This is a genomic window from Paenibacillus sp. JT22N1, assembly GCF_059692155.1.
Genome location: NZ_JCAUAW010000001.1, coordinates 288,357 through 403,699, shown reverse-complemented (window position 1 = coordinate 403,699; position 115,343 = coordinate 288,357). Strand labels below are relative to the sequence as shown.

119 protein-coding genes, 1 tRNA gene, 1 other RNA gene, 3 pseudogenes and 2 riboswitches (2 of these 126 cut by a window edge) are annotated in these 115,343 nt (G+C 44.7%); of the genes and pseudogenes, 69 read left to right on the top strand and 55 right to left on the bottom strand.

Annotated features, from left to right (window positions below):
* On the bottom strand, nt 1-1,184 hold the 5' portion of the coding sequence (locus AC58UU_RS01885; RefSeq protein WP_497312442.1) for an ammonium transporter. The gene continues 202 nt to the left of window position 1, outside the view; 1,184 of the gene's 1,386 nt are visible here — the first part of the coding sequence; the start codon lies at nt 1,182-1,184; its stop codon lies beyond the left edge, outside the window.
* Nucleotides 1,185-1,490: 306 nt separating this feature from the next.
* Here AC58UU_RS01885 and AC58UU_RS01880 point away from each other — a divergent pair, with 306 nt between their 5' ends.
* Nucleotides 1,491-1,931, top strand: coding sequence for a MerR family transcriptional regulator (locus tag AC58UU_RS01880; RefSeq protein ID WP_497312440.1), 441 nt, complete (start codon nt 1,491-1,493; stop codon nt 1,929-1,931).
* 21 nt (nt 1,932-1,952) lie between these two features.
* On the top strand, nt 1,953-2,645 hold the full coding sequence (locus AC58UU_RS01875; RefSeq protein WP_171690040.1) for a zinc metallopeptidase: 693 nt from the start codon (nt 1,953-1,955) through the stop codon (nt 2,643-2,645).
* Nucleotides 2,646-2,698: 53 nt separating this feature from the next.
* Here the strand turns inward: AC58UU_RS01875 and gltC are convergent, their stop codons facing one another.
* Nucleotides 2,699-3,583, bottom strand: a complete 885-nt coding sequence (gene gltC, locus AC58UU_RS01870; protein ID WP_497312438.1) for a glutamate biosynthesis transcriptional regulator GltC — start codon at nt 3,581-3,583, stop codon at nt 2,699-2,701.
* Between the two features lie 162 nt (nt 3,584-3,745).
* Here gltC and tpx point away from each other — a divergent pair, with 162 nt between their 5' ends.
* Entirely contained in the window at nt 3,746-4,264 is a 519-nt protein-coding gene (gene tpx / locus AC58UU_RS01865) for a thiol peroxidase (RefSeq protein ID WP_057306969.1), read from the top strand.
* 120 nt (nt 4,265-4,384) lie between these two features.
* On the opposite strand, the gene AC58UU_RS01860 is transcribed toward tpx, so the two are convergent.
* Both AC58UU_RS01860 and AC58UU_RS01855 read right to left on the bottom strand, forming a co-directional pair.
* Nucleotides 4,385-4,774 carry a DUF1499 domain-containing protein gene (locus AC58UU_RS01860; RefSeq protein WP_171690042.1) on the bottom strand — a complete coding sequence of 130 codons (390 nt, stop codon included), beginning with the start codon at nt 4,772-4,774 and terminating at the stop codon, nt 4,385-4,387.
* 150 nt (nt 4,775-4,924) lie between these two features.
* The gene (locus AC58UU_RS01855) at nt 4,925-6,271 is read right to left on the bottom strand and encodes an Nramp family divalent metal transporter (protein WP_497312435.1); all 1,347 of its coding nucleotides are present in this window, start codon (nt 6,269-6,271) and stop codon (nt 4,925-4,927) included.
* A gap of 160 nt (nt 6,272-6,431) precedes the next feature.
* On the opposite strand from AC58UU_RS01855, the gene AC58UU_RS01850 reads away from it, so the two are divergent.
* Together AC58UU_RS01850 and xylB are read left to right on the top strand one after the other, a co-directional pair.
* The gene (locus AC58UU_RS01850; RefSeq protein ID WP_497312433.1) at nt 6,432-6,926 is read left to right on the top strand and encodes a GNAT family N-acetyltransferase; all 495 of its coding nucleotides are present in this window, start codon (nt 6,432-6,434) and stop codon (nt 6,924-6,926) included.
* Between the two features lie 149 nt (nt 6,927-7,075).
* Entirely contained in the window at nt 7,076-8,593 is a 1,518-nt protein-coding gene (gene xylB / locus AC58UU_RS01845) for a xylulokinase (RefSeq protein ID WP_497313130.1), read from the top strand.
* 57 nt (nt 8,594-8,650) lie between these two features.
* On the opposite strand, the gene ssrS is transcribed toward xylB, so the two are convergent.
* From ssrS to cshA, 3 genes are all read right to left on the bottom strand, one after another.
* Nucleotides 8,651-8,832: non-coding RNA, 6S RNA (ssrS, locus tag AC58UU_RS01840), on the bottom strand.
* A gap of 50 nt (nt 8,833-8,882) precedes the next feature.
* Nucleotides 8,883-9,728: a YesL family protein gene (locus AC58UU_RS01835; RefSeq protein WP_497312431.1), complete on the bottom strand. Its 846-nt coding sequence runs from the start codon at nt 9,726-9,728 to the stop codon at nt 8,883-8,885.
* A gap of 366 nt (nt 9,729-10,094) precedes the next feature.
* Nucleotides 10,095-11,708, bottom strand: coding sequence for a degradosome RNA helicase CshA (gene cshA / locus AC58UU_RS01830; protein WP_281366890.1), 1,614 nt, complete (start codon nt 11,706-11,708; stop codon nt 10,095-10,097).
* Between the two features lie 280 nt (nt 11,709-11,988).
* On the opposite strand from cshA, the gene AC58UU_RS01825 reads away from it, so the two are divergent.
* The 5 genes from AC58UU_RS01825 (at nt 11,989) to AC58UU_RS01805 (ending at nt 14,957) form a co-directional block, all read left to right on the top strand.
* Entirely contained in the window at nt 11,989-12,525 is a 537-nt protein-coding gene (locus AC58UU_RS01825; protein WP_307440463.1) for a DUF4178 domain-containing protein, read from the top strand.
* 50 nt (nt 12,526-12,575) lie between these two features.
* Nucleotides 12,576-13,265: a DUF4247 domain-containing protein gene (locus AC58UU_RS01820; protein WP_497312428.1), complete on the top strand. Its 690-nt coding sequence runs from the start codon at nt 12,576-12,578 to the stop codon at nt 13,263-13,265.
* A 179-nt stretch (nt 13,266-13,444) separates the two neighbouring features.
* Nucleotides 13,445-14,266 (top strand): YitT family protein, encoded by an 822-nt coding sequence (locus AC58UU_RS01815; RefSeq protein ID WP_497312426.1) that lies wholly within the window; start codon nt 13,445-13,447, stop codon nt 14,264-14,266.
* Nucleotides 14,267-14,395: 129 nt separating this feature from the next.
* Nucleotides 14,396-14,590 carry a hypothetical protein gene (locus AC58UU_RS01810; protein ID WP_047686161.1) on the top strand — a complete coding sequence of 65 codons (195 nt, stop codon included), beginning with the start codon at nt 14,396-14,398 and terminating at the stop codon, nt 14,588-14,590.
* Between the two features lie 130 nt (nt 14,591-14,720).
* Nucleotides 14,721-14,957: a Sec-independent protein translocase subunit TatA/TatB gene (locus tag AC58UU_RS01805; protein ID WP_057306978.1), complete on the top strand. Its 237-nt coding sequence runs from the start codon at nt 14,721-14,723 to the stop codon at nt 14,955-14,957.
* Between the two features lie 46 nt (nt 14,958-15,003).
* Here AC58UU_RS01805 and AC58UU_RS01800 read toward each other — a convergent pair whose 3' ends face one another.
* Nucleotides 15,004-16,158: an MFS transporter gene (locus AC58UU_RS01800; RefSeq protein ID WP_497312423.1), complete on the bottom strand. Its 1,155-nt coding sequence runs from the start codon at nt 16,156-16,158 to the stop codon at nt 15,004-15,006.
* Nucleotides 16,159-16,266: 108 nt separating this feature from the next.
* Between AC58UU_RS01800 and AC58UU_RS01795 the strand changes: the two genes are divergently transcribed.
* Both AC58UU_RS01795 and AC58UU_RS01790 read left to right on the top strand, forming a co-directional pair.
* A complete protein-coding gene (locus AC58UU_RS01795) occupies nt 16,267-17,448 on the top strand; it encodes a putative glycoside hydrolase (protein WP_497312421.1) in 1,182 nt (393 codons plus the stop codon).
* A gap of 114 nt (nt 17,449-17,562) precedes the next feature.
* Nucleotides 17,563-18,516, top strand: a complete 954-nt coding sequence (locus AC58UU_RS01790) for a D-2-hydroxyacid dehydrogenase (protein ID WP_497312419.1) — start codon at nt 17,563-17,565, stop codon at nt 18,514-18,516.
* A gap of 57 nt (nt 18,517-18,573) precedes the next feature.
* Here AC58UU_RS01790 and serS read toward each other — a convergent pair whose 3' ends face one another.
* From serS to AC58UU_RS01765, 5 genes are all read right to left on the bottom strand, one after another.
* A complete protein-coding gene (gene serS / locus AC58UU_RS01785) occupies nt 18,574-19,857 on the bottom strand; it encodes a serine--tRNA ligase (protein ID WP_497312417.1) in 1,284 nt (427 codons plus the stop codon).
* A gap of 306 nt (nt 19,858-20,163) precedes the next feature.
* Nucleotides 20,164-21,132: a 6-phosphofructokinase gene (pfkA, locus tag AC58UU_RS01780; RefSeq protein WP_497312415.1), complete on the bottom strand. Its 969-nt coding sequence runs from the start codon at nt 21,130-21,132 to the stop codon at nt 20,164-20,166.
* Nucleotides 21,133-21,168: 36 nt separating this feature from the next.
* Nucleotides 21,169-22,194, bottom strand: a complete 1,026-nt coding sequence (locus AC58UU_RS01775) for a tetraprenyl-beta-curcumene synthase family protein (protein ID WP_497313128.1) — start codon at nt 22,192-22,194, stop codon at nt 21,169-21,171.
* Nucleotides 22,195-22,225: 31 nt separating this feature from the next.
* A complete protein-coding gene (locus AC58UU_RS01770) occupies nt 22,226-22,858 on the bottom strand; it encodes a hypothetical protein (protein WP_171640294.1) in 633 nt (210 codons plus the stop codon).
* Between the two features lie 28 nt (nt 22,859-22,886).
* The gene (locus tag AC58UU_RS01765) at nt 22,887-23,201 is read right to left on the bottom strand and encodes a hypothetical protein (protein ID WP_497312413.1); all 315 of its coding nucleotides are present in this window, start codon (nt 23,199-23,201) and stop codon (nt 22,887-22,889) included.
* 226 nt (nt 23,202-23,427) lie between these two features.
* Between AC58UU_RS01765 and AC58UU_RS01760 the strand changes: the two genes are divergently transcribed.
* From AC58UU_RS01760 to AC58UU_RS01705, 12 genes are all read left to right on the top strand, one after another.
* Nucleotides 23,428-24,762 carry a multi antimicrobial extrusion protein MatE gene (locus AC58UU_RS01760; RefSeq protein WP_497312411.1) on the top strand — a complete coding sequence of 445 codons (1,335 nt, stop codon included), beginning with the start codon at nt 23,428-23,430 and terminating at the stop codon, nt 24,760-24,762.
* Between the two features lie 22 nt (nt 24,763-24,784).
* Nucleotides 24,785-25,969, top strand: coding sequence for an MFS transporter (locus AC58UU_RS01755; protein ID WP_497312409.1), 1,185 nt, complete (start codon nt 24,785-24,787; stop codon nt 25,967-25,969).
* Nucleotides 25,970-25,994: 25 nt separating this feature from the next.
* Nucleotides 25,995-26,684 carry an ABC transporter ATP-binding protein gene (locus AC58UU_RS01750; protein ID WP_497312407.1) on the top strand — a complete coding sequence of 230 codons (690 nt, stop codon included), beginning with the start codon at nt 25,995-25,997 and terminating at the stop codon, nt 26,682-26,684.
* A complete protein-coding gene (locus AC58UU_RS01745) occupies nt 26,681-28,030 on the top strand; it encodes an ABC transporter permease (RefSeq protein ID WP_497312405.1) in 1,350 nt (449 codons plus the stop codon). The genes AC58UU_RS01750 and AC58UU_RS01745 overlap by 4 nt, the downstream gene beginning before the upstream one ends.
* A 13-nt stretch (nt 28,031-28,043) precedes the next feature.
* The gene (locus AC58UU_RS01740; protein WP_497312403.1) at nt 28,044-29,147 is read left to right on the top strand and encodes an efflux RND transporter periplasmic adaptor subunit; all 1,104 of its coding nucleotides are present in this window, start codon (nt 28,044-28,046) and stop codon (nt 29,145-29,147) included.
* Between the two features lie 86 nt (nt 29,148-29,233).
* Nucleotides 29,234-29,881, top strand: coding sequence for a nitroreductase family protein (locus AC58UU_RS01735; protein ID WP_171640280.1), 648 nt, complete (start codon nt 29,234-29,236; stop codon nt 29,879-29,881).
* Nucleotides 29,882-31,071: 1,190 nt separating this feature from the next.
* Nucleotides 31,072-32,172 (top strand): amidohydrolase/deacetylase family metallohydrolase, encoded by a 1,101-nt coding sequence (locus AC58UU_RS01730; protein WP_497312401.1) that lies wholly within the window; start codon nt 31,072-31,074, stop codon nt 32,170-32,172.
* Nucleotides 32,150-33,253, top strand: a complete 1,104-nt coding sequence (locus AC58UU_RS01725; RefSeq protein ID WP_497312399.1) for a DgaE family pyridoxal phosphate-dependent ammonia lyase — start codon at nt 32,150-32,152, stop codon at nt 33,251-33,253. The genes AC58UU_RS01730 and AC58UU_RS01725 overlap by 23 nt, the downstream gene beginning before the upstream one ends.
* Before the next feature lies 1 nt (nt 33,254).
* Nucleotides 33,255-34,010, top strand: coding sequence for a 2-dehydro-3-deoxy-phosphogluconate aldolase (gene dagF / locus AC58UU_RS01720; RefSeq protein ID WP_497312397.1), 756 nt, complete (start codon nt 33,255-33,257; stop codon nt 34,008-34,010).
* Nucleotides 34,003-35,019, top strand: a complete 1,017-nt coding sequence (locus AC58UU_RS01715) for a sugar kinase (protein ID WP_497312395.1) — start codon at nt 34,003-34,005, stop codon at nt 35,017-35,019. Before dagF ends, AC58UU_RS01715 begins: the two co-directional genes overlap by 8 nt.
* An 11-nt stretch (nt 35,020-35,030) precedes the next feature.
* On the top strand, nt 35,031-35,744 hold the full coding sequence (locus tag AC58UU_RS01710) for a GntR family transcriptional regulator (protein ID WP_497313126.1): 714 nt from the start codon (nt 35,031-35,033) through the stop codon (nt 35,742-35,744).
* Between the two features lie 80 nt (nt 35,745-35,824).
* A complete protein-coding gene (locus AC58UU_RS01705; RefSeq protein ID WP_171640270.1) occupies nt 35,825-37,150 on the top strand; it encodes a GntP family permease in 1,326 nt (441 codons plus the stop codon).
* Nucleotides 37,151-37,332: 182 nt separating this feature from the next.
* Here AC58UU_RS01705 and AC58UU_RS01700 read toward each other — a convergent pair whose 3' ends face one another.
* On the bottom strand, nt 37,333-37,530 hold the full coding sequence (locus tag AC58UU_RS01700; protein ID WP_028556542.1) for a cold shock domain-containing protein: 198 nt from the start codon (nt 37,528-37,530) through the stop codon (nt 37,333-37,335).
* A gap of 127 nt (nt 37,531-37,657) precedes the next feature.
* A complete protein-coding gene (locus AC58UU_RS01695) occupies nt 37,658-38,374 on the bottom strand; it encodes a class I SAM-dependent methyltransferase (protein WP_497312393.1) in 717 nt (238 codons plus the stop codon).
* A gap of 253 nt (nt 38,375-38,627) precedes the next feature.
* Between AC58UU_RS01695 and AC58UU_RS01690 the strand changes: the two genes are divergently transcribed.
* The 5 genes and pseudogenes from AC58UU_RS01690 (at nt 38,628) to AC58UU_RS01670 (ending at nt 42,716) form a co-directional block, all read left to right on the top strand.
* Nucleotides 38,628-38,819, top strand: coding sequence for a hypothetical protein (locus AC58UU_RS01690; protein WP_246358362.1), 192 nt, complete (start codon nt 38,628-38,630; stop codon nt 38,817-38,819).
* Nucleotides 38,820-39,093: 274 nt separating this feature from the next.
* Nucleotides 39,094-39,735, top strand: a pseudogene (locus AC58UU_RS01685) (TerC family protein); the annotation flags it as partial.
* 283 nt (nt 39,736-40,018) lie between these two features.
* Nucleotides 40,019-40,201 carry a hypothetical protein gene (locus AC58UU_RS01680; RefSeq protein WP_171640262.1) on the top strand — a complete coding sequence of 61 codons (183 nt, stop codon included), beginning with the start codon at nt 40,019-40,021 and terminating at the stop codon, nt 40,199-40,201.
* Between the two features lie 248 nt (nt 40,202-40,449).
* Nucleotides 40,450-42,240: an oligoendopeptidase F gene (gene pepF / locus AC58UU_RS01675; protein WP_497313124.1), complete on the top strand. Its 1,791-nt coding sequence runs from the start codon at nt 40,450-40,452 to the stop codon at nt 42,238-42,240.
* A 158-nt stretch (nt 42,241-42,398) separates the two neighbouring features.
* Nucleotides 42,399-42,716 (top strand): LapA family protein, encoded by a 318-nt coding sequence (locus AC58UU_RS01670; protein ID WP_497312391.1) that lies wholly within the window; start codon nt 42,399-42,401, stop codon nt 42,714-42,716.
* A 55-nt stretch (nt 42,717-42,771) separates the two neighbouring features.
* On the opposite strand, the gene AC58UU_RS01665 is transcribed toward AC58UU_RS01670, so the two are convergent.
* Nucleotides 42,772-43,584 (bottom strand): DUF92 domain-containing protein, encoded by an 813-nt coding sequence (locus tag AC58UU_RS01665; protein ID WP_497312389.1) that lies wholly within the window; start codon nt 43,582-43,584, stop codon nt 42,772-42,774.
* Nucleotides 43,585-43,792: 208 nt separating this feature from the next.
* Between AC58UU_RS01665 and AC58UU_RS01660 the strand changes: the two genes are divergently transcribed.
* Nucleotides 43,793-44,980: an HD domain-containing phosphohydrolase gene (locus tag AC58UU_RS01660; RefSeq protein ID WP_497312387.1), complete on the top strand. Its 1,188-nt coding sequence runs from the start codon at nt 43,793-43,795 to the stop codon at nt 44,978-44,980.
* Nucleotides 44,981-45,046: 66 nt separating this feature from the next.
* On the opposite strand, the gene AC58UU_RS01655 is transcribed toward AC58UU_RS01660, so the two are convergent.
* Entirely contained in the window at nt 45,047-45,673 is a 627-nt protein-coding gene (locus AC58UU_RS01655; protein WP_497312385.1) for a fumarylacetoacetate hydrolase family protein, read from the bottom strand.
* A 17-nt stretch (nt 45,674-45,690) separates the two neighbouring features.
* Nucleotides 45,691-46,968 carry a CapA family protein gene (locus AC58UU_RS01650; RefSeq protein WP_497312383.1) on the bottom strand — a complete coding sequence of 426 codons (1,278 nt, stop codon included), beginning with the start codon at nt 46,966-46,968 and terminating at the stop codon, nt 45,691-45,693.
* Between the two features lie 154 nt (nt 46,969-47,122).
* Between AC58UU_RS01650 and AC58UU_RS01645 the strand changes: the two genes are divergently transcribed.
* Together AC58UU_RS01645 and AC58UU_RS01640 are read left to right on the top strand one after the other, a co-directional pair.
* Nucleotides 47,123-47,896: a metallophosphoesterase family protein gene (locus tag AC58UU_RS01645; protein ID WP_497312381.1), complete on the top strand. Its 774-nt coding sequence runs from the start codon at nt 47,123-47,125 to the stop codon at nt 47,894-47,896.
* A 77-nt stretch (nt 47,897-47,973) separates the two neighbouring features.
* Complete coding sequence (locus AC58UU_RS01640; RefSeq protein ID WP_171640252.1) at nt 47,974-48,192, top strand: hypothetical protein; 219 nt, start codon at nt 47,974-47,976, stop codon at nt 48,190-48,192.
* 202 nt (nt 48,193-48,394) lie between these two features.
* On the opposite strand, the gene AC58UU_RS01635 is transcribed toward AC58UU_RS01640, so the two are convergent.
* A complete protein-coding gene (locus AC58UU_RS01635) occupies nt 48,395-49,030 on the bottom strand; it encodes an O-methyltransferase (RefSeq protein WP_497312379.1) in 636 nt (211 codons plus the stop codon).
* A 135-nt stretch (nt 49,031-49,165) separates the two neighbouring features.
* On the opposite strand from AC58UU_RS01635, the gene AC58UU_RS01630 reads away from it, so the two are divergent.
* Complete coding sequence (locus AC58UU_RS01630) at nt 49,166-50,317, top strand: THUMP domain-containing class I SAM-dependent RNA methyltransferase (RefSeq protein ID WP_171690070.1); 1,152 nt, start codon at nt 49,166-49,168, stop codon at nt 50,315-50,317.
* Between the two features lie 72 nt (nt 50,318-50,389).
* Here AC58UU_RS01630 and AC58UU_RS01625 read toward each other — a convergent pair whose 3' ends face one another.
* The 6 genes from AC58UU_RS01625 to AC58UU_RS01600 all read right to left on the bottom strand — a co-directional run bounded on the left by AC58UU_RS01625 (nt 50,390) and on the right by AC58UU_RS01600 (nt 55,096).
* Nucleotides 50,390-50,518, bottom strand: coding sequence for a hypothetical protein (locus AC58UU_RS01625; protein ID WP_497312377.1), 129 nt, complete (start codon nt 50,516-50,518; stop codon nt 50,390-50,392).
* Nucleotides 50,508-50,903 (bottom strand): SMU1112c/YaeR family gloxylase I-like metalloprotein, encoded by a 396-nt coding sequence (gene gloA2 / locus AC58UU_RS01620; protein ID WP_497312375.1) that lies wholly within the window; start codon nt 50,901-50,903, stop codon nt 50,508-50,510. The genes AC58UU_RS01625 and gloA2 overlap by 11 nt, the downstream gene beginning before the upstream one ends.
* Before the next feature lie 75 nt (nt 50,904-50,978).
* Nucleotides 50,979-51,893 carry an exopolyphosphatase gene (locus AC58UU_RS01615; RefSeq protein ID WP_497312373.1) on the bottom strand — a complete coding sequence of 305 codons (915 nt, stop codon included), beginning with the start codon at nt 51,891-51,893 and terminating at the stop codon, nt 50,979-50,981.
* A gap of 136 nt (nt 51,894-52,029) precedes the next feature.
* The gene (locus AC58UU_RS01610) at nt 52,030-52,335 is read right to left on the bottom strand and encodes a hypothetical protein (RefSeq protein WP_497312371.1); all 306 of its coding nucleotides are present in this window, start codon (nt 52,333-52,335) and stop codon (nt 52,030-52,032) included.
* A gap of 102 nt (nt 52,336-52,437) precedes the next feature.
* Nucleotides 52,438-52,532, bottom strand: a riboswitch (cyclic di-GMP riboswitch).
* A gap of 111 nt (nt 52,533-52,643) precedes the next feature.
* Nucleotides 52,644-53,867 (bottom strand): MDR family MFS transporter, encoded by a 1,224-nt coding sequence (locus AC58UU_RS01605; RefSeq protein ID WP_497312369.1) that lies wholly within the window; start codon nt 53,865-53,867, stop codon nt 52,644-52,646.
* Between the two features lie 233 nt (nt 53,868-54,100).
* Entirely contained in the window at nt 54,101-55,096 is a 996-nt protein-coding gene (locus tag AC58UU_RS01600; protein WP_497312367.1) for a UCP032817 domain-containing protein, read from the bottom strand.
* A 111-nt stretch (nt 55,097-55,207) separates the two neighbouring features.
* Between AC58UU_RS01600 and AC58UU_RS01595 the strand changes: the two genes are divergently transcribed.
* Nucleotides 55,208-56,092, top strand: a complete 885-nt coding sequence (locus tag AC58UU_RS01595; RefSeq protein ID WP_497312365.1) for a TIGR01777 family oxidoreductase — start codon at nt 55,208-55,210, stop codon at nt 56,090-56,092.
* 54 nt (nt 56,093-56,146) lie between these two features.
* Here AC58UU_RS01595 and AC58UU_RS01590 read toward each other — a convergent pair whose 3' ends face one another.
* Nucleotides 56,147-57,637 (bottom strand): esterase-like activity of phytase family protein, encoded by a 1,491-nt coding sequence (locus tag AC58UU_RS01590; RefSeq protein WP_497312363.1) that lies wholly within the window; start codon nt 57,635-57,637, stop codon nt 56,147-56,149.
* Between the two features lie 169 nt (nt 57,638-57,806).
* Between AC58UU_RS01590 and AC58UU_RS01585 the strand changes: the two genes are divergently transcribed.
* A complete protein-coding gene (locus AC58UU_RS01585) occupies nt 57,807-58,301 on the top strand; it encodes a glutathione peroxidase (protein ID WP_497312361.1) in 495 nt (164 codons plus the stop codon).
* A 53-nt stretch (nt 58,302-58,354) separates the two neighbouring features.
* On the opposite strand, the gene AC58UU_RS01580 is transcribed toward AC58UU_RS01585, so the two are convergent.
* Together AC58UU_RS01580 and AC58UU_RS01575 are read right to left on the bottom strand one after the other, a co-directional pair.
* The gene (locus tag AC58UU_RS01580; RefSeq protein WP_047686255.1) at nt 58,355-58,576 is read right to left on the bottom strand and encodes a YuzB family protein; all 222 of its coding nucleotides are present in this window, start codon (nt 58,574-58,576) and stop codon (nt 58,355-58,357) included.
* Nucleotides 58,576-58,878, bottom strand: coding sequence for a heme biosynthesis protein HemY (locus tag AC58UU_RS01575; protein WP_029199372.1), 303 nt, complete (start codon nt 58,876-58,878; stop codon nt 58,576-58,578). The genes AC58UU_RS01580 and AC58UU_RS01575 overlap by 1 nt, the downstream gene beginning before the upstream one ends.
* 217 nt (nt 58,879-59,095) lie before the next feature.
* Here AC58UU_RS01575 and AC58UU_RS01570 point away from each other — a divergent pair, with 217 nt between their 5' ends.
* From AC58UU_RS01570 to ytvI, 3 genes are read left to right on the top strand one after another with little or no spacing between them, the layout of a single operon-like run.
* On the top strand, nt 59,096-59,455 hold the full coding sequence (locus tag AC58UU_RS01570) for a winged helix-turn-helix transcriptional regulator (protein WP_029199371.1): 360 nt from the start codon (nt 59,096-59,098) through the stop codon (nt 59,453-59,455).
* A gap of 38 nt (nt 59,456-59,493) precedes the next feature.
* Nucleotides 59,494-60,240 carry a type I methionyl aminopeptidase gene (gene map / locus AC58UU_RS01565; protein ID WP_171690079.1) on the top strand — a complete coding sequence of 249 codons (747 nt, stop codon included), beginning with the start codon at nt 59,494-59,496 and terminating at the stop codon, nt 60,238-60,240.
* Nucleotides 60,241-60,259: 19 nt separating this feature from the next.
* On the top strand, nt 60,260-61,372 hold the full coding sequence (ytvI, locus tag AC58UU_RS01560) for a sporulation integral membrane protein YtvI (protein WP_497312358.1): 1,113 nt from the start codon (nt 60,260-60,262) through the stop codon (nt 61,370-61,372).
* Between the two features lie 58 nt (nt 61,373-61,430).
* On the opposite strand, the gene AC58UU_RS01555 is transcribed toward ytvI, so the two are convergent.
* Nucleotides 61,431-62,213, bottom strand: coding sequence for a helix-turn-helix domain-containing protein (locus AC58UU_RS01555; RefSeq protein WP_497312356.1), 783 nt, complete (start codon nt 62,211-62,213; stop codon nt 61,431-61,433).
* A gap of 123 nt (nt 62,214-62,336) precedes the next feature.
* On the opposite strand from AC58UU_RS01555, the gene AC58UU_RS01550 reads away from it, so the two are divergent.
* The 4 genes from AC58UU_RS01550 to AC58UU_RS01535 all read left to right on the top strand — a co-directional run bounded on the left by AC58UU_RS01550 (nt 62,337) and on the right by AC58UU_RS01535 (nt 66,498).
* Nucleotides 62,337-64,586: an FAD-dependent oxidoreductase gene (locus AC58UU_RS01550; protein ID WP_497312354.1), complete on the top strand. Its 2,250-nt coding sequence runs from the start codon at nt 62,337-62,339 to the stop codon at nt 64,584-64,586.
* Between the two features lie 81 nt (nt 64,587-64,667).
* Nucleotides 64,668-64,747: riboswitch (ZMP/ZTP riboswitch) on the top strand.
* Nucleotides 64,748-64,809: 62 nt separating this feature from the next.
* Nucleotides 64,810-65,673: a bifunctional 5,10-methylenetetrahydrofolate dehydrogenase/5,10-methenyltetrahydrofolate cyclohydrolase gene (locus tag AC58UU_RS01545; RefSeq protein WP_497312352.1), complete on the top strand. Its 864-nt coding sequence runs from the start codon at nt 64,810-64,812 to the stop codon at nt 65,671-65,673.
* 126 nt (nt 65,674-65,799) lie between these two features.
* Nucleotides 65,800-65,979, top strand: coding sequence for a hypothetical protein (locus AC58UU_RS01540; RefSeq protein WP_171690084.1), 180 nt, complete (start codon nt 65,800-65,802; stop codon nt 65,977-65,979).
* A gap of 318 nt (nt 65,980-66,297) precedes the next feature.
* Nucleotides 66,298-66,498 carry a DUF2524 domain-containing protein gene (locus AC58UU_RS01535; protein WP_497312350.1) on the top strand — a complete coding sequence of 67 codons (201 nt, stop codon included), beginning with the start codon at nt 66,298-66,300 and terminating at the stop codon, nt 66,496-66,498.
* A 41-nt stretch (nt 66,499-66,539) separates the two neighbouring features.
* Here AC58UU_RS01535 and AC58UU_RS01530 read toward each other — a convergent pair whose 3' ends face one another.
* The 7 genes from AC58UU_RS01530 to AC58UU_RS01500 form a co-directional block, all read right to left on the bottom strand.
* A complete protein-coding gene (locus tag AC58UU_RS01530; protein ID WP_497312348.1) occupies nt 66,540-66,749 on the bottom strand; it encodes a hypothetical protein in 210 nt (69 codons plus the stop codon).
* Nucleotides 66,750-66,851: 102 nt separating this feature from the next.
* Nucleotides 66,852-67,727, bottom strand: a complete 876-nt coding sequence (locus tag AC58UU_RS01525; RefSeq protein ID WP_497312346.1) for a M14 family metallopeptidase — start codon at nt 67,725-67,727, stop codon at nt 66,852-66,854.
* Nucleotides 67,728-67,976: 249 nt separating this feature from the next.
* Complete coding sequence (gene racE / locus AC58UU_RS01520; protein ID WP_497312344.1) at nt 67,977-68,786, bottom strand: glutamate racemase; 810 nt, start codon at nt 68,784-68,786, stop codon at nt 67,977-67,979.
* A 116-nt stretch (nt 68,787-68,902) separates the two neighbouring features.
* Complete coding sequence (locus AC58UU_RS01515) at nt 68,903-69,889, bottom strand: polysaccharide deacetylase family protein (RefSeq protein WP_497312342.1); 987 nt, start codon at nt 69,887-69,889, stop codon at nt 68,903-68,905.
* A gap of 86 nt (nt 69,890-69,975) precedes the next feature.
* The gene (locus AC58UU_RS01510) at nt 69,976-70,395 is read right to left on the bottom strand and encodes a disulfide oxidoreductase (RefSeq protein ID WP_047686279.1); all 420 of its coding nucleotides are present in this window, start codon (nt 70,393-70,395) and stop codon (nt 69,976-69,978) included.
* Nucleotides 70,396-70,504: 109 nt separating this feature from the next.
* A complete protein-coding gene (locus tag AC58UU_RS01505; RefSeq protein WP_497312340.1) occupies nt 70,505-71,668 on the bottom strand; it encodes a glucose 1-dehydrogenase in 1,164 nt (387 codons plus the stop codon).
* A gap of 18 nt (nt 71,669-71,686) precedes the next feature.
* Nucleotides 71,687-73,723 carry a glycoside hydrolase family 15 protein gene (locus AC58UU_RS01500; RefSeq protein WP_497312338.1) on the bottom strand — a complete coding sequence of 679 codons (2,037 nt, stop codon included), beginning with the start codon at nt 73,721-73,723 and terminating at the stop codon, nt 71,687-71,689.
* Nucleotides 73,724-73,895: 172 nt separating this feature from the next.
* Between AC58UU_RS01500 and AC58UU_RS01495 the strand changes: the two genes are divergently transcribed.
* A complete protein-coding gene (locus AC58UU_RS01495; RefSeq protein WP_497312336.1) occupies nt 73,896-74,555 on the top strand; it encodes a helix-turn-helix domain-containing protein in 660 nt (219 codons plus the stop codon).
* Nucleotides 74,556-74,677: 122 nt separating this feature from the next.
* Nucleotides 74,678-75,793 (top strand): phosphodiester glycosidase family protein, encoded by a 1,116-nt coding sequence (locus AC58UU_RS01490; protein ID WP_497312334.1) that lies wholly within the window; start codon nt 74,678-74,680, stop codon nt 75,791-75,793.
* Nucleotides 75,794-75,841: 48 nt separating this feature from the next.
* On the opposite strand, the gene AC58UU_RS01485 is transcribed toward AC58UU_RS01490, so the two are convergent.
* Nucleotides 75,842-76,213, bottom strand: coding sequence for a YtxH domain-containing protein (locus tag AC58UU_RS01485; RefSeq protein WP_171640199.1), 372 nt, complete (start codon nt 76,211-76,213; stop codon nt 75,842-75,844).
* 14 nt (nt 76,214-76,227) lie between these two features.
* Nucleotides 76,228-76,674: a DUF948 domain-containing protein gene (locus AC58UU_RS01480; protein WP_497312332.1), complete on the bottom strand. Its 447-nt coding sequence runs from the start codon at nt 76,672-76,674 to the stop codon at nt 76,228-76,230.
* Between the two features lie 176 nt (nt 76,675-76,850).
* On the opposite strand from AC58UU_RS01480, the gene AC58UU_RS01475 reads away from it, so the two are divergent.
* Nucleotides 76,851-77,483: a bifunctional 4-hydroxy-2-oxoglutarate aldolase/2-dehydro-3-deoxy-phosphogluconate aldolase gene (locus AC58UU_RS01475; RefSeq protein ID WP_497312330.1), complete on the top strand. Its 633-nt coding sequence runs from the start codon at nt 76,851-76,853 to the stop codon at nt 77,481-77,483.
* A 43-nt stretch (nt 77,484-77,526) separates the two neighbouring features.
* Here AC58UU_RS01475 and AC58UU_RS01470 read toward each other — a convergent pair whose 3' ends face one another.
* A complete protein-coding gene (locus AC58UU_RS01470) occupies nt 77,527-78,159 on the bottom strand; it encodes a helix-turn-helix transcriptional regulator (protein ID WP_497312328.1) in 633 nt (210 codons plus the stop codon).
* 84 nt (nt 78,160-78,243) lie between these two features.
* Nucleotides 78,244-78,675 (bottom strand): DUF86 domain-containing protein, encoded by a 432-nt coding sequence (locus tag AC58UU_RS01465; protein WP_497312326.1) that lies wholly within the window; start codon nt 78,673-78,675, stop codon nt 78,244-78,246.
* 271 nt (nt 78,676-78,946) lie between these two features.
* Here AC58UU_RS01465 and AC58UU_RS01460 point away from each other — a divergent pair, with 271 nt between their 5' ends.
* A complete protein-coding gene (locus tag AC58UU_RS01460; protein ID WP_497312324.1) occupies nt 78,947-79,999 on the top strand; it encodes an acyltransferase in 1,053 nt (350 codons plus the stop codon).
* A gap of 13 nt (nt 80,000-80,012) precedes the next feature.
* On the opposite strand, the gene AC58UU_RS01455 is transcribed toward AC58UU_RS01460, so the two are convergent.
* A complete protein-coding gene (locus AC58UU_RS01455; RefSeq protein WP_497312322.1) occupies nt 80,013-80,678 on the bottom strand; it encodes a tetratricopeptide repeat protein in 666 nt (221 codons plus the stop codon).
* Between the two features lie 188 nt (nt 80,679-80,866).
* Here AC58UU_RS01455 and AC58UU_RS01450 point away from each other — a divergent pair, with 188 nt between their 5' ends.
* On the top strand, nt 80,867-81,127 hold the full coding sequence (locus tag AC58UU_RS01450; RefSeq protein ID WP_497312320.1) for a hypothetical protein: 261 nt from the start codon (nt 80,867-80,869) through the stop codon (nt 81,125-81,127).
* A gap of 18 nt (nt 81,128-81,145) precedes the next feature.
* Here the strand turns inward: AC58UU_RS01450 and AC58UU_RS01445 are convergent, their stop codons facing one another.
* Nucleotides 81,146-81,547, bottom strand: coding sequence for a hypothetical protein (locus tag AC58UU_RS01445; RefSeq protein ID WP_497312318.1), 402 nt, complete (start codon nt 81,545-81,547; stop codon nt 81,146-81,148).
* Between the two features lie 60 nt (nt 81,548-81,607).
* The gene (locus tag AC58UU_RS01440; RefSeq protein ID WP_497312316.1) at nt 81,608-83,434 is read right to left on the bottom strand and encodes an SgrR family transcriptional regulator; all 1,827 of its coding nucleotides are present in this window, start codon (nt 83,432-83,434) and stop codon (nt 81,608-81,610) included.
* Between the two features lie 114 nt (nt 83,435-83,548).
* On the opposite strand from AC58UU_RS01440, the gene AC58UU_RS01435 reads away from it, so the two are divergent.
* Nucleotides 83,549-83,698 carry a hypothetical protein gene (locus AC58UU_RS01435; RefSeq protein WP_156396556.1) on the top strand — a complete coding sequence of 50 codons (150 nt, stop codon included), beginning with the start codon at nt 83,549-83,551 and terminating at the stop codon, nt 83,696-83,698.
* Here AC58UU_RS01435 and AC58UU_RS01430 read toward each other — a convergent pair.
* A complete protein-coding gene (locus tag AC58UU_RS01430) occupies nt 83,676-84,191 on the bottom strand; it encodes a VanZ family protein (RefSeq protein WP_497312313.1) in 516 nt (171 codons plus the stop codon). The two genes, AC58UU_RS01435 and AC58UU_RS01430, sit on opposite strands and share 23 nt — an antisense overlap.
* Before the next feature lie 16 nt (nt 84,192-84,207).
* Nucleotides 84,208-84,495, bottom strand: coding sequence for a hypothetical protein (locus AC58UU_RS01425; protein WP_171690102.1), 288 nt, complete (start codon nt 84,493-84,495; stop codon nt 84,208-84,210).
* Between the two features lie 210 nt (nt 84,496-84,705).
* Between AC58UU_RS01425 and AC58UU_RS01420 the strand changes: the two genes are divergently transcribed.
* A tRNA-Ala gene (locus tag AC58UU_RS01420) sits at nt 84,706-84,778 on the top strand.
* An 823-nt stretch (nt 84,779-85,601) separates the two neighbouring features.
* A complete protein-coding gene (gene mtnK, locus AC58UU_RS01415) occupies nt 85,602-86,807 on the top strand; it encodes an S-methyl-5-thioribose kinase (RefSeq protein ID WP_497312311.1) in 1,206 nt (401 codons plus the stop codon).
* Between the two features lie 107 nt (nt 86,808-86,914).
* Here the strand turns inward: mtnK and AC58UU_RS01410 are convergent.
* A pseudogene (locus AC58UU_RS01410) lies at nt 86,915-87,177 on the bottom strand (LysR family transcriptional regulator); the annotation flags it as partial.
* A gap of 139 nt (nt 87,178-87,316) precedes the next feature.
* On the opposite strand from AC58UU_RS01410, the gene aroC reads away from it, so the two are divergent.
* On the top strand, nt 87,317-88,372 hold the full coding sequence (gene aroC / locus AC58UU_RS01405; protein ID WP_497312309.1) for a chorismate synthase: 1,056 nt from the start codon (nt 87,317-87,319) through the stop codon (nt 88,370-88,372).
* A gap of 113 nt (nt 88,373-88,485) precedes the next feature.
* Here the strand turns inward: aroC and AC58UU_RS01400 are convergent, their stop codons facing one another.
* The 4 genes from AC58UU_RS01400 to AC58UU_RS01385 form a co-directional block, all read right to left on the bottom strand.
* Nucleotides 88,486-89,268: an alpha/beta fold hydrolase gene (locus AC58UU_RS01400; protein WP_497312307.1), complete on the bottom strand. Its 783-nt coding sequence runs from the start codon at nt 89,266-89,268 to the stop codon at nt 88,486-88,488.
* Nucleotides 89,269-89,417: 149 nt separating this feature from the next.
* Entirely contained in the window at nt 89,418-89,726 is a 309-nt protein-coding gene (locus AC58UU_RS01395; RefSeq protein WP_497312305.1) for a hypothetical protein, read from the bottom strand.
* Between the two features lie 57 nt (nt 89,727-89,783).
* On the bottom strand, nt 89,784-90,545 hold the full coding sequence (locus AC58UU_RS01390; RefSeq protein WP_497312303.1) for a hypothetical protein: 762 nt from the start codon (nt 90,543-90,545) through the stop codon (nt 89,784-89,786).
* Between the two features lie 21 nt (nt 90,546-90,566).
* Nucleotides 90,567-91,094 carry a hypothetical protein gene (locus AC58UU_RS01385; RefSeq protein WP_497312301.1) on the bottom strand — a complete coding sequence of 176 codons (528 nt, stop codon included), beginning with the start codon at nt 91,092-91,094 and terminating at the stop codon, nt 90,567-90,569.
* A 563-nt stretch (nt 91,095-91,657) separates the two neighbouring features.
* Here AC58UU_RS01385 and AC58UU_RS01380 point away from each other — a divergent pair.
* The 10 genes from AC58UU_RS01380 (at nt 91,658) to AC58UU_RS01335 (ending at nt 100,493) form a co-directional block, all read left to right on the top strand.
* Complete coding sequence (locus AC58UU_RS01380; RefSeq protein ID WP_497312299.1) at nt 91,658-93,001, top strand: phenylacetate--CoA ligase family protein; 1,344 nt, start codon at nt 91,658-91,660, stop codon at nt 92,999-93,001.
* 36 nt (nt 93,002-93,037) lie between these two features.
* Nucleotides 93,038-94,273 carry a phenylacetate--CoA ligase family protein gene (locus tag AC58UU_RS01375; RefSeq protein ID WP_497312297.1) on the top strand — a complete coding sequence of 412 codons (1,236 nt, stop codon included), beginning with the start codon at nt 93,038-93,040 and terminating at the stop codon, nt 94,271-94,273.
* 111 nt (nt 94,274-94,384) lie between these two features.
* Nucleotides 94,385-95,455: a bifunctional 3-deoxy-7-phosphoheptulonate synthase/chorismate mutase gene (locus tag AC58UU_RS01370; protein ID WP_497312295.1), complete on the top strand. Its 1,071-nt coding sequence runs from the start codon at nt 94,385-94,387 to the stop codon at nt 95,453-95,455.
* Between the two features lie 46 nt (nt 95,456-95,501).
* Nucleotides 95,502-96,110 (top strand): 4-hydroxybenzoate synthetase, encoded by a 609-nt coding sequence (locus AC58UU_RS01365; protein WP_497312293.1) that lies wholly within the window; start codon nt 95,502-95,504, stop codon nt 96,108-96,110.
* A complete protein-coding gene (locus tag AC58UU_RS01360) occupies nt 96,103-96,252 on the top strand; it encodes a hypothetical protein (RefSeq protein WP_497312291.1) in 150 nt (49 codons plus the stop codon). Before AC58UU_RS01365 ends, AC58UU_RS01360 begins: the two co-directional genes overlap by 8 nt.
* Nucleotides 96,253-96,727: 475 nt before the next feature.
* Nucleotides 96,728-97,093 (top strand): hypothetical protein, encoded by a 366-nt coding sequence (locus tag AC58UU_RS01355; RefSeq protein ID WP_497312289.1) that lies wholly within the window; start codon nt 96,728-96,730, stop codon nt 97,091-97,093.
* A gap of 347 nt (nt 97,094-97,440) precedes the next feature.
* On the top strand, nt 97,441-97,740 hold the full coding sequence (locus tag AC58UU_RS01350) for a hypothetical protein (protein ID WP_497312287.1): 300 nt from the start codon (nt 97,441-97,443) through the stop codon (nt 97,738-97,740).
* Nucleotides 97,741-98,028: 288 nt separating this feature from the next.
* A complete protein-coding gene (locus AC58UU_RS01345) occupies nt 98,029-98,250 on the top strand; it encodes a hypothetical protein (RefSeq protein ID WP_497312285.1) in 222 nt (73 codons plus the stop codon).
* Nucleotides 98,251-98,493: 243 nt separating this feature from the next.
* Complete coding sequence (locus AC58UU_RS01340) at nt 98,494-99,999, top strand: alginate lyase family protein (RefSeq protein ID WP_497312283.1); 1,506 nt, start codon at nt 98,494-98,496, stop codon at nt 99,997-99,999.
* An 80-nt stretch (nt 100,000-100,079) separates the two neighbouring features.
* A complete protein-coding gene (locus AC58UU_RS01335) occupies nt 100,080-100,493 on the top strand; it encodes a VOC family protein (RefSeq protein WP_497312281.1) in 414 nt (137 codons plus the stop codon).
* A gap of 100 nt (nt 100,494-100,593) precedes the next feature.
* Here AC58UU_RS01335 and AC58UU_RS01330 read toward each other — a convergent pair whose 3' ends face one another.
* On the bottom strand, nt 100,594-101,466 hold the full coding sequence (locus AC58UU_RS01330) for a carbohydrate ABC transporter permease (protein ID WP_497312279.1): 873 nt from the start codon (nt 101,464-101,466) through the stop codon (nt 100,594-100,596).
* 109 nt (nt 101,467-101,575) lie between these two features.
* Nucleotides 101,576-102,526 (bottom strand): ABC transporter permease, encoded by a 951-nt coding sequence (locus AC58UU_RS01325; protein ID WP_497312277.1) that lies wholly within the window; start codon nt 102,524-102,526, stop codon nt 101,576-101,578.
* Nucleotides 102,527-102,672: 146 nt separating this feature from the next.
* On the opposite strand from AC58UU_RS01325, the gene AC58UU_RS01320 reads away from it, so the two are divergent.
* The 3 genes from AC58UU_RS01320 (at nt 102,673) to AC58UU_RS01310 (ending at nt 107,886) form a co-directional block, all read left to right on the top strand.
* Nucleotides 102,673-104,487 (top strand): sensor histidine kinase, encoded by a 1,815-nt coding sequence (locus tag AC58UU_RS01320; protein WP_497312276.1) that lies wholly within the window; start codon nt 102,673-102,675, stop codon nt 104,485-104,487.
* A 1-nt stretch (nt 104,488) separates the two neighbouring features.
* Nucleotides 104,489-106,096, top strand: a complete 1,608-nt coding sequence (locus AC58UU_RS01315) for a response regulator transcription factor (protein WP_497312274.1) — start codon at nt 104,489-104,491, stop codon at nt 106,094-106,096.
* A 107-nt stretch (nt 106,097-106,203) separates the two neighbouring features.
* Nucleotides 106,204-107,886, top strand: a complete 1,683-nt coding sequence (locus AC58UU_RS01310; protein ID WP_497312273.1) for a type 2 periplasmic-binding domain-containing protein — start codon at nt 106,204-106,206, stop codon at nt 107,884-107,886.
* A gap of 57 nt (nt 107,887-107,943) precedes the next feature.
* Here the strand turns inward: AC58UU_RS01310 and AC58UU_RS01305 are convergent, their stop codons facing one another.
* Nucleotides 107,944-108,525, bottom strand: coding sequence for a TetR/AcrR family transcriptional regulator (locus tag AC58UU_RS01305; RefSeq protein WP_497312271.1), 582 nt, complete (start codon nt 108,523-108,525; stop codon nt 107,944-107,946).
* Nucleotides 108,526-108,693: 168 nt separating this feature from the next.
* Between AC58UU_RS01305 and AC58UU_RS01300 the strand changes: the two genes are divergently transcribed.
* On the top strand, nt 108,694-109,968 hold the full coding sequence (locus tag AC58UU_RS01300; RefSeq protein ID WP_497312269.1) for an MFS transporter: 1,275 nt from the start codon (nt 108,694-108,696) through the stop codon (nt 109,966-109,968).
* Nucleotides 109,969-110,078: 110 nt separating this feature from the next.
* On the opposite strand, the gene AC58UU_RS01295 is transcribed toward AC58UU_RS01300, so the two are convergent.
* Entirely contained in the window at nt 110,079-111,170 is a 1,092-nt protein-coding gene (locus AC58UU_RS01295; protein ID WP_497312267.1) for a helix-turn-helix domain-containing protein, read from the bottom strand.
* Between the two features lie 288 nt (nt 111,171-111,458).
* On the opposite strand from AC58UU_RS01295, the pseudogene AC58UU_RS01290 reads away from it, so the two are divergent.
* Nucleotides 111,459-111,974, top strand: a pseudogene (locus AC58UU_RS01290) (TerD family protein); the annotation flags it as partial.
* Nucleotides 111,975-111,995: 21 nt separating this feature from the next.
* Nucleotides 111,996-112,718 carry a vWA domain-containing protein gene (locus AC58UU_RS01285; protein WP_497313122.1) on the top strand — a complete coding sequence of 241 codons (723 nt, stop codon included), beginning with the start codon at nt 111,996-111,998 and terminating at the stop codon, nt 112,716-112,718.
* A 496-nt stretch (nt 112,719-113,214) separates the two neighbouring features.
* Here AC58UU_RS01285 and AC58UU_RS01280 read toward each other — a convergent pair whose 3' ends face one another.
* The gene (locus AC58UU_RS01280) at nt 113,215-114,384 is read right to left on the bottom strand and encodes an MFS transporter (protein ID WP_497312265.1); all 1,170 of its coding nucleotides are present in this window, start codon (nt 114,382-114,384) and stop codon (nt 113,215-113,217) included.
* Between the two features lie 139 nt (nt 114,385-114,523).
* On the opposite strand from AC58UU_RS01280, the gene AC58UU_RS01275 reads away from it, so the two are divergent.
* Nucleotides 114,524-114,880 carry a winged helix-turn-helix transcriptional regulator gene (locus AC58UU_RS01275; protein WP_497312263.1) on the top strand — a complete coding sequence of 119 codons (357 nt, stop codon included), beginning with the start codon at nt 114,524-114,526 and terminating at the stop codon, nt 114,878-114,880.
* A gap of 13 nt (nt 114,881-114,893) precedes the next feature.
* Nucleotides 114,894-115,343, top strand: the 5' portion of a protein-coding gene (locus AC58UU_RS01270; protein WP_497312261.1) for an NAD(P)H-binding protein. The gene runs 210 nt beyond the window's last position; the window shows 450 of its 660 coding nt (coding positions 1-450); its start codon is at nt 114,894-114,896; its stop codon lies beyond the right edge, outside the window.

Sequence of the window (115,343 nt, the reverse complement as noted above, 5' to 3'; positions counted from 1 at the left end):
AATTGGTGTAAACCACCGCCGTAGAACAATCCTGCACCACCAACACCAACCTTCGCTGAAAGCTCAGGTGTTGCGAACAAACCAGTGGAAAGAGTACCCCAAATACCTGCGATACCATGAACGGAGAAAGCATAGATCGGATCGTCGATGCCAGCTCTTTCAAACCATTGTGCTGTGAAGAATGTAACAATACCAGCTACCGCACCAATGACGATGGCAGCCCAAGTATCTACGAATGCACAAGCTGCTGTAATCGCAACAAGCGCTGCAAGAACACCGTTTAACATACTAGGAATATCTGCTTTACCGAAGTACATCCAAGAAATGATAAGAGCCGCAACTCCACCTGCCGCAGCAGCCATGTTCGTTGTCAGAGCAATATAACCAAAGAACCCATCACCCATTGCACTTAGTGTACTACCTGGGTTGAAACCGAACCAACCAATCCAAAGAATGATAACACCGAGGACAGACAGTACTTGGTTGTGACCAGGAATCAAGTTTGGCGTTTTATCTTTATTATATTTACCAATACGAGGTTTTAACAAGATGGTAGCTACAAGCGCTGCAGTTGCACCTTGTAAGTGAACAACCGTGGAACCCGCGAAATCTTGCATACCAAGTTTGCTCAACCAGCCGCCGCCCCATACCCAGTGAGCAACAATTGGATAAATCACGACTGTAAACAAAATTCCGAAGATGAAGTAAACTGGAAGTTTCGCTCTTTCAGCAAATCCCCCCCATGCAATTGCTAAAGATACACCTGCGAAAGCTAATTGAAACAAGAATTTAATCCCAATAGGTACATCCGAGAAAGAAAGGGATCCAAATGCCGCTGCCGCTTGATCTTCTAAACCTGTAACGAAGAACCCTGTCGTTCCGAAGAAAGCATTTCCGTCACCGAAGGCGAAACCGAAACCTACAGCCCAGAAAGCGATGGCGCATAAGCCAAAAGTTAAAATTGTTTTACCGGCTACGTGACCGGCATTTTTCATTCTAGTAGACCCCGCTTCTAATAAAGCAAAACCAGCTTGCATGAAGATGACCAGAATAGCTGCTAACATAACCCAAACGGCATCGATTGCACTTTGAAGTTGGGGTACTGTCGCTTCATCTGCAGCAAAAGCGAGAGTAGGGAACAATAATGCCATAACGCCGAAAGCTAACAACAACTTCTTAACCATACGACCACTTCCTTTTTAATGTTATATTAAGTAACATGTAATGAAACTCTTAATGTCATTATATACAGGTTAAATGGGTTTGACAATAGGATTTTCTTTAAAAAATTGAAAAAAGCGAAAAATAACCTCACATAGAACAGGCATAATTCGTGTTTTCATTCATAGATCGAGCAAAATGTTACAATTCCTCTCCTAAAATCAATGTCAGGTTTGAAAAGTATTACGTTTGACTGTACGGTTTGTAATCAGGTATCATTACTATATAGAAGAATTCCTACATAACATTGGAGTAGAGGTGAACTTATTATGGGAAAAGAGAAGCTTTATAAAATCGGGGAACTAGCCAAACTTGCCGATGTCAGTTCTCGAACCATTGATTACTACACCAAGTTAAACTTGATTGAACCCGAGACGAGATCAGATACGAATTACCGCCTTTATAGTGATGAAACTTTGACTCGACTTAAACGTATTGAATCTATGAAGAACGAGAAATATACCTTAGAGGAAATCAAAGCGAATTTACAACAATGGAGTAAAGTGTCGCCAGATGATACAGTGAGAGATAAGCTGACATCTATCCAGATTCATCTAGAGCAGTTAATGAAAGAAGCTAAAGAGCTGGGACCTATCATCCAACAGTTGAAACCAAATCAAATGAAGAAGCTTTCCCGCATACTTACGCAGCCAACCGCGGCCTGTATTGAAGCGCTAATCGTTCTTCTAGGTAAAAATCCGTTCTCATAACGAAATACGGAGGAATGTCAAATGTTCTTTTTTCATCCCATGGATTTTCTCATTATTATTGCATTCGGACTTTCGTTGTGGGCCTCGTTTCGAGTTCGGGGAACATTTAACAAATGGTCCAAAGTTCCGATTTACTCAGGAATGACGGGAGCTCAGGCGGCAAGACGCATGCTTGATGCCAACGGACTGTATGATGTCCCTGTTGAAGCAGTACCCGGAACCCTGTCAGATCACTATGATCCGATAGCCAGAGTAGTACGTTTATCTGAACCAGTCTACTACCAAAGCTCCATATCTGCTGTCGCTGTTGCCTGTCACGAGGTAGGCCATGCCATTCAACACCAAGTTCACTATCCAATGCTTGTCGCAAGGCACCGCATGTTCCCAGTTGTTAATTTCGCTTCTGGTGTAGCTCCTTTGCTCATACTAGCCGGCTTCTTCTTCCAACAGATCCCATGGCTACTCGGTCTTGGTATTATCTTTTTCGCAGCAGCCGTTGCTTTTCAATTAGTTACACTGCCAGTAGAGTTTAACGCTAGCTCAAGAGCCAGAGATTTAATGATCGCCGAGGGCTTCATTTCTAATGAAGAAGAACGCGGGGTAGCCAAGGTATTGAATGCAGCCGCTCTTACTTACGTTGCAGCCGCATTAATCTCCGTTCTTGAACTTCTGAAATATATCATGATCTTTAATGGCCGTAATAGTGACGATTAAACATAAAAGCTCATCTTGTGGGTGTCAATCACACACACAAGATGAGCTTTTTTTCATTGAAAATAATCACATAGAAACCGTCTGAACACTTCAGCCACCAAGGGTAGCTTTTCACCTTTTCGGCAAATTAAACCGACAGTTCTAGTGACTACAGGATCAGTCACACGAATTTTGACTGGCTGCATTTGACCACTTTCCATTAAAGCCATGGAAGGAAGTAAGCTCACCCCCATACCCGCGGCTACTAACCCCCGAATGGTATCTGTTTCTTCACCTTCGAACTCAATCTTCGGAACGAAGCCCGCTTTCAAGCAAGCCTCCATCACAATCGTACGCAGCGTATATTCTTCACTAAACATAACGAATGGCTCATTCTTTAACTGCTCCAGTCGTAAGGATGTGTAATCCGCAAGGATATGGTTGGAGGGAATTATCGCATACAGCTCTTCGGTTAACAAAATTTCACCCGAAACATGTTCATGAGATTCTGGAAATGGCGAAATGAAAGCCAGATCTATCTCTCCCTTAGAGACATCTCGGATTAAGGACGTATAAGTCCCTTGACGGAGCCTGAATTTAACGTTAGGGTGATCTTTTTTAAAAGCTGCAACGACAGCAGGGAGCAAATTGATGACTAGGCTATGTGGAAACCCAATGCGAATTTCCCCGGCTTCCGGGTCAAGAAATTCATGTATTTCGCCAACAGCGCGTTCCAAGTCTGTCAATATCCCCTCGACTCGGCTTAAGAATAAATGACCTACAGAGGTGAGATGAAGATTACGACCTTTTTGCACAAACAAATTAATGCCCAGTTCTTCCTCCAAAAGATGAATCTGCCGGCTAACAGCCGACTGTGCAACATGCATTTCTTCTGCTGCTTGGGTCACATGCTGCTTTCTTGCTACTTTTACAAAGTACTGCAATTGTCTTAATTCCACTTGGATAAATCCCCCGACTTTTCTTACGTGATTACGAGCTTACAAAATCTTTAAACATTTTAAATTATAGCCTTACAGTAACGATTGGACAACCTAAGTTCAAAAAGCTTATAATAAATAAGTTGTTATTTAGCATGGAAATTAAAGGAGGAAACAGTTCATATGGCACAAGAACGTACTGGTGTTGCTACCATTAAAGGCAATCCGATTACTTTGGTAGGACCTGAAATTAAAGTGGGTGACAAAGCACCTAACTTCACAGTTAACAAAGATTTGATGACTCAAGTTTCCCTCGCAGATTATGCTGGTAAAGTAAAGCTGATCAGCGTTGTTCCATCTTTGGATACAGGCGTTTGTGACGCACAAACTCGCCGCTTCAATGAAGAAGCAGCAGGTCTAGGCGACAATGTTGCTGTTCTTACAATCAGTGTTGATCTTCCTTTTGCACAATCCCGCTGGTGTGGTGCGGCAGGTATTGACAAAGTGATCACTTTGTCCGATTACAAAACAAAATCCTTCGGCGAAGCTTATGGCGTATTGATCAAAGAGCTTCAACTTGATATGCGTTCCATTTTCGTTATCGATGCGAATGATACCGTTCAATACGTTGAGTACCTTGGCGAAATGACGGCTCACCCTAATTATGAAACAGCCGTAGAAGCTGTCAAAAAATTAGTTTAATACGCACAAAATAAAACAGCAAGGAGGCCTAGCTTCCCTGCTGTTTTTGTTTCTTATTAGCGATAAAACTTTCATCTAACCGCGGTCTCTCATCTTTGAATAGCCGCGATAAGAGTTTTCTCATCCTTCAATCTTATATGAAGCAAGTTTTCTGTCTAATTGTTTATAAATATCTATAATAGTACGGTAATTGGAACCTAAATCCCCCATTGAGCCTCGGGATGCTGAATAAATGTCTACCGCGGTTTTCACGGGATTAATCCCAAATAGCGTTAACGTTACATCCTGTGTTCGTCCAGTCACTGTTTTACGTTCCGCGAGAATCTCACCTACATTTTGAACTTCGTGGAGAAGTTTATAGCCCGGCGTTTTTTTCAGAACGGCAGTGACTTCTTCCCATACTTGTTCTTTAGGAAGCTTGTAATATCTTGTTTTAAGCAAAGGATCTTTGGCTTTATCTCCGGTCGTTTCATGACTGCGAAGTAATCCGATTAAAGTTCTCTTAAGCAAAAGCCTTTTCCCCCTTCAATGAAGTACATATAGACCACTTGCCATTTCTACACTGCTCTCTATCTTACCATTGTTTAGGCTTAAGAAAAAGAGGGGAAATATAAATCGGAGGATTGCTCCCCCGATTTTCCATTTCTATTCCATATTTTATTAGCCAAAAAATGTGGTGTAAAGTAAGTAAGCATTCAAGCCGGCAATCAAAATAGCCACAAACCAACTTAGGACAATCATCCACTTTGGCGTTACAAGCTCCCCCATCTTCTTTCGGTCCGAAGTAAATGTAACAAGCGGAATAACTGCAAAGGAAAGCTGCAAGGATAATATTACCTGACTGAGAACGAGTAAATCTGTCGCGCCGCTCTCTCCATAAATACCAATGACAATGACCGCGGGCACGATCGCGATTAATCGCGTAATTAATCGTCGCAACCAAGGAGTGAGTCGAATGTTAAGGAAGCCCTCCATCACAATCTGACCGGCCAATGTACCTGTAAGTGTAGAATTTTGTCCTGAAGCTAGCAGCGCAACTGCAAATAGAATACTCGCGGCACCTGTGCCCAGCATTGGCCCCAAAAGGTGATAAGCATCTTGTATTTCCGCTACTTCTTTACCTGCCGAATGAAAGGCTGCTGCAGAAAGAATGAGTATCGCGGCATTGACGAACAAAGCCAGCATTAAAGCTACAGTCGAATCGATTGTGGCGAATTTAATCGCTTCACGTTTACCTTCTACCGTTGGCTCGATTTTGCGTGTTTGTACGATAGAGGAATGCAAATATAAATTATGAGGCATGACAGTTGCTCCCAGAATACCAAGGGCGATATATAACATAGCTGGGTTCGTTACAATTTCCGTTCTAGGAATAAAACCAACGGCAACAGCAGCAAAATCAGGTCTTGAGAAAATAAGTTCCATCACGAAGCAAACCGTAATAAGAGCGATTAGACTAATAACCATGGCTTCGATGTATCGAAATCCTTTTTTTTGCAGCATAAGGACCAAAAGAACATCTAACGAAGTAAGAATGACTCCATAAATAAGCGGTAGACCGAACAATAACTGTAAGGCAATCGCTGCACCAATAACTTCTGCCAGGTCACATGCCGCAATAGCTAGTTCACATAAAAACCATAGCCCGAATGAAACAGGCTTACTATAATGATCACGACAAGCTTGCGCTAAGTCTCGACCTGTAACAATTCCTAGGCGGCCAGACAAAGCTTGCAGCAGAATCGCCATTAAATTTGATATTAAAATAACAGAAAGCAATGTATATCCGAATTGAGAACCACCTGCTAAATCAGTCGCCCAATTTCCCGGATCCATATACCCTACGGCTACGAGATAGCCCGGACCTACAAAAGCGAGCAGTTTACGGAAAAAACCCGCTTTCTTTGGAACGCGCATACTATGATGGACTTCAGGCAGACTAGGCATTGATGAGTTGCCTTTCCATCCAGTGGACTCTTTCTCTGGTTTTTTATATGCTATACCCATCTGATTACCTCTTCTTTCGTAAGACCAATAATGTTGTTCAAAGGAAACTTTATTCACGATTATACTATATGCCCCTATCTTATGCTATAGGTAAACTATCATGTGCATATAAAAAACATTTTCCCTTAGGAAAGTTTTAACAAGGAGGTATTCAACGATCATGCTGATTCGTCCAGTTGAAAGCGATACAGATATTAGGAAGGCTTATGAGATCGAGACTACTGTTTTCTCAAAGGAGGCGGCTGCCTCATTAGAAGCTTTTCAGATGAGAAAGCATGTATTTGGAGCCTATTTTCTTGTGGCAGAAAATGAGCTAGACCATCAAATTATCGGCGTAACCAATAGCGTAAAGATACATAATAACGAATTAGCTGATGATAGCATCAAGCAAGAGACACAGCACGCTGAGGAAGGACAATATCTCTGTGTGTTGACTATAGCCGTTCACCCGTCCTACCAACGGCGCGGGGTTGCCACTGAACTTCTGAAACGTATCATCGAAATAGCCAGAAAAGATGATTTGAAGGGTATTGTTTTAATGTGTGAAGAGCATTTAATTTCATTCTACGAAAAAAATGGATTTCTTTATGTAGCTCCCTCCACTTCTCAGCATGCTGGCATCCAGTGGCATGAAATGAATTTAATCTGGAAATAAATATCGCCGTAAGCAGGATTTCCGTTATATCGTGCGAATATATTAACTAATAATCTTTGTATATTTATTAAACAAACAAAGAATATAGAGGAAACTAATTATTTAACAACAACTTAACCAACAAAGGGTGAATCTTCGTGTCGTATTTCATGGGCTTAGATTTAGGAACTTCTGCAGTTAAATGCATTCTTGTGGATGACTCTGGCCAGGTGATTGGCAGCCATAGCGTTGAATATCCGCTTCAGCAGCCCCATCCGGGATGGGCAGAGCAGCATCCAGAGGATTGGTGGAACGCCACAGTCCAGGGTATCCGCGCTCTTTTGGAGAAAACAAGCGTCGCTGGCGAAGCCGTCGCTGGTATTGGCTTCTCCGGCCAGATGCACGGGTCGGTATTCCTGGACGAGGCGCAGCAGGTCATCCGGCCTGCGCTGCTTTGGTGTGACCAGCGCACCGCGGAGCAGTGCGCTTACATTGAGTCGACCGTCGGCGAAGCCGAACTTGGACGACTAACGGGCAACCGGGCGCTAACCGGCTTCACCGCGCCCAAGGTCATTTGGCTCCGGCAGCATGAGCCGGAGCACTACGCGCGCGTTCGGCATCTGCTGCTGCCGAAGGACTACGTCAGGCTGCGCCTGACGGGAGCGTTCGGCATGGACATGGCCGACGCAAGCGGCACCCTGCTGCTGGACGTCGCCCACCGCAGCTGGTCACAGACCGTCACTGAGCGGCTGGACATTCCTATGGAATGGCTGCCGCCGCTCTATGAGTCCGGCGACGTGGCCGGACACCTGCTGCCTGAAGCGGCCAGTCTAACCGGCCTAGCCGCAGGCACCAAGGTCGTCGCTGGTGGCGGCGACCAAGCATGCGGCGCCGTAGGTGTTGGCGTCGTACGCCAAGGCATCGCCTCTGTGGCGCTCGGCACGTCCGGTGTCGTCTTCGTTCACGACGACACCTACCAAGTAGATGAAGCTTATCGGCTTCATTCCTTCTGTCATGGTGTGCCTGGCAAGTGGCACCGCATGGGGGTCATGCTGGCCGCTGGCGGCTCGTTCCAGTGGTGGCGCAACCACTTCGCGCACGAGGAGCTTGAGCGTGCGCAGCAGGAAGGCAAAGACGTCTACGAGATCCTGACGTCTGCAGCGGCCACAGCTCCCATCGGGAGCGAAGGCTTGCTATTCCTGCCTTACTTATCCGGAGAGCGGACACCGCACCCTGATCCGAAGGCTCGAGGCGCCTTCATCGGTCTAAACCTACGGCATCAGAAAGCACATCTCACTCGTGCTGTTCTCGAAGGCATTACCTTCGGGCTTCGCGACTCACTGCAACTAATCCGAGAGTCTGGCATTGAAGTCACCGAACTTCGCGTGAATGGCGGCGGTGCCAGAAGTCCGTTCTGGCGTCAAATGATTGCTGACATCTTCGGTATCCCTGTGGTTACTGTTAATTCCACAGACGGCCCTGCGTATGGCGCTGCAATTATGGCTGCTTCCGGCGTACTGCAAGAGGATATTACTACACTCTGTGAGAAATGGATTCATATTACCGATCGCGTAGAACCAAATGTTGATAATCAGAAACAGTATGAAGCCTACTATCAAATATATCGCGGTCTTTATGGAACTCTTCAGAATACATTCCATCAACTAAGTGATTTGGCTGGTCATTGAAAATAATTAAAAAGAGGTTGAATCAGGAATCTACCTGATCAACCTCTTTTTAATACAAAAAAACCCGCCTATGCCGTCCGGTTTTGGTGCTTCAAACCCGCTCTCGCAGGTGGGTGTCCGCAGAGGTGTATTTGAGGTCCCCTTTCGAGGGCATGTCAGCCACACTTCAATGTAGGTCTCCCTAGAAACAGTCATTGGTTTAAAACAACTTAAAACCGTTACGAACATCGCAGGATTCTTTTGTAGTTCTTATTATAGTGCCGTACCGGTTGATTATCAACTGGTAGGTTTAGTCTCTAGTCTTTTCATTCTCATCTTTTTTATGCAAGCTAACTTCTTTCTTACTTTCTTCTTCACCTTCAGTTACAGCTTCAGCGTCACTTTGTGCTTCCTCTTCTTGCGCTTCAGCCAACCTTTGTTGCTCCTTCTCTTCTAGTTCTTGCTGCTTCGTTTGGAGTTTGGTGAAGCTGCGGTTAAACTGCCAGAACGAGAAGGTCGCCATAATACTTCCCATAAAGAAAACGACCAGGAAGAAATTAAATTTGGTCAAACAAATGTAAAGGATGGCTCCGTTGCAAAGCAGCAGAACAATCGAATTGATTGGATTACCTATGGTAATCAATACAGCATTCTTCAAAATTTGTAAAACCTTCATATGCAAATGAACCATAATCGAGAAGAAATTGAACATAGAAATGATAATAATGACCGTGAAAGCGATAAACAATACGGCCAATAGTTTCAGCGAACTCCCCTGCTTCAAATAAAAGAAGTAGTTCACCGCAATGATAACGAAAATGATTACGAAGAAAATACCACCTACCATGCTCTGCAGGTAGTTTTCTTTATATCCACGGAAATATGTTTTCAAAAGTGGTACATCTTCTTCTCCTGTTACCCATTTCCGAGCCACAGCAAACATCGCGGAAGTTGCAGGAAATAAAGTAAACGGTGCCAAAATGGCGATAATGGGCAGTGATGCCTTCAATGCATCAACGGATGGACTCACCAAGCCCATAAAAGCAAAAAAGAAAACCGGAATCGAACATAGCATCCAAAGCAGATTAATGACCGACAAACGCATAATCCACTCCGATATTCTGTACAGTCCTCCCATAACTCCTCTAAACTCCAAAACAGCTTCCTCCTTAGCGTTTCCTTACGGAAACTTTCTACGTTGATTGTTAAAACGCATACATCTTAAGTTGTCTTACTTTTACATTGGTTTAATTATAGCCTATTTTTCAACATATAGGTAGATGTCTAGTCGTTCTAGGTGCTTTTACATAGTATAGTATTGTCAATAAGAACTACCCCCAAATATTTTTCAGGAGGTTGATACTATGTCTCATCCAGTTGGAACATCCGCAGGTGCCATTTTGGTTCTCTTCATCTTGCTCGTAATAATAACTAGTTCTTTCGTAATTTAAACCATATACCCATGGTAAAAAGGCGAAGATCCTTCTGGATCTCCGCCTTTCTTTTTTTGGGGTTATTCCCCTTATTTATTCACTAATGTATCTTCGCTCTTACGAGGAGCTCTTGAACGATCGCGGTTCCCGGAGTTGTTGCTTCCGTACTCACGGTTTCTGGAAGATGAACTGCTTCCACCTTCTCTGTTTGAACCATAATCTCTGCTATCTTTACGCGGGTAACGGGAGTTCGAGCTGCTGCTGGAACCAGCACCAGAGCTGTATCCGCCACCTTGACGACGATCTCCTGATCCTGAACTTGAGCCGTAGCCACCGCCAACTCGTCTACCTGAGCTGCGTACATCGAATTTTTTCTTTCTTGCACGAATCGGATCTTCTGGTGTTAACTCAATATTCGTTTCCTTTTTGTCGCCTGTCAGAAGCTTCATAGCTGCAGCAAGGAGATTAACGGAATCATATTGCTCTAACATTTGAATAGCTAGGCCTTTGAATTCTGCTTGTGTATCATTTTGAAGCACATCAAGAATACGCTCAGCTGTCATTTTTTGTTTACCTTCAATGGCTTCAGCCAAGCTAGGTAAAGGTTTTTTGTTAATTTTGTGGCGTGTAACTTTCTCGATAAAGTGCAGGTGATCGATCTCTCTAGGTGTTACGAAAGTCCAAGCTGTACCTTCTTTACCAGCGCGGCCTGTACGACCGATACGGTGAACATAGCTTTCTGGATCTTGCGGAAGGTCAAAGTTAATTACATGAGTAACGCCGGATACATCTAGACCACGCGCAGCAACGTCTGTTGCTACAAGGACATCAATGCTGCCGTCACGGAATTTTCTCATAACATTATCACGTTGATTTTGGGACAAGTCACCATGAAGACCTTCAGCTGCATAGCCTCTTTTTTGAAGAGCTTCTGCCAATTCATCAACCCGACGTTTTGTACGACCGAAGATGATTGCAAGATCAGGAGCTTCCATGTCGATCAAACGGCTAAGCGCTTCGAATTTTTGTTTTTCATGCAATTCGATATAAGCTTGGTCAATCAATGGAGCACTAACTTGTTTCGGGATAACCGATACGTGCTCAGGGTTACGAAGAAACTGTTGTGCCAATTTTTGAATATTGGTTGGCATTGTTGCAGAGAACAACATCGTGTGACGCTCTTCTGGAACCAATTTCAAAATGGACTGGATATCATCCATGAAGCCCATGTCGAGCATTTCATCCGCTTCATCCAAAACCACTGTTTGCACATCGTCTAATTTGATTGTTTTACGGTTAATATGGTCAAGTAGACGTCCCGGTGTACCGATAATGATTTGCGGTTTTTTCTTCAATGCACGAATTTGTTTAACGATATCCTGTCCACCATAGATGGGCAAGGAACGAATGCCTTTGAAACGACCGAGTTTCTCAATCTCTTCCGCAACCTGGATGGCAAGTTCCCGTGTAGGACACATGATAAGAGCAGAAATGCGCTCTTCTTTCATATTGATTTTGTGAATAAGCGGAATACCGAAAGCAGCTGTTTTACCTGTTCCTGTTTGCGCTTGCCCGATTAAATCCCGGCCTTCCATAGCCAAAGGAATCGTTTTTTCTTGGATCGGTGTGGACTCTTCAAAGCCCATCTCCGTAATCGCGCGTAAAATCGTTGGCTCTAAACCAAACTCTTGAAATGTTTTCAAATATATTCAATCTCCTTTTGTACAGGGCAGGCTAATGCCTTGTATCTTTTTTACCCTTAAGTACGACTTCCTATCCGTGTCTATAGTTTTATTGGTGGAATACACTTTCGATTTAACATCTTCCATGATCCAACTGGCCGCCCTTAAGAACATCTAAAATATTATAGCACAAGTCATACACACATTTCCAGTAGCGTCTTACATAATGAGAACGAAACCTAACGCATAAGCTAAACGTATTACAAGGTAGAACAATAAACGGAATAGAGGAGAGTTTTCAATGTCCATATTTAAACGAGTCAGCAGCATCCTGCGTAGTCAAAAACAAGAACCAACAACAACACCTATAGGTAATCCACTTGAAGATGCCCGAGTCGGGGATATTGTTAATGTAGACTTAGAGGAGTACGTTGTTTCCGGAAAGGTCATTTATTTTGACCGCGGGTTTGCTCCACATCGCTACGCTTATTATTTACAAAGCGGCAAAAATATTCAGTGTTTGATTGTGGAAAAAGGGCGAACCTATGACTGTTTCCTTTGCAGCTTTGTTGAAGGCGCATTAGATGACCCGAATGATGTCCCTACTCGTTTGGAGCTTGACGAAGATGTTACCTTCGAATTGGAGTTTCATCGCAATGATGTCACTCGGACTGAAGGAAACACCGACTTCCGCAGTGGAGATGATATCATCTTTTGGAGATATTTTGGACCGGACCGTAGATTCTTCTTCCTCCAATGGCAGGATGGCAAATTTATTGCTCTTGAAGGAGAGCGCACACCGGGCAATCAGATTAAATTTTTGAAATCGACGCCCTAGACAACCTATGTTATCATTAGAAATGTTTGGAAAGGAGGGACTACTGAAAAGTGAAAAGATGGACTTCATGGGTTTCTTTCTTATTGATCATCGCCCTTCTTACCGCGTGTGGCGCTGATGCCGGACGTTATATCAAAGATCAATATCCGTTAGTTAGTGTTGACGGCAAAGGAAGCAATCTCTCCAAGGTTTATTTAGTTGAAAACAAAAATGTCCCTGCCGTAGCAGCTGAACTAGCAGCAAAAGAGTCACCGAAAGAAAAGAGCAAGGAATCTGACGATCAAATGTTCCTTGTTTATAATGATAAGGTCATTAACGTCCAAAAGGATCCTAGCGATAGTAAAAACACCCTTGTTCAGATCGATAGTATTGAATATGCCAAATCACATTACGACTCCTCGTTCTTGCAAGGTTATTTGACTGCCACCCTGCTTCAGTCCTTATTCGGTGGGGGATGGTTCAACAGTAAACGGCCTTACGACTATAAAGGCTATACCCGGACACCAACTTATAACACAGGTGGCGGTAAGGCCACTACTCCAACTACGGATGTATCAAAGGATAAGAAACCAACAACTTCTGATCGAACGGGCACCTTCAAAGGCGGTACAGGCACCCCAAGCTCAGGAAGCGGCTCCACAACACGTAGAAACGACGGTTCAACACCCAATAAGGTAACTAAGCCATCCACTAGTAAGCCAAGTACATCTAAGAAAACAGGCTCCTTCAAGAGACGTTAATCACTACTTCTATAAAAGCTGTTGTCCATGAATTGGACACAGCTTTTTTTCATCATTAAAGGTTTACCTTATTTTCCATTAAAGTCCATTTAATTGACCGAAGGTAAATTATGATTGAAGTTTTAGAAGAATGAATTATACTTGCTTTATGCTGCATACTATTTTAGAGGTGATTTGTTTTGAAAAAGGCGCTAGACGCTTTCATTATTCTAGTTGGCGCACTGCTTGTCGCGGTCGGCTTCAACATGTTCCTCATTCCTCACCAACTGCTTAGCGGCGGGGTTTCTGGATTTGCCATGATTATTGGTTATTTCACGAATTTTAACATTGGTTTCTTGTATTTATTGTTTAACCTGCCATTAATGATTTGGGGATTGGTTTCAATTGGACGTAGATTTATTATGATCAGTGTAGCGTCGGTCATATTAACGGCATGGTTGATGCAAATTATACCAACAAGCTATGTTGCGCAGGAACCCATTCTTGGTGCAGTTTTTGGGGGAGTACTCATTGGAATAGGAAGCGGTATCACCTTAAGAATAGGTGGCTCAAGTGGAGGCTTTGATATCGTCGGCTTGATTTTGACTCGAAAATTTGATTTCCCTCTCGGAACCCTTCTTTCATCCATGAACGGTCTGGTCATTGTTGCACTAGGCTATTTCAAGCAAAATTGGGATCTTGCTCTTTGCTCGATGCTTGCCATCTATATTAGTGGCAAAGTTGTAGATTCTATACATATTCGCCATGTCAAAGTGACAGCGTTCATTGTAACCAAACAAAAGGAAGAGTTGCTTAACGAGCTGCTTCTACTCCCTAGAGGCGTAACTTTAGTTAAGACGGAAGGCGCTTATACGAAACAGCAGCATGATATGTTAATGACCGTCACCACGCGCTATGAACTCGCAGAATTAAAGCGAATTATTAAGAAGATAGACCCGAAAGCATTCGTGAATATCGTTGAAACCGTTGGTGTCGTTGGCGAATTCCGCAAGCTTAAGTAATTAATCGTGCAATCCGCCTCTTTATTCCAAGTTGAATTGTGTTATAATGATAATAATTTCATATAGTTCTGGTTTCATCGTGAGTGGTTCAGGCGTAGTTCTTATTCTAATCTTTTGATTGGAAGGGTGATGCTTGTGGAGACAGTCAAATTATCCAGGATTGTAATGAAATTAACACCCGAGTTGTACCCCTTCTTAACCAGCTATGAGCTGGACTCCGAGATCGTCCTCCGGTTTGGCATTGAGGCGCTCGAAGCAGAAGATGTCATGGAAATTATTCAGTTCAGCATTTCGGAACATCATAAAGACGCCCTTTATCATTAAGGGGCGTCTTTTTCTGCTCAGCTATCGCTTTATTCATACAATATTATTGAGTTTGTAATAATTAGGGTATATAGGTTATGATAAGAACATGATATAATAGTACTAAGATAAACTAATGGAGGTGTCTGGAATGGGAGCATTATCTCCTTGGCACATCATCTTAATTGCAATTGTCGCCCTTCTTTTGTTTGGGCCTAATAAACTGCCTGAACTTGGTAGAGGTTTTGGCAAAATGTTTCGTGAATTTAAAGATGCAACGAATGGAAATGGCGGTAATACAGCTACTGATGATCAGCCTGTACCGGTCCGTAAAGAGATTAATCCTGCAGAGGTCACGAATACCGAATCAGGACAAGTTCAGAAATAAGTCCAAACACCCGGCTAATTTTGCTACCGGGTGTTTTTATTTATCATTAGCTTCTTCTACGCATTACGGCTTGTGTACCGAAAAACATAACTGCGGCTATTGCCGAAATGACTGACGCAAACACATACATGCTCGCGCCTCCCCACTGCTCACTCAACCATCCGCCCACCGAACCACCGATAATACCGGCAAGCCCCATGAAAACCATCGCAAGAATGGATTGACCCGTTGAGCCAAATTGCTCGGGAAGCAGACGCACAACATACTGTACCGCAACGATCCAAAGAACAGCAAAGGTGAGCATATGTGTCGTCTGCAAACCAATTAGTACCCAAGGATCGCTGAATAACGTGTAGAGCAACCAACGTATCATATATAAGACCGAAACAAGACCTAAGATGGTAAGTTCGTGATAGCGATGAATGTACCGATTGATATAGGCAAATACCGGAATTTCGGTGCATGCCGCAATGGCCCAAGCCCAGCTGACCATAGAGTCCGTAGCCCCTAATTTATTCAGATATAAGCCCAATAGTGCATCGTTCATTCGATGAGGAATTGATATCATCAGAATCATGACCATAAACCATAGAAAGTTTTTATTTTTGAAAATAGTACCGATCGCACTTAAAGTTATTCGCTGTCCGCTGCCCTTCTCGTCTTTGATAAAAGCAAGCAGTAGAAATGGGAAGATCCATAACGCCCAATAAAAATAAGGTATGTTGGCTACTCCACCTAATTCTTCGAGTAAAAGACCTGAAATTAGAGCAACACCCGAGAATCCGATAGAACCCCATAATCGGACGGATCCATATGACATTCCACGCTGCGCCGTTGATTTGACAACCAAATTGTCGATGAGTGGAATGGATGGCAGCAAGAAGAAATAAAGCATTAAAATAAATCCAAGTGTAAGCCCGAAACCTTTTGTTAAAAACAAACCAAAGCTTCCCAGTAAGGAAAGGCTCCAAAGTAAAAATACGATATTCCTCACTGAGTTGAATCGATCGCTGACATATCCCCAGAATGGCTGTGCGAATATGGATATGAACGGGCCAATCATCATTAGGAGTCCAATTTCGCTAGCTGAATAGCCCTTACTTTGCAAATATAAAGGTAAATAGGGCAATAAAATGGCACTAGATGCATAGTAAAAAAAATTAACGCCAGATAACGAAATAATTTGTTTATCAAGTTTCAACAACGGCTACCTTCTTTCTACAAATCTATACAAATTTCCTCTGTCCGTAGTTTCGTGCTTGCATTATAATAAAAGCTAGAAACAAAGATTGGAGAGGACTTATACATCATGGAAATATTACTTGCTTCACTTGCCCTAATCTGGGGTAATGTAACGGCCGCTAACCCGGATGCCAGCTTTGAACAGCTCGTGCAAGCTTCTTTGAATGCGAAGAACGCAGTGGCGATTGTTCAACCTACACCATCCCAAGAAACAGATCCGTTAGCACCTGTAAACAAATTGGATCCGCAGAAGGACGCACCGGTAATTAAAGGTGTTTACGCCACGGCTCATAGTGCGGGTGGATCTCGGCTCAATACACTTGTGAAGCTGCTCGACGACACGGAACTGAACTCACTGGTCATTGATGTCAAAGATGACTGGGGCTACATCACATGGGAAACAGGGAACGCCGAGCTTGATGCAATGGGAACAACTCAGAAAATTATTGGCAATATGCCAGGTTTAATGACCACCTTGAACGAACATAACATTTATCCAATTGGTCGTATCGTTGTATTCAAAGACACGATTCTTGCCAAAAAGAAACCTGAATGGTCTTTCGTCAATCCAGATGGAACTCTGTGGGGTAACGGTAAAAACCCACCGGACAGCTTCGTAAATCCATATAACAAAGAAGTATGGGATTACAATATCGCAGTAGCGAAAGAAGCCGTTAAAGCTGGATTTAAAGAAATTCAATTCGATTACGTCCGATTCCCGGAAGGTTTTGAGAAAAGAGCTGACATTCTTAAATATACAAAGGATGAACGTTCACGTATTGATGCTGTCGCTTCCTTCGTCAAATATGCCAAAGAACAATTGCAGCCACTTGGTGTTCGTGTATCTGTCGATATATTTGGATATGCGGCCTCTGTTCCAGCAGCCGAAGGCATTGGTCAAGATTTCGAGAAAATCTCTCAAAATGTTGATGTCATCGCTCCCATGATTTATCCAAGTCATTACAGCACTGGCTGGTTTGGCTCCAAAGTGCCGGATGCAGCACCTTTTGTCACGATCGATGGAGCATCCAAGGATACAACCAAGAAGCTGGAAGCCATTGATAAGAAAGGGTGGAAGCCGATCGTTCGACCTTGGATTCAAGATTTCACCGCTTCATGGGTACCTGGTTATATCAAGTATGGTAAACATGAAGTGGAAGAGCAAATACGTGCGTTGAAAGAAAACGGCGTTGAAGAGTTCCTCTTATGGAACGCCAATAACAACTACACACCTAATGTGAAATACTAACATGGAGACACCCTGAGGGCACTAAGCGCTCTCGGGGTGTTTACTTTCGTTTTCGGTTTGATTTATCATGTAATCAGGAAAGTCTTTGACAGACATTTAAGGAGTTGAAATGCAATGAATATTGTCGCCATTACTGGAATGGATTTGACTTCCATGCAAATGCAGATGCCGCAAGACTTGAAGGACCGCTGCCAATTCCATTGGTTCAAATCTTCAAGTGAGGCCGGGGAACACATTGCAGATGCAGATGTAATTATCACGGCTGGCCGCATGAATCCGGACACCCTCAAGCAGGCGACCAAGCTAAAATGGATGCAAACCATATCTGCCGGCGTGGATAAGCTACCTCTCCAAGATTTTGCCGAGCGTAATGTCATACTGACCAATGCCCGTGGGGTACATACAATCCAGATGAGTGAATTTACGCTAAGCCTCATGCTGCAATGGGTTCGTAAAGCGAATCTTCTCCATGAGCGTCAGCAAAGTAAAGTATGGGACAATCAAGTTACTTTTGGTGAGCTTTATGGTAAAACGATTGGCATTATTGGTGCAGGTGCAATCGGCGAAGCTGTTGCTCGTAAAGCAAAGGCCTTTGATATGACTGTCATTGGGTTGAATCGTTCCGGTTCATCTCAACCTGCCTTCGACTCAACGGTCTGCGGAGAAGAAGGTTTAACATCTTTGCTTTCACAAAGTGATTTCGTCGTTCTTCTACTTCCTAGTACAGCTAAAACGCGAGGTTTCCTGACCAAAGAGCACCTGCGCTTAATGAAACCAAGTGCTTTCTTAATCAATCTAGCTCGCGGAGATGTCATTGAAGAAGAGGATTTGATACTTGCGCTGCAAGAAGGCAAGCTGGCAGGCGCTGCACTCGATGTTTTTGAGCAGGAGCCATTACCTTCAACTTCTCCCCTATGGAGCATGGATAATGTTATCCTTACTCCGCATATCGCTGGATCTTCCGCTCTCTATGCAGAGCGAGTTTCCGCCATTTTCTATCATAATGTTAGAGCTTTTTTAGATGGCACCGAGATGATGAATGTCGTTGATTTAACAGAAGGTTATTAACATACGATAACGTACCACATCCCCAAAATAGAACACCTAGGGATGTGGTACGTTATTTTATTTGTTCGGTATGACAGTGAGCCCTCTCATATAAGGTCTCAAAGCGGCTGGTAGATAGATCGAGCCATCTGCTTGCTGATGATTCTCTAGTAAAGGAATTAGAATTCTTGGTGTGGCCACAGCCGTATTGTTAAGGGTATAGCAATAACGCAGCTCACCGCTCTTATCTCTATAGCGTAATCCGCTGCGGCGAGCTTGAAAGTCAAGAAGGCTTGACGACGAGTGCGTTTCGCCATAAGCATTGCGGCTTGGCATCCATGTCTCAATGTCATACTGTTTGTAGTTTTTGGCGCCCATATCTCCTGTACATACGGCAACGACACGATAAGGGAGCTCAAGTAAATCTAGAATATCTTCTGCATTCCGTGTGATTTGATCTAACATTTGATCAGCAATGGCGGGATCATTCTCACAAAGAATCACCTGTTCGACTTTGGCAAATTGATGAACACGATATAATCCTCGTACATCTCTACCTGCCGAACCAGCTTCTTTGCGGAAACAATTCGATACGGCTGCCAGTTGTATCGGCCCCTTTGATAAATCTATAATCTCACCCGCATAATACGAAACCAACGGACCTTCCGATGTGCCAACTAACCATTTATTTTCATCCTGCAATTCATAGGTCTGATCCTTCCCAGCGGGGAAAAAAGCCGCATTCTGCAGCGTCTCTTCCCGCACCATCAGAGGGACATCCATCACCGTGAACCCTCGGTCTGATAGCAGATCGAGAGCAAGCTGTTGAACAGCTCTGTGTAGGTATAGCCCCATCCCTTTGAGGTAGTAATTCCTGCTTCCAGCTACCTTAACTCCGCGGGGGAAATCGAATATATCCAATTCCTCACCGATTTGCATATGATCACGAGGCACAAATTCAAACGAGGTAGGTTGACCCACTACTTTCTGTACAACATTATCTTGATCGTTAGCCCCAAGTGGAGTTTCAGGTGAAACCAGATTCGGTACAGTAAGCATCAGCTCCTTGAACCGCTCCTCCAGTATCGCAAGCCCCTCTTCATACTCCGTTAATGTTCGGTTCCAACCGCGAACCTGATCTTTCAAAGCCTCCGCTTCTCCCATTTTCTGCTCAGCCATACACTGTGCGATCTGAGCAGATGCACGATTGCGTTCTGTACGCAGCTGATCTACTTGATGATGCAGCAGTCTTTTCTTTTCATCTACCTCAAGCAGTTCCTCAAGGGGACATTCAACCCCTTTATTTAGAGCCGCTTCTTTCACTTGATCCTGATGCATACGAATCCATTTGATATCCAACATACCACTCACCGCTTCCTTTTCTATTATGGGAAAAAGACAAAGAACGCCCCTGTCCGATTGGGACGAGGAGCGTTCTGCTCGCGGTGCCACCCAACTTGATGATAACATCAACATGTCATCATCCGCTTGGTTCCGCGATAACGGGCGGTGCCGGTTTATTTAGAGAAAGGCGATGTATCCTGCGCCTTACCGATCATGAACGTCTCCGAGTTGGATGCTCTTCACAGACCTAATGTCGCTTTGTATTTGTTCGATATTATAAACGAAGATATGAGACAGGTCAATAGCGTTTGTTCCAATGTAGAACTACTGGGATAAACGACTTGCCAATTCATAAAGTTCTGTATTAAAAGGACGCTTTGTATTGACAACTAAATCAATATCGGTCGCTACTAATTCCCCTTTGATAACACCGCAAGCTTTGGAAGAATCGCCTTCGATGAGCCTACGTACAGCGAAATCACCGAGACGGCTTGCCAAGATTCGGTCATTATGCGTAGGAGCTCCGCCGCGTTGAATATGGCCAAGAACAGTTACACGAGGTTCAATACCCACATATTCTGTAATCTGTTTAGCAATCCCATCACCAGTTCCCGCTCCTTCAGCAACGAGAATGATACTATGACGTTTGCCATGGGAGAAGTTATCCTTCATACGGTTAGCTACTTCGTTAATGTCGACCTCAACCTCAGGAACGATAATCGTTTCCGCACCACTAGCTAGTCCAGCGTAGAGTGCGATCTCACCGCAATGACGTCCCATGACTTCTACTACGGATGAACGTTCATGCGACGTCATCGTATCACGAAGCTTGTTGATCGCATCCACAACAATGCTTACTGCTGTATCAAAACCGATCGTAAAGTCAGTGAATGGGATGTCATTGTCGATTGTACCAGGCAGACCCATCGTTTTGATGCCCAACTTGCTTAGTTTATTGGCACCTTGATAAGATCCATCTCCACCAATAACGACCAATCCATCGATACCGCGTTTACGCAAGTTTGCTGCTCCAATTTGTTGACCTTCCGGCGTTAAGAACTCTTTACAACGAGCCGTTTGTAGAATAGTCCCACCACGTTGAATGATATCTCCAACGCTGCGCAAATCCATTTGGCGAATATCATCGTTAATTAAACCATGGTATCCACGTTGTACGGCATAGACCTCGAGACCATGGAATAATGCGCTTCTTACAACCGCACGGACGGCCGCATTCATTCCCTGAGAGTCTCCGCCGCTTGTTAGAACGGCAATTGATTTTACTGCTGACATTTCATTTTTCCTCCTTCAAATTCTTCTGAATGTCATTCATGATGACGTACGGATGTACATGCTATTTAGCCAGAAAAATAACCGGGTTAATGGACTATTTTTCATAAGACGCTTCGATATTTTTTTCACTTGTTGTTGGCCGTTGACCTTTGGATCCGACAAATATAGCGCAAGCAAACCTTCGATTATCATACGATGAAATCGCGGATGTTCCAAGTACAAAATTTTGCTACGAGCCTCTTGCACGATAAAGGCAATTCTCTCAACGGTTGCTTCCATCGATTCATAATAACTGCAAAAGTTCAGGTCTCCACCCAAGATATCTTCTTCCTGGTCGATTAAATAATCAAGTAAAATATGCAGCCCGCACACATAGGGGAAATAAGCCTCCCGTATCGAATCGACCTGCTTTTCACTCAAATGAGGATCACAAGCTGCAAGGAAAAGCATAAACATGCCTAACGTTGAACCTGTGGCTGCTGCAAATTCGTTCCAAGAAATTTGGCTATACCTATGATGATGTTGATCCCACCACTGATGAAGCTCAGGCTCCCGCATATCCTTGCGAATATGCTTGTACACTTGTAAGTCGCAGTATAAGGCTACGAAATCTCGCACCTGATCGGCTACTTGTGTATATGACGGAAGCAGACTAATACAAAACTGACACTTTTGGACTAGATCTGTTAAATAGTTTCCATCCTCTTTCTCTTGTCTGAATGCATAGTAATCGTTCAAAGGCTTAGAAGGATCAACAGCATCCAACATCGATTGGTGCAATTGACGGAAATCCTGGGGATCCAAGGATGTACTGCGATCACATAGATTATCTAAATAATCGCTAATCGTTTGAAACGCAACAATGAGCGGGATGAGTACATGACGCATCGACAAATTAGCAGCCGCATAAACAGCGCCACCTTGACAATGAAATTGTTTCGTTGCGATGCTGGCTAGTGCTTGAGTACGCAGCTCGACATCGGGGATATTTTCCGCCTTCGCTTTCCACATGGAAAGCTGATCGCTTACGTCGGGTAAAATATAACGGTACACCCTAACCATTAATCTTATTGGGCCTTGTGGAACCTTTATGCTACTTCTGTCCAATTGCTTCAAGCAGACTTCCTCCACAACTTTGTTCATAGCAATATTGCAACAATAACTGCATTTCATATCGTTGAATATGCCGCAACCATTGATCAACAATAGGATTTTGAACCAGGGATACTTGTAACTCTACAATATCTATGAATACACAAGGGATCCATTCCGGAGAAGTAATAAGCACTTCAAGCTTCTGACGAAGGGCTTCATTGTCCAAATCAGCCAAGTCTTTTACAGTCAAATAATCGCTCACACATTGTAGTAAGTTAGAGAAAATAGGATGATGACCGACATCGTTGAACCAATACTTCGCATTGCTGTAATCCCCCTCCATCCGATGCATCAGAGCATGCCAGTAGCTGCCTGTTGCATTCGTGATTTCCTGGGCAATATCATGGGATTTATCTAAACTCTCATTCAGTAAAAAAAGACCCGCTTTAATCGCCAATCCATAAGACTCTTGCTCAGGACTGCCTTGAGTCATCATTGCTGGGACAAGTGCTTCAATGCGTGCATCCATACTTCCATCCCATTCTTCAATCGGATATAAAGCAGGTAGATGCTCCAAGAGCGGCTTTGCAATAGCTTCCAGCCAGTTATCCCCATCCTTATTGCTATGCATGCAGTCATTCTCCCTTCATTGACAACCATTATTGGTGGGTTTTCGATTCCAATTCCTGATTCGCCCGGAACCAAAGATGAAGATCATTTATGATAGAAGCTAAGTCAGCAATTTCGGAATTCAAACGGCATGATGTGGGAAAATCGTCTTCCTTATCCAGCTGATTCTGTTTGTAAATAATCGTCGCCTCTAGCTTCATAATGCGGTCCGGTATTGCACCGCGTATTTGTTCCCAATGTAATAAAATATCAACACGCACACTGGGCGGATAACACTCCCACTCCACTTCTAACACGGGAATCTCAATTCCGAGTCTAGCATCATACTTGAAATAGCAGCTCATTCTTCTGTTAAACCTCCTTGCAGTAAAAACTGGCTGCGACTTGTTCAAGAAACATTCTACCTTTAAATGTATCACTTCAAACCTTGGGTTTCCAGTTAAAATTGTATGTCAACCTGATTTCATTTTCTGGTATACTTAAATAACATTTTTAAAAGGGAATTTTTAGTAAGAGTTATGCTTACAAAGCTAGTTTTGCTAAAGCAAAACTCTAAGGAGTGCAATTTAGATGACCGCTAAGACAATAAAAGAAAACATCACTTGGAAACAGCTCATCTCCTTTTTCCTCCCCCTCGGCCTTTCAGCAACACTAGTAACCCTCTCGCATGTTATTATCAATAGCACCTTGGCCAGGGCTGATAATCCGGAAGTGGTCATTGCCAGCTATGCGCTGCCTTTAAGCTTACTTGGCCTAACCGAAAGACCCGTTGTTTTGCTGCGACAAGCTTGCTCAGCTCTTGTAAGAGACCGCATCTCATTTCGAGCCATGGCAGCGGTTAGTTCTTATGTATTTGCGTGCATCATTCTAATTGGCCTTATTTTATGTTATACGCCTGTTGGAGAATGGGTATTTCTTTATTTTTTTGGAGTAGAACGTGAATTATTAGACACTACACTTAGTGTTTATCGCATCTTGATGTACGTTAGCATTTTCTCAGGACTACGGTGTTTATTTCACGGTATAATTATTTTTAATATGCGGACCAAATGGTTGACCATTGGTATGTGCGTGCGAATTATCGTTATGTATTTGTTATCGTTATATTTTATTACTACAGATAATGTTTCGAGTGGCCGTGTTGGCGCCATTATTTTCTTAGTGGGAATGATTATTGAAGCTATGGTTGCTGTCTGGGAAGGAACAAACTTACTTCGAACCGTCATTCCAGAGAAAGCACCTGATCATCAGATTGAAACCAAACAACAAATTTTCAGTTTCTATAAGCCCCTTCTGTATTCTTCGATCATTGCCGTCGTCATTGGACCCGCCATCAATGCCATACTAGGTAAAACAACGCATATTCATTTAGCGATCTCCTCTTATGCGATTGCCGGTTCATTGACTCAATTGGTTTTGAGTTTCTTTTCTTACATTCATCAAATTGTTTTGAATTTCTATCGCAAAGATGCTAGAACTGTCGTCCGTTTCGTCATCCTTCTTAGCTTTATTCCAGGCGCACTCATCGCTATTCTTGCCTATACAGCTCTCGGACCTTGGTTTATGACACATGTCATGGGTGTTAATTCCGAACTGATGCATGCAAGCTTACTTGCCATGCGTATATTTATGATCATGACGATTGTATTCCCGTGGCTTGATTACATGAACGGTATTATTATGCTGAGAGGCCAAACGAAAATTATGGTTTTATCTCAAACTGCGAATGCTATAGTTACCGTGTTAACCTTATTCATCACCATTTCTAATGCACCCGGTTGGAATGGCTTGATCGGTGCTCTCGCGCAATCTGTTGGTATGCTGGCCGAGCTTCTAGTCGTGTTCTTTATACTCAAACGAACGTCTGAAAACGGGCAAACATATTTTTCTACAGAAAATTTGTAAAGAAATCGAGTGATAACCACTGATGAAAACGTCTATTCCTACAAAGCCACAAGACCATCTACTCAAATTGTTCACGTTTTCCTTTTTTATGACGATGGGTATTGTCGTTACTTTTTTCCCGCTTTACTTTGATTACAAAGGATATTCCAAGCTTCAAATCGGTTTGTTGTACGCCATTGGACCACTGATTGGGATAGCGACCAACTTGCTGTGGGGATTCCTTAGTGATCGCTTCCAAACCGTTAAGAAAATCATGATCATTCTGATTATTGGGCAGCTGGTCACTGCCATCTTGGTATTTACCGCGGGTTGGTTCTCCCTGCTGTACATATGCTTAGCGATGTTTTTCTTCTTCCAACAGCCCGTAAATTCATTGAATGACAGCCAGCTAATGCTAAGTATTCGAGATAGCGGTAAGAGCTACGCCTCCTTCCGCGTCTGGGGTTCCATCGGTTTCGCTGTATCTGCCGGAGGTTTTGGGTTACTTCTTAGACACTTCGGTACAGGGCTCACGCCAATACTATGCCTACTTACTATTAGCTGCACATTAGTCATCGTTTTTTTGCTAAAAGATGCGCGTCAAGGTGGCAAGAAGATGGCCTTCGGGGGCATGCTCGATATCATTCGTTCCAAGAAGTTCATCTGGTTCTTAGTGTTAATTATTATTATGTCCGTTTCACATCGTTTCAACGATGGATTCCTAGCCTTGTACATGCGCCAGCTTGGGGCATCTGATTCGCTGATTGGCTATGCTTGGATGACCTCAGCGCTTAGTGAAATACCGGTGTTTTTCTTTCTGAGCAAGCATGGACATAGGTTCAAAGAATTACCCCTGCTCGCCTTTGCCGGAATCGTATATGCCGTACGATTCTTCATTATGGGCTCTATTCAAGATCCTACTTGGGTCATTGGCGTTCAATTGTTACATAGTTTAACATTCGGTATCTTCTTATTCACGGCTAATCGTTATATTAGCCAAATCGTACCTGATGAGTATCGCTCCTCTGGGCAAGCTATCTTCGCTGTTGCATGGTCTAGTATTGCGGGATTAATTAGCGGCACGTTGGGCGGTTGGATTTTTGATTTAGCTGGTGGAAGCACAGTCTATGTCATTGCAGCTTGCTTATCGATCGTCGCGGCCATTGGGTTCCTAGGCACGCATATATTTCAAAACGATGGAAGTGAAAGCATGCCCAGTGGTCGATGAGTTTTAAAATGAAGGGGTTGTTCACGTGTTAGCCATTGAACGGTTATCTCACAGTTTCCGCACAGGCCAAGAAGAAACTCCCGTTCTTCATGAGCTAAATTTCCGGGTAGAGCAAGGAGAAATGGTTGCTCTGCTCGGCAGCTCAGGCTCTGGGAAATCAACACTGCTAAATTTAATGGCAGGCCTAATGAAGCCTACCAGAGGTAGTATTTTAATCGCTGGACAGGCCATTGAGAAAATGAGCGAAAACCGCTTGGCGGAATTTCGGCGGACTCATATCGGATTTATCTTCCAATCTTATGAATTAATACCACATTTAACCGTTCGCGAGAATGTAGAATTGCCACTTGTATTCCAAAGTGTCGCAAGTCAAGAACGTAAACAACGAGCGATGGCTCTCTTACAGCAAGTCGGTATCGGGGATAAGTCAGATATGTTTCCGTCACAGTTATCTGGAGGACAACAACAACGTGTAAGTATTGCCCGCTCCTTGATTACGAAGCCAGCTATCGTCTTTGCTGATGAACCAACGGGCAATCTGGATACGAAGACGGAGAAAGAGATCATTGATCTGCTCATTGACTTGAACCAGAATGGCATTACGTTCGTTATTGTTACCCATGAACATGAAGTTGCACGCCGAACGCAGCGCATTTTGCAGCTTCGCGATGGTTATTTACTGGAAGGAAACGATCAGGAAGGTGAAGCCGGATGAAACTTAAGGATTACCTTCGTCTGGGCTGGGACCAACTGCAGCGACGCAAGGTTGTGACAGCACTTTGTACCGTAGGAATTGCCATTGGCTCGGCTTCCATTATGGTTGCTCTTGGCTTTGGCGAATCAATTCAACACTACAGTCAGAAACAAATGAGCTTCTATCTCAAAACAGACGAAATCACCATCGTTGACCAAAACAGCGATCCTAACAGTCCTTCTAAAGTTACGTCAAGTAAGCTCGATCTCATTCGTACTTTTCCGCATGTTAAATCGGTTGCTAGTTTTCAAGACTTAGGACAATTCAGATTCACTGTCGATGACGGTAAAGAAAGCTACCTGAACCTCAAAGCAACAGAATTGAGTACTTTAGAGGACTTCGACTCCAAGTTCCAACAAGGTGGGGCGAGTGATCAGGACAATAATATCGTTCTCAACTATGGGGCTACGCTTGGTGTCTTAGATGCAAAGACGCAGGAAGTACGTAATAAACTTATGCAGCAAAATCCTAGCAAGGAACAATCCGAAACCTACCGTCAAATGGGTGCTATTCCTTACCCCCTATATCAGAAGAAAATCTCCCTGAAATCGAATAATAATCAAGAACAACCAGGTAACCAATCAGAGACTAACACCATCCAACCTAGCGAGGTGACAGTTCGCGTCATTGGAGTACTTAAGAAACCCGATGGATTGCCAGACTCCATGTTGCAAGGGAACAAAGTTGCCTATGTATCCCCTGAAACAGGTCTCAAAATTCTACAAGCCCAAAATAAGTCCTCAACAAATAGACACGTTCAATATTCAGAAGTTAGAGTCAAAGTTGATAGTAGTATGAATGTGAAACAAGTAGATGAAATGATCAAAAAACTTCAACTCACAACGCAGACTAATCTATATCAAGAAGATCGCATGAAAGGCGAGTTTGCCATTGTTAGATTGCTGCTCACCGGTGTTGGCCTATTTGTTCTTTTCGTAGCTTCCATTTCCATCGTGGTCGCGATGACAATGTCCACTCATCAACGCCGGCGGCAGATCGGAATCATGAAAGTACTTGGCGCGAATTTGAAACAAATCCGCAATATGTTTATCGTGGAATCTTCACTTCTAGGCATGCTAGGTGGCTTTGTAGGTATTTTGCTCTCTTATTGGGTCATTTGGGGAATTAATTTGATCATTATCCGATTTGGTTCCAATCGAGGGGATCCCGTGGAAATCTTATTAATAAGCTTATGGATTCTTCCTGTCGGTATGTTTTTTGCGATTATGACAGGCGTTCTTTCGGGTTTATACCCCGCAGTTAAAGCTTCTCGAACTGATGCACTAACAGCAATTAAACGAGAATAGGAGATTGTTTAGCATGAGGAAAAAGAAAACATGGATGCTAATTCTAACCGCAGTCATTATCTGCGGCATTAGCAGCTTTCTATACATATCAAGCCATCCTAATCAAATGAAAACAAAAAATGCCGACGCAGGTGCTGCATTCAATGCCCTACAATTCAAAGTTACAAAAGAAGATCTGATTAACAGCATTGAAGTCAAAGGGAAGTCTTCTTATGAGAAAGAGACGCGCGTCTACGCACCCTTTAGTGGCGAAATAAAAACTTGGCACATAAAAGACGGGGCTCAAGTAACAAAGGGACAGCAGTTATTTGAACTTGATGCTACACCACTAAGAAGTGAAATTGCTGCCCTGCAAACTAGCTTGAAGAAACAAAAGCTGGAAGCCGATCTAGCCAATTTCAAAGCTGCTGGACCAGGGGGGGATAGTGGCAATGTAGCTGCAGGTGCTGTTAGTGAAGATGATGCCCGCCAGCGCTTTGCCGCGTCAGAAGGACGTAAAATTCAAGAGCAGTTGAATGCGGTCAATGATCAATCCATTCAATTGCAATTGGCTAAGAAACAAGAGAAAGTGGAGCTAGCTTCCTTCGTTGCGCCTGAGAATGGCATCTTCTTATTCGAAGACTCCTCCAAAATTCCTAAGTCTGTCGAGGAAAGCGTGCGTATTGGTAAAATCGTAGATTTAACGAAATTGCAGTTGGTTTGCACGGTTGGCGAATTTGATGTATTTCGCATTAAGCCAGACATGCTCGTACAAGTAAAAGTAGATGCACTGAAACAGAAAAAGCTTCAAGGTAAGGTTGAAAAGGTTTCCAAGTTTGCCAAGACTGGCACGGATCAAGGCACAAGTTCAGCTCAATTCGAGGTTACCATTTCTTTAGAACCAAATGAGCAGCTAATAGCCGGTCTCAGCCTCTCAGGAACGATAGAAACAGATAAAAAGCCTCAAACCTTAGTGGTACCCACTTTAGCCGTGCTGCATGAGAAAGAAGTCTACTACGTGATGCTGCAGACTGCTCAAGGCGTAGAACGTCGTGATATCGAGATTGGGATGGAAACCCCTGAGAAAACCGAAGTACTAAAAGGTCTGAATGAAGGCGATACGGTTGTGCTGCAATAACAACTGCTTTATAATAAGCATAAAGTCTTAGTACCAAGTAACAAAATATGCACAATTCAAGCAGCAAAGGCAGGTAGTTGTTTTTTATGAATTATGAAGATTTTAAGACGATTGTACTAGAGCGCCGCAGTGTTCGAAATTTTACAGAGCAAGAAGTTGCCACGGAAGATATTCGTGAAATTATTGACTGCGCCAGATATGCACCAAGCGATACGAATTCCCAGACATGGAAGTTTATTGCGATAAGAAATAGAGAGAAAATCAAACATATCGAACAATTGACCTGGGACCAACTCCATCTCCGTGCGGCGGCTGCCGAGGAAAAGGGACTTTCTAGAGAAGCCCGCTTGTTGGTGAAGTCATTCGGTCCCTATGCTACAGCATTCTCCGATGCTCCTGTTCTTATCATTTGCTTAGCAACGCCTTACGAATCGAAGTTCCGTGATCGTATTTTCGATCCGATTCAGCTTGTCGAAGACACTGTATGGGCCGAAGAAGGCATCAAGAGTTCCTGCTTAGCCTCTCAGAACCTGATGCTCGCCGCGCATGCCAGAGGCTTGGCAACATGCCCCATGACGGGCCCTGTGCTTCTGGCCCAAGATCAGATTCGAGCTTATCTGGACATTCCAGAAGAATGTCAGATTAATATGGTCATCTCCCTCGGTTATCCGAAGGATCGTCCAGGCAAACTGGCACGCAAAGAAGTCGATGATATTCTTCAAATCATCGACTAATATGATTGAATGATTGGAGCTGTCGCATTCGCGGACAGCTCCTTTTGCTTAGGCGCTTTGACCGTTGATAAATAAAGGGGCTGTCCCAAATAGGTTATAAAGAACGTATTCATAAGGACTTCCGCCAATAGTTGGAGGTCCATTTAAGTCATATCAGAATTTATATGTTTAGAGTTTAGGGTAAGCAATGCATACTCCTTTTTATTCGTGCGCTCCAGAATAAGCGCATTATCCGCGCTTATTCTGAACAGACGCGCGGGATGGTCTGCTGAGAAGTCGATTATCAGCTTCTCAGACTCTGTCAGCTCAGCGAGGACTCTCTGAAGCGCGGTTTTCGCGCTTATTGGTTCGTTCGCTCCAGAATAAGCGTGTTTTCCGCGCTTATTCTGAGCAGACGCGTAGGATGGTCTGCTGAGAAGTCGATTATCAGCTTCTCAGACTCTGTCAGCTCAGCGAGGACTCTCTGAAAGCGCGGTTTTCGCGCTTATTGGTTCGTTCGCTCCAGAATAAGCGCGTTATCCGCTCTTATTCTGAACAGACGCGCGGGATGGTCTGCTGAGAAGTCGATTATCAGCTTCTCAGACTCTGTCAGCTCAGCGAGGACTCTCTGAAAGCGAGGTTTTCGCGCTTATTGGTTCGTTCGCTCCAGAATAAGCGCGTTATCCGCTCTTATTCTGAACAGACGCGCGGGATGGTCTGCTGAGAAGTCGATTAACAGCTTCTCAGACTCTGTCAGCTCGGCGAGGACTCTCTGAAAGCACGGTTTTCGCGCGTATTGGTTCGTGCGCTTCTGAATAAGCGTGTTTTCCGCGCTTATTCAGAACGAACGCGCAAGACAGTCTACCGAAAAGTTGATTTCCGGCTTTTCAGACTCTGTCAACGAGCTTCGGCTCGTAGATCTCCATCCATGAAAAAACTGTCCCTCTAATTTAGTTATCACTTTGGGACAGCCCCTTTATTTACTTATATGTTTTCATAATTTAATTCCATTGCTTATTTCATGGCAAAATTTAATCTCTTTAAACATTATAACGTTATATTTACTTAGCTAATTTTCTATGCTATTGTAACATTATAACGTTATATTCTTTACATTATTAACACAATTCACTCCTATGTATGTGAGGAGCTATCTAGGCAATCTTAAATGTAAGCGTTAATAAATTGATTTTCAGAAAAAGGTGACAAGCATGCAAGAGAGATTCGTATTGCACAACGTAAATTACGTTAATGGAGAATGTCTCGATATTGTAATTGAAGATGGGAAGATCGCTGATTTGACCAGAGCTGGGAGTGGACATGGGCAGCATATTTTTGATTATTCGGGTGTTTATGTCTCGAGTGGCTGGATTGATCTACACACCCATGCCTTTCCTAATTTTGATCCCTACGGCGATGAAATCGATGAGATCGGAATCAAGCAAGGTGTAACCACCATTGTAGACGCTGGAAGTTGCGGAGCTGACCGAATTGCTGACTTAGTTGCAAGTAAGGAACGAGCTCTAACGAACTTGTTCGCTTTTTTAAACATTTCGCGCATTGGTTTAAAAAGAGTCGATGAATTATCCAACATGGCATGGATAGATCATGAAGAGGCTGTACAGGCCGTAAATCAATATAAAGATATCATTGTTGGATTAAAGGCAAGAATAAGCAAAAGTGTTGTTCGTGACTGCGGCATTGAACCTTTGCTCGCTGCTCGTGCCCTTTCTCATGAAACCTCTCTCCCCTTGATGGTTCACATCGGTTCTGGACCACCAAGTATCGAAGACATCCTCTCACTTTTAGAGAAAAAAGATATCATTACTCATTATCTGAACGGGAAAGCTAATAATCTTTTTGATGAGGATGAAAAACCGTTACAGGCGTTTACAAAAGCTATTGAAAGAGGCGTACATCTGGATGTTGGTCATGGCACTGCAAGCTTTTCCTTTAAGGTTGCGGAGGCAGCAAAACAACATCATATCGGTTTAGATACCATTAGTACTGACATCTACCGCGGGAACCGATTGAACGGCCCAGTATATAGTATGTCTCATGTACTCTCTAAATTTCTTTACTTAGGCTACTCCCTTGAAGAGGTCATTTCAGCGGTCACCACACATGCAGCACACTGGCTTGATAAGCCAGAGCTTGGTCGAATTCAAATTGGTGACGTTGCCAATCTAACCCTGTTTACGGTTCAAAATGAACCGACTACACTTGTCGATTCTGAAGGTGACAAGCGTCTAGCAGATCAAATCATACAAGCCAAAGGAGTGGTTGTGAATGGTTCTCTCATTAAATGCTAAATATGGTTTAAAGCGTGTAATCAATGCAAGTGGACGAATGAGCATTCTAGGTGTATCTGCTCCGACAGATACGGTCATGGAAGCCATGAAGCATGGCGGGCAAAATTACGTTGAGATTGCAGATCTCGTTGATAAAGCAGGCGACTATATCGCTAATATCCTAGGTTCCGAAGCTGCGGTTGTCGTCAATTCGGCATCAAGCGGCATCGCACTCTCTGTTGCAGCTATTGTAACTGAAGGCAATCGCCGCAAGAGTGAACGTCTGCATCAAGAGCTTATTGCTAAAAGTGAAATCATCATGCTCAAAGGTCATAATGTCCAGTACGGAGCCCCCGTTGAAACAATGATCTACTTGGGAGGCGGTAAGCTCGTTGAAGTTGGCTACGCCAATGAGGGTAAAGCTGAACATATCGAAGATGCGATTACTGAACATACAGCTGCTATTCTTTACGTGAAATCCCATCATGCCGTCCAAAAAAATATGATTTCTGTTGAAGAAGCCTGGGAGATTGCACAGCGTAATGGTGTTCCACTTATCGTTGATGCAGCTGCAGAAGAAGATGTTCAAAAGTATGTAAAATACTCAGATCTTGCCATCTATAGTGGCTCTAAAGCCATTGAAGGTCCTACTTCAGGGATTATTGGCGGGAAGCGAAGCTATATCGAGTGGGTAAAAGTTCAACTACACGGTATTGGGCGAAGTATGAAGGTTGGCAAAGAAACCACTTTCGGCTTACTTCAAGCGCTTGATGAATATGGCGTCAAAGAGGATAAAAGCGAACAAGAAAAAGCCACTTTACAAGTGTTAATACCTCTCAGCGAATTGAAAGGTGTAAAAGTAACCATTGTACAGGATGAAGCTGGTCGTGCAATTTTCCGCGCACGCGTTCAAATTGATCCTGAGCAAGCAGGCACTACGGCCAAGGAAGTTGTAACAGGGCTGCAGAGTGGTGAGATTGCTATCTACACACGCGATTATGGCGTGAGACAGGGCTATTTCGATATCGATCCACGTCCGCTTCAAGGCGATGATATTGAGGTAATCGCTGCTCAAATACGTAAATTAGTAGGAGGCAAATAACATGTCCAACATTGCAAAACGTTTCTATAAAGGCCGCGCGGCATTGAATGTATTGGCTAATAGTGTTGAAAATGCTAAAGAGATATTCGAAGCAGCGGAAGGTTACGTACTTGTAGGCGTTCTATCCAAAGACTACCCAACGGTTGAATTAGCTGTAGAAGCGATGAAAGAATACGGAAAAGCCATTGACGAAGCCGTATCGATCGGACTTGGAGCTGGCGATAATCGTCAAGCTGCGGTTGTCGCAGCCATTGCGAAGCACTATCCGGGCAGCCACATTAACCAAGTATTCCCTGCCGTAGGTGCAACGCGCGCCAATCTTGGCGACCAAGATAGCTGGATTAACAGTTTGGTGTCCCCTACTGGACGCGTTGGATATGTTAATATCTCAACAGGTCCAGTGAGCGCTGCGCAATCCGAGCTCGCAATTGTACCTGTGAAATCGGCCATCGCGCTTGTCCGCGATATGGGCGGCAATGCCTTGAAATATTTCCCGATGAATGGCTTAAGCTGTGAAGATGAATTGCGCGCTGTCGCGCAAGCGTGCGGAGAAGAAGGTTTTGCATTAGAACCAACTGGCGGCATCGACATGGATAATTTCGAAACCATTCTACGTATCGCCCTGGAAGCTAAGGTTCCACAAGTCATCCCACACGTGTACTCATCGATCATTGACAAAGATACTGGAAAGACGAGAGCCCAAGATGTCCGTGAATTACTGGGGATCATGAAGAAACTGGTTGATCATCATGGCTAAACGAATTGCTGCTTTTGGGGAAGTCATGATGCGCTTGCAGGTGCCGGGGTATGAACTCTTATCCCAAGCTAGCAGTTTGAATTATTCTTTCTCCGGTACAGGCGTGAACGTGAGCTCAGCGCTTGCGCGTTTAGGGCATACCGGGTACCTGATATCCAGATTGCCGGCTAACGCCGTGGGTGATGCTGCGGAATCGTATTTGCGAAAATTAGGTATCACACAATCGTTCATTGTTCGGGGCGGCAGCTACTTGGGCATGTATTTTTTAGAAAATGGATTCGGTGCGCGGCCCAGCCGCGTGACGTATTCTAATCGCCAGGAAAGCAGCTTCAACACAGCCCCTGAACATACTTATCCAATTACTGAAATCGCCAAAAATATTGATATCATCCATTTCTGCGGTATTACACTGGCTATGAATGATGGGGTACGTAAGCAAATGAAAGCCTTGGCTAGAGCGGTCAAAGCGCAAGGCGGCACCGTTGTATTCGATTGTAACTATCGTCTCGCCCATTGGGGCGAAGGCGGTTATGCAAAGGCTAAACCGCACTATGAGGAAATGCTAGAGCTGGCTGACATTGTCATGATGAACGAAAAAGACGCAATGTTTACTCTCGGCATGCATACCGATCAGATAGAAAGCCAAGAACAATTGATAGATCTGATTCCAGCCGTCGCACGACAATTTCAGATCTCTGTTATTGCAGGTACACACCGAAACATTAATGGTGACAACACGCATTCCTTGCGCGGATTTATCTATAAGAACCAAAGCTTCACCTTTTCTAAACTGCTCACGTTTTCTATCTATGATAGAATTGGTGCAGGAGATGCCTACACGAGCGGTATCGTACACGGAGAAATTCAGGGGTTTTCACCGGAGAAAACAGTCGGATTTGCAGCGGCTGCTGGCATGCTTGCACATACCATTGTAGGCGATACTCCGATGTCATCAGAAAGCGATATTCTTCGTGCGATGACGGAAGCAGTAGGCGATGTAGAAAGGTAGTGATTGGATTGGTGAATTTATCCCGCAATAAAAGACCTTTATATTTACAAATCATGAATATCCTGAAGGATCGCATCTTACACGGTGTGTATCCCTTAGGAACGAATATACCGTCAGAGCCACAATTAGAGCAGGAATTCGATGTCAGTAAGATCACCATTCGCAATGCCATCAAAGAACTTGCGCAAGAAGGATATTTGGAAAAGAGCAGCGGCAAAGGGACCAAGGTTATACGAAATGCTTCAACGTCCAAGCTTTCCAAATGGAAGCGTTTCACAGAAGTTCTAGTTGAAGAAGGCCATCAAATTCACAAGCAATTATTGCGAGCCGAAGTTGTAACGAATGAGGTAGGCACAGAACCTTATCAATTATTTGGGGAGCGCTGCTTGTTCATTGAGCGTCTTTATCACTTGAATGACACACCCTATATCCACTACTCCCACTATCTATCCATGCAAATGTCAAATATCGAACTCTCGGACTTGAATGATCAATCCTTGTATGAATTGCTTGAGGAGCACGGAATTGCCTTAGAAAAGTATCGAGATGAGTTTGCTGCTGCCACTGCTCCCTCTTATGTGGAAGAAATCTTGCATGTAAAAGAAGGAACCCCTCTATTGAAGAGATTACGTTATTCGTATGATGAACGTGGCGATCTGATCGAATTCAGTAAAGGTTATTACAGCACAGTAATGCACAACTATGTAGTCAATTACGACAGTTAAGAAACACGGAGAAAACGCAATTCCTTTTCTCGTCTACAGATTGATAACGCTTACTACACCATGGAGAAGAGGGATTATAGATGAATATGTATCTATTAATGGTTACATTGTTAGCGATTGTGATTGTCATTTTAGGCGTAGCCTGGTGGAAATGGCATGCGTTTATTAGCTTAACCGTTGCCAGTTTGTTCTTAGCGATTATGGCTGGTCTATCCATGGATAAAATTGTTGGTGCCTATGAAACCGGAGTTGGAAACGTTTTAGGCCATTTAGTTGGCATATTAGCGTTAGGTACGATTTTAGGAAAAATGATGTCAGATTCAGGCGCTGGCACACAAGTGGCCAATTTCTTCATACGGGTTTTTGGTGAAAAAAGATTGCCTTGGGCCATGCTGCTCTCCGGTTTTATTATAGGGATCCCTGTATTTTTTGACGTAGGGATTGTTATGCTGCTGCCTTTGGTCATCTCCATTCATAAATCAACAAAACAAAATATTTTATTAATAGGCCTGCCTGTCATCGCCGGATTATCCATTGTTCATGGTCTTGTGCCACCGCATCCTGGGGCTATGACAGCCATCGGTATCTACAAAGCTGATATCGGAAAAGTTCTTATCTACTCTCTCATCATTGCGATCCCAGCGGCGATCATTGCAGGTCCTTTGTTTGCTAAATGGGTGCATAAACGTGTGGTTCCCGAGAATGAGCCCGAACTGCTCAGTGCAAGCACAGAGCCTGAAAAACTGCCAGGAGCCGGCATTTCGTTTTTTATAATCTTATTGCCTGTATTATTGATGGTCTTGTCGGTTGTTGCACCTTATTTGTCACTTCCTATTGGATTTATGAAATTCCTAGTCTTTATTGGGAATTCGGTGATTGCGCTTCTAATCTCATGTTTTGCGGCCTTCTACTTCTTAGGCATCCGCCAAGGAATGAATAAAAATTATATCAGCAAGCTATCCCATGAATGTCTGTTACCTGTAGGTTCGATTATTTTGATTATCGGTGCTGGCGGAGGGTTTAAACAGATCCTTATCGCCAGTGGCGTCGGTACATCCATTGCTCAAATGGCGGAGAATATCTCCCTTTCTCCTATTGTTCTAGCTTTCATGGTTGCTGGATTAATCCGAGTCGCGACTGGTTCGGCAACAGTCGCATTAACGACAGCGGCTGGTATTGTTTCGCCAATTGTTGAGCATATGTCAGGCGTGAATTTGGAGCTGCTCGTTATCGCTACAGGCGCAGGGTCGCTCATGCTCTCCCACGTCAATGACGCCGGTTTCTGGATGGTCAAAGAATATCTCGGGTTAACGGTCAAAGAAACGTTTAAAACGTGGACGGTACTCGAAACACTGCTCTCGTTTATTGCCTTTGGAACCGTGCTCATCGTCGATATGTTCGTATAACATTTGGCTTCTCTTCAAAAATAAATAAGCCTGTACATCTCCTCCAGGGAAGTGTACAGGCTATTTTCAATAGCAAGCGGTCAAAGAAGAATCGCAAAAAAGACAGCCCCGAGTGGATACGGGCACTGTCTTTTGTTGTTTGTGCTATGACACTCTATTTATAAGTGGGAAGTCCCAGTTTCTTATAATTTGGTGACGTTAGCTGCTTGAGGACCACGGTTGCCTTGAGTAATATCAAACTCAACGGATTGGCCTTCTTCTAATGTTTTGAATCCTTCGCCCTGAATTGCGGAGAAGTGAACGAATACATCGTCGCCTCCATCAACAGAAATGAAACCGTAGCCTTTTTCTGCGTTAAACCATTTAACTGTACCCTTCAAATGAACAACCTCCTAAAAATATCGCCATCTATGACGAATAAGGAAATTATACCATTAGCAAGGTGATAAATCAACGAAAAAAACGGTGTGGATAAGCTAATATTTGTTGATGTACCAACGTTTTCCACTATGCAGAGGGGTGTTTAATTATGCATAAATATTGATGAGAATTCGGCAAAAAAGGCAGGCCCGCTTCCCTTTTTTGGACCAAATATCCTTCATTTGTGAGCTCATTTATTAATTCCGATAGCTTGCTATATTCGGATTGCCGAAAATTCAATAACGGATAAATACGCACTTCGCCACGAGGCTTACAGACACGAAGCAGTTCCTTAACGGCTGCCTGATGAAAAGCGTAGTCGAATTGTTCTTCATATAGAAAGAGAAAATGGCTGCATAAAACAAGGTCAAAGCTCTCTTCTGCAAATGGAAGTGAAGGAAGACAAGCAGCATGATACCTGGAAGCTGCATCTTTACTCGAAAAATCATTTACAAACTGCTTAAGGCCTTTGACGCGTCCGGCTTTGTGTTTGTCAACAGAACCATAATACGTCCAATCATACACATCTACTAACTTTTCCATTTTAGCTGCAACAAGCTCGATCTCTTGCAGACCATGCTCCGCGATTGCCTTAGCAGATTTCTCATACAAAGGATCAACCGCTTCTGAGAAGATACCTAGCTGCCGCGCTTCTGCCGTAAAGGAAGATGCACCGCCTGCAACATCTAAGACTCGCTTACCAATTAAATCTTCTGTCTGCAAAATAAACATTTTCTCATATTCTGCATATGATCTTGAGGTCATCGCAACCCCAACCTGCTCATAAACACGCTTTTGTTCCATGCTCATCTCTCCTCTGCTCAACTCTTAGCCTTGCCTAACTGCCTCATAACCCATTCCCTATGGAAAGGATTAGGAGGATTTTATCATGGGACCATGATTGGAGGCAACAACAAAATGACAGCTGCTTGTTTGGAAATCACCACTTTTTGTGGTACGATTGCATATATCTTTGAGCTCAATGCAGAAACGAGGAAAACAAGTGTCAAATCAACCTTTTAAGAAACACGTTATTTACAAAAAAGATAAATGGAACATGCTGAATGTCGAGGTACAAGGCAGTAAAATCGTACTAACGGAAATAACCGATCAATGGGGCGAAGAGTGCCACACCTTCATCGGACGACCAGCTATGCTGCACTGGGCTAACGAGCGGTTTGCTAAAGACAAGTTCCAAGGTACGGATGAAGAATGGCAAGCCATCATGGATGCTTTCAAAGAAGTTTAATTCTTTGGTCCAAATGCCTTGACTTTCACATCCACCCTTCTTATAATTAAGTTACAAGTTCATACGTTTTACTCCAAAGGGGAGTAGCTGATACAGTAAAGTCGTCAATTCGGATCCTCATCAGGTCCCGGCTTTATTGGCAACGACTATCGTTGTTAGCAAGACCTTTGCCATGTTTATTGGTGAAGGTCTTTTTTGATGAAATAGAGCCTTCACCGGACACCGGTGCTAGGCTCTATTTTTTTCAAAAATACGCTTAAGGGAGTGTTCGCTCATGGATTGGTTATCATCAGGTTTCTTCGTCTCACTACTCAGCATTATTCTCATTGATTTGGTACTTGCGGGGGATAACGCGATCGTTATCGGTATGGCTGCACGAAATTTGAAAAAAGAAACTCAAAAGAAAGTCATCCTTCTAGGTACGATTGGCGCAATCATCATTCGTGCTCTGGCAACAATGGTCGTCGTTACTCTTCTGAAAATCCCTGGTCTTCTACTGATCGGCGGTATTCTACTCCTTTGGATTTCGTATAAACTGCTTAGTGAAAAGAAAAATCACGATCACATTAAGGCCAAAGATGGCATCTGGGCAGCCATTCGAACGATTATTATTGCTGATGCCGTGATGGGTCTCGATAATGTCATCGCTGTAGCCGGTGCTGCTCATGGTAATTTCCTACTTGTCATTATCGGCCTTCTGGTTAGTGTACCTATCGTTGTTTGGGGCAGTACGTTGTTCATCAAATGGATTGAGAAGTATCCGTCGATCCTATATATCGGTGCAGGTGTTCTCGTATTAACAGCTGGTAAAATGATTACCGGCGAGAAGTTCCTTGCCCCTTATTTCAACTCAAATCCGCTTGGCAAATGGTTATTCATTGGTTTACTCATCGTAGTTGTGCTTGCAGCAGGCAAATGGTCGAAAATGATTGGCTACCAGGTCGAAGTTGGGGATAGCGGTCAGCTTACACTTCCTAAGGAATTAAGCGATGAAGCACAGATTGCTGCTGAAGATCGTTTTACCGTCAAAATGGATTCTCGCGGCAAGTTCATACTGGTCAAAGCGGAGGATGATGAAAACCCGGATGAAACGATGCCGCATGCCGGCTGAAAAAGGAATTTTCATTTGCACAGCGAAAGTTAGTATCATGCGTTAGTTAGCTAGTGTCATACTCTATAGGGATAAGGATGATTCAACAATGACCGATTCCGGATCTATCATCACATTTGTACTCGTATCCTTCTGCCTAGCCATCATTTTGATTATGAAAAAAGACAGCCTACCGGCACAAATGAAACGGTACCTAGCCTTGCTGGCGATTGTAATGGTCTCGATATCGTTTGTACTAATCTTAATTAGCTTCTTTGGAGCCGGAAAGTAAATTTACTTCCTTCCAGCTTTTTCATATAATCATAAATGAATGGGTTAACGGTCATACTAGGTGAAAACCATGTTATGGGATTTTATCAAGCACATCCCATGTGGGCATACGCCGGGAGCGTGACCGTAATGCGCTGGATCTATGTGACAGCGGCAATGGGACTTCTTCTAAGCTCGATCCCAGCTGCCGAATTACATGCCAAAGACAACCGATTACCCCAATCTCAAAACAAGGACAGGAGGGCTCCGATGACTCAAATATTGGATCGCAAGCAAGTACCGGCCGAGCACCGATGGAATCTAGAGGATTTATTTCCCAATCAGAAGGCTTGGGAACAGGAATTTCAGAATGTGAAAAACTCGCTTGGCAAAATCAGCGCCTTCCAAGGAAAACTAAGCGATCCCGCAACGGTAAAGCAGTGTTTCCAGTTGGAAGATGAAGTCTCTGTGAAAACAGAAAGACTGTATGTTTATGCCAACATGAAGCACCATGAAGATACAGCAGAACCAACCTACCAGGCCTTATCTGATAAAGCAAAAAAAATCAGTGTCGAAGTAGGAGAAGCGCTCTCCTTTGTTTCACCAGAAATTCTCAGTTTATCGGATGAAAAGCTTAAGCAGCTGGTGGAAGATCCTTCTTTATCTTTCTATAAGGACACACTCGAAGAAATGATTCGTCAGAAGCCGCATACGCTATCCAAGGAACAGGAAGCTTTACTTGCCCAAGCGGGTAATATGGCCGGAGCGCCAAGCACCATCTTCGGTATGCTGAACAATGCCGATTTGAAATTCTCAAAAATTAAGAACGAAAAAGGCGAAGAAGTTGAACTTACTCATGGAAGTTACATTCAATTCCTAGAGAGCCGCAACGCCGAAGTTCGAAAAAACGCCTTCCATGCTGTCTACGAAACTTATCGCAACAATAAGAATACAATTGGCGCAACGCTTAGCGCGAATATTAATAAGAATATTTTCTATGCCAAGGCTCGTCACTACCCTTCCGTTCTTGAATCCACCCTGTTTGGGGACAATATTAAGAAAGAAGTGTATACAAACTTAATTTCCACTATTCACGATTCTTTGCCGCAGCTGCAGCGTTATCTGAAACTCCGCAAGAAGTTGCTTAAAGTCGATGAATTACATATGTACGACCTTTTTGCCCCGCTGGTTGAAGAGTTCAAGATGGACATCACCTACCAGCAAGCCAAAGAAGAAATTATGAAAAGCTTAGCCCCATTAGGCGAAAACTACTTAAAAATTCTTCAAGACGGCTTCGATAACCATTGGATCGATGTCTATGAGAATAAAAATAAGCGGAACGGCGCTTATAGCTGGGGTGCCTATGGCACACATCCTTACGTGCTTCTGAATCATAAGGATAACTTGAACAGCATGTTCACATTGACACACGAAATGGGTCACGCTATTCATTCGTATTTGTCCGATGAGAACCAAGAGTACCGCTATGCGCAGTATACGATTTTCCTTGCGGAAGTCGCTTCTACGCTTAATGAGGCACTGCTCATGGACTATTTATTGAAACGCGTAACGGATCCGAAAGAAAAGCTTTACTTGCTTACTTACTACGCAGATCAGTTCAGAACAACGGTATTCCGTCAGACGATGTTTGCCGAGTTCGAAATGATTACACATGAGAAATCAGAAAATGGAGATTCCCTGACACCGCAGGAATTCAGCGAAATCTACTATGGCTTGAATAAGCTGTACCATGGGAATGCCATGGTCGTGGATCAAGATATCGAGATGGAATGGGCTCGAATTCCTCACTTCTACAACAGCTTCTATGTGTACAAATATGCAACTGGCTTCTCCGCAGCAACCAGCTTTGCGAAGCAAATTCTGGATGAAGGCCAGCCTGCCGTAGACCGTTACTTAGGCTTCTTAAAAAGCGGCGGCAGTGACTACTCTCTGAACATCTTGAAAAAGGCTGGCGTAGACATGTCCACACCGGAACCAATCAAGCAAGCGATGAGTGTCTTCAGCTCCCTACTTGATCAAATGGAAGAGTTAACGAAGTAATTGTTCTGATAAAGGTTGAGGGCGTGCGCCTTCAACCTTTTCTCAAAATATAAGAATTTATAAGTTTCACATGATAAGTCGGCTATATTTCTAGATAAACGCATCCGTCCATGAAGGACGGCGAAGCCGATTATTTGGGGTGAAAGGATGAATGATGGATGAAGATGCAATGGATTCTCATATCTGCTTTAGTATTCGCCCTCATAACGGCTGTCTTTGCCGTCATTAACGTCGAACCGGTTCAAGTAAATTTCATGTTTGCTCAGACATCCACACCCTTGATCCTTGTCATATTAACATCCACCTTGTTAGGCGGTCTGATTGTCGGCCTCTTCGGAATGGTACGTCAGTACAAGCTGCAGCGTAAAGTTCGGCATTTGGAAAAGCAGCTGCAGGATGCCTTATTCCCTCCAGCTCCCCCGCAACCGGCGCATGATAAAGACCAATCTGAACCAAGTGGTTCAACGGTTCATTAAGCATACAAAAACAACCCTGCTGCACAGATTGCAGTAGGGTTGCTTTATAGTTATTTTAAAATATCAAAACACTTAATGCTAAGCACAAAACGCCTCCGACTAGCGAGGATACTGCATTGACCATATCATTTGTCATCCATCTCATACCGTGAATCTGTGCGGCTTTCTGGCCACAATGAAACTGTTTCTCGATGGTCTTCCCACAAACGTTACACCGATACATGACTTGAAACGTTGCCCCGAGCCAAGAATCAGCCAAAGAACCAATCAGACCAGAAACAGCCCCCAGTATGATTAACGCTGCAAATGCCCCTACCTCATACTCTAACTCAATCATCTGACTGAACCATCCACTTACCAAACCAATGAATGCTCCTCCCAGCAATGAAGCCAGCAATCCTAATCCTGTTACACCACCCGATGTGCCAGCCGGAACACGCTTGCCGTTAATAATTGAACGCGGTGTAGATACACTCATCCCACCGATTTCCGTAGCCCAAGTGTCTGCATTGACCGTTGCCATTACCCCAACAAATACAATCCACCAAGCTGGATCGGGCCAAACCGCATTCCCTATACATAGCAATAAACCAAGACCGCCATTTGCAGCAACCTGTCCGGCATCGCGTCTTCCACCTTTGGCATAACCGCTTTCTACTGCGGATTTACGTTGATGCTTGAGTTTAGATAATAAGGTAGAAGATACGAAGAAGGCGATAAGTGTCCCAAACCAAGCTAAGTTTCCCAGTGCAAACATCGACGTACCGAGCAGCACAGCAGCAGCCAAACCCGATAAGGATAAGGATCCCTTCCAATAGGCCGCACCTGCGATGATCAAGCTTCCCGTTAAACCCCAAATCCACTCCACATGCAGCACTCCTATTCTTCTTCCATGCCCTTTATAAACCGTTCAAAACTCTCTCTTATTGTATCATAGTCGTATTCGAGGCCAAACGTTTACACTCCTTTTGTTGAGATCGACAAATCCATCTAAATTTTCGGTTAACTCGACAGGATGTAACCAATTCCTATGAAATTTATGATAAACTAAGTGCGGTGAATGTTAGGAGGCTGACATGGAGAACGAACAATTCGATATAACTTCCCAGTTAAAAAGAGACCTGGATCCTCAGGAGATGCTGCGCGTCATTTTTGACTATGCAGCCAAAATTGCGAACGAACGAATCCTAGACAATGTACTTATGCTGATGGCCGATATGGGACGAGAAATGATTGTCTCTGATCGATGTACAGTTTGGTTGCTTGATACGAACAAAAATGAGTTATGGTCCAAAGTAGCTCATGGTCTCGACGAAATTCGCATTCCCAGTACGGCTGGTCTTGTCGGCTATGCTGTAACCAATGATAAAGCCGTATTTATTCATGACGCTTATTCGAATGAAGAGTATAAGTCCTATCTCATGAATGGAGCTCTTCGAACGGATCAACAAACGGGTTACCGAACCAAAGCACTCTTGGTAATTCCGTTCCGAAACAGCCAAGGTGAAATTATGGGTGCTTACCAAGCCATTAATAAGCTGACGGCAAGTGAACAATTTTCAGATAAAGACTTGGAATATTTAACGTTAGCTTCCTCCTACGCGGGTAAATCATTAGAATCTGCTTTGCTTACGAACGAGATCGAGGAAACGCAGAAAGAAATTATTTTTAGAATGGGGGAAATTGGTGAGAGCAGGTCCAAGGAGACAGGTAATCATGTGAAGCGTGTAGCAGAATATTCTTATCTCCTAGCCTTAGGATTAGGTATGAGTAAAGAAGAAGCTGAATTGTTGAAAATGGCTTCGCCCATGCATGATATCGGTAAGGTGGCTATCCCTGATAGTGTCTTAAACAAACCCGGGAAATTAACCGATGAAGAATTCAAATTGATGCAGAACCATACACGTATTGGTTATAACTTGCTCAAGAACTCTAATCGCCATATTCTGAAGACGGCTGCTGTTGTCGCTTATGAGCATCATGAAAAATGGAACGGGCGCGGATACCCACGCGGAATCAAGGGCGAGGACATTCACATCTATGGCCGAATTACAGCGATAGCTGACGTATTCGATGCACTCGGCAGTGAGCGTGTTTACAAAAAAGCGTGGGAGCTCGATCGGATCTTGACGTTGTTTAAAGAAGAACGGGGCGAGCATTTTGACCCCAAAGTGGTTGATACATTTTTCCAACAATTGTCGGCCATCCTTCGAGTTCGTGATCAATATTCGGATGCTGCTTTAGAGGATTCAACAGAAGTTTAATCAAGGAAAAATAAAGGGCAGATCTCTCAGGTCATAAATGACCTTAAGAGACTGCCCTTTGATCTGTTAAATGTTAATCGTAACAGCTCCGAATACTTCTTCGCCCCATAACAGTTCCAAGCGATCACCATGATGCACAGGACCTACTCCTTCAGGAGTACCTGTGTAGATGATATCACCAGCACCTAAACCATAATGCTTTGCAATGTAATCAATAATGGTTTGTAGATCGAAGATCATATTGCTGATATTGCCGTTCTGCACAACCTGTCCATTCTGGCGAAGCTGGAAATTTGCTTCTGTCAGCTTTGAAGCTCCTGGGAATGGTCGGAATGTACTGATCGGTGCCGACTTGAGAAAGCCTTTGGCAGGCAGCCATGGCTGACCCTTCTTCTTAATGACGTTCTGAACATCCCGAAGCGTGAAGTCAATGCCAAGTGCATATTTGTCGACAATCTCATCCACTTGGATGCCTTCTGTGTAAGGCTTAGCGATATGTAGGACAAGCTCGGCTTCATAGTGAATCTCACCTTGATCACCGGGAAGCGTCAACTCTCCCCCATCTATTGGGGCGAGTGCATGTGTCGGCTTGGTAAAAATCATCGGTTGATCCGGAACATCATTCCCCAGTTCGGCGGCATGTGCCCGGTAGTTGCGACCTACGCAGTAAATATTGCGAATAGCTTCTGTCATGTTGATTGCTCCTCATCTTATTTCTTGCTAACATTTCCTTGCGCGTCCACTTGAGCGCCTATCGAGATTTTACTCAAACGCTGAAAGAGCTTTGCACCATCTTCCATACTCATCGGAGTCGGCAGTGCTGCTTTGGTCAAAATAGGCACAAGGTGGATATCGCATTGTTTATCCTTAGAGCACGTAGCTTCTAAAATAACCGTCTCCCAAGTTTTCGGGGTATCATTCGTTGTGAAAATGAAATTGCCTAAACTATAAGCAATCCATTTGCCTTTGTATTGCTCGAAGCCTTGTAAAACATGTGGATGACCGCCTACGATAAGATCAGCGCCGGCATCGATGTAGCGATGAGCCAGGTCTTTCTGATTCTTATCTGGATTATCGCTTCTTTCCACTCCCCAATGGGTAACGACAACAACAAGATCGGCGCTTTCTTTTGCTTTCTGAATGGCTTCGACCGGCAGCGTGTAGTTATACGTTTCAGCTACACCTGGATGGCCAGGAGCTGCTTTCCACGAAGCCTCCGGAACGACACGGCTGAAGCCGAAGAAGGCAATCTTCACACCCGCTTTTTCCACGATGACTGGTCGGTAAGCTTCTTCCAAATCTTTACCCGCTCCAACTCGCTTAACGCCCTCTTGATCAAGGGCCTCCATCGTGTCCAGCAAACCTTCTGTCCCATAATCCATCACATGGTTATTCGCTAGATTAACGAGATCAATTCCAGAAGCTTTCAGGGCAGGTAACGCCATCGGTGAAGAACGATAGACGTAATCCTTATTTTGAACTGTACCTCTAGTCGTTATGGGTGTTTCTAGATTAGCAATCGTATAATCGGGCTTGCTCAGAAAGTCTTTTACATTGGTATAAGGGTAATCATAGCCTTTTTGTTTTAAAATATCTTCCACTTTGGAGGCCATCAACACATCACCCACAAAAGTTAACTTCACTTGCCCGCCACTGCTCGTGGGCTCACTCGATGCGATAGGAGGAGGAGCCGGGATAACGGCTTTTGCCGTAGACTCTGGGCTAGGCTTTGCGCTTGGCTCCGCACTAGCTATGCTCGCTGTATTCGTTGGTTTGGTTGGAACAGGCGAAACACTAGCCACTGGTGTGGATGCTGAATCTTGCTCTTCTGCTGATTTACTGTTCGATGTCCAATAGGAAGCGCCTATGCCAATAGCGAAACAGGCTGCTGCGGCAAGCGTGAGTCCCCCAATTACTTTGAGCGGGGTCTTCTTGTTCGTAGAGCGTTCTTTTTTCGGTTTACGGTGACGATCTTGTCTGGATTCCAATCAAAACATTCCCCTTTCCCCCTACAAATTATAGCAGAAGAAACCCTCGTTGGGTAATAGTAAGACACTCTCATTTTCAGATTCATAATCCTTGTGGTATAACTGAAGCATAATTAAGTTCATTTGAGTTTATCGGAGAAAGGGAACGAAAACGTTGGAGAAAATCGCAATCATATCGGATATTCATGGTAATTTACCCGCACTGGAAGCTGTGCTTTTAGATATTGAACGCCGAGGAATTAAACGCATTATATGTTTAGGCGACCTTGTAGGTAAAGGGCCAGATTCCGCTGCTGTCGTTGACCGTATCAAGGAGGTATGTGAATCCGTTGTTCAAGGAAACTGGGATTTGGGGATTACCCTCCCGCAGGAGCAGCCTGCCGGATTGTGGCATCAGCAGCAGCTTGGTGAGGATAGGCTCGCCTATTTGGAACAGCTGCCTTTCTCCGTTGATTTGAACGTAAGCGGCAAATTGTTCCGACTGTTCCACGCTTCTGCGAAAAGTGTTTATTATAGAGTGAAACGTAAAGCATCCAAGGAAGAACGTCTCGCAATGTTTCAAAATACGGAGATGACCGGTGCGTCGACGAATGGGAAGCAGCCTGATATTGTCGGTTACGGAGACATTCATATTCCCTATCTCATAACGATCAAAAACCCATCGGAGAAACGCCCTTTGAAGCACACGAGCAGCGGTCTGATGCTCTTCAATGTTGGTAGTGTGGGAACGCCTTATGACGGCATTCCGCAAGCCTGCTACTGCGTTTTGGAAGGGGAAACCGAAGGAAATGTGCAAGCTGGGTTTGCGATTCAATTCGTACGTGTTCCTTATGATATTGAATATGCTGTTCGCTTGGCTTACGCTGCGCAAATGCCGGAAAGTCAACGATATGAACTAGAGATTACTACAGGTTTGGTTCATAAATGAAGAGTGAGAAATAATCATGGGAATTCCTTCCACAATATGGTAATATAGGCGTATCATTGAAAGTGAGGATGCCATCCATGAGGCTGAACTGGCGTAAAATTGTTTTGATCGTCGTATGTGCAGAGTTATTATTTATCTATTGGAACGGCATCAGTGCTATTTCTTTCAAGAAGCAAGAAGTCACTCACCCGAGTACCACATCACAACCAGTGCCTCCGTTAACGCAAATAAAACCAATTACTCCTGGTAAATTAAGCGAGTCTGACTTCTATATTCCAGATCAAAAAGCATCTTAAAGTCACCCCGAACCACAAGTTCTTATATGTCAATGAAAAACGCTCTAAGCTATTGCTAGCTTAGAGCGTTTTTTACGTAAACAAAGTTGTAGAAACTATAGCCCATCTACCCTCACGAAAGCTGAATGACTCTAAAATCGAATTTTAGAGTAATGCCTACCAGTTGTGAGGAGTCATAATGAATCAATCGACAGTCTCTGTGTTACTTCACTCGTGCTAAAGCCAAGCCATCATAAGCGGGCAGGATGGTGCTTTCCAAACGCGGATCAGTGGCGATTAGCTGGTTGAAAGTACGCATCGCTTGAACGGATGCTTTGGTTTGGTTCGCGTCAACGACTTTTCCTCGCATCAGCGTGTTGTCCCCAGCAATAATGGCGCCTGGATTCGCCAATTTGATTGCAAGCTCCAAATAATTCGGATAATTCACCTTGTCCGCATCGATAAAAAAGAAATCAAATCGCTCTCCCTGCTCAAGAAGATCATTCAGGTGAACGAGTGCTTCGCCAATCCGGTACTCAACGAGCTCACCAAGTCCAGCTTCGGTCAGATTTTGCTTGGCTACATCTGCAAATTCTTGTTTTAATTCGAGCGAAATCAGCTTGCCGCCCTCTTTCAACCCTCTCGCCAAACAAATCCCGCTATAACCGCCTAAAGCACCTATTTCCAATACCTTCGTTGCGCCAATCATCGTGACCAGCATAGTAAGCAATCGGCCGTATCCAGGTGCAATCGATATTTCGGGCATATTATGGGTGCGAATGACTTCCTTAACTCGCTCTAGTACTGTATCTTCTTCGTATAAACCCTCCATATAGCTCTCGGCTGTTATGGTTTCCATGTTTTATCCTCCTTAGAAAAGCATCAAAGCATCTACTTTGCGTGTTTCGTTTGTAAGTGTAACCTATTTGTCCTATACTTGTTAATTGTATGAGTTTTATGAGCGATGCACAACCCGGATGGAAGGAATTTAAACATGCCACAACAAATTGAATTAATCGCAACTTGCCCAATGGGACTTGAGGCCATCGTTGCTCGCGAAATCCGTGATCTTGGCTACAACGAGGTGACTGTCGAGAATGGGCGTGTCCGTTTTCTTGGCGACGAGCTGGCCATCTGCCGCACCAACCTTTGGCTCAGAACCGCCGATCGCATCTTGGTAAACATGGGCCAATTTAAGGCCGTGACTTTCGATGAGCTTTTCGAAGGCACCAAAGCGCTTGCTTGGCCGGACTGGATTCCGAACGATGCCGAATTCCCTGTGGAAGGGCGTTCCCATAAGTCACAATTATCTAGCGTTCCCGCTTGCCAAGGAATCGTGAAGAAAGCCGTCGTGGAGAAGCTGAAGCTTCGCTACGGAACAGAGTGGTTCCCTGAGAACGGGGCACGCTACGTGATCGAAGTCGCACTCCTGAACGATATTGCAACGCTAACGATAGACACGACCGGCGCCAGCCTGCACAAGCGCGGCTACCGTAAGCTCGTGACCGAAGCTCCGCTTAAGGAGACCATGGCGGCTGCAATGATCCTCCTCAGCCGTTGGAAGGTCGACAGACCGCTCTACGACCCGTTCTGCGGGTCTGGAACGATCCCGATCGAGGCAGCTATGATCGGATGGAACATCGCGCCAGGACTGCGGCGTAGCTTCCCTAGCGAGGCGTGGGGTAATATCCCACGTAAGCTGTGGGACAAGGCTCGCGACGAGGCCTTCGACGCGGTTAAAGATGATGTTCCGCTGAACATCATCGGCAGTGACATCGATCCCTCTGCCATCGAAGTGGCTGAGGCTGCCGCGAAGGCCGCTGGCTTGACGAAGCAGTTCAAGCTGCTCGTGGAACCAGTGGCTAAGGCCCGACCTCGCGGCGACTACGGCTGCTTGATCACCAACCCACCCTATGGAGAGCGGCTTGGTGAAGCGCAGGATGTAGAGGTGGCGCTGCGCCAGCTCGGTGCACTCACAGCTCCCATGCCTTCATGGAGCATGTTCATCTTAAGCCCGAGCACACAGCTCGAGCACTATATGAATCGCCGCGCGGATAAGAAGCGCAAACTATTTAATGGACGAATCGAGTGTAACCTGTTCCAGTATCTTGGACCATTGCCCCCGCGCAGACAAACGGACAAGTGAAATAAAAATCCCTCATGGCTCATCCGACCGAACTGCATGCATGCAGCGGTCAGACCAAGCTAGTGAGGGATTTTATTTAATAAACAAAAACCAAATCAATAATGCCCATATGGGAATGGACACAAGAATGCTCCATAGGCAGCCTTTGGCAAACCGCAGCTTCGGCTCCTGTTCTGTCCTTTCTTCGCGATCATTTCGCATGTTCCACCAACTCCAAGGGCAGCCCATCCGGATCTGCAAAAAAAGTATATTGATCACCAGTAATAGGATCAATCCGCACCGGTTCTACCGCAATCCCCTTGCTCTCAAGTTCTTTAACGCTTTGTTCCATATTCGGCACGACAAAAGCCAAATGCCTAAGACCCCTTGCCTCAGGCTGGTTAACTCGCAGCGGAGGGTTCGGAAATGAAAACAACTCGATCTGCTGCTCGCTCTTCCCGATGCGCAGATCCAACTTATAGGAGTCACGTTCTGCACGATACGTCTCGTGTATGACCGTTAATCCAAGTAAATCGACATAGAAGTGTTTCGATCGCTCATAATTGGAGCTAATGATCGCCACATGATGAATTTGTTCTAACTCCACTCCATTCCCCCCTGTCCCCATTTATTGAAAAACCGCATTCCGGGAACTCCCATCCTGAGGTCCGTTTCACTTATTTTATCCGTCTGTTCTCATCGTTTCAACAATTTTCTTCAAAACTTCCTCAGCTTGCACATATTCAACTTGGCAAGTACCAGCTGCATGATGACCGCCTCCACCATTTTGGAGCATCAAGTTACCAATATTCGTTTTCGACGAGCGATTCACAATACTGTGACCACAAGCAAAGACGCAGTTTTGTTTATTTCGGCCATCGACGATCCAAATCGAGATATTTTGCTCCGGATAAAGGGCATACACCATGAAACGGTTCCCTGGATAGATGGTTTCCACATCACGAAGGTCGGTAATAATAACATTCCCTTCCGTCCGCGTATAGGTTTGAAGCATATCACGATATAAAGCATCTAATTCAAAATATCGCGCCACACGCTCTTTCACATCCGGCAATTCCATAATCTCATGAACGGACATCGTTGCACAGTGCTCCACAAGATCTTCCATCAATTGATAATTACTAATCCGATAGTCGCGATAACGTCCTAACCCCGTTCGAGCATCCATGATAAAAGATAATAAATCCCATCCGCTTGGATTCAAAATATCTTCTTTGCTGAACTGTGCAGAATCCGCTTTATCCACCCCACGCATAATATCATCGATATCGCCGAAGGTCTCACGCCCTCCATAGTAATCATAAACAACACGTGCCGCACTTGGCGCGATTAGGGTTTCCCCTTTGAATTCAACCTTTTCGCCCATCCGCTCAAGTTCACTGGAATGATGATCGAACCACAAACCACAACCCGCTACATAAGGGACATTGGCCAAAATGTCGTTTTCCGAAACCTCAACCAAACCGTCCTGCATATCTTTGGGATGGACGAATTTCATTTCATCCACCATGTTTAACTTTTTGAAAAGCATCGCGCATACTAAGCCATCAAAATCCGAACGTGTGATCAATCTCATGCTATGTATCCCCCTAATAATAGTTCCAAAGCACTACTAAAACCTACGACATTCATTATATCAGCTCGTGTCAATTTGTGACAATCATTTTGTCTTTGTAAATCCCTTTCAGCTGGAAATAAAAAAAACGGTACGCCTATATAGGCTGTACCGTTCTTAATTTGGAAGATAAACATTGATAAAGTCTTGTCAAAAATGCTTCAATTTGCGACATCGGCGGCATTTTTACAGAAAGCTTAACCTCGCCCTTCCAGTAGAAAATCAAGATGCTATTGTTTCTCCCATGAAACATTTCAACATCCCAACAAGCTTCATTTAACGCGTATACTTCCCGATTAATCATGAGCTTTGGTCCATCCGAGGAAGGCACCAAACGGGCAACATGATTACCACATAGCGAAGTCACTTTTTGTTCTTCTTGTAGTATTCCTTCTGATTGCATGCTGCTGGATCCTCCTTTTATTTTCACATTAATTTGTTATGACAGAGAAAAACCCCACCATAGTGAACCGATCGGAGGGGTTCTGATGTTGATACCCAATCGTTCGGCGGCTGGCTGGCTGCGAGTCCGGTTTGCAGGACAAGGAAGCCCCTTTAGCTTTGCGTCACTGGCTTTCGCCAGTTTTGCCTTTGTCGAGATGTCTTGCTACATATCTGGAGAGCAAAGAGTAATAAATATGTACACTCTCAAGGATACGGGAAGTCGTTTTGAAATCGAATAGTTCCTAAGAACTAATTTTGCATTATTTTTCAAAAAATTTCTTTTTTCGACGTATTTTTCAGCAACATTTGACGATTTGTGCCTTTCCAATAGAAAATGGATCCCGCAATCGTAAGAACAGCCATAAGAACATACAACGTATTTCCACCATAAGAAACGAGCAAGAACCCACCTACCCAAGGTCCAATAAAGTGGCCAATGTTCGTTAATGTTTGAGCGCCAAAATACGTGCCACGCATATGCTCGGGAGCTAATTTGTCAATCAACATATTGGCAGCGGGGTAATTGAGAATCTCGCCAAGGGTGAAAATACCCATCGAAATAATTAGCCATACCAGCGAGTGAGAAAATGCAAAGCCGACATCCCCTAACGCAAACATTAGGTTGCCAATTACAATTGCAACGACTGGCGTGTACTTTTCGGCTAAACGCGTAAGTGGAATCTGCATGGCAATGACCACAATCGCATTCACACTCATCAAGATCGCAAACATTTTCACGCCATCGACAAAACTCTGCTCCAAATATTGCGAAAGTGTCACCATCACCTGGGAGTATCCGATAGCACCAATAATGCCACCTAGGATATACAAGCGAAAAGTCATATCACTGCGAATCACTCGCACAGCAGAACCAAAGGTAACTGAAGATTTCTTCTCACCCTCTATTTTCTTGATGCCAAAAGCGATGAGCAGTGTGTAAAGGGTGACCGCATAAATAAAATAAATGATTCCTGTGATGAGAAAAGGCAGCGCACCGTTCATCGTAGCGAAAAAGGCACCCAAAAGTGGTCCGACTGCAACACCAAGATTAATAGCCATATACCGCATCGAAAATACTTTAAGTCGCTTCGCAGGTTCTGTGAGGTCTGCCATCAACGCCTGCGATACGGGCTCATAAAAGGATCGGCACAAGCCGTTAAGCATATTGAGCAGCATAAACAGGATTGGTAATTTAACCATGCCGAAGCCTAAGAAGACGAACGCCCAGCCGAAAAGAGCTGCTAGCATAATAATGCGCCTTCCGAATCGGTCCGATAAGGTGCCCCCTATAAAACCGCCTACGGTCCCAGCCAAAGAACCCATTCCAATGACAATTCCGATCATCACCGCACTCATCGACGTATGTCTGGCTAAATAAATCGCTAGAAAAGGCAAACTCATGGAGGACGCAGCTCTAGCCATAACGGTTCCAAGAATTAACGTATGTACAATGGGATGATAAGAATTTAGAAAACCACGTAATCGATTCAATTTGAGATGACTCCTATCGCTGTTTAATTTACCGCAGGTCAAGAAATCGACACCGAATTCCAATTATACACGAAAAATGACGATATGTGTCTCCAAAATAAAAAACACTCTCCGACGGAGAGTGCAAAAGAGCGTGTCTATTATGTTCATTGTGTCCATTCGTCGCTTTCCCCACATGAAGCCAAGTCGAGGTCATGCGATTCCTGAATGGAATGCTGCTTCCACGGCTTATGTTAACTGCTGCCGCAACCAGATCCGCAGCTCGACCCTGACGAGCAAGAAGACCCTGAGCCGGAGCTGCAACTGCTTCCGCCACCGCCTTGATCTCCAGAACTATCACTACTGCCTCCAGAACCCCCACAACCTGAGGAAGAACAGTTACTATGCTTATCTTTTGGATTCTGTTCATTCAGAGGCCACTGAGAGTCTATCCCGCTTGTATAGTTATCATTATCCTGAATGGAGAAGAACATCATAGCTCCTGCCATATACACCATGTTGTTCGGGTTTGTTAATGAATCCTTCCAGCCTGTATCCTCAAACCTGCGGCTGTTCGCTGAATGTCTGGCTTCGTTAATCGCCTGCGTGATTAGTATGCGGATCGCCTCTGCAACTTCTGGATATCGCTTCGCCTGCTCCATATCGAACCATTGCTCGGCGATTTCTTCTTCATTGGCTTTGCGAAGCAAATCTGTTCGCTGCTCATCCAGCGGATTGCGGAAAAATCCGTTCCAGCAACGCGAACTCGTTGGAGCGAACTCGAACAAGTGCGCATATACCCAATCGAACCATGCACGTTCACCCGGCATTTGCTTCGGTTCACGTTCAGGTGAATGATGAATAACACCACCAGCGAATTGATCCCCGAACCGCTGATATTCTCTCGTAAACATCAGCATCTCATGCCAAATTTCATCGATTTCGCTGCTAAACATCGGAGTTCTTTTTAAGATGAGATTCATCAGGAAAAATCGTTTTAATTCAAACCATTTACAAGCAAACTCGTCATCGGACATGGAAGGATTCCCAGCTTTTACGCGATATTGGAGTCTTTCTACATAATCTAGTGGAAGTGCACTATTCAGCTTAGTAACGATACGTTCTAACGGAACACCTTCTAGCAAACCAAGCCCTTGGGGTAGTTCTGAAGCTCGAAAGTCCGGTTTGGATATCCCTACACGACTTCTCTTGGACGGTTTGGGTGATTTTCGGAATAAAAAACGGAACATATGGCATCCCTCCCTATTTCCAATATAACACAGTAATGTAAAGAGAAGAATAACGTCGGTTGGAAAACATTGTATTTAGGCTCTATAATAATAGAATGGAGGTGCTGAAAGATGAAAATAGCAGTAACCGGTGGCAGCGGGTTTATTGGCAAACGATTGATAGTTCATTTGCAGCAGCAAGGTCATGAAGTCATCAATATTTCACGTTCACCCAGAGCTGTTGTCGAGCATGTACGCACCGTCACTTGGGATCAACTAAAGACGGATTCGAGTGCCTTCGCAGGACTGGATGCCATAGTAAATTTAGCTGGGGAGTCGATTAATCAGCGTTGGACAGCTGCAGCCAAAGAACGAATCGTTGGGTCTCGTCTAAAAGCGGCTGAGCAAGTGGCTCAGCTTGTAGCACGCATGGAAGTGAAACCGAAAGTCGTTGTTAATGCTTCAGGAATGTCCGTTTACGGTACCTCAGAAACCGAAACCTTTGACGAAAGAAGTCCGCACCGCCCTGTCGATTTCTTATCGAAGGTAGTCGAACAGTGGGAAGGCGCGGCTGATCAGATACAGGGAACACGCATCGTAAAAGTCCGCGTTGGACTTGTTCTAGATGGCAAGGAAGGCGCGTTCCCAAAAATGGCATTGCCTTATAAGCTTGGTGTTGGCGGTCCCATAGGCAACGGTAAGCAATGGCTCTCCTGGATTCACATCGATGATATGGTGAGGCTTATTGATTTTTGCATTCAGAACGAAGCCATTATCGGCCCTGTTAATGCGACAGCTCCAAATCCGGTCACCAATAGGGAGTTTGGACGGGCATTAGCGAAAGCGATGCGAAGACCTAATCTATTCCCGCTTCCTGCTTTTATTTTAAAAATGGTTTTCGGTGAGTTATCTACGCTGCTTTTGGAAGGTCAGAAGGTGCTCCCTCGCGCATTATTAGAGCATGGTTTTACGTTTAAGTATTCTTTCGTAGACAAAGCCCTCACTGATATTGTTTAAATAATAAAACCCAGACCACCGAGTGCGCCTCGATGAGCTGGGTTTTCGTTTAATTTATTTCGTGGATAAGTCGTCTGAAACTTGAATAAGTTGTAATTGAGTTGGCGCGCTTGTTAGTGTTAATACGCCTTTATCATCATAGCTAATGCCGAAGTCATTGTCGTTTACAATCGCAATTGTATTTTTGTCAACAACCGTCAAGCCTTCAATCTTCTCATATGGGTATCCTAGTTTAGCAATATCCACAATCAATTCTTTACTAACTGGTTGAATACCTTGGTCTTTGAGCTGCTGAACGGAAAGGCTTTCCAGGTTTTTGCTTGTATCTTTTCCTAAAATATTCGTAGCCTTAGAGAAATCCGATTTGTAAATTCGTTTCAGCTGTGCGTCAGCACCAGCATTCTTATCACGCTCATCAACGAGCAGCACATCACTGGATAGTGCGGAGAGATCACTGATCACGATATCTTTTTGATTCACTTTGACGAACATGCCAGCTTGCTCAGCCACATAAACATACTCACCCACGATTTGTTTCGTGGCTAGATCCATTTTGAGGATACGCAGATTTCTGGAAGATTCCCCTGTTTTCTTATCCGGATTTGCCATAGGACTTTGAATGGACGTGTACAAGAATTTGCCGTCTGGGGAAATAGTCACACCTTCGAATCCACGGTTGGAAATACGCGTATTGTATACCTCAGGCAGTGTATCAAAAATTGGCGTTTGAGCACCGGCTTGAACGAGCTTGTCTTTAGCGCCTTTTGGGACGTAACGCCCTAGTATCGTGCCATCACGTTTCACTTGAAGAATGGATGGGCGATACTCATCTGAAATCCAGAATGTATCATCAGAAGGACTGTACGCGATGCCTTCCGTATCTAGACCATCGGGATCATAACCCAGCTTCGTTACACCTTTCTCATCGTAAGGCACTTCATCAGTTCCAAGTAAATTCGGTAGTCCTGTTATGTATTTACTATTGCTTAGTTTATCGATTTTACCATCGAGGAGTGAGAGTTTAATGGTTTCGAGGATTTCAATGTTTCCGTTTGTGATTTTGAATTTATAAATACGTGGGACATAGTTCTCGATCGGGAATGTGCGAAGCTTGTCTTTACCTACTTCACCGTTCGGTCCGCGGTCAGCAATCGTATAGAACGTATCTGCAGCATCCTTAGGTAAGTGAACAAGACCTGAGAACCCGCCTTCTTGAATACCTTTATCAAGCACAGGAGCATTTTTCCACTCAAATTTACCAGTTACTTTAGGAATATCTTTGAGCGAGATGGATTGATTCCATTCATTCCATTCGACCTGTTTACCAAGCGCTTCACCAATGGTACGAAGTGGAACATATGTACTTCCGTTAATGACAACGGGATCTTTATCAAGCGTAAGCGTTTTCCCGCCGGAAGTCAGTTGAAACTTCACAGCGATTGCCTCCAACGTAGCTTGTCCTGCGGATACGACAGTTGTTGTAGAAACGGCACAGATGGCCGCAAGTACTATAAGCAGTCGTTTTCTTCTGAGTAATCTTTTCATATGAACCCTCCATCATCTAATAAACTTTCACTGTGATAAGCATAATGTTTATATATTCGTGGAGTGTCAGAAGGATATGAAAAAATTGTAAATTAAAAAATAGCTGTTCAAACTCATTAAAGTTGTTTACAATTAATTTGTGTAAAATATGATAAAGAAGGTGATCCTTTTGAATGTTCATCAATTTACAGTTCGCACGATCCGCGGTGAAGAAAAGTCTCTTGCTGATTACCAAGGTCAAGTGCTGCTTATTGTGAATACCGCTACGAAGTGCGGCTTTTCTCCTCAATTCACAGGACTTCAAGAGCTCCATGACACATATAAGGAACAAGGATTTAGCGTGTTAGGATTTCCGTGCAATCAATTTAAGGACCAGGAACCCGGTGACGATGCTCAAGTCGAGCAAGCTTGCCAAATTAATTTCGGCGTCAATTTTCATTTGTTCTCCAAAATCAACGTTAACGGCGCAGATGCCCATCCGCTTTACCAATACCTGAAAAAGCAGGCTTCTGGTCTTCTCGGCTCAAGCATTAAATGGAATTTCACAAAGTTTTTAGTTGATCAGCAAGGTAATGTGATTAAACGCTTCTCCCCTACCACTTCACCAAGCAAAATAGACAGCCAAATTCGCAAGCTGTTAGAGAAATCAGCTGTTCATGCTTAATTTCGTTTGAATGTAAAAAAGCATCCAACCCTAAAGTGGGCGGATGCTTTTTCTCATTTCACATACTTTTTTACCTTTTCAATCACTTCGTCTTCTGTTGCTGCAGTCACATAGCGTCCATTAATAAAAATAAATGCAAATCGGGAACAAGGACCGCAATATGATTTGCAGGCAACTTTGACTTCGGCATCGGGTGCAATGACACTTATCTTAGAAAGGGCAGTCTTCACTTTCATGTGTTTGCATTTATCACAAATGCGAATATCATTGCGCATTAGTGATCTCCGTGATTCCCCTTGCTTGGGTTCGTAATCATGAAGCCTTCTTCTGGTGTGTAGAAGTAATCAATACGGATGCCATCCAGCAAAGGTTCATTTTTATCTAGAATAACGTCAATACCTTTATCTGTGCTTACAAGGACGTCATTTTCTGATTTATCGTCAAGACCCAAACCATAGTGAGCATGGTCACCGTGCGAATGAGTCACTTGTACGCGAACCAATAATCCTTTGTTTTCTTCTTTATCAAGCTCCAATTGAAGTACTTTAGCAGCATTACGAGAAATTTTGACGTTCATATGTACACATCTCCTGAAACATTAATTTTTATTTCTTATTGTAAAGAATCTAAGGCACGAAATCAACCTTTGTCCCAAGTCATCCCTTACTTCTTGCTAATTCACTAAACGAACTTTAAAATAGATAGTAGTGAGCACAAAGAGCACTAATTACACGAAAGTAACTAACTTACATAAAAGTTAGTTCCATACATTCAACTTGAAAGGAAGCGGTCTTATGTCAACCCTAGAGAATGAAAAAGTCGCTCCACTCAGCAACTATGTTCCTAAAGTACCCAAAGAAATCGAATGCTCCGTTGAAAGAACACTTGAAGTTATTGGTGGAAAATGGGCTTTTCTCGTGCTTCGCGAATTATTTTGTGGAACGAAACGTTTCGGCGAGCTGCAGCGCCAGATAACTGGAGTCAGCCCTAAATCATTAACTGATATCCTTCGTCACTTAGAGGAACATGGGGTTTTGGAACGAATGGCTTACCCTACAGTTCCTGTTACGGTTGAGTATACCTTGACACCGAAAGGCCAGGATTTGCATCAAATAATAAAAGAAATGAAGTTATGGTCAGCAAAGTGGACATAATGAATAATTAGGGAATATCACCAGAGGAGTGGAGCTTGATGATCACAATCAAATCAAAAGAACAAATTGAAAAGATGGGCAGAGCGGGTCGCATCCTGGCTGATTGCCATAAAGAAATTGCCAAAATGATTCGACCTGGTATAACCTCCTGGGAAATCGACCAATTCGTAGAGGGCTTTCTGACTAAGCACGGGGCCACTCCTGAGCAAAAAGGGTATCACGGTTATCAATATGCCACTTGTGCATCCGTCAACGACGTGATCTGTCACGGTTTTCCTAAAAAGGAGCCCCTGAATGACGGCGATATTGTAACCATCGACATGGTTGTACGTATAGATGGTTGGTTGGCAGACTCCGCGTGGTCTTATGCGGTTGGTAACATTTCTCCAGTTGCCGAGAAATTGCTGCAAGTAACGAAAGAATCTCTTTACAAAGGAATTGAGCAAGCCGTTCCCGGCAACCGTATCGGCGATGTGTCGCATGCCATCCAAGTGTATGCTGAATCGCATGGTTTTTCCGTTGTAAGAGATTTTATCGGACACGGGATTGGTTCCGAAATGCATGAAGAGCCGCAAGTGCCTCATTATGGACCAGCAGGCAAAGGGCCGCGGATTAAAGAAGGCATGGTCTTCACGATTGAACCGATGCTAAATGTAGGTAAATACCACTCCAAAGTAGATCAAGATGGATGGACAGCAAGGACTTATGACGGCAGCTTGTCCGCTCAATATGAACATACGATTGCGATCACGAGTCAAGGGCCGATTATTTTAACCGAACAATAATGATACCGGAGGAACATGCATGATTTCTTTTTACAAGAAATATTGGAGGACAGCCTTTGACATTGCTCTCATTGTTCTAACCGTCTATTTATTCATGCTGTTATTTAGTTACCTGTATCGCATCGCTACGCCTATCTTTCTGGCTCTGATCATTTTCATGATGATCGAGCCTTTTGCTAGGTTTTTGAACCGCAAAGGGATACGTAAGTCAATCGCATCGGCGATTTCGACCTTAGTATTCGTCCTTATTATCCTTGGCGCACTGACCGGTGCCGCTGTCATTTTCACCAGCCAGATCATGAGTCTTGTCGATAAGGTGGATGAATATCAAGCGGTTTTCAACGATCAAATTGTGCAAAAAATTAGCGAATTGAATAACCAATTCCAAGCGCTGCCAACTGACGTTATTGTGAAAGCCAAAGATTATGCCGGGCAATTCGCAGGTAATGCCTCCAAGTTTATCATTGCTTTCTTATCTGGATTGGTAGCCTCGCTAACATCCTTCTCAACCTTCATGTTCAACTTCATCGTCGGGATTATCTTAGCCTACTTCCTAAGCATTGAAATTGATTCTTGGAAACGCCTTGCAGGTGAAAAAACACCAAAAACCTTCAAATCCGTCTTCTTCTTTCTCAAAGAAAATGTCGTGAAGGGTATCGTCTCCTACATAAAAGCGCAAGCCAAACTAATCTCTTTAACATTCATTGTCGTATTTTTCGCACTGCTCCTGCTCGGCGTTAATAATGCTTTCTCCATCTCGTTGTTGTCAGCTATATTCGATGTACTGCCGCTACTTGGCGTATCCACTTTGTTCATTCCATGGATCATCTACCTGTTTATTGTTGGGCAAACGACCCTAGCGATCTGGCTCAGTGCTTTACTCTTGGTCGTCATCCTCGTCAGACAAGTTATGGAGCCAAAGATTACTGGTGAATCACTCGGGGTATCGGCCTTTACAACCTTAGCTTTCATGATTGTATCCCTTTCGCTCTTTGGATTTGCAGGAGTCATCCTTTCGCCTGTGCTGATCATTCTAATCAAAGCTCTGTATACGCAAGGCTACCTCCAACGCTGGATTCGTAAGCCTGAAGATGAGTATGTTCAAGGGAAATTACCTTATAGCGGACCTTAATGTCCCGCATCAACGAAAAAAGGCTCCAGCTTTTCCTCAGGAAAGTTGGGGCCTTTTTTTATACGCGATGCCTGCTTCGGTATATCGATGGAGCCATGCCCATTTTTTGCGTAAAAACACGGCTCAAATAGAAGCCGTTCTCAAATCCGCATTTCGCGGCGATCATATCCAAAGTAAGCGTTGATCCCTCCAGTAAATGCCGCGCTCTTGTGAGACGCATTTCATTCAAAAACTCAGAAGGTGTTTGTGCGAACGCCCTGCGAAACTTGCGGGTGAATTGAACGGGGGTGAGTCCCAGACTTACTGCCAAATCCAACAAGGATAAGCTTGCATAAGCATGTTCCGTCATGTACCTCCGGGCTTTCTCCATCAACAAGTCAACTTCTGTGGAAGGGTCATCTTTGCGATCTTGCTCCATTTTGACCAAACGTAAAAAATCGTTCACCATGTGCTGTTTATGCAGCGTGCTCTCTTCATCCCAGCCAGGAAGCTGTCTCAAATAACGATAATTGGAAGATAAACGATCTGTGTCGTTAATCGTCAATTTCCCTTTCCAGAAGGCTTCATCGCCAAAACTAGGTTCAGGTACCCATACAAACTGCAGGAAGTGAAAAGACAGGGGTTCGAGTGTTTTCCTCTGAAACACGGTATGGGGTGGACAGATGACAAAGTCTCCGAACTCCGCTTCGCCTTTCTGCTCCCCAACTCGATAGAAGAATCTCCCGTCTTCTACGGCAAATATCGTCCAACAAGGATACTCATCTTCTTCAAGCATAAACTCCACTTTACGGTGCCAATAGACATGGGAGATGAGCTTAATAGTCACATCACGAAAAGCCACTGCATCACTCCTTCCATACTGAAATAAAGTATATGTCTATTGTAACTATCTGCATGTTCAATGAAAATAGGATATTTTACAATGAAATTAAAGATATCCTACAAACTAGTGAGGTGCTAAGTTATGAAGCATGAAATTGTTTTATCAGACATAACCGTAGTCGGAGGAGGATTAGCAGGTGTTTGCGCGGCAATCGCTGCAGCTCGGTTAGGCCAATCTGTCTCTCTCGTCCAAAATCGTCCTGTCCTTGGCGGAAATGCCAGCAGTGAAGTTCGCGTCTGGGTATGCGGCGCTACTTCCCATGGTGTTCATCGAAATGCCAGAGAAACCGGCATTATGGGTGAACTATTCGTGGAGAACCAGTACCGTAATATCGACGGAAATCCTTATATCTGGGACCTGATCGTACTGGAAAAAGTCAAAGCAGAGAAGAATATTACGTTGTTCTTAAACACGGATGTCCATGAGGTAGAAGCCGAGGGTGACGCGACAAGTCGAACGATTCGTTCTGTCACAGGTTGGATGATGGGATCTGAACGACGTATTCGCTTCAATAGCCGTGTTTACCTCGATTGTACAGGCGACGGGTTAGTCGGTTTCCTCGCAGGTGCGAAGTATCGCATTGGGCGTGAAGCCCAAGAGGAGTTTAATGAGGAATGGGCACCACTCGTCGCGGACGATATTACACTTGGAAGCACCCTGCTGTTCTATACAAAAGACGCAGGTCGACCGGTCAAATATATCGCACCAAGCTTCGCGAAAGACATCACACAAACCTCCATTCCCATGAAGCGCGTCATTCGCAGCGGAGATAATGGCTGTGCGTATTGGTGGATTGAATGGGGCGGTGAGCACGATGTTGTTCATGAAAATGAGCGAATCCGTGATGAGCTGTCTTCCGTCATCTATGGCATTTGGGATTATATCAAAAATTCCGGTAAATTCGAGAGTGAAAACCTGACGCTCGAATGGATCGGCTCCATTCCGGGGAAAAGGGAATATCGTCGTTTCGTTGGGGACTACGTACTCAATCAGAACGATATCATCGCACAGGAGCTGTTTGAAGATCGTGTTGCTTTCGGTGGCTGGTCCATTGATTTACATCCACCGCAAGGGATGTACGCCACAGCCAAAGGATCTAAACATATGCATATGGACGGCAATTATCATATCCCGTTCCGTTCCCTCTACTCCGTCAACGTGACGAATATGCTGATGGCGGGACGCAACATCAGCGCGTCCCACGTGGCCTTTGGCACGACTCGCGTCATGGCGACATGTGCCGTGATAGGCGAAGCCGCGGGCACAGGAGCCGCGCTCTGCGCGGCAAAGGGCATCTCCCCTCGCGAGCTGCACAGCAGCCACTTGAGCGAGCTTCAACAGACGCTGCTTCGACAGGATGCAGCCGTCCTCGGTCTGAAGAACGCGGATGCGGCAGACCTCGTGCTCCGCGCTGAGATGACAGCCTCCAGCACCTTGACGCGACTTGCGCTCGAGCAATCTGCGTCGGTGCTGCCGCTGACCGCGCATGTGGCGCTTCTCGTGCCGGCAGATCCGTTCATTGACGGCATTGAGCTGCTGCTGGATGCTTCGGAAGCTACGGAGCTGACAGTAGAGCTCTGGAGCACTGGGAAGCCGCAGAACTACGTCCCACACACACAGGTGACGTCCATTCAAGTAGCTGTAGCCGAGGGTTCTCAGCAGTGGGTAAAGGCTGCCCTTTCATGGCATCCTGAAACCGCTCAGAATGCTTTTATCATTCTCAGAAGCAACCCGGCGCTTTCGGTCCATCTATCAGCCAGACCACAAACGGGTGTGCTTTCCTTCAAGCATGATGCTGCATCAAAAGATGCCGTAGATTTCGGTGATATGCATCATCATCAGCCGGTCATTGATTGGAGCGCGAAAGCATTCATTCGGAAGCCAATCTGCTTCCGTCTGCTCGCTCCCACATCTGCATTCGCAGTCGACAAAGCTGCCGATGGATATAAGCGTCCTTACGGAGGCCCTCATCTTTGGTCGTCGGCTGGCCTTGAGGTCTCGCAGCCAGAGTGGCTTGAAGCCAGTTGGCCGGAGGCTGTGCGGATTCGCAGCGTACATCTCACTTTCAATGATGACGTGAACGAAGATTTAATTAATTTACATCATCATCGGACGGAATTCGAGATCATTCCTGAACTGGTCAAAGACTATAAACTTCAGGCCTTCATCGGCGGTGATTGGACCACAGTAGCTGAGGGACTCGATAATCATACGCGCAAACATGTTCATCTTTTGCCAGAAGTTGTAACGACTGATCGACTTCGTGTGGTCGTTGAAGCGACGAACGGGACGGAACGGGCAGAGATTGTTGAAATCCGTTGTTATGGTTGATCGAAAGCAATCAACAGCACCAATAAATCATTTTTAAGAGTTGCATATTCCATAACCTGCCATTATGATTAGATCAATTAAAAGTTGATGTGTGACTGGCGAAGCATGGATACCCATGAGGAAGCACATTGATGTTACAGCCGTACGCCTGGGCAGAGGTAAGGGGGATTTATCCCCCTTACCTCTTTGTGTTTTTACAAACAAATGAAGGGTTGAGGGAAACATGAATTCAGAAAAATTAATTTTGGATGGTACACGCGTAGCAAAAAGCATTAAAGAGACATTAGTCGAAAGAATCAAACAACTGTCTGCAAGAGGTATCCCGCCATGTTTAGCTACGATACTTGTTGGCGATGACCCATCTTCCGAAACCTATGTACGTATGAAAAGCAGTGCATGCAAGCGGCTAGGCATTGATTCCAGACGAATCCACCTAAATAAATCAACTACGACAGAGGAACTTATTGCCGTTATCCAACAATTAAACGAGGATCCTCAGATCCATGGTATTTTATTGCAGCATCCGGTTCCACACCATATTGATGAAAGAGCTGCGTTTGAGGCCATTCAGATCGAAAAAGATGTGGATGGCGTTACCATGCTGGGCTTTGCTCAAAATGCTTTTGGAGTGGCCAGCTTTCCATCCTGTACCCCAGCCGCTATTCTAGCTATCCTCGATTATTATCAGATTCCTATTGAAGGCAAGCACGCGGTTATCGTTGGTCGGAGTCCTATTTTAGGTAAACCCGTATCGCTTATGCTGCTGAATAGAAACGCTACTGTCACCATTTGCCATTCTAAAACAAACAATCTCCCCTTAATTATTGGATTAGCTGATATTGTCGTTGCAGCCGTTGGTAAACCTGCATTTATTCAAGGAGCCTGGATTAAGGAAGGTGCTGTCGTTTTAGATGCTGGATACAATGCTGGATACAATGCTGGCAACATTGGCGATGTTGATTTCGATGCTTGTCACAAAAAGGCGAGCGCAATTACCCCTGTCCCTGCTGGAATTGGCCCAGTGACCATCGCTATGCTGCTCAAACACACCGTCCTTGCTGCCGAAAAAAGCAAATTTATAACCTGAGTTTCCGACATTCTTTTTTCTAAAATAGGTCTTAATGTCCCTTGCTTAACCTAACATGGTGTGTTATATTGAAAGTGCATCAAATCAAGGTTTCCACTTCAAAAAGTTGACATAGGAGTGATACAAATGGGCAACAATTCCGTGCAAATCCCGCAAGGTGAAGAATTGATTCGTGTGGAAATGACGGTTAAGGAAGCGCTTGCATTGACAGGCACTAAATTTAACCAAAACCACAAATTAGAGACAGATGCAATCAAGAAGGTTAAACAATCCTTAGAAGATAAATTGCTGACACCGAACCATTAATCCATACTCACTCACCGCACATAGCCCTGACGAACGATTTCAAATCGCTCGCGGGGCTTTTTTCATTAGATCACTCTTCCTTCAATGGACTCGGTTGAGGATTTCTCATTTTTATCGTATCAAATTCAGCCGAATGCTTATAATAATCACGCACCGCCCAAAATCCTACATTTTAAGGAGTGAACAACCATGTCAGAATCTCATACGCAGCAAGGACAATCCAGAAAAAATACAACAACACGTTCAACGGATCAGAAAAGCAATAAGAAACATAAGAAAGGTCAGAGTTAACGACATTTCACATCAGGAGGCCGATATATGCTCGATCAGTTAGAAAGCAATTATGACTGTGCGAATGCGGGCTCTGACCTGCATAGTTTAAAACAAGAGCTTGAACAATTCCAAGGGCAAACAGCCTCTTCCGACAAAGAACAAGAAGAGCATCGAAATCGACTTGAGAATCAAATTCGTTTTATTGAAAATAAGTGTTCTATCCCAAGCGAACATATCCCACAATGAAGAAAGTCCACGCCTTTGATAACGGGGCGTGGACTTTTGCATTAGTTGATCTTTCTTCTTGTCAAAATACATGGAACCCCTTTTCCAACAGCTCCCGGCTCCGACATTAGGGCCAAATATCGAAGTCCTCTTGTGCATGGCGTCTTACAAACTGCGCATGTGGACGATTCCACTATCCTCATCGTGTATTGCACTCTGGATGAAAGTGTTTTCTTCTTGGATGCCTTGCCCTTCCCTTTAGGTGGTGCCATATCCACGCCTCCCAACTGTTTCCTTACTTCAGTATATGAAGTCTGGGCGGAACGGTTCTTGGGAAGCATGCTCAAGTTCGTTATACTTGTCTATGACAAATTTTAAAATTCCATCGCCGTCAATAGGATCGGAACCAATTCCTCATAGAGTGCTGCGAAAGATTCCACTGGCAGGGGGTTTACCCCAAATCCTACTTCAACGGTAAAGCCGGGTCTACGAAATTGTTGGATGAACCAATCTTTGTAACCCGCGTCACTGTCCGTCAGTTTAACGGCCTGATAGCTGCTGGCTAGGGCTAATCGCTCGGCAAATGCCTCCGATTCCGGCGGCTCATAGTCGCGATAATTCCAATAAATCTCCCTACCTTGGGTATGCAGCGCCACGACAAGCTCAAAGTCATGTCTTTCTGTAAATTGAGCTAAAGCTGCTGCCTCCGGCTCCGTTAACGGTGCCTCTCCACCGTAATCGCGCTCACCAGGTTCAGCCTTCTCTCTACGCATTGCCTCTTCTTCCCAGTGTGCAGGGAACTGGTCATTGAGATCAACACCGCGAATATTGGCTTTCCAATTTCTGAAATCCAGCGATCCTCCATTCCAATTCAACAGCGGCTCTCGGAGAGGATGTTCCTCGTTAACACCAGACAGAACAAGTTCTACGCCATCGGGATTCACCATCGGTACAACCCAAAGTGAATACTCCGATAGGAGCCGCCTAATGTTGCTGCCGTGCCATGCCGTCCCTCTTGCGTAGGAGCAAGCAAGGTCTTCCACGAATTGCATTACTAACGGTGTCGTTATCCATTCATTGGCATGCATCGATGCATTGAAGTGAATCTCTTTCGTACCTTGACCAATTCGCAGAGCTGGTATGCTTTTCCCCATCACACTTGCGCCTATCTCTTCTACATGAAGAAAAGGATATATCTTGCAGAGCCGATTCAGTTCTTCACAAAGTGTCCAATACCCGTATCCTAACACACGACCACCTCACAGCCCATTTACTTAGTTCGTATGGCTATGATTATGCCCGCAGGCTTAGAATCATGCGGATTCATGCGGAGATACCTTTATCCGATGCCGGACGAAAGAGTCTTGGGTGTGTGAATTGTTGTATAAACTACAACACCCCTAGCTTGGTGAGAATAATCTTTGGAAATTGTTGGGCGCTATGCATCTTAGCTTCCTATAAAAATAAAAATAGACCCCATCAGGATCTATTTTCATGACTTATAAAATATTAGGCACCTGCCAAACGACAGGCGTTATAGAAATTTGCTCTTTCAGCCAATTCTGAGCAATTTGCTTAAATAATTCCGGCTCACCGCTGCAAAAAAATTGATGGATAGGAAGCTGCCCCGATGAGGCCAGCATGTCGCGATGATAAAGGATCGTGCTGATCTCTCTTGCCGTTTCGTCTGCCGAAGAAATCAATGTCACATCCGGTCCCATGACACGAGAAATGGCCTCCACTAGGAAGGGGTAATGAGTGCAGCCTAGGATTAAGCAATCTATCGGCTTGCCGATTAGCTGTCTGAGCGATTGCTCGACAACCTCGTTTGCACTATCCGCACCGAAAAGCCCTTTTTCTACGAACGGCGCTAACAGCGGGCAAGCTTCGCTATATACTTCAATGTTCGGGGAAATCAACCTTAACGCATATTCATAAGCATTGCTGCGAATCGTTCCATCCGTACCGATAACTCCGATAACACCGCTTCGCGTCGTATTGATCGCGGCTCTTGCCCCAGGCGAAATAACGCCAATCACGGGAATAGATACCCGCTCACGAATATCTTCTATAGCCACTGCAGTTGCTGTATTACAAGCGATAACAATCATTTTAGGATTAAACTGAATTAAGTACTCGACGATTTGCCGAGTGAAGGTTCTTACTTCTCCAGCAGAGCGGGGACCATAGGGACTTCGCGCTGTATCTCCGAAATAGATCACTTTTTCCTGTGGAAGCTGTATCATTAGTTCTTTTACTACAGTTAATCCTCCGACTCCGGAGTCCAGTACGGCTATCGCTTGCTGCACACCTATCCGCTTCCTTTGCCGGTTAATGAATTACGTAACCACATGGATAGGATATGAGCGTACAAGCTGAAAGGTACCTAGGTGAAAGTATCAGATTTCTGGTCGACACCTATTTTTTAGGAATGAAGCTCACTTACAATTCCGAATTCATAGCCTTTTTTCTTGATCTCTTTGCAAATACGAGCAAGAGCCTGCATATTTTCTAAAGATCCTTGATGCATCAAAATCACATTGCCATCATGTAAATTATTCATAATGTCATTGTATGGATCCTCGGCTCCGTTGGCTCTCGGTTCCCAATCTCGCATAGCTGTAGACCAGAACACAGATGTATAGCCCATGCTGGATACTAAGTTCAAATTATGTAGATTGTAATGCCCATAAGGAAAGCGGAAATATTTCTCGACTTCTTTACCTGTTAGTTTTTTATATAAGGCTTCGAAATCCGTAATTTCTTTACGAATCTGATCATCGGTCATCTCATTAAAATCGTTATGTGTCATCGTATGGTTGGCAACGAAATGACCATCAGCTACAACCTTTTTCAAATACTCCGGATTTTTCTTAATGTTATTGCCCGAAATAAAGAAATTCGCTTTCACACCGTTTTCTTTCAGTGATTTAAGCATGAGATCGACTTCTATCAAAGGACCTCCAGCATCGATCGTTAAATAAACCTTTTTGCCGGTCCCGACCCAAACTGCTTTCTGGTCCTCCGTGAAGGATTTTGTTTCTTTTGGAAAATCAGGAACTTGCCCCGTTTTCTTTTTCATGTAATACCAAGAATAGGGCACACGATCACCTGTCACTGACTTGGTTTTGGAATAGTTGCCTACCACTGCTGGCTTTGGTGTTGCGGTTGGCTCTGGAGCCGCTGTTGGCTTCGGTGTCGTACTCGCACTGGGAACAGGTGTGGATTGAGGTGTAGGTATGGGTTTAACAGTTGATTTAGGAGTTGGAGTCGCCGCTGCACTTGTTGTTGCTTGTGGCGTAGTATTTTGGGCTTGACTCAAGTCTGGGGATAACAGGCTTTTGTCTGCACAACCGATCAATGATGCGCTTAGAACGATCAGTAGTGCAGCGCTTTTGGTAATTTGCGTCATCGTAGCACCTCGTTTTGGAATGAATACTCACGTATTCATTTCGACAGCGCTAGACAATTTCCCTGCATATTTTAGGAAAACGGTGTTTATTTCGTAGCTCGATATGTCATAAATTGAAGAATCGTGATGAGAATAAAGGCTGTTCCGGCAAGCATAGGAATCGTGATGAAGCCCAGCCAGTTCAAGTAATCGACATCACATGGAATTGGGCCGCAACCTGTTGCTGATTCGTGAAATACACCCGATTGCAGCAGAACATGGTAGATGGAGATACAAGCTCCCCAGATGGTCAGCGGCAGTACATAGATGGTTAATTTGTAGTCTCTGCGCACGGCAGCAATCCCTAATAGGACAACTAATGGATACATAAGAATGCGTTGATACCAACATAATTTACAAGGAATAAAGTTCATAATCTCTGAGAAATACAGGCTTCCCAATGTGGCTATTAATGCAAGAAGCCATGATAGGTGCATCCCATTATCTCGCAACCATTTGTTTGACATCAATGCTCGTCCTCCCCTTCCTCCTTATTATAAAAAAATTGTGAAAGGAAGTCTAACAAGAACGAAAAATGGCCAAGCAGGCATCAATTAGCCTGCTTGGCCATTTCCATTAAACGGAGAAGCTATATACCACTTCATTCGTTTGTTTCACGAGGTCCTCCCATTGTTCCACGGGAACTATATCCACAACGGCTTTGATCGGTATGTTGTTAAAATCTAGCTTTGGCACGTCTTCCAAAGTCATCCGATTCGTAACCAAGCGGTCGAGCCAGCCTGGAAACTGTTTCTCCATTTGCTGTAAGCGGTAAATGGCGGTCTCGAAATCTTTGCGTGAAGCGTTAACCGAGCCGATCACGCATTTATTCTCGAGCACCATGCTCTGATTGAGCATGTCGGATGAGATCTCCAGCTTACGGTCCGCTGGCGTAACACCCAGCAGCGCCAATACACCGTTCGGCGCTAGAACAGACATAGCCTCGAAAGCTAGAGGGCTATAGCCCGTGCATTCGAGGATCAGATCTATCGGCTTGCCGAGACCCTCGGCATAAGCCGTCATAGTCGCCGCGCTGCTGCTATCAGCGCCGGCCTCTTTAAACACACCTCCGCTGTCCTCCACAAGCTGCGCTTGTAGACTGTCCTGCGGAGATTTGGACCAGATATACGCCTCCAGCCCCAGCAGGCGGCAGGTCATTGCAGCGAGCAAACCAAGCGGTCCAGACCCGAGTATGAGCGCAGTTCTCGGCTCCCAGATCAACCGCTGCTGGACACGCAGCACTTGGTCCCAAACTTTCTCAACGATGCTCTGCGGTTCGACTAGTACCCCATGCTTCAGCAGTTCCTTCGGCACCTGAACCAAATATCGACCTTCCTCTTTGTAATACTCGGAGAGGAAGCCGTGAGCCCCTTTAATGCCACGTTCTACAAACTCACCGGTCTGACAAAAATCCGAATGACCATTACGGCAATTAACGCAGCTTTGATTTCTGCAAGGCCGTCTTACAATTGCAGTTACGAGATCCCCAAGCTGGAATCCACTTTCCGCCCCAGCTTCAGTCACAACCCCTAGTGACTCATGTCCCGTGGTCAAATCATCTTCACCTTCGGGTGGAACGCCGTATTTCTCCTGTAGAATTTCCTTGTCTGTGCCGTCCAGTCCAACTGCAAGCACCTTTACAATGACTTCTTGAGGCCCTGAAATCACGGGGTTCTTCACATCTTCAAGCTGAATAGAAGGGTTCCCTTGTCGAAGTTGCTTGACGCGAATTGCCTTCATTACTTCCTCTCCTTCCAACTAATGAACGACCGGCTCCAGAACTTTATCCTCACTCGCATCAACAGCTTGCTTCGTTCCCTTCGAGGTCAATAGCTTTAACTTTGACAAATATTCTTGCGTTACCTTAATAAAGGAAGCATGTGACCATGTCAGTGGTGAAACGGACATTGGTTCTCCTGTGAAAGGATGCACTTGCTCAGCCATCGCCCCTGAAGGCGCAGCATGTAGAATTGCCCAACGCATCAATTTTTCCGCTTCTAACAAGTCCTGAACGGTTTTGGCAGACGCCACCAGCCATTCTGCGTACCAAAGGGTACATATAAACCAAGGATTGCCCGGTACTTTAGCTACATCATTAGTGACTTGATGATAATAGTCGTTCTCATAACGAGCGATACCGCCAATATCCGTATGTACCCACAATTTTTCTTTCAGAATCTTCATCGTTGCCACAATCCGCGGATCTTCAAGCTCAAACAAGCCGAAATCAAATAGTGCGTACATACTCATATCCAGCGTGTAATCCGGCACATACGTATTTTGTTCATAATTCCAATATAAAGCCCGCAAAAAGCGATTCTGATCGGGTGCATACAGATGCTGTTCAGCTGCTTTCTTCACTTGTCCTGCGATATCTGCATAGTAAATGGAGCGTACTTTATCCTGATGATATTCGGCAAAACGTGCTGCTGCTATAAGACCGGCATATACCGATGCCACTGTGAAAGCAAGTACGCCATAACGCTCTTCCCAGAGGTCATAGGAAGGCAAAGGAAGGCCGGATGCATCCCGGTATCGAACGAGAAAGTCCGCTGCGGGCTTCACAAATTTCTCATAATCCTCACGTGAACTCTCTATCGTTCCAGCCAGCTTATGGTGATGCCATAACGTATACAGTACAAGAGCTGTCTCATCCTCTTGAATCGCAAGCTGTTTATTCCCCCGACTATCCACCCAGGGATGCCAGCTCGAGCCCACGGAACTATCAGGGTTATATTTATGCATGAGATAGCCTTCAGGAGTTAGCACCTTAATACAGAAATCAAAAAATTTCCTAGATAATTCATAATAGCCTGCCCGGTCTAGCGCATGTGACACCAAAGCGCCATCGCGCGGCCACATATACGAGTAAGTATCCTTGGCAAATTTCAAAATATCCGAATCATTCGCCGCAATGATAGCCCCACGATTGTCGACGTTTGTTCTGGTAATTAATAAGCATCGCTTATAAAATGATTCCAAATCAGGCTTCAGCAGTGAGAGCTGGTGGGCATCCTGATTCACCCATTTTACCCAATGATCGTGAGTACGTTGTAATAATGCTTGCGGGGTTGCTGTGCGAAGTAATCGCTCTAAACGCTCTACCTCCTGCTTCGTACGCCCAAAACAGACCCAGAACCAAGCTTCTTTCACGCTTTTTGGCGGTAGTTTCATCGTCAATTCAATCACACCGTCAACGGATCCCTGCGCGATGGCATTTCCACCTAGATGACCATCCTCAGCATCACGCCATGTTCCTTCCAAACCGTGAATCCCTTTTTGTCCCGTCGCATAACCGCTAGGCATTGCTTTCTCAGCGTCTGGGGACAAGCAAGATAGTGACATATAACGATGACCCTTATAAAATAAAAGTGAATTCAACTCAGGATCATAATAAATCGTATCTCCAACGCCATTTCCATAGATTTGGAGATCCAAATGAAAATACAGTTTAATTTCTCTTTCCACATCAAAGCGGTTTTCTACCTTCACCTTGCGTAAAAAAACATTCTGCTGAACATCGACCCCATCACGAATAACGAAGCTGAGACCTAACCTTTCATGGGCGCAATCAGCATTAGTAACAAGCGAATCTTCCAAATAATTGAGCTTTTTTGAAACCTCTGGATCGTCAATCCAGAAGAATCCTTCCGGACACCAAATGCCAAAATGTGAAAGATGATCGCTAGATTGATTCTCTTGACCTACTAAAGGGTAATACATGTCACGAATATTATAAGCAGCGTCGAAATTAATGAGTACATTCCCGTTTCCTATGGGTAAATCTCTTGCCATTCCATCAGCCTCTTTCCAAGATATTGCTACTAATTTACCAATTTGAGTGCTTAAATATGCACGCGGCTGTTCTTGGCTGGATTTTGAGGTAATTGACACCAATTCGCGCCTTAAAGATGTTCATTTCATTCGAATTCATTTACAATTAAAGCATATGGAGGGATATGTTATTATGAAACAATTTGAAGGATTCGGTAAATTTTTGGAAAGCTTGCGGGGCAAGATGTCTTTGCGTGAAGCGGCTCATAAAAGCGGACTTTCGCATGCCTACATCAGAGACCTTGAACTAGAGCGGAATCGTTCGACCAATGAGAAAATCAAACCTTCTCCTGTCACGCTGAAAAAGCTGTCGGATGCCTACAACTATTCATATACAGAACTTATGGAGAAAGCCGGGTATCTCGAAAAAGAGGACGTCCATGCAATCAATGAGCAGGAGCTAGTCCCCATGTCGGATACACTGTTTATCGAAGTTAGTACGAAGGAAATTACTTACCATACACGAATTGGCAAAGTTAGCCGAAGTGTGAATTCCTTACTGGATTTCAGTCATTTTCTAGATAAGCTTGAAGAGCAAGGATTTAAGAAGATGGATACAGACTTATTCGTCAACCTAAATCATGTACAGAAATACATCGAAAAAGAAGGAAAACTCTATTTCGATCCTCTAGGAGTCAGCAAGTTTGTCGTTATCGCAGCGATTCGTCAGAAGAAATACCATGATTTAATCATCCGCAGCGTAGCACGGAACACAGGAATGGGATTGGAGTTTCAATACGACCGTAACTCCGCATCGGATTCACTTTTCCAGTCTTTAAAGCAGCCTATTTAGGGAACAACTTACAAAAAAAGGAGAAAAGTTCAGTCATTTATGAAACTTTTTCTCCTTTCTTTTCGTTTATTTATATGGATGGTTAGATTGATTTTTTGGTAGAGAGGATAGGTAAAGAATAAATGGCTGTACAACAAACCACCTCCCAGCAGTCTTCTAGTCTAACGAGAGTTAAACGCAAAAGATCTGCGGGAATGAGCTTTATCGTGTATGGGGTACTTGGGTTTACCTTACTTTCTGTAATGTCCTTATGTTGGTTTTTCCTTACTTCCTCTGGTTCGAATGTAAGATTAATGATGGCTGACACCTTGATTACTACGCAGCACCGGGAATGGGCCAAATATTTGATAGGTTCTACGGAGTTACAGAAGCGCGTGGAAGCCTATTGGAAGCAATTCGACGAAATGGGCGATGAGAAGGATAAAGGATTCGTTGAAATTGATCAAAACTCCACCCTTACCCCTGTTGTCGCCAAGAAAGATTTGGTCACAATTGAACCGATCTCGGGGACCAATTTCAAAGGTCAGCTCGTCACGATTTCGGATCCGAAAAAGCTTCGAATTGCCGTACCTGAGAAAGCGGGTAAAGGGGAGAAGGTTTCCTCTATGGTCAAAAGAACCGGAGCTATTCTCGGTGTTAATGGCGGAGGATTCATCGATCCCAATTGGGAAGGAAATGGCTTCCAGCCTGAAGGAATTGTCATCTCCGGAGGCAAAATCTTTTATAATGACAAAGGCATGAACGGCACAGTGCAAGTCGTTGGTATCGATAAAGAAGGCCGCATGATTGCAGGCAAATACAAGGTTTCCGAGCTTGTGGAAATGGGCGTTCAGGAAGCTGTTTCGTTCAGCCCTCGCTTCATCGTGAATGGTGTCGGGCAGATCAAGAGCCAAGCCGATGGCTGGGGAATTGCTCCGCGGACCAGTATGGCGCAGACGAAGGACGGCTCCATTCTATTCGCTATCATCGATGGCAGACAGAAGCATAGCATAGGAGCGACGCTTTATGATGTGCAGCAGATTTTCCTTGAGCATGGCGCTGTAACGGCTGCGAATTTAGATGGCGGTGCCTCAACGGTACTCGTTCATAAGAATGAGATCATCAACAAGCCATCAAGTGAATACGGGGAACGTTACCTCCCTACAGCTTGGCTTCTCTTCGATCATCCAGAAACGGCGAACATTAAGAACGTCTGGGAAGGTTTAGATATTCGCAAGATTGATCCTTCCAAGTGGTAAAAGAAAAAGCAGAAAGCTCTATTCTCGGAGCTTCCTGCTTTTTTTGTTTTAACGATTTCCTAGAATGACCAAATCTTCCGCAGCTTCGCTTACTTCTTCAACCGAGGAGTCCGGCTCTTCGTCACTTTTGGGCTCTTTCCAGGAACGAACGGTATCTACAACGTTTACGGCTGTGTCTTTTGCTTTTCCATATAGTTCAGTTGTTGTTGTGCTCACGGTTTTCGCAACTTCTTGCGTTTTTTGACTCACGTTGCTTGCGATTTGCACGGTTTTGTCGCTAACTACTTGGGCTTGCTCCGCAATGTCACTTCTCAATTCCCTGCCGGATTTCGGTGCAAACAGAAGCGCAGTTGCTGCTCCAAGCAAGCCACCAACAACCGCACCGATGAGAAGATCTTTACCTTTTTTTTCATTGGACATGAGAAATCCACTCCTTAATTGTCTGATTTGGCATTCCGATGAATTTGCCATCTTTGCCACAGCTCAAACCCCGTCGTTGCCCACTCCATGGCGTCTTGGATTCGCTTCTGGTGGGTATGTACAACCTTTTCCGCACCATGAATCGATTCGTTCATCACACGTGAGGCTTTGTGAAGTGCAGAAGCGACATCCCCTATAGCTGCTCCTGCCTTCTCCACAGATTGGATACTCGGTTCTAATGTAAGTATCTGCATATGCACCTCTTCGGTGAGCAGCCCTACCTTCGTCATCAACTGCTCCGCTTGCTCTGCTGTCTCAGCTATGTTCTTCTTAGCTTGAGCAGCCGTATCACCCAACTTGCCTAGTATCTGCACAATGGCAATCAACATGCGAATGGCAAAACCGACGAGCACGATAAAAGCAACTGCGGAGCTGACGATACTTATCTCTATCCATGTCATGACGGGCACCTCCTGGGAGCTAACAGCTGTGAGGTTTGATGACGGCTTCTAGACGAATGCCTATGATTTACTACAGTATAGGTAGGAGCAGCTTGTTTTGACACAAAAAAGCTGGAAAAATTTCTGAGACCTGTCATAATAAAATCAAATCAAACTAGAACACTTGGAGGATTAAGATGAACAGAGAGCAAGGACTTATAGAAATCGAACGCACCCGTATCATTGCTATCGTTCGAGGTGTACAAGAAAACCACATTCTCTCTTTAGCTGATGCACTTCTTAAAGGTGGCATTACCGTAATGGAGGTCACACTCAATACACCAGGTGCTCTGCGTATGATTAGCGAGCTGCAGGATAAATCGGGTCAGCACATGTTTATTGGCGCTGGTACTGTACTAGATCTTGAAGATGCTAAGAAAGCAGTCCATGCCGGTGCTTCATTCTTGGTAACTCCGAATATGGATGAGGAAGTGATCCGTTGGGCTAGTACGGAGGGGATTCCGATTTTCCCAGGTGCTATGACACCAACCGAAATCGTTAAAGCATGGAAAGCTGGCGCTACGGCTGTTAAAGTATTTCCGAGTGCGAGCTTAGGTCTCACTTATATCAAAGAATTGATGGGTCCTCTCGACCAAATTCCATTGATAGCCGTTGGCGGGGTTACTGAGGAGAATATCAAACAATTCCTAAACATTGGTTGTTACGGATTAGGTATCGGTGGCTCCTTAATTAATCTCAAAGAAATCGAAGCAGGCCGCTTCGAGTGGGTTACAGATAAAGCTGCCAGTCTTCTTGCTGCTTCACGTTAGGACATACAAAAAAACCATCTTCCTCCGTATACGAGGTTGATGGTTATTTGTATTGACTTATGATATAGACACACTTGCTTGCACCCTTCGCTAAACACTCGGTTCGCTCCACGTTCGCATCAAGCAAATTCCGAAACAAGGCTAACTCACACTGACAAGCTTGTGCAAAAGTATTCGCCACCTGCGTAATCGGACAGTTATGTTCACTAAACATATACGCGTCCTCTCCAAGCTGTGACCACTCCACCATGTAGCCATTCTCGTTCTGAATAAGCGCTAACTCAGCCACCCGCTCTTCCAAGCTTTTCTCGCTCATACGCGATTGATACCGGGATTCAAGCTTAGCTTGCCTGCCTTCAAAAAGACGTTCGATCTTCTCCTGGCCTTCGCCTTCTAATAATTCATCTAGCAAATCGAGCGTCAACTGCATGTATTTCTTGGGAAACAATTCATCTGCTTGCGGAGCTAGCGTGTACACGTTAGACGGTCTTCCCATGGCTTGCCTAACCAGCTTCGTTTCGAGCAGATCATCCTTCTCCAAGGAATGGATATGACGCCTGACAGCCATTTCCGTAATTCCGAGCTGTTTGGAAATATCATGGACACTTAGCGGTCCCTGAGTTTTGAGCATAGAAAGAATCACTTTACGCGTGGATGTCTCAAGTGCATGATTCACTCTCTCACCTACCTCGGAACTGTCATTTAAGTCTCATTTTACAGCATTGTTAACAATAAGTAAATTAAGAAACAACTATGTATGTTATTCCAATTCACTCTTAATAAAAGCTCGAACACTACCTGCAAATTCTTCAAAAGCAGCTGGAAGTTTCGGGATTAACGGGTTTAATTCCTGACGGTTCCAGTCAACATAATCCTGGACAAGAGGCTTTCTGAGCTTCACGAGCTGAAGCAGCGTCTCTGTCAATGTTTCTGAATAGGCGCCTTCTCCATGTACAATTTCCACAATATCTTCATAGCTGCTAGCATCTCTTAGAATAAAAGCATCGATCAGCAAGCTCCCTATATCTGTCACTGTTTCGATCGCTAAATGCAGCACACGTTCCTGCGCAAGCTGCCATACAAGATCATTGGTACCTTTGGCCCACTGCTCTTCTAATTGCTTGCTAGCATCAGCTAAAGCGGCTAGAAACTGAATTCTTTGATTAATCTGTTCATGGTTAATAAAATACATGGGGCTATCTCCGTCCTCTTTTTCGCCATTTCGTCCAAATCATCATTGCAAAAAAAGTAATAATAACCAGAAATACTAACAATACAGCCTGCATGACGTATTCGTAACTCACGTTCATTCACCCTCTTGACTCTCACTTGGTTCATTCTACTCTCAGTTTATCGCGGGTGCGGGGGAGCGTCAAGCCGATCAAGATTCTCTTGGAAACCGTATTGTTCTCTCATTTCTTTCATGATAGAGTGAAAAAAGTGAAAAAAGGAGAGTCATAGACATGTTATCAAGGCCCAAGCTTACCGAAATCGACATCGTGCGCGCTATTGCGATCATCGCAGTTCTCGTCATTCATGGTACTTCAGGCGCGACTCAGCTACCGTTAGGAACAGGTTCTCATGCCGTATTTTTCATCCTCAACAAGGCCAGTTTATTCACGGTTCCACTCTTTATATGGATCAGTGGTGTCGTCTTATTTTATACGTATTACGACCGCTGGGATCCGGGAATGTCGCGGGTTTTCTGGACAAAACGATTGCGAAAAATTCTGATTCCCTATGTCCTTTGGTCACTTTTCTATTACTTATTCAATCAATTCATTTATCATGGCAACATTGCTTTTGATGTCGTATACCTAATCAAACTGCTTATATCGGGAAATGCCAGCTATCATCTCTATTATATGGTCATTATTGTTCAGTTCTATCTCTTATTCCCCCTGATGATGGCGGCAGCTAGACGGTCTCATCGGTTTCGTCAAGGTCTGATACCTACAGGTATCGGGATTCAAGCAGTTGCTTATTTCTTTCATCATTGGGTGTATCCTCTTCCAGAATACGCCTCACTGTTTCTAAGCTATTCTGCCCTATTTGCTTTCGGTGCTTTCATGGGGATTCATTATGCGGCGATTGTTGCATGGTCTATAAGGTATAAAAGTTGGATTTGGAGCATCATGGTTCTAGCAAGTGTCACTTTCGTGGGGATGCTATTGCTCCATGAATACGGGCTCGCATCTATCGAGAATTCATGGTTCGAACTAGCACTTCTCCTTTATTGTATGGCGATGCCGCTATGCTGCATCCAATGGGGTCGTAAGCTGTTGGAAAGCGGCTCACCGTTTGGCACCGCGTTATCCGCCTTAGGCGGAGCTTCTTTCGGTATCTACCTCGTGCATCCCGCGCTTCTGACGCTTTGGGATCGTATTGCGCCAGTTCAGGAGCAGCTCTGGCTGTACGATCTACACACAGTCGCGTCGATTCTCATCGGACTCTTTGGCTCTTGGCTGCTCGTGCGGCTGTATACGAGCGCACAAAGAAAAGGTTCCGCCAACTGAGCGGAACCTTCTTTCATTTAAAGCGGGCTAATAGCGCCCATCGCCGCTGCTGTCTGCGGCTGTAACGCGGCAAGCCGCGGTGAATGTCGAGCGCTTCGCGGTAAGCGCGCTTGGCGTCCTCCGCGCGGCCGAGCTGCTGGTACAGCTGGCCAAGACGGTAGTAAGCTTCAACCGACGAAGAATGCAAGTCACGGAAATGCTCGATGAATTGCGCCGCTCTCTTTGGGGATGATGGAGCCAAAGCTTCACCAAGTCGTAAATAAGCTTCACCAAATTTGACTCGTGGATTTAATTCTACCGCTTTGAGCATATAGCTTTCACCTTTGATGAGATCCCCAAGCTTAAGGTGGCAAAGGCCAATCTCATAGTGGACGTCTGCGGATTCTTCCATAATAGGCAGAGTTTGTTCCAAGTAGGGAAGCGCTTCGCTGAACTTTTTGCGCTCGATTAGAATCCTTGCCAGCTCCAATTTTGCTGACGTATTATGCGGATTAGCGTGCAGGTCACTTCGCAATCTAGATGCTCTGCGGCTTAATTGAAATGGTTTGAATATGTTTGGCGTTAACCCGACAAATCTTCTGTCCAGCACGTACAGAATAACTAATAAAATAAGAAGAGCAAGGAACGGATTGCCAACAAGGCGCCATAATAAACCGAATACAAGTATTTTAATAAGCACGATAAACCCTCCTTTCAACTTCCCTATTCTACCATAATATTCCTTGTTTGGTCATCTCTATTCAAAGAAAAAAGCACCCAGACTTAAGCCAAGTGCTTCTACTAGTTACTATATATTTGAAAGATGGATCACTCATTCGAGATTTTTTTGAAGCGGTGCTATAATGAAAAGAAAAAGGGAGTTTATCTATGAGCGATCCACGTAAAGAAATTTGGCACAAAAGAAAACAACTGGGAAGATCCAAGTATTTAATTCTGTTCGGCCTGCTCCCTTGGGGCATCGGACTCACGTTATTGTTTAGTGTCATCGAATTTCTTAGGCTTCAAGAGATCAATTGGGTCTGGGTACCGATTCGTCTACTCATCTTCGTCTTCATTGGTTTCTTCGTGGCTAACGCACGTTGGCACGCCATGGAAAGCCGCTACGAACCCTATTCTAGACGACCTTAAGGGTCGTTTATTTTTTTATTAATGTAAAAAGGTCTGATCTTCCACATCGTCAGTATGAAAAAGCGAAGCTGTGCGAGTACGTTGAAAATGCTCTTCCAGCTCTTTACGAATCGAACCAAACGACAAGATCTCTTCTATGAATGCCTCGCGCTTGCCCCACTCTTTATCAAGACCCTTGTTGTTGAACAATTCCTCAGAAACATCTTTAAACGCCTCATGTAAATTGTTATCATACCAGTCGATTTCATTCGATGCTTCCTTGCGATACACATGCCTCAAGTCAAAGTCGTTATCTTTCATGGCCGTGAATTCAGCTAGTAAAATCCCATTTATGCCATCGCCTTTAACTTCGACATCGGCGCACCTAACATCATTGCGTTCTGTGAAGCGAACAATGTTCGCCTGTTTAATTTTCCTCATGTCATACCCTCCTAATGTTACCTTTCATAAAGAAGAGTATTTCCAGTTTTATAGGATTTATCAAACGCTTGGAGTGAACCATATTTTCCGAAAATCGACCCAACCCAAATCGTTTATGCTCACTCCCTTGATCGAATCATGATACGTGGTTTGCTGAGAACGATGGAGCACGAACAGAAACGATTTCTCCTCCTGGAGCACTTCAATTAACTCGTTTAGCTTGCATATGCGCGCTTCTTGACTTGCATTTTGGAGAATTCGATCGATTTCTGCATCAACACAAGCCATTAGTTCGCTATTTAAATGGGCGCGGACGTAGCTATTGCTTTGCTTAAGCGTCTGAATAATATGAAGGTCATAATCGCTTTCCATACAAATGTGATAGAATATGAGATTCGCTTCTTGGATCGTGTCCAGCCCCATCATATCTGACTTACTCCGGGTTGTCAGTTCAATCCTAATTCCAACTTTGGAACACTGCTCACAGATCCAAAGCGCATCTTCGTTGTTGTTACTATAAATGTACATGTGAAGGGGCTCGCCATTATACCCCATTTCATCAAGAAGGCGCTTAGCCTCAACGAAATCAGTACGATAACTGGAGACAGCTCCTTTGCGATCCAACGTCGGTAAAAAACTGCTGGCAGGCGCTTCTCTGAAGCCTCCGAGCTCCTCAATCATTCGATCACGATCGATAATCAGGTCAATAGCTTTGCGGAAACGAGTATCCTGCTGAGGCCCTTTTTTATTCCGATTAAAAGTAAGCAGGCTGCAGCCGAGAATCGATTGCTCAATCTGATGCCATTCCGTATCTTTACCGACAGCACCAACAGGTTTACGGGAATTCGTATGGTCGCAAAGTACTTGCACCATATCCCAACTAGGGCCAACCTCAGATAAATCCTGCGGCAAAAGCCAGATTTCCACTTGATCCAGATGAGGCCTAACCCCAAAATAACCATCGAAAGCACGAAGTTTACAGATATAATCATCATTTCGTTCAAGCCTGAAAGGCCCTGTCCCAATGGGCATACGTCCGAAGATTCCCTCGTTATCCCGACAAATATCCTCCGGCAGGATAGCCATTGAGGAATGAGATAACTGCTGCAAAAAGAGCACATTCGGCTGCATCAACTCGATAGCAATCGCACTTCGATTCAGTACCGTCATATTCTCAATACTTTCGGTCATCCAACCTTGACACGCCGAAAGGCCAAGCTCCTTCAATCTCGAAAATGTGTAAAAAACATCATGCGCCGTCATCTCTCTGCCATGATGAAACAGCACGCCTTTTCGCAAATAGAACGTGTAATGTAAGCCATCTTCGCTAACTTCCCAATAATGTGCCAAATGGGGCTCAAAGATCGTTGTTTGCGGATTGTACACAATCAGGGTGTCAAAGATTTGATTAATGAGATGGCAGTCGAATGCATAAAAAGAGTGCGCCGGATCCAATGTCACCAGCCATTTGTAGACCGGAAACCGTAGTGTGTCCTTATAACGCTCCTCAAGTTCGACTGCACGATAACCAAAAAAACTGAACAACCAATCGATGAAAGAGTCCTGCAGCGCCTCTCCTCTACCCAATTGGTGTATCAGTTCAATTGTCCCTTTATAATCGCCTCGGCCCGCCAACTCCATCGCCTGCTTCGAAATCATATCCTCCGAGGAGACAAGAAACGTAATCTCGGAGACATTACCTCTTCCTCTTCCAGGCTTCCAGTATACCCAGCCTTGCTCCATCATTTTTTTAAGCAAAATCTTTACATTACGTGTTGTACAATACAATCTATCTGCCAATTCATCTAACGTTATAGGCTGTGGTTCATGTTCTACCCCATGTTCAAAACTAGCTCGAAGCTCTAAGAAATGGGTCAAAAGCTGCATACTCAACATCCTTTCCATAAAAGGGGAAATAGTTAAAGAGAATTATACTCTTTTTGTTCCCCTTATTCTAGATGTAAACTAGATCTAACAGGAAAAGAAAGGAAAGTGAACCGTATGCAACCTACAGATCTATACGTATCCGAGAAGCTGATGCAATGGCAGCAGCAGGATTTGGAAAGCGAAGCCCGCGAGCATTGGAAATGGAAATCGATTAAAAAAAGAAAAGTCTACATGCTTCTAACTAACTTATTCTTCTTCGTTTAATCCTAGTTCTTATCCAAAGAACCACTAGGACGAGGAGAACTGCTAGAAGTATCCCCAGGGCATCGACCGCAACATCAATCCCATGCCCCGTTCGACCCTTTACAAAAGTTTGATGCCATTCATCGGAAGCCGCATAAACTAACGAAATGATGGAGGAGGTGAGCAGTGCCATGATCACTTTTACAGGCTTCGCCAGCAGTGCTAAGGACCAGAGCAGGGCAAGGATAGCGAACTCGCTAACATGCCCTGCTTTTCTTATGAAGAACTCGATGACACCGATAGGATCTTGCCAGGAGATCTTTTGGTGGTCATAGGAGAACTCCCAATGTGGGAAGATGTTCATCAGTTGAACGCCCGCAAGCTTGGATTCCAACAGCGGCCGCAAGCTTTGCTGCTGATACGATTCTGCCGACTTCAAAAAAATAAATGCCATCCAAAGGACGGCAGCAGTCATGAAAAAATAATAATAAAATGATGAATATGATTTCGTCATCAGTGACTCATTCCCCTTAAGGATTCAATTTCTTACGAATGCTGAATAAAGCAAAAAATTCAATAACCATCAGATTTACTGCGGATACCCCATAGAAGGCCATCCCAAACATCATGCGGAACGGATCATCCGTCACTGACTTCCACCAAAACGCAGCAGCCAACGTCATAACAATATTCAAAGCTGTCGTTATCCAGAAAGAGAATCCCAATCGATTCGTTTTCCGCATTAACCACACACCGATAACAAACGGAATTACAAAAGCTGCACCTAAGAAAACCCAATACAACACCGCATTCGACACTCTTCGTCACTCCCACACGAACAACTAGTTTATTCTAATAGGGTAGCATGAATAACTTGCTAAAAACAACGTTTGGCGCTCTTTGCAACAGAAACGTCAAATGGCTATGCATGGAAGAAAAGCTATATGAAAATTTTCCGATACAAGGCTTGCTTGAGCTGAATAATTCATGTATAATACGAAAAGTCGACATTAATTGAGCAACATTGAGGGGCCTTAGCTCAGCTGGGAGAGCGCATCGCTGGCAGCGATGAGGTCAGGGGTTCGATCCCCCTAGGCTCCATACTAGAAAAAACGCGATCCTACGGGATCGCGTTTTTCTGTATGGAGTCGGGGGTGAGAACCCCGAAGGTTCGCCCGCGCGGACGGAGCGAATGAATCAACTTCAAAGAAATAGCTTCAAGTGCAGGAGCACGGCGTCTGAATCTACCGCTAAGCTCGTCTGCGTCGAGTTTTCTTCGTCAGCCAGTTAAATCCAGATTCATACATCCCCCTAGGCTCCATACTAAAGAAGCACTGCCACCATTAGGTTGCGGTGCTTCTTTATTTTATGGAGCTAGGGGTGAGAACCCCGAGAAGGTTCGCCCGCGCGGACGGAACGAATGAATCAACTTCAAAGAAATAGCTTCAAGTGCAGGAGCACGGCGTCTGAATCTACCGAAAAGCTCGTCTGCGTCGAGTTTTCTTCGTCAGTCATTTAAATCCAGATTCATACATCCCCCTAGGCTCCATACTAGAAAAAACGCGATGCTGCCAAATCCCTACTTCCACTGGATTAATCCAATGGAAGTAGCAGACAGACTGCGAAATACATAAAGTGGGATTTCATTTTCCGAATATGACTTTTGCGACAGCCACTTGTTCGAGGGGAAGTACGAAGTAGCATTCCCTCAATGTTTTCTACGCAAGTGTTTAGGAAATCAAGAATCACTATGCATATATTATTAATATATTAACGAGTTTACGCTGTTTTTCTTAGCGGGCTGTCGCCAAGCCGCCGGCATTGCAGTGCGTCAATACGCCCTTGCCGTCACGGAACAGCTCCAGCCCGTGCTCGCCGATATGTACTTGGCTAGATAGGAATCAATATTCGGAGGGATGCGGAATTGGGAAATTATCATACCTTAAAACAAGCGGAAGCGGTCGAGTATGCACGTGGCATCGAGGGAGTATTCCCGGCTGGCGCGCAGCTGAAGTCACGGGAGATCGGCGACGGTAATCTTAACCTTGTGTTTCAAATATCGGACCCTGCATCAGGGCAGGGCTTAATTCTGAAGCAGGCGTTGCCTTACGTCAAGGTGGTCGGCGAATCGGTTCCCTTGACGCTGGACAGAGTACGCATTGAAAGTGAAGCTTTGCGCATTCAAGGGGAGCTTTGTCCTGATCAGACGCCAAAGATATACGCGTACGAGCCGGATATGGCGTTGATAGTCATGGAGGATTTGAGCGATCACATCATCATGCGCCGCGGACTAATGGAGCGGGGCCGTTATCCGTTGTTCACCGGGCATATCGGATCATTCTTGGCGCGGACGTTGTTCTTCACCTCGGACCTGGCCATGGACCTACAAGAGAAGAAACAGCGGGTGAAAGCTTTCATCAATCCGGAGCTTTGCAATATCACCGAGGATCTCATCTTTGACGCTCCTTATAAGAAGTCCCGGATGAATATCTTCGAGCCTCATATCCGAGATGCTGTTGAGCGCATTTGGGCTGATACGGAGCTGCATCTCGAGGTCGCGCTGCTGCGGGATATATTTCTGACGAAAGCACAGGCCCTGCTGCATGGCGATTTGCATACAGATAATATCTTCATCAAGCTGGATTCGATGAAGGTCATTGATCCCGAATTTGCATTTTATGGTCCGATGGGCTTTGATATCGGGACGGTTATCGCCAATCTGCTGCTGAACTATTCAGGCCAAGAGGGCTGGAGCACGGATGCGCAGGAGCGCACCGATTACCGCCGCTACCTGCTGAATACCGTTCGCGACTTATGGACACAATTCGAGCTTCAGTTCCGCGAGCTTTGGAACGGGCATGCTGCCGACCGGATGGCGAAAACCCGAGGATATCAGGCTTTGTATGTAGCAAGACTACTGCAGGACACAATCGGCTTTGCCGGGGCGAAAATGGTGTGCCGCGTCCATGGTTTTATCCACGTCGCGGACATCGAGCATATTGAGGATGTCGCTGCCCGCGAACGGGCACAGCGGATCGCGCTGGAGATCGGTGTGGCACTGATCAAACGGAACCGCTCCGCCCGCTCAATTGAGGAAGTGCTGGATATCGCTTTAAAAGCTGTAAACTAAGGAGCTGAGTGGTACGCTGAAACGGCGATCATTATAGACAACATGATGTCACGAACGATCTGCCAGATATTGATAGGTCTCCCCTACTACGAAGGAATCTTCTAATGTCGCTTAAAGTTGTGCAAATGCTTCTGTGCGGCATCGAGCAGTGAAAACGAATGCTCCACATACGTAAGCAGTGCGCGCCCTTCCTCCGTCAGCTCCACACCTTTGGATAATCGGTGAAACAGCTGAAGCCCCAAAGCTTCTTCCATCTGCTTTATTGCATAACTGACCGACGGCTGCGTAATATGCAGTTGTTGCGCGGCTTTCGTTAAATTTCCGTTACGAGCGGTTTGCAAAAATTGCGGTACCATTCCAAGTTAAACATTTGGTATAGAACACATCTATGTGATGGTGGCCATATTGTGATTTCACTTATTTCATCATGTTAATTATAATTATTTTAGATAAGTCGATCAAATAGAGAGATGTCTAAAGGGGAACAAAAGTTAAGGAGGCTTTACAATATGGCGGGGAACACATTCGGCGAAATGTTCAAAATCACTACTTTTGGCGAGTCGCATGGAGCTGCTGTCGGTGTCATCGTGGATGGAGTGACACCTGGAGTTGAAATAAGCGAAGCGTATATTCAGATTCAGATGGATCGGAGAAAGCCCGGTCAATCCTCGGTGACTTCTCCGCGCAAGGAATATGACATTGTCCATATTTTATCGGGAGTATTTGAGGGGAAGACAACCGGCACACCGCTCTTTGTGATGCTGCATAATCATGACATGAGACCGGAGGCTTATAATGAGATCCAGCACTCTTTTCGGCCAGGACATGCGGACTTTACTTATCTTCAGAAGTACGGGATTCGTGACCATCGGGGGAGCGGTCGGGCATCCGGAAGAGAAACGGCAGGCAGAGTGGCCGGAGGCGCGGTGGCGCGCAAGCTGCTGGAGAGAAGAGGAGTACAAGTGCTGGCTTATACGAAAGAAATCGGGGGGATTGTTTGCCGGTCATTTGAAGAGCAAGCCATCGAACAGAATGCCGTCCGTGCCTGTGACCCGGCAGCAGCAACCGAAATGATCAAGAAGGTGGAGCATTTAGCGACGGTCGGCGACAGCTGCGGAGGCATCGTTGAATGCCGAATACGCGGTGTCATCCCTGGTCTTGGGGAGCCGGTATTCGATAAATTGGACGCGGAGCTGGCTAAGGCCATGCTGTCCATCGGCGCGGTGAAAGGTATAGAATTTGGCTCCGGTTTCTCCGCCGCCTCTATGCTTGGCAGCGAACATAACGACGAGATGAGCGCCGTTGGTTTTTTGACTAACCATTCGGGAGGGATAATCGGTGGGATAAGCACAGGGCAGGAAATCATATTCCGGGTTGTCGTAAAGCCGACGTCATCCATTTCTGTTCCACAGAAGACCATCAACATCAGAGGAGAAGATCAGCAGATTCGAACAGAAGGCCGGCATGATCCGTGCATTTGCCCGAGAATTGTGCCGGTCGTCGAGGCCATGGCATGTCTCGTTTTGGAGGATCAGTACAAACGACAAGCCGCCATGCTGGGTTGAATCTTATGTTTTGCCGGCCGGGAAACCGTATACTTGAACTATACTCACCTAACTAAAAGACGACTACTCATTCAAAATGAATAAGAGTCGTCTTTTTATTTTGTTCTGTCCGGTCAATCGATGAAACGATGGATTTCCTCCAACACCATGTGATGCTCCTGTGAAAATATACCGTGGCCCGCACGGGGAAATAGAATCAGCTTAGAGTCCGGAATACGTTGGTTCAGAATCTTGGCATGCTTCGGACTGAAGACCCAATCATCTTCACCGTGAATAATAAGCGTTGGTGCCGAAATTTGCCCGAGCCGATGGTACGAATCGAAACTCTTGCTGGCATGTTTATGAATCTCCATACTTCTAGGATTCGAAGGCGCGATCTGCATCCGTTCCACGAGTGAAGCGATCCTGGCCGGATTCTCTTGAATATAGGCTTTGGAGTAAAGCATATTTAGTGTGTCTTGCGGGGAAAAAACAGCGTTTTTGCGCATCAGCCATTTTAGCATCCGAAAAGAAGGCGGTACCCGTTTGACCCCGCAGGTCGTGGAGCATAAGACTAATTTCGCCACGCGACTGGGGAATTCAATTGCAAGCTCCTGTGCAATCATTCCACCCATTGATTGGCCTAAAATATGTGCCTTGTCGATATCGAGCGCGTCCATCAGCCCGACGACATCCTTGGCCATATCCGAGATACCGTACGCTTCCGTCGGAGCGTCGCTCCGGCCTGTACCTCGATGATCGAGCATGATCAAGCGGTTTCTTTCGCTTAACGCTGCCTTGATTGCCGGGTGCCACCAGTCCATGTTGCTGTCTTTTCCTGTGAGCCCGATCAAGGGAAATCCTTCCCCAATCGATTCATAACAAATGTTTACGCCGTTGACGAACGCTTTTTCCAAAATTACCCACTCTCCAGTTTCGTAATCTCTTGCCGCGAATGAACGATATCCAAGATCAATATATTCTACGGAAGGGAATAGAGTGAGGATGAAAGGGAAAGGCCCTAAGCCGATTAACGGCTAGAGCCTTTCTCTGTAGAACTCCTGTTTTAGTCCTCTTCCTTAGATAGTTGTGTCCACGTGGATTCCTCGGTCACTTTCGATTTCTGATCCTGTGGTTCGATTCCCTTCACGCGCTCCAGTCCCGTCGTCATTAATTCTTGGCCAGCCGCGATAGCACCGCTCTTCAAGGCATTGGCGATCGTTCCTAAATTTAAATCGGACGGTTGATTTACATCGCGCGTCACATTCGAAAGTTCTTTACCGACGTTGGTAGCGCCGCTTTTCAAAGCAACTTCGGCGAAATATAGAATCTCTTTCCTTACTCCTCTGAAGATCCCTTTCATTAAATCTGACATGTTCCTCACCTCCTTTCCGATCCTACGATTTCCTCGGGTAAGGGGATGATCCTTGCTCTAGTGTCGTTTATTCTTCTTGCGACGTTTACGGCGAGCTTCTTTTTTCATCTCCTTTTCCTTCCTGGGATCCTTAGGGAGAGCTAGTTTATTCATCTCATTTTCCGCCAATTTGAGAAGTACATTGCCGGTGGCGCGAGCAGTTTTTCCTATCAAGATCGATGTGAGGCTGTCGTTGGCTTGGATGAGTTCAATCGCAGGTTTGCCTTCCAAGGATTGCAGCTTTTGCTTGAGAAGCTGCCTGAATTCCGGATCCTGTGTTTGTTGCTCCAGCTTTGACCAGCATCTGGCCGCGTCCTCGTTCCGACCGATTCTGCGATACGCCTCACCAAGCTCGTAAGTTAGTTTCGTGTAGTCAACGCCCATGGCCCCGAGATGGCCCTCTTGAAGTAACTCCTGATCGATCAAGAAGGAATAATCTTCAATTACCGTCCGCGTACGTTGGAAATACTTCTCTGGCAGCCTGTATGCGGACCTGCCGCGAAGATATCGGACCCTGCTGTCTTGTGGAGTGGCTGCTACCGCTTTGTCGAGAAGCCTTAAGCCGTTTTTCGCCAATTTCAACCTTTCGAGCGGGTTCGTTTTATCCCGAGCGATTAAAAGCATGATGCTGCCATGGTAAGCTTCCGCTGGAGGGTGGTCCGGATAATCGAGTCGCAGCCGTTCTAACAGCTGATTCGCTTCCTGTACGGCAGTTACATTACCTTTCGCGCCCTCCTTATACAGCGATTTAACCTTGTCGAGTCTCTCATCGAGTGTCAAGGGTCATCCCCCTTTCTTTTCTTATGATTTTTTCTTCCGTTCCAATTGAACGAGACGCTGCAAGACTGCCTCTGCTTTGTCAGGTTTTCCTGCATTTTGGTAGGCTGCACCTAGGTTTCGCAGTACTTCGCGTACTTGCTTTTGAGTAAGGTAGCTGGAATTCTCTTTATAGCGATCAAGCAGGAAGGTGAAGTCCTCGATCGCCGTTTCCGAGCAATGGAAAAAGGACTCCGGCAGCCTCAGACAAATGTTCCCACGTAACAACCGAATTTCTTTATGGTTTGAGTCTAAAGAAACGGCCCGATTCAATGCGTCTAATCCCTCTTCCGCCTTATCCGCTCTTTCCAGAATTTTAACGGCATCCCGGCCTAATAGAACGAGAGTACTGCCGTAATAGGCTTCAATTTGCGCATCATCAGGCTCGGCCTCACGAAGCTTTAAGAGCATCTCGTTTGCTTGTATCACCGCTTTTTTGTCTCCGTCCACCCCTTTATTATGGAGTGTTTTGGCTTCCTCAAATTGTTTCATATGGACGCTTTGATCTGGCATTCCTATCGACCTCCAATGATAAATCCGGCAGAATGTCGAAAATCTGGTATACCTGTTGCGTTGGAATCGACACAAAACGGGAAATTCTAAGTTCGGGATTGTGGATTCCGACGTCTAGGCAGCATTTTAGAAGCCGTCTATTGAGATATTGGAAATCTTGGTCCTTCTCCAACCCGTAAAGCAACACAGATAAATCCCCTCCTTGCATTTCCACTTTACTTGTTACGATATGTGTGATCCCCATACAACGGTTGGATGAAATACTCAGTTTATTGAAAATGTACGTTTGTCCGAATCAAGTCTTTACCATCGTGCATTCCATAACAGTAATTACGGAGGAGGACAGAAATTTGTCGGAAAGAAAAATAACGTGGCATCCGAACACATAGTCGTCTGTAACGATTTTCTCGCTGAAACAGGTTTTAGGCACATGGTTATTGTAGTAAGTTTGTTCACACTTTACCATAAAAGAACAGGCCATTAACTCAGTGCTGATTTCCAATCGGTAGGGCGATTACAAAGCCGAGGGATACTATTGAAAAGCGCTGCCAAGGAGGGTTTTTATGAAATTGCAATCCCATAAGATGACGGTTTCAATTGATGAGCATTCATCTCATCTGGAACCATTCAAGGATTTTTTTAAGCAATTGGATGATGAAGGAATAACCATTGAAAAGCTGCCTCGGCAAAGAATTGAAGACTATCAGTTGAAAGCTATTAACGCTACGCTTGCTCATGTCTGGAACACGAATGAATATTACCGTTCGAAGCTGGAAGAAGCGGGCTTCACGGAACCGAAAATCGAAAGCCTGGAGCAATTAGCTTCAGTACCGCTGCTCAAGAAAGACGTTATACGAGGAGATAAGCAGAAGATCTTGTGCGTCGATCCGAAAGAAATCGGTCAGGTTCACCTTACAAGCGGAACTTCGGGGAAGCCGATTTATACCTCTTACACGTTAGCTGATCAGTATGTATACGATTTGCTGCCCAAATATTTGGAAATTTTCAAGGAGTCGGACGTTGATGTTTCGGCTATCGCGCTGCCATATGAGTTTGCGCTGCCCGGTCTTGGTTTTCAGCGTTTGTACCAGTTTGCGTTTGGAACGGCGGTGCTGTCGCTTGGCAAAGGCGGATATATGGCTCCCGTCGATAAGTCATTGGAATTGATGAAGGAATACCAAGCCACGGTTCTCGCTACCACTCCTTCCTATGCAGCGCTTTTGGCGGAAGAAAGCGAGCGGTTCGGTATAAAAATAGGTGAAGATATACGACTTAAGAAAATTGTGCTTACCGGTGAAGGGTGCTCCTCTACCTTCCGCGAACGGCTGGAGAAATGGTGGGGCTGCGAAGTGTCATTCTTCTACGGCTCGACCGAGTGCGGGGGTGTAGGTGTTGAATGCAGTAAACACAAAGGGTATCACGTGATGGAAGGACATGTGAAGGTAGAAATTATTGATCCGGCTTCAGAGAAGCCGCTTCCGTACGGTCAAACCGGAGAGATCATCGTGACGACGCTGCTGCGCGAAGGAATGCCGATGGTGCGTTACCGATCCGGGGATATCGGCTATTTGCAAAAGTCCAGATGCACTTGCGGAATCAACATGGACGTTTTGCATCTGAGAGGCAGAATGGAGAGTATGCTGCGATTGAATGGTGAGGACTATTCTCCGTTCTTACTGGAACACTTCCTTATGGAAATTCCTGATGTGGGCATGTGGTATCACTTCAAGCTAAATCAGGGAGTTCTTAAGATCGAAGCCGAGCCGTTTCGGACGAAATTAAGCGACGAGCTATTGGCGGCGAAAATCCGAAAGCATATGGCTGACCGGATCGGGATTGACTGCGAAGTCGAAATCAGACATGACATCCCTCGTACTTTCGGCAAAGCTACCCGAATCTTCAATTAGAAAAAACCTCAGAAACAGGAGAGGAGGTGCTGCGTTATGACTAACAATGACCGGGAGTGGGAGCGAAAGTTCAAGGATTTATTGGCACATCTTATAAAATCGCCTTTGTACAAGGAAAAATTATCGGAATATAACCTGAATGGCATTGGATTGGACCGCATCCAAACACTGCCGCTCACAACAAAAGAAGATCTCCGGAAAGCTGGCGCTTTCGGTCACCTTGCAGTCGAAATGAAAGAGGTTGCGCAATACCACGAATCAACCGGCACAACCGGAGAGCCTTCCTCCTCCTGGTTCACCCAAGAGGACTTGGGGACTGGTGGAAGACAGCTGAAGGAATGCGGGGTTCGGTTTACAGCCGACGATCTAGTGTTGATCCGCTTTCCGTACGCGATGGCACTCCCCGCGTTCTTAATGCAGCAAGCGGCATGGCAGTCAGGAGCTGGGATTGTTCCCGCAAGCGGACGCACCGCAGTTACGCCATACCCAAGAGTGCTGCAGCTAATGGAGCGTCTTAATGTCACCGTAGCCGCTGGGCTCCCGCGAGAGTTTGAGCTCCTCGCCGAAACAGCGCGTCTAATCGGTTTGACTCCGAGCAAGAATTTTTCGGCTTTACGGGCCATTTGCGTTGCCGGAGAACTAATGAGCGACAAGCGCAGGGAGCATATAGAGAAGCTGTGGGGCGTGCCTGTATTTAATATGTATGGCTCGACGGAAACCGCTAATATCGCTACGATGTGCGAATACGGCGCGCTGCATATCGTGGAACAGGATTTTATCGTAGAAGTGCTGCATGAAGACGGTTCAGGCACCATTTCTCAAGGGGAGAGAGGGTTTGCGGCGATTACAACGCTTTCCCATCAAGGATCTCCTCTGCTGCGATACTTTAATGAAGACATCATCACTGTCGAACATTCCTTGTGTGCTTGCGGCCGAACGGGGGGCAAGCTGGTGCATTACGGTAGGAGTAAGGATCGAATCCGTTTTGGTGATACCCTCCTGGACGCGGTAGACCTCCAAGAAGCCGTATATTCGTTGTCTCCTGCTCCGGATGCCTGGAAGGCAATTGGGCAAGAGAACGGGCTGCACTTTCTTCTTGATTCGCATGATTCCGGGAAGTGGTCGGAGGAGGCTGTCTGTTCTCATTTATTCGGGAAGCTGCATGTGCCTGTCACCGTAGAGATCGTCGCGGACTCCAGGTTGCTTGACCGTGTCGAGCTTGTGAAAAACGTCCCGTCGATAAAGCCGGTATATATTCAAAAATTCAGTTGAAGTAACCATGTATGAGCGCGAGAGTTATTGGCTGATACGCAAAAGAGGATATAGGAGTAAACCGGCCAGGAAAAGGTTCCCGTCATTGACCGAAAAGAAAGGAGTATTCGAATGAGTGAAAAATTGCAACAATTACAATCTCAACTGAATGGGAATAACCGACAATTGCTTCATCTGCTGAATGAACAGGCGCGTACGGCCGATGAAATTATCCGGACAAAGGAAAAACAAGGGATATCGGAAGAGGATCCGATTGGTATCCAGCAAATGGTGAATGAGCTTACTAGTCATAACCTGGGACCCATCGATAACGACACAGTCATGTACTTATTTACGGAGATTTTCCGTTCATACCCGAAAATGAACAAAAATACTAAAAATGAACGAAAGCTCCTTGTGAGCCGCCACCACAAGAGCGAGGATACGATTATTCGGGTCAAGCATGCCGAATTTGGAGGCACCTCGCACGTAACGATCGCGGGTCCCTGCTCAATCGAATCGAGAGACCAGCTCCTGACGGTTGCGACCGCGTTGAAGAATGCCGGTGTTACCGTCTTGCGCGGGGGTGCGTTCAAGCCGAGAACCTCTCCATACGACTTTCAAGGGCTCGGTGTGGAAGGTTGGGAAATCATGAAGGAAGTTGCTGATGAACTGGGTATGGTGACCATCAGCGAAATCATGAGTCCTTCACAAATCGATACGGCAGCCCGTTATGTCGATATCTTTCAGATCGGCGCCCGCAACATGCAGAACTTCGATCTGCTGAAAGCCGTCGGCCAATCCGGCCTGCCTGTTCTTCTGAAGCGAGGCCTTTCCGCCACACTAGAGGAGTTCATTCTTGCGGCAGAATATATCCTGTATAACGGGAATAACCAGGTCATGTTGATCGAGCGTGGAATACGTACTTTTGAAAAATGGACGAGAAACACGCTCGATATTTCTGCAATTCCTCTATTGAAACAGGAGACTCATCTTCCGGTGTTCGTGGATGTGAGTCATTCCACCGGCCGAAAGGATATTCTACTGCCTTGCGCGAAGGCGGCACTTGCTGCGGGTGCCGACGGGATCATGGTCGAGGTGCACCCGAATCCGCAGGCTGCACTTTCTGACGCGAAGCAGCAGATCAATATTGACGAGTTTAATACGTTCTGGAAGGGACTCCGCGATTCCGGCTTTTTCTAAAGTTAAGAAGCAGCACGAGTAGACATTCACTAACGGAGGAGAGTGTATGACAGATATTAACTCTTTCGACATGGATTCGCATGATGCGGGAAGGGCATTTGATTTATTACATGGGTTGATATTTGAATTTTTGCTTGTGACGGACGGGCGGACAACAGATATACTCGAAACTCTGCTGAACGAAAAAATGCTAGTTGATGTCATTCGCCAAGAGCAAATTCTTGAAGAACATGCAGATCTTTTTGGCGAGTCCTCCGGTGCTCCGTATTATATCAGAGAATCTCTCTTGATAAGCGAAAAGAGCGGCTTTCTGGTATCTCACAATCTTGCGCTGGTTTGCTCGAAGCATGTGCCGCATTCTTTGTTTGAGAAGATAGCGCACCGACAGGAAGGGATTGGAAAATCAATCAGCGCTATGAGTTTGCAAACGTTCAGAAAAGTGCTTGACTCCGGGGCGATAAATGAGGAAGAAGTGATCGATTTGTTCCATAAGCCGCTCCAACTTCGTTTTCCGGAGCTGCGCGATAAAGTGCCTTATAAAAAATATTCGATTTATTTCGGAACTGCACCGGGAATTCAGATGCTTGAATATTTTAATCCGAATATCATCAGACAACGTTTGAACCAATCTATTGGAGGGATGAATCATGAGTGACAAAGAAACGAAAGAGCAGAAGCAAGCAATAAAGGAATTAAAGAAAGCGGAAAAAGCAAAAGCAAAAGAACTGAAGCACCTCGAGAAAAAAGCGCAGAAAGGAAAAATAGAAGTACAGGGTAACAAACCGGAAGAAGCGTAGTAGAAAAGACTGACTCACAAGGGAAGTGCTGTCCCTAAGAGCCAGCCTTATTTACCATACCCCTTCGTTGAATACGCTCCGAAAGGAGCTTTTCTTCGGGCACGTTTTTTTTTCGCTTTTTTTATATATTCAACGAAATCCATTCCTGACTTACATCATTACTCATTTAGGTGGAACGACCAGGCTATCGGTAAGCAATGGTGTCGCGAAGTATGTGGATTGTACAATCCTCGGGAGAAGAAGCGGCAGCTTCATGGAGAAGCTTAAGTCCGCACCTCTCCTACTTTCGCCGTTCCATCGGGTCGCGCATCGTCCTTGCCCCATTTTGAGTTCAGTATATGTATAGATATTTTATGGGTACTCGCACATTGTTCAGATGAATTCCGCTTCAGTCCATTGATAGAGAGGTCGTACTGCTCGTGGGATTGTCCAGGACCGGTGCGTTGTTGTTGAACTTATACTAGGAGGAGTAACTATGGATCATCGTCAAAATAAACTTGAGTCTGACCACAGACAATTAGATTCTTCGGAGCTTCCGAACTCCAATGAAGACAATACTACTATCGAAGAAAATAAATCGGTGGAGATGTCGGAGGCAGCTCCGGAAGCTGACCCGGAGTGGAGGCAGTTCGTCCAGCAAGAACTCGAGAGCATGCGGAACCCGGAAAAAGCTGAGCGGGATCCCACGCCCAAAGAGGCGTCGTTGCCTATTTCGTTAGATCAAGCCTTACCTCACATCATAGAAAAGATACCCTTTGAACGTTTAATCGATTCAACGATCCGGTTTCTCATTAAGAAGCCACAACAAAAGATAAAGTCGAAAAAGCGCCGAAAAAAGTAATATCAAATGGGGTTTAGTGGTAGTGAAAATAAAGCACATGGCCATCATGTCATGTGCTTTTATTTATTCTTGGAGCATTGGGGAGAGAACCCCGAAGATTCCCCTATTTAAATCCAGATTCATGCATCCCCTCTTGATTCCACACTAGTAAAAACGCGGTCCTTCCTTTTGCGTCACCTCCCTATTAATGCATCTAGTGCCTTCCATACTTGAATTGTCTTGCATCCAGGGAACTTAACCTCAGGCTGCTTAGTAGCCAAAAGAAAGCCCAAATCGACAAAGTCAAGCATCCAATTATTGTATTTTTACATAGGTTGGTGTATCAAAAATTTGGAGGAGATTAAACAATGAGTTACAACCAAAGTCATTATGTTAATCCTCATCATCCTCATCATCCTCATCATCCTCATCATCCTCATCACCCGCACCATCCACATCATCCATATCACCCATATCATCCTTATATGCATCATCATCCAGTAATCATTTATCCTGTTCCATATCCACATCATCCACACCACTATCCAATGCCTTATCATGGTATGTATGGTGGTCACTGGCAAGGTAGTCAAGGTCATAGTGGACAGTGGACCGGCCAACAAGGTGGATGGCAAGGCGGGCACAGAGGAGAACAAACTCAGAAATAAATTCGTAACAGAGTCGGGCGAATTTCTCGTGCGGCTCTGTCCTACTTCCATTTAGGTGGTTTATCATTGGACTGCTATGAGCATAATTGTTCCATGATAAGAAAAATTGGGCTTGGTATTGGAGTTTCATTACCTTAACCTTCACTCTATTAATTTCATACGGTTACTATCTATGGTTTTTCAAAAAATAAAGAAAATGTATGGTCATCCATAGATATAAAAAAAATCCTATTCACCTCTAACCAATTGTGTTAGATTGATTTTATAACCAGTTGGAGGTATATCCATTTGAATCCTGTCACCGAGAATTTCGTTAAGAAACATCAAAAATATTTGTCCGATAACCCCAACGAACTAAAGAATTTCGGCTCGATCTATGAACACATGCTTTTCTACTTAACCAGTGTTCTGGGAATTGATGAGCAGCAAGCTTTGCAATGTATCGTTGATCTCAAAGCGGATATGTCTTGTGATCTTCTTCCTTACATAGTTAAAAGCGAAATAATTTGAAAGCGGTTTAATCACCGATTCAATTGGATCCTAGATGCGTGCTTCCTACAACTAATTAGATAATCCGTAACCTCTAAGGTTGCGGATTTTTGTTGTGATATCAATGAAAGATATTCCTATAATAAATTTCCACATATGCATCATAAATAAATCCATAGCCGCTTGTTTATGCAAAAGATAGTATGGAATCTGTAAACGTATTCATATCGATTCAGAATTCATAACTTAGGGAGTGAAAAAAGGATGAATAGGAAGTATTCGCTCAAGCATGTGGCTGTATCGTTTTTATGCGGATCATTGTTCTTCTCGGGGATTGGCTTTGCGGCTTCAACATCGACAGACATTAGCTTGAAAAAGTTAAGATTATTCGTTGACGGGGTAAATAAAAGCGCTCCAAATGGATCGTACAATAATCAGGGTGACAAGGTACCGGAGTCGTTGATATATCAGAATACGACCTATGTTCCCGTCCGCATGGTCGTGGAACTATTCGGTAAGACCGTTGAATGGGACTCCGCTTGCAGAGCAATCATTATCGGAAGTAAACCGGGCGATGAAGCGAAGAAAGCTGCTTGCAAAAGCACAGAGTCACTTGATGCTTCTAAGCTGCTTACTCTAGATGCTGCCACCTTGAACGAGGCAAAGAGCAAATATTTGGCAGGAGATCCGCTTATCACGCAAAGCGTCAATCAATTGAAGCAAGATGCAGATGCAGCAATGCTAAAAGGTCCCTATTCGGTCATGGACAAGAGCAAAATAGCTCCAAGCGGCGATAAGCACGATTATATTTCAATCGGTGTGTATTGGTGGCCGAATCCCGATACACCCAATGGTTTACCCTATATACAAAAAGACGGTCAGCAAAATCCTGAAGTCAATACAAACGCCTTCGACCGTACGAATTTCGGTACGACAAGCTCGGGTATTCGCACACTGTCGTTAGCCTATTTCTATACCGAGAACGAGGCTTATGCCGAGTATGCGGCCAAATTACTAAGAGTTTGGTATCTGGACCCTGCGACAAGAATGAATCCAAGCTTAAATTACGGCCAAGCGGTTCCAGGCGTTAATGATGGCAGAGCAGCGGGCATTATTGAAACGTTAAATATTTTGAACACGCTGGATCCTGCGACGATCTTAAATGGCACGAAGTATTTGCCCGATCAAGACTTGGTTAAATTTAAGCAATGGATCAGCGATTATATGAAGTGGTTGATGGAAAGTCCGATCGGCATTGATGAAAAGAATGCCAAAAACAATCATGGCAATTGGTATGACGCACAAGTCGCCGCCTACGCCTTATTCAGCGGACATCCCGATATTGCCAAGAAAGTAATCGAAGACAACAAGAAGCGGATTGCTTCGCAAATCGAGCCTGACGGACGCATGCCGCTTGAAATTGCCAGAACTCGTTCATTGCACTATTCGACTTACAATATGGAAGCCATCACCATTGTCGCCCGGTTAGGAAGTAAAGTTGGGGTCGATCTGTGGAATTACAAGACGGAAGACGGGCGCAGTATCCTTAAAGCTTTGGAGTTTCTGAACCCATACATCAGCAAGCAGAAAGAATGGGAATTTGAACAAATCAAAGCCGAAAGTCTATCTTCGGCACTCCCCACAATGGCTACTGCTACGAAAGCGTACGGCAAACCGGAATTCCGGGCTACTGCCGAAAAATTGTTAAAAGAAAAAGACGCGACAGCTCGGGAGAACTTGTTGTACGCGGTTCCGAAAGCGGCCAACTAAGGAAGATGCACGATTTCCATTTTTTATGCTACTATTAACGATAAGAGTTCAGAAATAATCAATTTATAGGAGAAATGACAATGACCAAAGAATTTTGGCTCAATCTGCCGGTGAAGGACCTCCATAAGTCAAAAGAGTTTTTCACCAAGCTTGGATTTTCTTTTCATCCGCGACATCACAATAGTGAGGATGCCGCTGGCTTACTAATCGGAGATAGCAATGTTATCGTAATGCTCTTTCCGGAGTCCACTTTCAAAAGTTTTACGAAAAATGATATTTCAGATACGAAGCAAGGCACCGAAGTATTGCTTTCCATTGATGCCGAGAGCAAAGAAGAAGTTGATGAAATGTTAAATAAAGCGGTACAGGCTGGCGGCACTATTTACGGTGAGCCTCATGATCAGGGCTGGATGTACGGAGCCGGTTTCATTGATTTGGATGGTCATCGGTGGAATGTGCTGTATATAGATATGAGTAAGATGCCGAAGGAGTAAGAAGGCAAAAAAAGAAGAACACTGTAGCCATCATGGTTACAGTGTTCTTCTTTTTATAGAGCTTCAATAAGAGAGCAATTTCCCTGTCTGGTTCATCCCATCATTCCTTGACAGCACCGATGGAGATCCCTTTTACAAAGAAACGTTGTAGGAAAACGTAGACCATCAATACTGGCAGTGCACCGATAAATATCTGAGATGCCCGAATCGTTCGTTGAGATTGATTGGCAACTGCCGACAGATCAATCTTCGACATATCCGCTTGAACAATGATGGTTTGCATGAAACTTGCAAGCGGGAGATGTTCAGCATCTTTCATATAGATTAAGCCGTCAAAATAAGCATTCCAATGTCCCACCATCGTAAACAATGCAATTGTCGCTATGGCCGGTAATGAGATCGGCAAGTAAATCATGAAGAAGGTTCGGAAATGACCGGCTCCGTCAATAAAGGCAGCTTCCTCAAGATCTTTAGGAACGTTACGGAAGAAATTAAGAAGTAGAATGAGGTTATAGACCGTTACCATACCTGGCAGGATAAGCGCCCACATCGTATTCATTAAACCAAGCTTATAGATAAGGATATAGTTTGGAATCAGGCCCCCGTTGAACAGCATGGTTATGACTAAATACCAGAGATACCCAGTGCGAGCGCGAAAGACGCGAGCATCTTTGGAGAGCGCGTAAGCTGCAATTGCGTTAATGAACATCCCAAGCGCTGTTCCAAGGATAGTCCGTTTGATGGATACCCCAAGTGATGTAAGAAACTGGTCATTATTAAACGTTTTTTCATAGGCTTCAAGTGTAAAACCGATCGGCCAAAACGTAACCAACCCGGCGTTGGCAGGGGCATTTGAGCTAAAAGACACCATCAGTAAGTGGTACAACGGCAGTAGGCAAAGAATAGAGATTATGATCAACAGCACATTGTTAAAAACGGAAAATATGCGATAAGATAACGTTTTGTGGTACATATGTTGTCCTCCTTAGAGTTTTCGTAAGAAAACTGGCTTCGTAAGCGTTACTTAGTTTTCGTCAGAAAACTGGACTCGTAAGCGTTACTTAGTTTTCGTAAGCATTCGCTTAGAAAATTCGATACCCAGCGAATCTATAAGCAAGACGGTAGGATATGATGATTAAAATTAAGCTGATCAATGATTTGAATAGACCAACTGCCGTTGCGAAGCTGAATTGCCCGCTTAGAAGACCTTCCCGGTACACAAACGTGTCGATAATATCCCCCTGCTGATAGATCAAAGGGCTATACAGGTTAAACACTTGGTCGAAGTTCGCATTCAGTACATTGCCCAGAGCCAAAGTTGCAACTACGATTGCGATCGGTATAAGGGATGGTATGGTGATATGCATCGCTTGCTTGAAGCGGCTTGCTCCGTCAACTTCTGCTGCTTCGTACAGCGCTGGATTAATGGCAGTAAGCGCGGCTAGGAAAAAAATCATATTAAACCCAAATTCTTTCCAGACATCACTGAAAATAATGGTAAATCGGAACCAACTACCGTCGCCTAGAAAGAAAATTGGCTTAATGCCGAACACACTGGAAAGGAACTGATTGACAAGCCCAGTCTGGGCGAGCATATCAATCAGAATTCCTGCGAGTGTGACCCATGAAAGAAAGTGAGGAAAGTAGACAAGTGTTTGGATGGACCTTTTGAGTCCCATGTTTCTTACCTCATTCAATAACAAAGCGAAAATAAATGGAATGATTAAGTTCAGCACGATCTTGGTACAAGCAAAGAACAGCGTATTCCACGTAATTTTCAAAAAATAATCATTCTCAAACATATAACGAAAATGCTTCAAGCCAACCCACGGGGAGCCGGTTATTCCCAATCCTGATTTATAATCCTGAAACGCCATAACGATCCCTGACATTGGAAGATAAGAAAAAATGAAAACCAATATGACAGCCGGCAGCACCATGAGATGAAGCATCCATGGTTGCTTGTAGCTGCTTTTCCTTTTCACGCCTTCGGTGGCCTTGTGGGTCACTTGATGTACTGTATTTACGTCCATAGCTCTCTACCCCGTTCCATAAAAACTCATTTGTATATTTTGAGAAACCCTGATATATATAGTATCAACAAATGCTACCCATAAACTATATGACAATGTTAGGATGGATAGGGTTTTGTTAGGGATATCTTCTGGAGGGGATCGTTATGGAGCTGCAAAGAGGTATTGCGTTTGTCAAAAGAAGGGTCGGTACCAGGTTTAGTCTGTTTGCCAAAATGAACGGTCTTATTATCATTTTGTTCATCCCGATCATTATCGTATTTACATATTCCAATAGAATCGCATTCGATGTTATAGGCAAAGAGCTGCAGGTTTCTAATATTAAACAGCTCTCTTTTCTATCTAGCCAAATTGACTCAAGGATCAATCAGATGATGGACTTTGTCATGACCTTTTCGAAAGATCCGAATGTTCAGAAATTCAATGGATTAAACATCTGGGAAGATCGCTATGATCGCATGCAGACTAGATATGCGGTTCAGGAAAAGATGGTGCTGCAGTCCGGTATTATGAACATATGGCCGGTTAAATACACGGTATATTCCCAACAGAACAAAGAAGCCATTTCTAATGCCATCAGAACGTCCGAGTACGATGAGAATTATTTGAAAAGGAATATGACCGGAAAATGGACTTATGGGGATGGTGAAACGGTGCCTAAAGGTGATCCGAAGTCCTTCTATTGGTTCTATACGGATTCTTTCGGCCAACAGGATACGCTTAGTGGAAGTAATTTGGTGGTTGAAGCCAGCTTTGGTCATGAAAATATTCAAAATATGCTGGACACTTATAAGGCAGGCGGTCAAGGAGATCCTTTCTTTTACCACAAGGGAGAGACTCCTATTCTGAATCGCAGCGCGTCCACGCAGCTATCAAGTGACCTCATCCATTATTTGGACGGGCAGTCTCTGGCAGATACGATGCAGAAGGTCGTGAGATTAGAAAATAAAAATTATTTGGTTAGTGCTGTGAAATCTCCCCTATTGGACTGGCATCTGGTTGACATTGTTCCATTGGATCAAATCTTGGGTCCGATATCGTTCAGCCGCAATCTATTCTATTTATCGATGGTCTTGCTTTTTGTAGTCGGTATTTCTTCCTCCGTGCTGCTTTACCGAAACGTTCAACGTCCGATTAGAAAGCTGATTCGCGGATTACAGAGCGTGCAGCGTGGGGATTTTTCAGTAAGGATCAACGCCAATGCACATAATGAGTTTTCTTTTCTGTTTTATCGATTTAATGATATGTCTCAGCAAATTCAAGGTTTAATTGAAAACGTGCTCAATGAGAGACTACGGGCCAGGGATGCGACTTTGAAGCAATTGCAGGCACAAATTAATCCGCATTTTCTTTATAACTGCCTAGGCTACATTGTTAACATGGCCCAGATGAAGAACGAAGAGGCTGTCGTTTCAATGGCGTATAATCTGAGCGCATACTACCGTTACACGACTCGAATGGAGCGGGAAACGGCTAGTCTCGACGAAGAAATTCGACTGATCATCAACTATCTGGACATTCAGAAACTGCGTAACGGCAGAATTGAATATCATATCGATATACCCGAAGAGCTGATGAACCAACAAGTTCCGCGCTTGCTGCTGCAGCCGATTGTGGAAAATGCAGTCATTCATGGGGTCGGGAAATCGTATTCATCAGGTGAAATTCGAATCAGCGGCGAGATTGTAGGCGGCTACTGCAGGATTTATATCGATGACGATGGTCCCGGTATGACGGAGGATCAGCAAAAAGCTTTAAATCATAAAATGCGGGAGCCCTTACAAGAGAAAATGGGCTGCGGCCTTTGGAATACCAACCAGCGGATCATTCACCAATTTGGTGATAACTCTTATCTCTATTTCACGAAATCGCTTCTAGGGGGATTTCGAACAGAGATTATTTGGGAAATAAGCTCTGGAGAAGAACATCGCCATCATCCCTTCATACAAGGAGACATGTAACATGCAAATGATCATAGTAGACGATGAAGCTCACTGGGTAGACAACCTATCCATGCACAAACCTTGGCATACACTCGGCATTGAACAGGTTCATAAAGCTTATTCTGCGCATGAGGCGCTTCAAATTCTCGAGACGCATCCTATCGATATTGTCATATCAGATGTTCTCATGCCCGAAATGACCGGCATAGAGCTGATAGAGCGAATCCGTATGTTTGATAAAAAAATAAAATGCATTATTTTATCCGGTCATTCCGACTTTGAGTTTACGAAAGAGGCCGTCCGGCACCAGGCAGTGGACTACCTGCTTAAACCACCGACCGACAACGAATTGTTTGACGCAGTCAAGGCTGCGATTGATCAATTGAATGCGGAATGGGAAAGCATCAGCTCCTATGAGCGCACCCAATACACCCTTCGTGAAAACTTGCCGCTTCTTCGTGGCCAATTGCTTCTTGACGCCTTCCGGGGTCATCGCATGTCCGCCGACGAATGGAGTCGGAAGCTGGAGAATTACGGGTTACCGTTCCGTTATGGTGACTGTGCCCTCCTACTCGTCCGAATGGAGGAAGAATTCGGGCAATATAAAAACAATGGGCAGCAGTTGATGGAATATGCGATCATCAATATGGCTGAAGAGATTATTGGAGAATTTACCGAGGTCTGGGGTGTTAAGGAGGAGCATGGGTATCTTGCCTTTCTGCTTCAGCTCAAGGAAGATCATTCTGACGTTGGGAAAGAAACTATTTTAGAAAAGCTTGCCATGCAGCTTCAGTATAAAGTGAAGCAGTTCTTGAAAGGATCTCTATCCATCGTGATTACGGAGTGGTTCCAATTTCCGGACCAGTTATCGGACTATTATAAGCAGGCTTCGGCCTATTTCCGGCAAATTGTAGGAGATGAACGGGAGTTCGTCATGCGGGTTGGTGACTTCGAGCAAAACGTTTCGAAGGGAACCTTGGACGCTATCCATATGCCTCCAACATTGATTAACCTGCTCGAGGTTGGACGTTGGGATGCGGCGGAGGATAAACTAGGGACCGTGTTCGCGGAACTTGATGAGAGATGGTCCGAATCCTGGGAGCACTGCATGGAGGCTGGATTTTCAATCGCTTCTTCCTTCACGCATATAGCGCATCGGAATGGCTACACGTTGGCCAATTTAATTGGACCAGAGATTGATCCCTTGCAGAGCGGAGAGGCCTTCTCCTCCATTAGCAAGCTTAGAAAGTGGTCTCTTGGCGTGCTTGGCAAGCTAAAAGAGAATGCATCGAATGAAATCAAAGATATACGATCTCTGTATGTGAAGAAAGTCCAGGATTTTGCGGAGAAAAACCTTCATCTGGATGTATCGCTGCGTGCGCTTGCAGACCATGTTAATTTGCATCCGACACATTTATCCAAAATTTATAAGATTGAAACCGGTGAAGGAATAAGCGATTACATGTCCTCTCTCCGAATGGAGCGTGCTTGTCATTTGCTAAGGACAACCGACAAAAAGGTTTATCAAATCAGCATGGAAGTCGGCTATTTGGATCCAGCTTACTTTATCAAAGTGTTTAAACGTCAGTTCGGTGTAACGCCGCAAGAATTTAGAGACGGCGTATAATTGCCTAACAAAGTCTTACGGAAACTAAAATAATCCTATAGATACCTTCCCCAATAAGTTGGTAGAGTTAGCATGTAGTAATCTTACATCGTAGGGGGAAAACAAAAATGAGTACATTCAAAAAATCATGGCTGCTGCTCGTGGCCACTTCACTCATCGTAGTCTCGGCTTGTAGTTCAAAGACCGGTGAGACTGGAAAACCAGACACTACCGGTTCGAAAGACGTTGCTGCATCCGATGCTGGATTCACCAAAGGCAAATACGATCCGCCAATTGAGATTAGCACCGTCGTCATGTTTGCCCCGCCAAAGAAGTACGTCAAAGGCGACACCAAAGAAAACAATGTCCACGATCGTTGGATGCTGGAGACGCTAGGTATTAAGCACAAAGATACCTGGTACCCTGCCGGCGGGGATCAATATAAGCAAAAACTTCAGCTTGCTATTGCTTCCGGTGAGAAACTGCCAGATTTTGTATTTGTACCAACTGACCCCGTACTAACCAACCAATTGATCGATTCCGGCCAGTTTGTTGCCATTGATACGTTGTTTGATAAGTACGCAAACAAAACTTGGAAAGACCATGCCGCTCAACATCCAGAACTATGGTATCCTTTCACGCGAAATGGCAAGAAGTACAACCTGCCAATTCTGGAATATACCGACAATGACGATACGATGTTATGGCTCCGGGAAGATTGGATGGAGAAGCTGAATCTTACGGCTCCTAAGACGATCGCAGATTTAGAGAACGTGATGGATAAATTCAAGAATCAGAACCCGGACGGGCTTGCTCCTAAGGACGTCTATCCGCTCGCGATTTCCTTGAAAAACAATACGAACACATGGATGGGCGGACTTGATTGGCTGTTCGGGGCATATGGATCCGTTGAGGAGCAATGGAATAAAGATGCGAATGGCAATCTTGAATATGGTTCTATCAATCCGGGGGCCAAGAAAGCGCTAGCGAAGCTTCAAGAATGGATGAACAAAGGCTATATCCATCCTGATGCAGCTTTGTGGGACGAGGGTAAATCTGCTGAGATTTGGACAAAAGGAAATGCAGGTGTATTGCCTGGAGCAAACTGGGTTCCTGATTGGCCGGCTCCGGATTTAATCAAGAACGTAAAAAATTCAAAATATAAAGCCTATCCGGTTCCCGCGGGTCCAGATGGACTGGCAGGCACGAAATGGCAAAACTCTGGCGTGAACAGCAGCTTTATGATTAATAAAGATGCTAAGCACCCAGAAGCAATCTTCCTGTATTACAACTACATGCTTGACAACTTGGCCAACCCTCCAACCGGCAGCAAATTCGAAAACGGATTTGCCCAAGGCTATGATTGGGACATCGTGGATGGAAAACCGACCAGTGATAAAGACAAAATCAAGGACTTCAGCAATGACTTCACATTCATAACTGGACCAGCGCGGATTCCGGACCTGTATATGAAGACGCTGGTTAAACTTGCAGACGGCAAAAAGCCAGAAACTCCTTATGAGAAGCAGATCGCGGATTTCCGCAAACCTGAAAACTGGTATGCTGCGAAAGTCGTCATGTCACAAATGGACATTCGCAAGCAAAACTATTTCACCGGTGCGGCGACACCGACCATGATTTCGAAATGGAACCTTCTGCGTCAGTCTGAAATGGAAACATTCAACAAAATCATCTATGGCAAATTGCCGGTCAATGCTTTTGACGAATTCGTCGCCAGTTGGAAAGCTAATGGCGGTGATCAGACAACGAAAGAAGTCAACGAGTGGTTCACGTCTGTAACCAAAAAATAAATACTGGAGTAAGAAAACTACGATTTTAAAACGGGCGAAAGCCCGTTTTTTTACGTCCTATTTGAGCAATGTAAGAATGAATTCTACAGAATTATTCATAAATGATCGATCAGGACGTGATTTCATCATGACAGTAAGCCCGATTAACGATACGACCAGTGTCTGGGCTAAGGCTAATGCATTCGTAGTGTTATCAAGCTCACCTGATCGTATGCCTCGCTCAATCGTTTCTTGAAAAATAGCGGATAGATACATCTGATGCTCTCTTGTGAGTATTTCAAATTTGGCATCGTGAGGTGCAAGTTCCACCATCGTATTCAGGCAAAAACATCCCCGATTGGGCCCCTCCTCATATTCTTCAGCCACTATACTTTCAAAATAAGAACGAAATGCTTCTTTCACGGATGACTTTTTTTGAAGTCGAGCTCTAACATTAGAAGCGTGAAACTGCGTATATTTTCGAAGCGCAGCCTCAAATAGTTCCTTTTTGTCACCAAAGGCAGAGTAAATGCTTGGTCGCTGGATACCCATTTTGGATGTCAGATCGCTTAACGAGGTTGCTTCGAATCCTTTTTCCCAAAATACATGCATAGCTGCGTCTAACGCCTTTTGTTCATCAAATTCACGGAGCCTCGCCATGTTAACCCCCTCTTTCCATAACGATCAGTATGATATTATTTTATAATTCCCAACATTAAAATGTCAAATCATTGACAAACAGAGCCCTTTGTCTTATATTTTTCAACATAATAACGTACTGATCAGTATGTTATATAAATAACTAAATTCAACCAAGGAGAGTGAACAATGGAGAAGCTTGAAGAAAAAATGGTAGTTACTATCGGGGATGCAAGCGGTCTAGAAGTGAAAACAGTACGAAGCGAGTCCGACGTATCCGAATCGGATTTCAAATCATCACTTTCACGCTCGGTCACGCTGTTGTTAGCAATCGCCAGTGGGCTGGCTGTCGCCAACATCTATTTCGCACAACCGTTACTCGACATTATAGCTAAGGAGTTCGGCATCAGTCATTCGTTCGTAGGCATAATTATTACAATCACTCAGATTTGCTATGCTTTGGGACTTCTATTTCTCGTACCGCTTGGCGATCTACTTGATCGACGTCGCTTGGTTGTCAGTATGCTGCTAGTCTCCGTCTTAGCGCTATTCACGGTAAGTATAGCACCCACAAGCGCTGTACTTTTGGGAGGTATGGCTGTGGTAGGACTGCTTGCCGTAGTGGTACAGGTGCTTGTGGCGTTCGCTGCAACATTAGCTGCGCCGACTGATCGTGGCCGTGTGGTTGGCTTGGTGACAAGCGGTGTCATGATCGGCATTCTGATGGCGCGTACCATCGCTGGCGTACTGACAGATCTCGCTGGATGGCGTGCCGTCTATTATGTCTCTGCAGGAATGACACTTTTAGTGGCTATCGCTTTATTTCGTATGCTGCCACAGCACGATAAAGTAAAAGCTCCTCTACCCTATCCGCAATTGTTGCGCTCCGTGTTCACCATGTTCATTCAAGAACCAATACTGCGCATACGAGCCGTCATCTGTTTGTTGATCTTTATGGCGTTCAGCATATTATGGACTTCGATCGTACTGCCGCTCAGCGCACCGCCACTCTCCCTTTCACATACCGTAATCGGGTCGTTCGGCCTAGCAGGTGTTGCCGGAGCTATAGCAGCAGTGCGGGCTGGGCATCTGGCCGATCGTGGATTAGGCCAGAGAACAACCGGTATAGCTCTCGTTCTGCTTCTAGGATCATGGTTGCCTATAAGCTTTACCGAACACTCACTGTGGGCATTAATCGTCGGAGTTGTCGCACTGGATCTAGCGGTGCAGGCGGTTCACGTCACCAATCAGAGCATGATTTTGAACGTACGTCCAGAGGCGCGCAGCCGTCTCACTGCTGGTTACATGATCTTCTATTCTATCGGCAGTGCCGTCGGTTCAATTTCCTCAACTGTCGTTTTTTCATACGTAGGCTGGATCGGCGTATGCTTGCTGGGCGCCTCAGTAAGCGCCTTAGCCCTGCTATTTTGGTCATTGACCCGGCGCCTAATGCCTACGTCTTAGAAACTTTTCAACCTTAGGAATGAAACATAAAACCCGGTTCCACTGCCTATCAGCAGCAGAGCCGGGTTTATCATGCCGTAACTGGCGATCATGTCAAAGTGGTCTCCTATCTATTGGTTTTTTTTATATTCTGTCGGCGTAAACCCGGTATAAGCTTTGAACAACTTGCAAAAATAACGATAATTGTCTACGCCAACAGCCTCCGCCACCTCATATATTTTCATCGTTGTCTGCGTCAGTAGTTCTTCGGCCTTCTTCATTCGGTACCGGTTTAAATAATCGGTAAAATGCTCACCCGTTTCTTGCTTGAACAATTGCCCCACGCCCATTGCGGTTGGGACGCTGAAATCCAGCTGCTCAATGCCTCGCCGGAATATCCAGGTATCAAGAATGTCACCAACGTCGTACACCCTGGCGTTGAGAAAAATGTACACCTGATCGAAGCCTGCATCCAGAATATGTCCGATTCGCAAAATGATCATCAGCATGAACACATCACGGATGCCGGGGAGTGTAACATGCCACATTTGACGCCCTCTGCCTGCTCCATCCATAACAGCCGCCTCGTACAGCTCTGGATTGATCGATGACAAGGCTGCCAAATAAATGATCGCCCCGAAGCCCGTGTTTTTCCAGATGTCCGTTATCAACAGCATCGGCCGGAACGCATTGGAATTCGTCATGACGTCGATACTGCCCCAGCCCATATCACGAAAAAGTGTCGTCACCAAACCTGATCCTGGCGCAAAGAACGAGAACACAAGGCCGTAGACGATAATCCACGACAAGAAGTGCGGACCATATGTGATTGTCTGGACGATCCGTTTGAACCAATTGACCCGTACCTCGTTCAGTAGTAGTGCAAGGATAACGTCTGGAAACATATTGAATAAAATCCGGTAAGTGCTTAACAATACCGTGTTTTTGAGCAGTAGGGGAAATTCAGGCGTGTTAAAAATTTTACGAAAATTGTCCAGCCCTATCCAGTCGCTACCCCAGAAGCCTTTGATCAGGTTGTAGTCCTTGAAAGCAATAACTAAGCCGACCATCGGCGCGTAATGAAACACCAGATAATAGAGCAGCCCCGGCACTGTAAGTATGTAAAGCCAGCGATACTTTGCAATCGTCCGCCAAAAACCGCGCCTTGCATCTTTGGGCGGTACGACAGTTTGTCCCGTTATGGTCAACTTGCTGGCTTGCATGAAATTCCCCCTTCTCCGGTGCGATCCGGTATTATTATTTCAGTTGTGAAGCGCTTACAAATACGATCTACAAATTATTATAGGTGTGAATCAGAACCGAAAATAGCACCGCATTTCAATAAAATGTCCAAAAATTAAAGAACTGAGCACGCTTGCATCGACTGGTAGTTGATGTCAAATCTGTGTTAACGCAGGATATTAAGAGGTAAACGGTAGCAAATTGTCGAAAATATATATCATGCTTGAATGACAGCTTATCTAAAGGTCATGATTTGAGGAGATGAACATATGTTACTGTTGAAAGGACAAAAAATTGATATCACAAAAGGAACAAATCTGTCTAATCTTAGCCTGCAATTCGGGTGGTCATCGTCAGTTGACGCAATGAACATTGACGCTGCCTGTTTTATGTTATCGGATAATAACCGATGCGAACGGGATGAGGATTTTATATTTTACGGTAATTCGTCTGCACAGAGCGGAGCAGTGAATCATAAACAATTAGATGGCATAGACAAGGAATCAATCAGCATCTCTTTATCCAAGCTCCCGAGTAGCGTTGCGAAAATGGCTTTTACCCTAACGATTCACGAGGGCGAGAAGCATGGACATATGATGAAGGATATATCGAACTCCTATTTACGACTCGTTAATGCCGATAATGGTGAAGAAATATTCCTGTTTGAATATGGTTCAGATCTTTCCAAGGAGACAGCAATTGTAGTCGGCGAGTTATATAGGCACAATGGGGAATGGAAATTCAACGCAATTGGAAGCGGATTTTATGGAGGATTAGAGGCATTATGCACGAATTTCGGACTTGAGATCGCAGAGGAAGTCGAACAAGAAGTTGCTGCAACAGCGGAGAAAACGATCTTAACATCTATCGATTTACGCAAGAAAATCGTTCAGATCACATTGGAAAAGAAGAAGTTGACCAACTTTACCGCCATAGTAGGCTTAGTTCTCGATATCTCAGGATCGATGCAGACGTTGTATAAGAACGGAACGGTTCAGGAAGTGGTTGAGCGCATACTGGCTGTCGCTTGTAAGTTTGATGATAATGCGACGCTAGACGTTTGGATCTACGACAATGAATTCAGCAGGTTGCCTTCCGCTACGGAGGATGATTTCGAGCACTATGTGCAGAAGCAAATTATGAATAACAAGACGATACATAAGTTTGGCCGAAATAATGAGCCGCCCGTCATGCAGGACGTGATTCGTAAATATACGGTTGAAGAAGACTCCTCCATCCCCGTATTTATGGTATTCATCAATGACGGTGGAGTCGTAAAACCCATCAAGAAAGTCATCACCGAATCTGCTGTACAACCGATTTTTTGGCAATTTGTAGGCATTGGCGATTCTGATTTTGATGTACTGAAGCAGTTGGACACGATGGAAGGACGAATCGTAGATAACGCTAATTTTATTCACATTGAAGATATTGCTTCGATTTCCGATGAAACGCTATATAATCTTCTTTTGAATGAATTCCCGTTATGGCTTAAAGAGGCAACGGCCAAAAGAATTATTCGGGTTTAAAACACAAGGGGCTGTCCCAAGAGTGAAAAATAAATTAGAGGGACAGCTTCTTAATGGATATATGCATCCATCTATCTATGGTAGGCTTCCCGCTAGTTCAATGTTTAGCTCATTTCAGCCACTTTAGCGGCTTGTCGTTCCGTTAAGAACAACGATGACCAAAAAGGAGCTTCCCCTATTGGCGGAAGTCCTTATGGATACGTGTAACCATCCTTAAGCTAGATACCCCTCAAGTTTATAGCCCATTTGGGACAGCCCCTTAATAGCTGCGAATGAAATAACCAGTTTGCTTTGTAAAGACATTCGGAATGAATTCACGGTTCGTTTCAATTGAATTCTCCTCATATGCCTAAAATAGATTCATGAATTCAATCTTATACGGAACATGTTAAATGTCTTCTGGATGAAATGTTTAATTACTATTAGATTCCCGTTAGATATTTAACAAGCATTGCGTAAATTGTTAAGACACGTTTGGAGAGCAAGAGGGTACGGATCAATTGGGACTATAACTGTGAATCTTCTGCCCCACCCTAAAACTGATGAAGGCAGCCGCTAACCCGAGCGCTACAATGATGCTTGCCATCCATGGATGATAGTAGACAGTCGAAGTCGCGTTCGCCATAACTCCCCCCGCTCCAGCTCCCACTGCTAATCCCAAATGAATGATTGATGTATTCAAACTGAGAACGAGATTGGATGACAGCGGCGCTTGTTGAATAAAATACGTTTGGATAGCTGGACCGGTCACGAACATGGAGAACACCATAAGGGCGATTAACATTAAACTGATAACTAATGATTTTACAAAAAGAGGCAGTAGGGCTAGAACTGCTACATGAACGATTATACTCAGTGTAATGACGCGAGCCGCTCCCCATCTATCAACACCATAACCGCCTAAACGAGAACCGATAGCTCCAAAAATACCGAATACAAACATGACGATGCTTATATTGGAGGCCTTCAAATGTAGAACGTCTTGTATAAATGGCGTTAGATACGTAAATAAAATCGAATTACCCGATTCCCTAAAAAAGGTGAGGAACAAACCGCTGACGATAACGAGACTACCCAACACTTTAAATTGTTGCTTGAATGGAACCGGTGCATCCCCCTCGATCTCTGGAAGAAGGCGGAAGATTACGAATGTAATGACCAGGCTGAATAAGCCTAGAATAATGAAAATGGCTTGCCAACTCCACCAGTTGGTAATGGCAATTCCAATCGGGACCCCTAAGATCATAGCGCTGCTAAACCCAAGAACGATTGTGCCGATCGCACTTCCGAGTTTCTCAGCAGGCACTAATTTGGCGACCGCTCCAAACACTACGACAAGATAAACGCCTGCGCTTACCCCAAGAATAATACGAGAAACCATTAAGACCGAAATCTCTGAACTCCCAAAAGAAGCCAGGCAACCCAAGATAAATACAGCCAGTGAGCCTAGCAGCACTTTCCTGCGCCCCATCCGTGAAGTAAGTGACACCACAATGGGGGTTCCAATCGCAAACGCTAGAGAATAGGCTGTAATTAGCTGCCCCGCAAGAGCGATAGAAATGTTTAAATCTTCAGCGATGACATGAAGGATTCCGGCAACAACGAGCTCGGAGGTCGCCGTTAGAAATACCCCTAGGGCAAGGATGTAGATAGACAGTCGATTCATTCGATTCATTCCTTTCTTCTATTCCTTGATCGTTTTATTGAAGTATAATAAGGTTACGAAAATAATGTAAGAAGGCAAAGTATTTGGACATTATCCAAGTATTTTGACTAACTAACTATAAGTAAGAAGGTGAAGACACATGGAACCTCCACAAGAAGAAGTGCATGACTTCTCTAACATCTGTTCCGTATTGACCATACTTGGTGCGAAATGGGCGTTCCTTGTGATCGCGGAGCTATCTAAAGGCACGAAACGATTTAAACAGCTTCATAGAGATTTAGTGATCGTGAAGACACAATCCTTAACGGATGTGCTGCGGCATTTAGAGCAGAACGGGATTGTTCTACGTCAAGTAACTCCTACTGTACCCATCATGGTAGAATATTCATTGACGGAAAAAGGAATTGATTTTCAGACTGCTCTCAAAGAAATGGATAAATGGGCCAAGAGATGGGAAAGCAATAACATTAACCCAAATTCGATACAATTGAAGTGAAAGGTGTGATAGATTGAACGTCCTTCTTTTCGGAGCTACGGGCATGGTTGGACAGAGCGTGCTGCGGGAATGCCTTCTCGATCCTCAAGTTCATAGCGTGCTAGCCGTAGGTAGAAACACCACCGGTCAGAATCATTCCAAATTGCATGAACAGGTACAAGCTAATCTTCTGGATCTAACTGACATTGAGCATAAACTGTCGGGCTTCGATGCTTGTTTTTTCTGCCTTGGTGTCTCTTCCGCGGGTATGAGCGAAGACCGCTATCGGGCAATAACCTATGATATTACCATGCATGTTGCTGAGACATTAGTAAGATTGAACCCTAACATGTCGTTCTTCTATGTAACAGGAATGGGAACCGATAGTACGGAAAATGGCCGCAGTATGTGGGCACGGGTGAAGGGAAAAACGGAGAATGATTTGCTTAAACTTCCTTTTAAGGCGGCTTACATGTTCCGTCCA

Excerpts from the sequence above, each read along its gene's own strand:
- AC58UU_RS01660 (WP_497312387.1), top strand. The coding sequence starts at position 43,793 with ATGGAGAACGAACAATTCGATATAACTTCCCAGTTAAAAAGAGACCTG.
- AC58UU_RS01810 (WP_047686161.1), top strand. The coding sequence starts at position 14,396 with ATGCTTGTGGAGACAGTCAAATTATCCAGGATTGTAATGAAATTAACA.
- AC58UU_RS01610 (WP_497312371.1), bottom strand. The coding sequence starts at position 52,335 with ATGCAATCAGAAGGAATACTACAAGAAGAACAAAAAGTGACTTCGCTA.
- AC58UU_RS01655 (WP_497312385.1), bottom strand. The coding sequence starts at position 45,673 with ATGACAGAAGCTATTCGCAATATTTACTGCGTAGGTCGCAACTACCGG.
- AC58UU_RS01530 (WP_497312348.1), bottom strand. The coding sequence starts at position 66,749 with ATGGCACCACCTAAAGGGAAGGGCAAGGCATCCAAGAAGAAAACACTT.
- AC58UU_RS01880 (WP_497312440.1), top strand. The coding sequence starts at position 1,491 with ATGGGAAAAGAGAAGCTTTATAAAATCGGGGAACTAGCCAAACTTGCC.
- AC58UU_RS01755 (WP_497312409.1), top strand. The coding sequence starts at position 24,785 with ATGAAAACGTCTATTCCTACAAAGCCACAAGACCATCTACTCAAATTG.
- AC58UU_RS01615 (WP_497312373.1), bottom strand. The coding sequence starts at position 51,893 with ATGAGATTGATCACACGTTCGGATTTTGATGGCTTAGTATGCGCGATG.
- AC58UU_RS01745 (WP_497312405.1), top strand. The coding sequence starts at position 26,681 with ATGAAACTTAAGGATTACCTTCGTCTGGGCTGGGACCAACTGCAGCGA.
- AC58UU_RS01305 (WP_497312271.1), bottom strand. The coding sequence starts at position 108,525 with ATGGCGAGGCTCCGTGAATTTGATGAACAAAAGGCGTTAGACGCAGCT.
- AC58UU_RS01760 (WP_497312411.1), top strand. The coding sequence starts at position 23,428 with ATGACCGCTAAGACAATAAAAGAAAACATCACTTGGAAACAGCTCATC.
- AC58UU_RS01505 (WP_497312340.1), bottom strand. The coding sequence starts at position 71,668 with ATGAAGGCAATTCGCGTCAAGCAACTTCGACAAGGGAACCCTTCTATT.
- AC58UU_RS01350 (WP_497312287.1), top strand. The coding sequence starts at position 97,441 with ATGAGTTACAACCAAAGTCATTATGTTAATCCTCATCATCCTCATCAT.
- serS (WP_497312417.1), bottom strand. The coding sequence starts at position 19,857 with ATGTTGGATATCAAATGGATTCGTATGCATCAGGATCAAGTGAAAGAA.
- AC58UU_RS01595 (WP_497312365.1), top strand. The coding sequence starts at position 55,208 with ATGAAAATAGCAGTAACCGGTGGCAGCGGGTTTATTGGCAAACGATTG.
- AC58UU_RS01430 (WP_497312313.1), bottom strand. The coding sequence starts at position 84,191 with ATGACGAAATCATATTCATCATTTTATTATTATTTTTTCATGACTGCT.
- AC58UU_RS01630 (WP_171690070.1), top strand. The coding sequence starts at position 49,166 with ATGCCACAACAAATTGAATTAATCGCAACTTGCCCAATGGGACTTGAG.
- AC58UU_RS01515 (WP_497312342.1), bottom strand. The coding sequence starts at position 69,889 with ATGACGCAAATTACCAAAAGCGCTGCACTACTGATCGTTCTAAGCGCA.
- dagF (WP_497312397.1), top strand. The coding sequence starts at position 33,255 with ATGTCCAACATTGCAAAACGTTTCTATAAAGGCCGCGCGGCATTGAAT.
- AC58UU_RS01725 (WP_497312399.1), top strand. The coding sequence starts at position 32,150 with ATGGTTCTCTCATTAAATGCTAAATATGGTTTAAAGCGTGTAATCAAT.
- AC58UU_RS01735 (WP_171640280.1), top strand. The coding sequence starts at position 29,234 with ATGAATTATGAAGATTTTAAGACGATTGTACTAGAGCGCCGCAGTGTT.
- AC58UU_RS01295 (WP_497312267.1), bottom strand. The coding sequence starts at position 111,170 with ATGCAAGCCAGCAAGTTGACCATAACGGGACAAACTGTCGTACCGCCC.
- AC58UU_RS01600 (WP_497312367.1), bottom strand. The coding sequence starts at position 55,096 with ATGTTCCGTTTTTTATTCCGAAAATCACCCAAACCGTCCAAGAGAAGT.
- ytvI (WP_497312358.1), top strand. The coding sequence starts at position 60,260 with ATGATTTCTTTTTACAAGAAATATTGGAGGACAGCCTTTGACATTGCT.
- AC58UU_RS01375 (WP_497312297.1), top strand. The coding sequence starts at position 93,038 with ATGACTAACAATGACCGGGAGTGGGAGCGAAAGTTCAAGGATTTATTG.
- AC58UU_RS01640 (WP_171640252.1), top strand. The coding sequence starts at position 47,974 with ATGAGGCTGAACTGGCGTAAAATTGTTTTGATCGTCGTATGTGCAGAG.
- AC58UU_RS01590 (WP_497312363.1), bottom strand. The coding sequence starts at position 57,637 with ATGAAAAGATTACTCAGAAGAAAACGACTGCTTATAGTACTTGCGGCC.
- AC58UU_RS01480 (WP_497312332.1), bottom strand. The coding sequence starts at position 76,674 with ATGACATGGATAGAGATAAGTATCGTCAGCTCCGCAGTTGCTTTTATC.
- aroC (WP_497312309.1), top strand. The coding sequence starts at position 87,317 with ATGGCGGGGAACACATTCGGCGAAATGTTCAAAATCACTACTTTTGGC.
- AC58UU_RS01275 (WP_497312263.1), top strand. The coding sequence starts at position 114,524 with ATGGAACCTCCACAAGAAGAAGTGCATGACTTCTCTAACATCTGTTCC.
- AC58UU_RS01580 (WP_047686255.1), bottom strand. The coding sequence starts at position 58,576 with ATGCGCAATGATATTCGCATTTGTGATAAATGCAAACACATGAAAGTG.
- AC58UU_RS01730 (WP_497312401.1), top strand. The coding sequence starts at position 31,072 with ATGCAAGAGAGATTCGTATTGCACAACGTAAATTACGTTAATGGAGAA.
- tpx (WP_057306969.1), top strand. The coding sequence starts at position 3,746 with ATGGCACAAGAACGTACTGGTGTTGCTACCATTAAAGGCAATCCGATT.
- AC58UU_RS01825 (WP_307440463.1), top strand. The coding sequence starts at position 11,989 with ATGTCCATATTTAAACGAGTCAGCAGCATCCTGCGTAGTCAAAAACAA.
- AC58UU_RS01715 (WP_497312395.1), top strand. The coding sequence starts at position 34,003 with ATGGCTAAACGAATTGCTGCTTTTGGGGAAGTCATGATGCGCTTGCAG.
- AC58UU_RS01495 (WP_497312336.1), top strand. The coding sequence starts at position 73,896 with ATGAAACAATTTGAAGGATTCGGTAAATTTTTGGAAAGCTTGCGGGGC.
- AC58UU_RS01340 (WP_497312283.1), top strand. The coding sequence starts at position 98,494 with ATGAATAGGAAGTATTCGCTCAAGCATGTGGCTGTATCGTTTTTATGC.
- AC58UU_RS01535 (WP_497312350.1), top strand. The coding sequence starts at position 66,298 with ATGCTCGATCAGTTAGAAAGCAATTATGACTGTGCGAATGCGGGCTCT.
- AC58UU_RS01485 (WP_171640199.1), bottom strand. The coding sequence starts at position 76,213 with ATGTCCAATGAAAAAAAAGGTAAAGATCTTCTCATCGGTGCGGTTGTT.
- AC58UU_RS01875 (WP_171690040.1), top strand. The coding sequence starts at position 1,953 with ATGTTCTTTTTTCATCCCATGGATTTTCTCATTATTATTGCATTCGGA.
- AC58UU_RS01670 (WP_497312391.1), top strand. The coding sequence starts at position 42,399 with ATGAAGATGCAATGGATTCTCATATCTGCTTTAGTATTCGCCCTCATA.
- AC58UU_RS01550 (WP_497312354.1), top strand. The coding sequence starts at position 62,337 with ATGAAGCATGAAATTGTTTTATCAGACATAACCGTAGTCGGAGGAGGA.
- AC58UU_RS01380 (WP_497312299.1), top strand. The coding sequence starts at position 91,658 with ATGAAATTGCAATCCCATAAGATGACGGTTTCAATTGATGAGCATTCA.
- AC58UU_RS01635 (WP_497312379.1), bottom strand. The coding sequence starts at position 49,030 with ATGGAAACCATAACAGCCGAGAGCTATATGGAGGGTTTATACGAAGAA.
- AC58UU_RS01395 (WP_497312305.1), bottom strand. The coding sequence starts at position 89,726 with ATGTCAGATTTAATGAAAGGGATCTTCAGAGGAGTAAGGAAAGAGATT.
- AC58UU_RS01490 (WP_497312334.1), top strand. The coding sequence starts at position 74,678 with ATGGCTGTACAACAAACCACCTCCCAGCAGTCTTCTAGTCTAACGAGA.
- AC58UU_RS01320 (WP_497312276.1), top strand. The coding sequence starts at position 102,673 with ATGGAGCTGCAAAGAGGTATTGCGTTTGTCAAAAGAAGGGTCGGTACC.
- AC58UU_RS01360 (WP_497312291.1), top strand. The coding sequence starts at position 96,103 with ATGAGTGACAAAGAAACGAAAGAGCAGAAGCAAGCAATAAAGGAATTA.
- AC58UU_RS01775 (WP_497313128.1), bottom strand. The coding sequence starts at position 22,194 with ATGGTTAGGGTGTACCGTTATATTTTACCCGACGTAAGCGATCAGCTT.
- AC58UU_RS01315 (WP_497312274.1), top strand. The coding sequence starts at position 104,489 with ATGCAAATGATCATAGTAGACGATGAAGCTCACTGGGTAGACAACCTA.
- AC58UU_RS01435 (WP_156396556.1), top strand. The coding sequence starts at position 83,549 with ATGCAACCTACAGATCTATACGTATCCGAGAAGCTGATGCAATGGCAG.
- AC58UU_RS01280 (WP_497312265.1), bottom strand. The coding sequence starts at position 114,384 with ATGAATCGACTGTCTATCTACATCCTTGCCCTAGGGGTATTTCTAACG.
- AC58UU_RS01545 (WP_497312352.1), top strand. The coding sequence starts at position 64,810 with ATGAATTCAGAAAAATTAATTTTGGATGGTACACGCGTAGCAAAAAGC.
- pepF (WP_497313124.1), top strand. The coding sequence starts at position 40,450 with ATGACTCAAATATTGGATCGCAAGCAAGTACCGGCCGAGCACCGATGG.
- AC58UU_RS01795 (WP_497312421.1), top strand. The coding sequence starts at position 16,267 with ATGGAAATATTACTTGCTTCACTTGCCCTAATCTGGGGTAATGTAACG.
- AC58UU_RS01575 (WP_029199372.1), bottom strand. The coding sequence starts at position 58,878 with ATGAACGTCAAAATTTCTCGTAATGCTGCTAAAGTACTTCAATTGGAG.
- AC58UU_RS01770 (WP_171640294.1), bottom strand. The coding sequence starts at position 22,858 with ATGCATAGCAATAAGGATGGGGATAACTGGCTGGAAGCTATTGCAAAG.
- AC58UU_RS01765 (WP_497312413.1), bottom strand. The coding sequence starts at position 23,201 with ATGAGCTGCTATTTCAAGTATGATGCTAGACTCGGAATTGAGATTCCC.
- AC58UU_RS01475 (WP_497312330.1), top strand. The coding sequence starts at position 76,851 with ATGAACAGAGAGCAAGGACTTATAGAAATCGAACGCACCCGTATCATT.
- AC58UU_RS01370 (WP_497312295.1), top strand. The coding sequence starts at position 94,385 with ATGAGTGAAAAATTGCAACAATTACAATCTCAACTGAATGGGAATAAC.
- AC58UU_RS01680 (WP_171640262.1), top strand. The coding sequence starts at position 40,019 with ATGACCGATTCCGGATCTATCATCACATTTGTACTCGTATCCTTCTGC.
- AC58UU_RS01365 (WP_497312293.1), top strand. The coding sequence starts at position 95,502 with ATGACAGATATTAACTCTTTCGACATGGATTCGCATGATGCGGGAAGG.
- AC58UU_RS01500 (WP_497312338.1), bottom strand. The coding sequence starts at position 73,723 with ATGGCAAGAGATTTACCCATAGGAAACGGGAATGTACTCATTAATTTC.
- xylB (WP_497313130.1), top strand. The coding sequence starts at position 7,076 with ATGGGCTTAGATTTAGGAACTTCTGCAGTTAAATGCATTCTTGTGGAT.
- AC58UU_RS01540 (WP_171690084.1), top strand. The coding sequence starts at position 65,800 with ATGGGCAACAATTCCGTGCAAATCCCGCAAGGTGAAGAATTGATTCGT.
- AC58UU_RS01385 (WP_497312301.1), bottom strand. The coding sequence starts at position 91,094 with ATGCCAGATCAAAGCGTCCATATGAAACAATTTGAGGAAGCCAAAACA.
- AC58UU_RS01705 (WP_171640270.1), top strand. The coding sequence starts at position 35,825 with ATGAATATGTATCTATTAATGGTTACATTGTTAGCGATTGTGATTGTC.
- AC58UU_RS01570 (WP_029199371.1), top strand. The coding sequence starts at position 59,096 with ATGTCAACCCTAGAGAATGAAAAAGTCGCTCCACTCAGCAACTATGTT.
- AC58UU_RS01450 (WP_497312320.1), top strand. The coding sequence starts at position 80,867 with ATGAGCGATCCACGTAAAGAAATTTGGCACAAAAGAAAACAACTGGGA.
- map (WP_171690079.1), top strand. The coding sequence starts at position 59,494 with ATGATCACAATCAAATCAAAAGAACAAATTGAAAAGATGGGCAGAGCG.
- AC58UU_RS01850 (WP_497312433.1), top strand. The coding sequence starts at position 6,432 with ATGCTGATTCGTCCAGTTGAAAGCGATACAGATATTAGGAAGGCTTAT.
- AC58UU_RS01310 (WP_497312273.1), top strand. The coding sequence starts at position 106,204 with ATGAGTACATTCAAAAAATCATGGCTGCTGCTCGTGGCCACTTCACTC.
- AC58UU_RS01695 (WP_497312393.1), bottom strand. The coding sequence starts at position 38,374 with ATGGAACAAAAGCGTGTTTATGAGCAGGTTGGGGTTGCGATGACCTCA.
- AC58UU_RS01325 (WP_497312277.1), bottom strand. The coding sequence starts at position 102,526 with ATGGACGTAAATACAGTACATCAAGTGACCCACAAGGCCACCGAAGGC.
- AC58UU_RS01690 (WP_246358362.1), top strand. The coding sequence starts at position 38,628 with ATGCTGAATGTCGAGGTACAAGGCAGTAAAATCGTACTAACGGAAATA.
- AC58UU_RS01805 (WP_057306978.1), top strand. The coding sequence starts at position 14,721 with ATGGGAGCATTATCTCCTTGGCACATCATCTTAATTGCAATTGTCGCC.
- AC58UU_RS01330 (WP_497312279.1), bottom strand. The coding sequence starts at position 101,466 with ATGTACCACAAAACGTTATCTTATCGCATATTTTCCGTTTTTAACAAT.
- AC58UU_RS01460 (WP_497312324.1), top strand. The coding sequence starts at position 78,947 with ATGTTATCAAGGCCCAAGCTTACCGAAATCGACATCGTGCGCGCTATT.
- AC58UU_RS01355 (WP_497312289.1), top strand. The coding sequence starts at position 96,728 with ATGGATCATCGTCAAAATAAACTTGAGTCTGACCACAGACAATTAGAT.
- AC58UU_RS01510 (WP_047686279.1), bottom strand. The coding sequence starts at position 70,395 with ATGTCAAACAAATGGTTGCGAGATAATGGGATGCACCTATCATGGCTT.
- AC58UU_RS01740 (WP_497312403.1), top strand. The coding sequence starts at position 28,044 with ATGAGGAAAAAGAAAACATGGATGCTAATTCTAACCGCAGTCATTATC.
- AC58UU_RS01335 (WP_497312281.1), top strand. The coding sequence starts at position 100,080 with ATGACCAAAGAATTTTGGCTCAATCTGCCGGTGAAGGACCTCCATAAG.
- pfkA (WP_497312415.1), bottom strand. The coding sequence starts at position 21,132 with ATGTCAGCAGTAAAATCAATTGCCGTTCTAACAAGCGGCGGAGACTCT.
- AC58UU_RS01790 (WP_497312419.1), top strand. The coding sequence starts at position 17,563 with ATGAATATTGTCGCCATTACTGGAATGGATTTGACTTCCATGCAAATG.
- AC58UU_RS01445 (WP_497312318.1), bottom strand. The coding sequence starts at position 81,547 with ATGAGGAAAATTAAACAGGCGAACATTGTTCGCTTCACAGAACGCAAT.
- AC58UU_RS01440 (WP_497312316.1), bottom strand. The coding sequence starts at position 83,434 with ATGCAGCTTTTGACCCATTTCTTAGAGCTTCGAGCTAGTTTTGAACAT.
- AC58UU_RS01855 (WP_497312435.1), bottom strand. The coding sequence starts at position 6,271 with ATGGGTATAGCATATAAAAAACCAGAGAAAGAGTCCACTGGATGGAAA.
- AC58UU_RS01300 (WP_497312269.1), top strand. The coding sequence starts at position 108,694 with ATGGAGAAGCTTGAAGAAAAAATGGTAGTTACTATCGGGGATGCAAGC.
- AC58UU_RS01625 (WP_497312377.1), bottom strand. The coding sequence starts at position 50,518 with ATGCGAAATGATCGCGAAGAAAGGACAGAACAGGAGCCGAAGCTGCGG.
- AC58UU_RS01465 (WP_497312326.1), bottom strand. The coding sequence starts at position 78,675 with ATGTATTTTATTAACCATGAACAGATTAATCAAAGAATTCAGTTTCTA.